The sequence below is a fragment of the Burkholderia sp. Ap-955 genome (assembly GCF_011753045.1).
GTDB lineage: Bacteria > Pseudomonadota > Gammaproteobacteria > Burkholderiales > Burkholderiaceae > Burkholderia > Burkholderia lata_D.
In genome coordinates this window covers 1-114,384 of sequence record NZ_VWWH01000008.1, presented here as the reverse complement: position 1 = coordinate 114,384, position 114,384 = coordinate 1, and the positions used below count along the sequence as shown (strand labels likewise).

101 protein-coding genes and 2 pseudogenes (1 of these 103 only partly in view) are annotated in these 114,384 nt (G+C 65.5%); 60 read left to right on the top strand and 43 right to left on the bottom strand.

Features of this window, described 5'->3' with window-relative positions:
* Positions 1–835: the 5' portion of an AraC family transcriptional regulator gene (locus F3J15_RS07415; protein WP_166889377.1), read on the bottom strand. The gene continues 5 nt to the left of window position 1, outside the view; only the first 835 of its 840 coding nucleotides appear in the window; it begins with the start codon at positions 833–835; the stop codon falls past the left edge of the window.
* Between the two features lie 308 nt (positions 836–1,143).
* Between F3J15_RS07415 and F3J15_RS07410 the strand changes: the two genes are divergently transcribed.
* The gene (locus F3J15_RS07410) at positions 1,144–1,428 is read left to right on the top strand and encodes a DUF3144 domain-containing protein (RefSeq protein WP_166889374.1); all 285 of its coding nucleotides are present in this window, start codon (positions 1,144–1,146) and stop codon (positions 1,426–1,428) included.
* Between the two features lie 103 nt (positions 1,429–1,531).
* Here F3J15_RS07410 and F3J15_RS07405 read toward each other — a convergent pair whose 3' ends face one another.
* From F3J15_RS07405 to F3J15_RS07395, 3 genes are all read right to left on the bottom strand, one after another.
* Entirely contained in the window at positions 1,532–2,272 is a 741-nt protein-coding gene (locus F3J15_RS07405) for a fucose-binding lectin II (protein ID WP_089448365.1), read from the bottom strand.
* Between the two features lie 193 nt (positions 2,273–2,465).
* Positions 2,466–3,299 carry a fucose-binding lectin II gene (locus F3J15_RS07400; protein ID WP_166889371.1) on the bottom strand — a complete coding sequence of 278 codons (834 nt, stop codon included), beginning with the start codon at positions 3,297–3,299 and terminating at the stop codon, positions 2,466–2,468.
* Between the two features lie 120 nt (positions 3,300–3,419).
* The gene (locus F3J15_RS07395; protein ID WP_027790003.1) at positions 3,420–3,809 is read right to left on the bottom strand and encodes a fucose-binding lectin II; all 390 of its coding nucleotides are present in this window, start codon (positions 3,807–3,809) and stop codon (positions 3,420–3,422) included.
* Positions 3,810–4,763: 954 nt separating this feature from the next.
* Between F3J15_RS07395 and leuA the strand changes: the two genes are divergently transcribed.
* Together leuA and F3J15_RS07385 are read left to right on the top strand one after the other, a co-directional pair.
* On the top strand, positions 4,764–6,473 hold the full coding sequence (gene leuA, locus F3J15_RS07390; RefSeq protein ID WP_205190725.1) for a 2-isopropylmalate synthase: 1,710 nt from the start codon (positions 4,764–4,766) through the stop codon (positions 6,471–6,473).
* A 383-nt stretch (positions 6,474–6,856) separates the two neighbouring features.
* The gene (locus tag F3J15_RS07385) at positions 6,857–7,261 is read left to right on the top strand and encodes a peptide ABC transporter ATPase (RefSeq protein WP_124818244.1); all 405 of its coding nucleotides are present in this window, start codon (positions 6,857–6,859) and stop codon (positions 7,259–7,261) included.
* A gap of 110 nt (positions 7,262–7,371) precedes the next feature.
* Here F3J15_RS07385 and F3J15_RS07380 read toward each other — a convergent pair whose 3' ends face one another.
* Together F3J15_RS07380 and F3J15_RS07375 are read right to left on the bottom strand one after the other, a co-directional pair.
* Positions 7,372–8,970 carry a hypothetical protein gene (locus F3J15_RS07380; protein ID WP_166889365.1) on the bottom strand — a complete coding sequence of 533 codons (1,599 nt, stop codon included), beginning with the start codon at positions 8,968–8,970 and terminating at the stop codon, positions 7,372–7,374.
* Positions 8,971–9,806: 836 nt separating this feature from the next.
* Positions 9,807–9,959 (bottom strand): hypothetical protein, encoded by a 153-nt coding sequence (locus tag F3J15_RS07375; protein ID WP_166889362.1) that lies wholly within the window; start codon positions 9,957–9,959, stop codon positions 9,807–9,809.
* On the opposite strand from F3J15_RS07375, the gene F3J15_RS07370 reads away from it, so the two are divergent.
* A complete protein-coding gene (locus F3J15_RS07370; protein ID WP_166889359.1) occupies positions 9,948–10,790 on the top strand; it encodes a peptidyl-prolyl cis-trans isomerase in 843 nt (280 codons plus the stop codon). The genes F3J15_RS07375 and F3J15_RS07370 overlap by 12 nt on opposite strands.
* Before the next feature lie 360 nt (positions 10,791–11,150).
* Here the strand turns inward: F3J15_RS07370 and F3J15_RS07365 are convergent, their stop codons facing one another.
* The 4 genes from F3J15_RS07365 to F3J15_RS38090 form a co-directional block, all read right to left on the bottom strand.
* Positions 11,151–11,474 carry a helix-turn-helix transcriptional regulator gene (locus F3J15_RS07365; RefSeq protein ID WP_166889356.1) on the bottom strand — a complete coding sequence of 108 codons (324 nt, stop codon included), beginning with the start codon at positions 11,472–11,474 and terminating at the stop codon, positions 11,151–11,153.
* A 92-nt stretch (positions 11,475–11,566) separates the two neighbouring features.
* Positions 11,567–11,887, bottom strand: coding sequence for a helix-turn-helix transcriptional regulator (locus tag F3J15_RS07360; protein ID WP_166889353.1), 321 nt, complete (start codon positions 11,885–11,887; stop codon positions 11,567–11,569).
* A complete protein-coding gene (locus tag F3J15_RS07355) occupies positions 11,884–12,219 on the bottom strand; it encodes a SymE family type I addiction module toxin (RefSeq protein ID WP_166889348.1) in 336 nt (111 codons plus the stop codon). The genes F3J15_RS07360 and F3J15_RS07355 overlap by 4 nt, the downstream gene beginning before the upstream one ends.
* Positions 12,220–12,503: 284 nt before the next feature.
* Positions 12,504–12,806, bottom strand: coding sequence for an Hpt domain-containing protein (locus F3J15_RS38090; RefSeq protein ID WP_345891467.1), 303 nt, complete (start codon positions 12,804–12,806; stop codon positions 12,504–12,506).
* Between the two features lie 389 nt (positions 12,807–13,195).
* Between F3J15_RS38090 and F3J15_RS07345 the strand changes: the two genes are divergently transcribed.
* Entirely contained in the window at positions 13,196–13,864 is a 669-nt protein-coding gene (locus F3J15_RS07345; RefSeq protein ID WP_166889343.1) for an NAAT family transporter, read from the top strand.
* A gap of 265 nt (positions 13,865–14,129) precedes the next feature.
* Here F3J15_RS07345 and F3J15_RS07335 read toward each other — a convergent pair whose 3' ends face one another.
* The 5 genes from F3J15_RS07335 to F3J15_RS07315 form a co-directional block, all read right to left on the bottom strand.
* Positions 14,130–14,618 carry a heme-binding protein gene (locus F3J15_RS07335; RefSeq protein ID WP_166889337.1) on the bottom strand — a complete coding sequence of 163 codons (489 nt, stop codon included), beginning with the start codon at positions 14,616–14,618 and terminating at the stop codon, positions 14,130–14,132.
* A gap of 144 nt (positions 14,619–14,762) precedes the next feature.
* Positions 14,763–15,599, bottom strand: coding sequence for an ion transporter (locus F3J15_RS07330; RefSeq protein ID WP_166889485.1), 837 nt, complete (start codon positions 15,597–15,599; stop codon positions 14,763–14,765).
* Between the two features lie 193 nt (positions 15,600–15,792).
* On the bottom strand, positions 15,793–16,602 hold the full coding sequence (locus F3J15_RS07325; RefSeq protein ID WP_166889335.1) for a TlpA disulfide reductase family protein: 810 nt from the start codon (positions 16,600–16,602) through the stop codon (positions 15,793–15,795).
* 632 nt (positions 16,603–17,234) lie between these two features.
* Entirely contained in the window at positions 17,235–17,825 is a 591-nt protein-coding gene (locus F3J15_RS07320) for a DUF4410 domain-containing protein (RefSeq protein ID WP_166889482.1), read from the bottom strand.
* A gap of 222 nt (positions 17,826–18,047) precedes the next feature.
* Entirely contained in the window at positions 18,048–19,055 is a 1,008-nt protein-coding gene (locus F3J15_RS07315; RefSeq protein WP_166889332.1) for a hypothetical protein, read from the bottom strand.
* Between the two features lie 193 nt (positions 19,056–19,248).
* On the opposite strand from F3J15_RS07315, the gene F3J15_RS07310 reads away from it, so the two are divergent.
* Positions 19,249–19,974, top strand: coding sequence for a methyltransferase domain-containing protein (locus F3J15_RS07310; RefSeq protein WP_166889330.1), 726 nt, complete (start codon positions 19,249–19,251; stop codon positions 19,972–19,974).
* 158 nt (positions 19,975–20,132) lie between these two features.
* On the opposite strand, the gene F3J15_RS07305 is transcribed toward F3J15_RS07310, so the two are convergent.
* Positions 20,133–20,609, bottom strand: coding sequence for a GNAT family N-acetyltransferase (locus F3J15_RS07305; protein ID WP_166889327.1), 477 nt, complete (start codon positions 20,607–20,609; stop codon positions 20,133–20,135).
* Between the two features lie 354 nt (positions 20,610–20,963).
* Here F3J15_RS07305 and F3J15_RS07300 point away from each other — a divergent pair, with 354 nt between their 5' ends.
* A complete protein-coding gene (locus F3J15_RS07300; protein ID WP_166889324.1) occupies positions 20,964–22,628 on the top strand; it encodes an ABC transporter ATP-binding protein in 1,665 nt (554 codons plus the stop codon).
* 41 nt (positions 22,629–22,669) lie between these two features.
* Here F3J15_RS07300 and F3J15_RS07295 read toward each other — a convergent pair whose 3' ends face one another.
* Positions 22,670–23,707: an aldo/keto reductase gene (locus tag F3J15_RS07295; RefSeq protein WP_166889321.1), complete on the bottom strand. Its 1,038-nt coding sequence runs from the start codon at positions 23,705–23,707 to the stop codon at positions 22,670–22,672.
* A gap of 129 nt (positions 23,708–23,836) precedes the next feature.
* On the opposite strand from F3J15_RS07295, the gene F3J15_RS07290 reads away from it, so the two are divergent.
* From F3J15_RS07290 to F3J15_RS07255, 8 genes are all read left to right on the top strand, one after another.
* A complete protein-coding gene (locus tag F3J15_RS07290) occupies positions 23,837–24,724 on the top strand; it encodes a LysR family transcriptional regulator (RefSeq protein ID WP_166889318.1) in 888 nt (295 codons plus the stop codon).
* 182 nt (positions 24,725–24,906) lie between these two features.
* Positions 24,907–25,206, top strand: a complete 300-nt coding sequence (locus tag F3J15_RS07285; protein ID WP_166889315.1) for a helix-turn-helix domain-containing protein — start codon at positions 24,907–24,909, stop codon at positions 25,204–25,206.
* A 20-nt stretch (positions 25,207–25,226) separates the two neighbouring features.
* A complete protein-coding gene (locus tag F3J15_RS07280) occupies positions 25,227–26,579 on the top strand; it encodes an aminotransferase class V-fold PLP-dependent enzyme (RefSeq protein WP_166889312.1) in 1,353 nt (450 codons plus the stop codon).
* A 174-nt stretch (positions 26,580–26,753) separates the two neighbouring features.
* A complete protein-coding gene (locus F3J15_RS07275; protein ID WP_166889309.1) occupies positions 26,754–27,221 on the top strand; it encodes a cupin domain-containing protein in 468 nt (155 codons plus the stop codon).
* 327 nt (positions 27,222–27,548) lie between these two features.
* Positions 27,549–30,020 (top strand): GH92 family glycosyl hydrolase, encoded by a 2,472-nt coding sequence (locus tag F3J15_RS07270; protein ID WP_166889306.1) that lies wholly within the window; start codon positions 27,549–27,551, stop codon positions 30,018–30,020.
* A 68-nt stretch (positions 30,021–30,088) separates the two neighbouring features.
* A complete protein-coding gene (locus F3J15_RS07265; protein ID WP_166889303.1) occupies positions 30,089–32,770 on the top strand; it encodes a GH92 family glycosyl hydrolase in 2,682 nt (893 codons plus the stop codon).
* 222 nt (positions 32,771–32,992) lie between these two features.
* Positions 32,993–33,133, top strand: a complete 141-nt coding sequence (locus tag F3J15_RS07260) for a hypothetical protein (protein ID WP_166889300.1) — start codon at positions 32,993–32,995, stop codon at positions 33,131–33,133.
* A 14-nt stretch (positions 33,134–33,147) separates the two neighbouring features.
* Positions 33,148–33,969, top strand: coding sequence for an SDR family oxidoreductase (locus tag F3J15_RS07255; RefSeq protein WP_166889297.1), 822 nt, complete (start codon positions 33,148–33,150; stop codon positions 33,967–33,969).
* A 293-nt stretch (positions 33,970–34,262) separates the two neighbouring features.
* Here the strand turns inward: F3J15_RS07255 and surE are convergent, their stop codons facing one another.
* From surE to F3J15_RS07240, 3 genes are all read right to left on the bottom strand, one after another.
* Entirely contained in the window at positions 34,263–35,042 is a 780-nt protein-coding gene (gene surE, locus F3J15_RS07250; protein WP_166889294.1) for a 5'/3'-nucleotidase SurE, read from the bottom strand.
* A 180-nt stretch (positions 35,043–35,222) separates the two neighbouring features.
* Positions 35,223–35,531, bottom strand: a complete 309-nt coding sequence (locus F3J15_RS07245; RefSeq protein ID WP_166889291.1) for an AzlD family protein — start codon at positions 35,529–35,531, stop codon at positions 35,223–35,225.
* Positions 35,524–36,258, bottom strand: a complete 735-nt coding sequence (locus F3J15_RS07240; protein ID WP_166889288.1) for an AzlC family ABC transporter permease — start codon at positions 36,256–36,258, stop codon at positions 35,524–35,526. Before F3J15_RS07240 ends, F3J15_RS07245 begins: the two co-directional genes overlap by 8 nt.
* A 124-nt stretch (positions 36,259–36,382) precedes the next feature.
* Here F3J15_RS07240 and F3J15_RS07235 point away from each other — a divergent pair, with 124 nt between their 5' ends.
* From F3J15_RS07235 to F3J15_RS07225, 3 genes are all read left to right on the top strand, one after another.
* On the top strand, positions 36,383–36,841 hold the full coding sequence (locus F3J15_RS07235; RefSeq protein WP_006486309.1) for an Lrp/AsnC family transcriptional regulator: 459 nt from the start codon (positions 36,383–36,385) through the stop codon (positions 36,839–36,841).
* A gap of 228 nt (positions 36,842–37,069) precedes the next feature.
* A complete protein-coding gene (locus F3J15_RS07230; protein WP_069252831.1) occupies positions 37,070–37,639 on the top strand; it encodes a hypothetical protein in 570 nt (189 codons plus the stop codon).
* Positions 37,640–37,775: 136 nt separating this feature from the next.
* Positions 37,776–38,456 (top strand): YebB family permuted papain-like enzyme, encoded by a 681-nt coding sequence (locus F3J15_RS07225; protein ID WP_166889285.1) that lies wholly within the window; start codon positions 37,776–37,778, stop codon positions 38,454–38,456.
* 62 nt (positions 38,457–38,518) lie between these two features.
* Here the strand turns inward: F3J15_RS07225 and F3J15_RS07220 are convergent, their stop codons facing one another.
* The 5 genes from F3J15_RS07220 to F3J15_RS07200 all read right to left on the bottom strand — a co-directional run bounded on the left by F3J15_RS07220 (position 38,519) and on the right by F3J15_RS07200 (position 43,048).
* Positions 38,519–39,151, bottom strand: a complete 633-nt coding sequence (locus F3J15_RS07220) for a LysE family translocator (RefSeq protein WP_166889281.1) — start codon at positions 39,149–39,151, stop codon at positions 38,519–38,521.
* Between the two features lie 211 nt (positions 39,152–39,362).
* Complete coding sequence (locus F3J15_RS07215) at positions 39,363–40,232, bottom strand: hypothetical protein (protein ID WP_166889279.1); 870 nt, start codon at positions 40,230–40,232, stop codon at positions 39,363–39,365.
* Positions 40,233–40,323: 91 nt separating this feature from the next.
* On the bottom strand, positions 40,324–40,656 hold the full coding sequence (locus F3J15_RS07210) for a DUF2322 family protein (RefSeq protein ID WP_166889276.1): 333 nt from the start codon (positions 40,654–40,656) through the stop codon (positions 40,324–40,326).
* Between the two features lie 278 nt (positions 40,657–40,934).
* Entirely contained in the window at positions 40,935–41,831 is an 897-nt protein-coding gene (locus tag F3J15_RS07205) for an oxidoreductase (protein ID WP_166889273.1), read from the bottom strand.
* The gene (locus tag F3J15_RS07200) at positions 41,828–43,048 is read right to left on the bottom strand and encodes an MFS transporter (protein WP_166889270.1); all 1,221 of its coding nucleotides are present in this window, start codon (positions 43,046–43,048) and stop codon (positions 41,828–41,830) included. Before F3J15_RS07200 ends, F3J15_RS07205 begins: the two co-directional genes overlap by 4 nt.
* Before the next feature lie 138 nt (positions 43,049–43,186).
* Between F3J15_RS07200 and gcvA the strand changes: the two genes are divergently transcribed.
* Positions 43,187–44,119 carry a transcriptional regulator GcvA gene (gene gcvA / locus F3J15_RS07195; RefSeq protein ID WP_205190718.1) on the top strand — a complete coding sequence of 311 codons (933 nt, stop codon included), beginning with the start codon at positions 43,187–43,189 and terminating at the stop codon, positions 44,117–44,119.
* Between the two features lie 38 nt (positions 44,120–44,157).
* Here the strand turns inward: gcvA and F3J15_RS37710 are convergent.
* Positions 44,158–44,397 (bottom strand): annotated as a pseudogene (locus tag F3J15_RS37710) (MFS transporter); the annotation flags it as partial.
* A gap of 16 nt (positions 44,398–44,413) precedes the next feature.
* Positions 44,414–45,115: a flavin reductase family protein gene (locus F3J15_RS07190; protein WP_166889264.1), complete on the bottom strand. Its 702-nt coding sequence runs from the start codon at positions 45,113–45,115 to the stop codon at positions 44,414–44,416.
* Between the two features lie 229 nt (positions 45,116–45,344).
* Between F3J15_RS07190 and F3J15_RS07185 the strand changes: the two genes are divergently transcribed.
* Both F3J15_RS07185 and F3J15_RS07180 read left to right on the top strand, forming a co-directional pair.
* Positions 45,345–45,671 carry a thioredoxin family protein gene (locus F3J15_RS07185; protein WP_166889261.1) on the top strand — a complete coding sequence of 109 codons (327 nt, stop codon included), beginning with the start codon at positions 45,345–45,347 and terminating at the stop codon, positions 45,669–45,671.
* 10 nt (positions 45,672–45,681) lie between these two features.
* Positions 45,682–46,101: a secondary thiamine-phosphate synthase enzyme YjbQ gene (locus F3J15_RS07180; protein WP_166889259.1), complete on the top strand. Its 420-nt coding sequence runs from the start codon at positions 45,682–45,684 to the stop codon at positions 46,099–46,101.
* A gap of 34 nt (positions 46,102–46,135) precedes the next feature.
* On the opposite strand, the gene atsR is transcribed toward F3J15_RS07180, so the two are convergent.
* Genes atsR through F3J15_RS07165 form a run of 3 tightly spaced genes read right to left on the bottom strand, consistent with a single transcriptional unit; the run spans position 46,136 to position 49,369 of the window.
* Positions 46,136–47,956, bottom strand: coding sequence for a hybrid sensor histidine kinase/response regulator AtsR (gene atsR, locus F3J15_RS07175; protein WP_166889256.1), 1,821 nt, complete (start codon positions 47,954–47,956; stop codon positions 46,136–46,138).
* Positions 47,953–48,456 (bottom strand): molybdopterin-dependent oxidoreductase, encoded by a 504-nt coding sequence (locus F3J15_RS07170; RefSeq protein WP_089446952.1) that lies wholly within the window; start codon positions 48,454–48,456, stop codon positions 47,953–47,955. The genes atsR and F3J15_RS07170 overlap by 4 nt, the downstream gene beginning before the upstream one ends.
* Before the next feature lie 40 nt (positions 48,457–48,496).
* Positions 48,497–49,369, bottom strand: a complete 873-nt coding sequence (locus tag F3J15_RS07165) for a helix-turn-helix domain-containing protein (RefSeq protein ID WP_069250583.1) — start codon at positions 49,367–49,369, stop codon at positions 48,497–48,499.
* A gap of 360 nt (positions 49,370–49,729) precedes the next feature.
* On the opposite strand from F3J15_RS07165, the gene F3J15_RS07160 reads away from it, so the two are divergent.
* The 7 genes from F3J15_RS07160 (at position 49,730) to F3J15_RS07130 (ending at position 60,280) form a co-directional block, all read left to right on the top strand.
* Positions 49,730–50,317, top strand: a complete 588-nt coding sequence (locus F3J15_RS07160; RefSeq protein ID WP_166889251.1) for a tetratricopeptide repeat protein — start codon at positions 49,730–49,732, stop codon at positions 50,315–50,317.
* Between the two features lie 121 nt (positions 50,318–50,438).
* Entirely contained in the window at positions 50,439–51,266 is an 828-nt protein-coding gene (locus tag F3J15_RS07155) for a hypothetical protein (RefSeq protein WP_089497903.1), read from the top strand.
* A gap of 115 nt (positions 51,267–51,381) precedes the next feature.
* Positions 51,382–52,410, top strand: coding sequence for a hypothetical protein (locus F3J15_RS07150; RefSeq protein ID WP_166889248.1), 1,029 nt, complete (start codon positions 51,382–51,384; stop codon positions 52,408–52,410).
* A gap of 352 nt (positions 52,411–52,762) precedes the next feature.
* Complete coding sequence (locus F3J15_RS07145) at positions 52,763–55,816, top strand: ATP-binding protein (protein WP_166889245.1); 3,054 nt, start codon at positions 52,763–52,765, stop codon at positions 55,814–55,816.
* 109 nt (positions 55,817–55,925) lie between these two features.
* Positions 55,926–56,108, top strand: coding sequence for a hypothetical protein (locus F3J15_RS07140; RefSeq protein WP_166889242.1), 183 nt, complete (start codon positions 55,926–55,928; stop codon positions 56,106–56,108).
* A gap of 353 nt (positions 56,109–56,461) precedes the next feature.
* Positions 56,462–57,133, top strand: coding sequence for a response regulator (locus F3J15_RS07135; protein ID WP_166889239.1), 672 nt, complete (start codon positions 56,462–56,464; stop codon positions 57,131–57,133).
* Positions 57,134–57,244: 111 nt separating this feature from the next.
* Positions 57,245–60,280 carry a hybrid sensor histidine kinase/response regulator gene (locus F3J15_RS07130; protein WP_166889236.1) on the top strand — a complete coding sequence of 1,012 codons (3,036 nt, stop codon included), beginning with the start codon at positions 57,245–57,247 and terminating at the stop codon, positions 60,278–60,280.
* Positions 60,281–60,489: 209 nt separating this feature from the next.
* On the opposite strand, the gene F3J15_RS07125 is transcribed toward F3J15_RS07130, so the two are convergent.
* From F3J15_RS07125 to F3J15_RS07115, 3 genes are all read right to left on the bottom strand, one after another.
* Positions 60,490–63,108 carry a fimbria/pilus outer membrane usher protein gene (locus F3J15_RS07125; RefSeq protein WP_166889233.1) on the bottom strand — a complete coding sequence of 873 codons (2,619 nt, stop codon included), beginning with the start codon at positions 63,106–63,108 and terminating at the stop codon, positions 60,490–60,492.
* A gap of 194 nt (positions 63,109–63,302) precedes the next feature.
* A complete protein-coding gene (locus F3J15_RS07120; protein ID WP_166889231.1) occupies positions 63,303–64,046 on the bottom strand; it encodes a fimbria/pilus periplasmic chaperone in 744 nt (247 codons plus the stop codon).
* Between the two features lie 80 nt (positions 64,047–64,126).
* The gene (locus F3J15_RS07115; protein ID WP_166889228.1) at positions 64,127–64,717 is read right to left on the bottom strand and encodes a fimbrial protein; all 591 of its coding nucleotides are present in this window, start codon (positions 64,715–64,717) and stop codon (positions 64,127–64,129) included.
* Positions 64,718–65,384: 667 nt separating this feature from the next.
* On the opposite strand from F3J15_RS07115, the gene F3J15_RS07110 reads away from it, so the two are divergent.
* From F3J15_RS07110 to F3J15_RS07080, 7 genes are all read left to right on the top strand, one after another.
* Entirely contained in the window at positions 65,385–65,933 is a 549-nt protein-coding gene (locus F3J15_RS07110) for a CS1 type fimbrial major subunit (protein ID WP_166889225.1), read from the top strand.
* A gap of 256 nt (positions 65,934–66,189) precedes the next feature.
* A complete protein-coding gene (locus F3J15_RS07105) occupies positions 66,190–68,349 on the top strand; it encodes a TcfC E-set like domain-containing protein (RefSeq protein WP_166889478.1) in 2,160 nt (719 codons plus the stop codon).
* Positions 68,350–68,353: 4 nt separating this feature from the next.
* Positions 68,354–69,040, top strand: a complete 687-nt coding sequence (locus tag F3J15_RS07100) for a pilus assembly protein (RefSeq protein ID WP_166889222.1) — start codon at positions 68,354–68,356, stop codon at positions 69,038–69,040.
* Complete coding sequence (locus F3J15_RS07095) at positions 69,040–69,522, top strand: hypothetical protein (protein WP_166889219.1); 483 nt, start codon at positions 69,040–69,042, stop codon at positions 69,520–69,522. The genes F3J15_RS07100 and F3J15_RS07095 overlap by 1 nt, the downstream gene beginning before the upstream one ends.
* Positions 69,523–69,530: 8 nt before the next feature.
* A complete protein-coding gene (locus F3J15_RS07090; RefSeq protein ID WP_166889217.1) occupies positions 69,531–70,544 on the top strand; it encodes a hypothetical protein in 1,014 nt (337 codons plus the stop codon).
* Positions 70,545–70,552: 8 nt separating this feature from the next.
* A complete protein-coding gene (locus F3J15_RS07085; RefSeq protein ID WP_166889214.1) occupies positions 70,553–71,098 on the top strand; it encodes a hypothetical protein in 546 nt (181 codons plus the stop codon).
* Positions 71,099–71,304: 206 nt separating this feature from the next.
* The gene (locus tag F3J15_RS07080; protein ID WP_240158642.1) at positions 71,305–72,006 is read left to right on the top strand and encodes a hypothetical protein; all 702 of its coding nucleotides are present in this window, start codon (positions 71,305–71,307) and stop codon (positions 72,004–72,006) included.
* A 208-nt stretch (positions 72,007–72,214) separates the two neighbouring features.
* On the opposite strand, the gene F3J15_RS07075 is transcribed toward F3J15_RS07080, so the two are convergent.
* Positions 72,215–75,619, bottom strand: a complete 3,405-nt coding sequence (locus F3J15_RS07075; protein ID WP_166889211.1) for a GLUG motif-containing protein — start codon at positions 75,617–75,619, stop codon at positions 72,215–72,217.
* 186 nt (positions 75,620–75,805) lie between these two features.
* Positions 75,806–77,491 (bottom strand): ShlB/FhaC/HecB family hemolysin secretion/activation protein, encoded by a 1,686-nt coding sequence (locus F3J15_RS07070; protein ID WP_240158639.1) that lies wholly within the window; start codon positions 77,489–77,491, stop codon positions 75,806–75,808.
* A gap of 939 nt (positions 77,492–78,430) precedes the next feature.
* Here F3J15_RS07070 and F3J15_RS07065 point away from each other — a divergent pair.
* From F3J15_RS07065 to F3J15_RS07010, 12 genes are all read left to right on the top strand, one after another.
* Positions 78,431–79,837, top strand: coding sequence for an undecaprenyl-phosphate glucose phosphotransferase (locus tag F3J15_RS07065; RefSeq protein ID WP_166889208.1), 1,407 nt, complete (start codon positions 78,431–78,433; stop codon positions 79,835–79,837).
* 95 nt (positions 79,838–79,932) lie between these two features.
* The gene (locus tag F3J15_RS07060; RefSeq protein WP_166889469.1) at positions 79,933–81,105 is read left to right on the top strand and encodes a polysaccharide biosynthesis/export family protein; all 1,173 of its coding nucleotides are present in this window, start codon (positions 79,933–79,935) and stop codon (positions 81,103–81,105) included.
* The gene (locus F3J15_RS07055) at positions 81,102–81,587 is read left to right on the top strand and encodes a low molecular weight protein-tyrosine-phosphatase (protein ID WP_166889205.1); all 486 of its coding nucleotides are present in this window, start codon (positions 81,102–81,104) and stop codon (positions 81,585–81,587) included. Before F3J15_RS07060 ends, F3J15_RS07055 begins: the two co-directional genes overlap by 4 nt.
* 12 nt (positions 81,588–81,599) lie before the next feature.
* Entirely contained in the window at positions 81,600–83,849 is a 2,250-nt protein-coding gene (locus F3J15_RS07050; RefSeq protein ID WP_166889202.1) for a polysaccharide biosynthesis tyrosine autokinase, read from the top strand.
* 19 nt (positions 83,850–83,868) lie between these two features.
* Positions 83,869–85,047: a UDP-N-acetylglucosamine 2-epimerase (non-hydrolyzing) gene (gene wecB / locus F3J15_RS07045; protein WP_166889198.1), complete on the top strand. Its 1,179-nt coding sequence runs from the start codon at positions 83,869–83,871 to the stop codon at positions 85,045–85,047.
* A gap of 26 nt (positions 85,048–85,073) precedes the next feature.
* On the top strand, positions 85,074–86,318 hold the full coding sequence (wecC, locus tag F3J15_RS07040; protein WP_166889195.1) for a UDP-N-acetyl-D-mannosamine dehydrogenase: 1,245 nt from the start codon (positions 85,074–85,076) through the stop codon (positions 86,316–86,318).
* Between the two features lie 21 nt (positions 86,319–86,339).
* Entirely contained in the window at positions 86,340–87,626 is a 1,287-nt protein-coding gene (locus tag F3J15_RS07035; RefSeq protein ID WP_166889192.1) for a hypothetical protein, read from the top strand.
* Positions 87,623–88,873 (top strand): hypothetical protein, encoded by a 1,251-nt coding sequence (locus F3J15_RS07030; protein ID WP_166889189.1) that lies wholly within the window; start codon positions 87,623–87,625, stop codon positions 88,871–88,873. Before F3J15_RS07035 ends, F3J15_RS07030 begins: the two co-directional genes overlap by 4 nt.
* A gap of 102 nt (positions 88,874–88,975) precedes the next feature.
* On the top strand, positions 88,976–90,106 hold the full coding sequence (locus F3J15_RS07025) for a glycosyltransferase family 4 protein (protein WP_166889186.1): 1,131 nt from the start codon (positions 88,976–88,978) through the stop codon (positions 90,104–90,106).
* A complete protein-coding gene (locus tag F3J15_RS07020; RefSeq protein ID WP_166889184.1) occupies positions 90,069–90,503 on the top strand; it encodes a hypothetical protein in 435 nt (144 codons plus the stop codon). The genes F3J15_RS07025 and F3J15_RS07020 overlap by 38 nt, the downstream gene beginning before the upstream one ends.
* A complete protein-coding gene (locus F3J15_RS07015; protein WP_166889181.1) occupies positions 90,500–91,699 on the top strand; it encodes an aspartate-semialdehyde dehydrogenase in 1,200 nt (399 codons plus the stop codon). Before F3J15_RS07020 ends, F3J15_RS07015 begins: the two co-directional genes overlap by 4 nt.
* 12 nt (positions 91,700–91,711) lie before the next feature.
* Positions 91,712–92,476, top strand: coding sequence for a WecB/TagA/CpsF family glycosyltransferase (locus tag F3J15_RS07010; RefSeq protein ID WP_166889178.1), 765 nt, complete (start codon positions 91,712–91,714; stop codon positions 92,474–92,476).
* 224 nt (positions 92,477–92,700) lie between these two features.
* Here the strand turns inward: F3J15_RS07010 and F3J15_RS07005 are convergent, their stop codons facing one another.
* Complete coding sequence (locus F3J15_RS07005; RefSeq protein ID WP_166889175.1) at positions 92,701–93,717, bottom strand: 1-aminocyclopropane-1-carboxylate deaminase; 1,017 nt, start codon at positions 93,715–93,717, stop codon at positions 92,701–92,703.
* A 197-nt stretch (positions 93,718–93,914) separates the two neighbouring features.
* On the opposite strand from F3J15_RS07005, the gene F3J15_RS07000 reads away from it, so the two are divergent.
* From F3J15_RS07000 to F3J15_RS06985, 4 genes are all read left to right on the top strand, one after another.
* Positions 93,915–94,415, top strand: a complete 501-nt coding sequence (locus F3J15_RS07000; protein ID WP_011660086.1) for an Lrp/AsnC family transcriptional regulator — start codon at positions 93,915–93,917, stop codon at positions 94,413–94,415.
* A gap of 244 nt (positions 94,416–94,659) precedes the next feature.
* A complete protein-coding gene (poxB, locus tag F3J15_RS06995) occupies positions 94,660–96,381 on the top strand; it encodes a ubiquinone-dependent pyruvate dehydrogenase (RefSeq protein WP_166889172.1) in 1,722 nt (573 codons plus the stop codon).
* Positions 96,378–96,569 (top strand): hypothetical protein, encoded by a 192-nt coding sequence (locus F3J15_RS06990; protein ID WP_166889169.1) that lies wholly within the window; start codon positions 96,378–96,380, stop codon positions 96,567–96,569. The genes poxB and F3J15_RS06990 overlap by 4 nt, the downstream gene beginning before the upstream one ends.
* A 13-nt stretch (positions 96,570–96,582) precedes the next feature.
* A complete protein-coding gene (locus tag F3J15_RS06985) occupies positions 96,583–97,023 on the top strand; it encodes a GNAT family N-acetyltransferase (protein WP_166889166.1) in 441 nt (146 codons plus the stop codon).
* A 76-nt stretch (positions 97,024–97,099) separates the two neighbouring features.
* Here the strand turns inward: F3J15_RS06985 and F3J15_RS06980 are convergent, their stop codons facing one another.
* Positions 97,100–98,017, bottom strand: coding sequence for a LysR family transcriptional regulator (locus F3J15_RS06980; RefSeq protein ID WP_166889163.1), 918 nt, complete (start codon positions 98,015–98,017; stop codon positions 97,100–97,102).
* Between the two features lie 119 nt (positions 98,018–98,136).
* On the opposite strand from F3J15_RS06980, the gene F3J15_RS06975 reads away from it, so the two are divergent.
* The 5 genes from F3J15_RS06975 (at position 98,137) to F3J15_RS06955 (ending at position 103,750) form a co-directional block, all read left to right on the top strand.
* Positions 98,137–99,120 carry an aldo/keto reductase gene (locus F3J15_RS06975; protein ID WP_166889160.1) on the top strand — a complete coding sequence of 328 codons (984 nt, stop codon included), beginning with the start codon at positions 98,137–98,139 and terminating at the stop codon, positions 99,118–99,120.
* Positions 99,121–99,346: 226 nt separating this feature from the next.
* On the top strand, positions 99,347–99,937 hold the full coding sequence (locus tag F3J15_RS06970; RefSeq protein WP_166889157.1) for a methyltransferase domain-containing protein: 591 nt from the start codon (positions 99,347–99,349) through the stop codon (positions 99,935–99,937).
* A 154-nt stretch (positions 99,938–100,091) separates the two neighbouring features.
* Positions 100,092–101,525 (top strand): alkaline phosphatase, encoded by a 1,434-nt coding sequence (locus F3J15_RS06965; RefSeq protein ID WP_166889154.1) that lies wholly within the window; start codon positions 100,092–100,094, stop codon positions 101,523–101,525.
* 32 nt (positions 101,526–101,557) lie between these two features.
* Positions 101,558–102,949 carry an alkaline phosphatase gene (locus F3J15_RS06960; protein WP_166889152.1) on the top strand — a complete coding sequence of 464 codons (1,392 nt, stop codon included), beginning with the start codon at positions 101,558–101,560 and terminating at the stop codon, positions 102,947–102,949.
* Positions 102,950–102,982: 33 nt separating this feature from the next.
* Positions 102,983–103,750 (top strand): hypothetical protein, encoded by a 768-nt coding sequence (locus tag F3J15_RS06955; protein ID WP_166889148.1) that lies wholly within the window; start codon positions 102,983–102,985, stop codon positions 103,748–103,750.
* Positions 103,751–103,879: 129 nt separating this feature from the next.
* Here the strand turns inward: F3J15_RS06955 and F3J15_RS06950 are convergent, their stop codons facing one another.
* From F3J15_RS06950 to F3J15_RS06940, 3 genes are all read right to left on the bottom strand, one after another.
* The gene (locus F3J15_RS06950; RefSeq protein WP_166889144.1) at positions 103,880–105,019 is read right to left on the bottom strand and encodes an acyltransferase; all 1,140 of its coding nucleotides are present in this window, start codon (positions 105,017–105,019) and stop codon (positions 103,880–103,882) included.
* The gene (gene blaOXA / locus F3J15_RS06945; RefSeq protein WP_166889141.1) at positions 105,016–105,825 is read right to left on the bottom strand and encodes an OXA-1043 family class D beta-lactamase; all 810 of its coding nucleotides are present in this window, start codon (positions 105,823–105,825) and stop codon (positions 105,016–105,018) included. Before blaOXA ends, F3J15_RS06950 begins: the two co-directional genes overlap by 4 nt.
* Before the next feature lie 326 nt (positions 105,826–106,151).
* Positions 106,152–107,303, bottom strand: coding sequence for a porin (locus F3J15_RS06940; RefSeq protein WP_089486661.1), 1,152 nt, complete (start codon positions 107,301–107,303; stop codon positions 106,152–106,154).
* 567 nt (positions 107,304–107,870) lie between these two features.
* Between F3J15_RS06940 and F3J15_RS06935 the strand changes: the two genes are divergently transcribed.
* The 3 genes from F3J15_RS06935 (at position 107,871) to F3J15_RS06925 (ending at position 110,779) form a co-directional block, all read left to right on the top strand.
* Positions 107,871–108,908, top strand: a complete 1,038-nt coding sequence (locus F3J15_RS06935; RefSeq protein ID WP_069250603.1) for an ABC transporter substrate-binding protein — start codon at positions 107,871–107,873, stop codon at positions 108,906–108,908.
* A 69-nt stretch (positions 108,909–108,977) separates the two neighbouring features.
* Positions 108,978–109,943, top strand: a complete 966-nt coding sequence (locus F3J15_RS06930) for a proline/glycine betaine ABC transporter permease (protein ID WP_089457454.1) — start codon at positions 108,978–108,980, stop codon at positions 109,941–109,943.
* A gap of 14 nt (positions 109,944–109,957) precedes the next feature.
* Entirely contained in the window at positions 109,958–110,779 is an 822-nt protein-coding gene (locus tag F3J15_RS06925; RefSeq protein ID WP_069250605.1) for a betaine/proline/choline family ABC transporter ATP-binding protein, read from the top strand.
* Between the two features lie 180 nt (positions 110,780–110,959).
* Here the strand turns inward: F3J15_RS06925 and F3J15_RS06920 are convergent, their stop codons facing one another.
* The 3 genes from F3J15_RS06920 to F3J15_RS06910 all read right to left on the bottom strand — a co-directional run bounded on the left by F3J15_RS06920 (position 110,960) and on the right by F3J15_RS06910 (position 113,705).
* Entirely contained in the window at positions 110,960–111,892 is a 933-nt protein-coding gene (locus F3J15_RS06920; RefSeq protein ID WP_166889137.1) for an MBL fold metallo-hydrolase, read from the bottom strand.
* Positions 111,893–112,372: 480 nt separating this feature from the next.
* On the bottom strand, positions 112,373–112,960 hold the full coding sequence (locus F3J15_RS06915; protein ID WP_166889134.1) for a methyltransferase domain-containing protein: 588 nt from the start codon (positions 112,958–112,960) through the stop codon (positions 112,373–112,375).
* A gap of 325 nt (positions 112,961–113,285) precedes the next feature.
* On the bottom strand, positions 113,286–113,705 hold the full coding sequence (locus F3J15_RS06910; RefSeq protein ID WP_166889131.1) for a hypothetical protein: 420 nt from the start codon (positions 113,703–113,705) through the stop codon (positions 113,286–113,288).
* A gap of 29 nt (positions 113,706–113,734) precedes the next feature.
* On the opposite strand from F3J15_RS06910, the pseudogene F3J15_RS06905 reads away from it, so the two are divergent.
* Positions 113,735–114,384 (top strand): annotated as a pseudogene (locus F3J15_RS06905) (hypothetical protein); the annotation flags it as partial.

Below are 114,384 nucleotides of genomic sequence, written 5' to 3'. Positions count from 1 at the left end.
CAGCAGGTTCGACCGGCAGCCATATTTCCAGCACGCCGGCGCCCGTCACCGGATCGTAGTCCGCGCTGTAGCGCTCGAACTCGGGCGCGTCGACCGCCTTGAATCCCGACGTCGGCAGCCAGCCGTTCCAGATGCTGTAGAACGTCTGGTGCAGCGTGGAGATGTGCCCGACGTGTTTGAAGACCGCGTACCGCTGCGGTTCGAGTTCGACCCAGCGAAATGGTGCGGGCAACCGGTCGCGGCTCGTCACTTCCACGCCTGCGATGTATTCGAAGCTGCCATCCGCATCGGGGTTGCAGCATACGCCGTAAGTCACGTCGTCGACCTGGCCGGGAATGGTACCGATGTATGGGATGAACGCTTGCCACAGCGCCGGAATGCCTTCGTTGGTTTCGAAGGTGTACCGGTCGCTCATGCCGGCGATCAGCCGCTTTCCGGCGGCTTCGAAGCGTGATGGTGCAACGTCGATGAGTTTCAGTTCTTTCATGCGTAGCGGCTCCACAAGAGACAATCCGTCGAGAGTGCGCCGTGCCCGCACGTCCTCGGGCGTGATGCCGAAGCAATCGCGGAAGGCGCGCGTGAACGCCTCATGGGAGCCATAGCCGGCATCGAGCGCCACCTGCAGGATGTCCGGCGCGCCTTGCGCCAACGTGTGTGCCGCACGCGTCAGCCGCCTCGACCGGACATAGCGCATCACCGGCCAGCCGGTATTCATCGAGAACAGGCGCGAGAAGCCGAAGCGCGTCATGTCGCAATTGGCGGAAATCCTGTCGAGCGTCAGTTCGCGGTCCAGCTCGGTTTCGATAAACCAGAGTGCTTGTCCAATTGGATTCATGGCGCGCCAATGAGGGTGTCGAGCGGACTATATGGTATCGGCGGAGGGGGCATTTGATCGTTCTTGCGGATCGCCGCGCGGGGCGGCGTGGCGGCGGAAGGCAGGATGCCGACCTTGACTCGGTGGCTGGTTCGGGAACACGATGCCTTCGTCGCAATCGTCGTTCGAGTGGTCATTCGCGTCGACGATCGCGCGCCTCGGTGCCCACCTGTCGACCCCGAAGCGGTTCGAGAAGATCCGAACCGCAACGGGCGCAGTCCCCTGAAATGCCGGACAAGGACTTTCACTTAACGCGCAGCGCATAAGCCATGGACGTCGACGAAAATTTCTATGCTCGTGCGGACGAGCACATCGAGCTATCGAACGAGCAGCTTCAAAAAGCGCCGAGTCGCGGCAAAGTCAGTGCGTCGATGATGTATGCGACCGCACGATTCAACGCATGGCTCAGTGCGTCCGGCCATGGGTCCGGTGCGGACATGGCAGCGATGCGGGAAGAAACGATCCAGTATTTCTGCGATGAATACAGGAAGGCACTGGAACTCCACCTCGACGAATACATCAACAATTTCGATCGTTACATGCGGCCGAACTGAAGGTATCAGGGCTGTCGCGCGTGGCGGAAGAGACGAGCACGCGCGTTGAAATGAATCGCCACGCCGGGCGGCGTGGCGATGATGGGTTGCTACGTGATGCTGCTTAACCCAGCGGCCAGTTCAGGATCGCGATGCCGTCGTTGTAGTCACCGTCCGTTCCGTCTTCCGACCCGACCAGGCCGAAGTAGGTCTTCTTGAAGATGTCGACCTGACGCGAGCCGATCTTCGACGGCTTGCCGTTCGCCGTCACGACCACACGCACCTTCCCCTTGCCGGAGTTCACGATCTGCGTGTTCAGGTTTGCGTCCTGCGTGCCGGCGCCCTGGAACGTCGCGGCCGGTTTCGCGTTGTCGTCGACGAACACCTCGATCGTCTGCTGCGCCGACGAATTGACCAGCGCGGTCACGCCGAACGCGATGTTCGGCGGCAGGTTGAATACGCCGTCGCGTTCGCCGCCGCCGGTCGTCGTGGGATCCGGCTGCGTGGGTTGCGGCTGCGGCGTCGCTTTCGAGAAGTAATTGACCACCGCGCCGACGCCGAACTTCGCCGCGGCGCCGGGCAGCACGCCGGGCGCACCGGCCCACGTCACCGTGCAGGCGACCACCTGCCCGGCCGCATCGGCCTTCACCTTGTTCTGCCAGCTGCCGACGTCGAAGCTGTACGGGATCGTCGCGATGTCGACGAACACATCGTATTGCGGCAGCTTTTCCACGAGCTGCGCGGTCATGAACTGGCGCATGCGGTCGAGCACCGCCTGGTCGCCGTTCGCCTGGACGGCGGTGGCATCGTTGCCGGCGAGTTGCAGCAGGGCGTACAGATCGTCATGGGTAAACGGTTGTGACATGTCGTCCTCGTCTCGATGAAAGGTCTCGCGTTGCGCGGCCGGTGAATGGATTTCGCCATTGTCGCGCACGGAGTACAGCAGTGGAACTACGACTGACTGCTCGAATGAATCGGTTCGCAATGTGGGGTTGGCCCGTCGCCATTGCGGATTCGACGACGGCGCGCGCTGCCTGCCGCGCCGCGCGTCATCGTGCTTAGCCCAGCGGCCAGTTCAGGAACACGATGCCGTCGTTGTAGTCGTCGTCGGCGCCGTCTTCCGAGCCGACGATCCCGAAGTACGACTTCTTGAAGAGATCGACCTGCCGCGAGCCGAGCCGCGACGGCTTGCCGTTCGCCATCACGATCACGCGCACGCGCCCCTTGCCGGAGTCGAGCACCTTGGTGCCGAGGTTCTGGTCCTGCACGCCGGCGCCCTTGAACGTGGCGACCGGTTTCGGGTTGTCGTCGACGTAGATGTCGATCGTCTGGTCGTTCGCCGCGTTGGTGAGCGCGGTGACACCGAACTTGATGTTCGGTGGCAGGTTGAACGTGCCGTCGCGCTCGCCGCCGCCGCCGATCGTGCCGCTACCCGTTCCGCCCGGATTGCCGCCCGCGCCGGTCTCGCCGCTTCCGCTGCCGGACGACGACGATTGCGCGGCCGTATCGCCGATCGCGGACAGGCTCGCGTACGAATCGATATGCATCGCGCTGCCGCGCACGCTTTTCCACTGGCCCTTCACGAACGTGACGCCGGTGCCGACGTCGATCGTCGCGACGAGCGTGAACGGCATGCGCCCGGTGGCTTCGGGCACTTTCGACGAATAGGTGAAGCAGCCGTCTGCGACGACGCCCTTGTTGGTGGCGATCGCGAAATAGATGCCGGGGAAGTTGTTGCCGGTCGCGTACGGCGTCGGCACGTTGAGGATGACCTGCAGTTTCCCGTCTCGAATCTCTGCCTTGGCGATGTCGATGTACAGGCCCGGGATGTCGACGTAGGTTTCCGAGGTCGCCACGGGTGCGCTGACGATCGAAGCCGAAAGGAGGGGCATGGATGTCTCCGTTGGTAGGGCGTGTTTCGATGCAAAGGGTGAGGTGCCGCTCATTGCGGCGCGCAACCGCCGGCCGGCCCGGAGGCGGTCGGCGGGGGGAGTCGTCGGGTGCGCGTCAGGTCAGCCGATCGGCCACTGGAGCACGACGATGCCGTCGTTGTAATCGCTGTCGTGGCCGTCTTCCGACACGACGATCCCGAAGTTGACCGTGTACGGCGAGCCGTCCGATTTCTTGCCGTTGATCGGCGCGAGGCGCGCATCGGTGGCCGACGGCTTGCCGTTCACCGACACTTCGAAGCGGATCTTGCCGTTGCCGGAATTCAGCGTCGCTTCACGCGGGCCGTCGCGCGTCGTCAGCTTGTGATACGCGGCGGGTTCCTTGCTGTCGCCGATAAACAGCTTGATGTGCTGCTGCTCGGCGGCATTCGCGAAGAAAATCGCGCGGAAATCGGTATTCGGCGGAATCGAAAACTCGCCGGCGCGATTGGATGACGTTTGAGAATCGGCCATGCTTTCCTCCTGAGGAATGATGGGTAAGGCTTCGAACTGTATCGCGCAAACGTTTGCCGTTTGAAACGCGACGAATCGAGCATGCCGAAAAATAAATAAAAAAATATTCGATGAGGAATGGCTATTGTTCAGTAAATCGAAAATCGGGGTTAATCGATTTAATGAAATGTCTTTAATGGTTGGTATTTCGATATATTCGGGAAATTATATCGACGGGTGTATCGTTTTTCTGAACGATGCGCGGCTGCGCAGACGGAGCAGGCAGGGAGGCGGGGGCAATCGGGCTTCGGCGCGGACGCTCGGCGTTCGCATATGGCAGCGTTAGCGTTTCAACACCATCTTTCTCTGTCGTGGCCGCGCCCACCGGCCACCACCGAACGCCCACACCGAAACCCGATTGATTGCAACAGGAGGGGGTGCGGCAACCGGCGAAGTACGTAGACCAACTCACTCCGAACGTGAACAGGGGCCTCACCGGCGCCGCACCCATGAAGCATATCGACGGGGCCGCGCGCCGCCTATCGGACGGGACTGATTCTGAACGATCGAATTCGGCGCCATATGCGCCCAGCCCGTTGACAGCCCCCATCCCCCTGTGATTTGATTTCGGCCATGCAAGCCGCCCAGCCCCTCTTCTCGCTACGACTACTAGCCCGCTTCTCCGGGCTGGGTCTGCGGCTGCGCGCTTTCCATCTGCTTCTTTCCTGAAGCGCCAGATTTCCCCCGCATCACTGACCTGGCCCCGGTTGTCGACCGGCGCCTGAGTTCGTCTTTCTTCCGTCACCACTCCGCTCCGTCCCGGTCGCTCAACCGCCAAGGCTGTCGTTCGCCGTACCGCTTTGCCGTTGTGCCGCTTTCTTGCCGTTTTTACCGCTGTGCGTGCAGCCGGCTTCTGCCGACGATGGCTGCCGCGCCGCGCTTCACCGATAAACAGACCGAGGACCGAACATCATGATGCTGAAGAACCCCGCGACGAAATACCGACCGTTCACGCCCGTCAACCTGCCCGACCGCACGTGGCCGTCGCGCACGATCACGAAGGCGCCGATCTGGATGAGCACCGACCTGCGCGACGGCAACCAGGCGCTGTTCGAGCCGATGGACGCCGCGCGCAAGATGCGGATGTTCAAGACGCTGGTCGCGATCGGTTTCAAGGAGATCGAGGTTGCGTTCCCGTCGGCGTCCGAGACCGACTTCAACTTCGTGCGCGAGCTGATCGAAGGCGGCCACATTCCCGACGACGTGACGATCGAGGTGCTCACGCAGGCGCGCGACGACCTGATCGAGCGCACGTTCGACTCGCTGCGCGGCGCGAAGCGCGCGATCGTGCACCTGTACAACGCGACCGCGCCGGAATTCCGCAAGATCGTGTTCGGCCTCGACCGCGACGGCGTGAAGGCGCTCGCGGTGAACGCCGCGCGCACGATCAAGCGCTTCGCCGACGCCGCGACCGACACGCATTTCACGCTGCAATACAGCCCGGAAACCTTCACGGCGACCGAACTCGATTTCGCGAAGGAAGTCTGCGACGCCGTGTTCGACGTGTGGCAGCCGACGCCGGAGCACAAGGCGATCGTGAACCTGCCGGCCACCGTCGAAGTCGGCACGCCGAACTTCTACGCGGACCAGATCGAATGGATGCACCGCAACCTCGCGCGCCGCGATTCGCTGATCCTGTCCGTGCACCCGCACAACGACCGCGGCACCGCGGTCGCGGCGGCCGAGCTCGCGGTGATGGCCGGTGCCGACCGGATCGAGGGCTGCCTGTTCGGCAACGGTGAGCGCACCGGTAACGTCGATCTTGTCACGCTCGCGCTGAACCTGTACACGCAGGGCGTCGACCCGGGCCTCGACTTCTCGCAGATCAACGAAGTCGCGCGCACGTCCGAGGAATGCACGCAGTTGCCGGTCCACCCGCGCCATCCGTATGTCGGCGACCTCGTGTTCACCGCGTTCTCCGGCTCGCACCAGGACGCGATCAAGAAGGGCTTCGCGGTACAGCGTGCCGACGCTGTATGGGAAGTCCCGTATCTGCCGATCGATCCGAACGACCTCGGCCGCACGTACGATTCGATCATTCGCGTGAACAGCCAGTCGGGCAAGGGCGGCATCGCGTATCTGCTCGAACAGGGCTACGGCGTCGCGCTGCCGCGCCGCATGCAGGTCGATTTCAGCGCGGCCGTGCAGCGCCTGACCGACGAGAGCGGGCACGAGGTGACGAGCGCGCAGATCTGGTCGCTGTTCCAGCAGGAATATGTCGAAAGCGATGCGCCGCTGCGTTACGTCGGCCATGAGCTGACCGAGCGCGACGGCCGCGAGACGATCGTGCTGACCGCCGACGTGCACGGCGAGCGCCGCGTGCTGCGTGGTGAAGGCAACGGCCCGCTCGATGCGCTGATGCATGCGTTGCGTACGCCGCTGCGGATCCAGCACTACGAGGAGCGCGCGTTGTCGCAGGGTGCCGATGCGAAGGCGATTGCGATCGCCGAGCTGGCCGGCACGGGCGTACGCGGCAGCGCGTTCGGCGTCGGCATCGATGCGAACCTGACGACCGCGTCGATCCGCGCGGTGATCAGCGGCATCAACCGTGCGTATGCGCGCGCGGACGAAGCGGCGCAGGCGACGTTTTTTGGGGTGCAGCCGGCGGTGAAGGCTGTCGCGTAAGCGGGGGCCTGGCGGCCGCGCCGGGGGGGGCGGCGCGGCTGCGTCGTCGTCCGTGCGGTTGCCGCCGCACGGTCCGGCGAGCGCGGCACGCAGTTCCGCCTTCATGAAATCCACCCACGCGCGCGTCTTCGCGTCGAGATGCTTGCGCGACGGATATACCCGAAACCTCTTCCGCCCGGTAATGGAATCACGATACGGTTCGCGATGGCGGGGGCACGGCGACGGCGTTCGTGCTGAAGGGGAAGAAGAAAGCGTGAAGGGGACGGATGGTCGATAGGGAAGCCTGACATAGCTGACAGGCGATGACTTCTCGTAATGGGCGTATCGTGCATGCGGCGCGCGCGAGGTTGTTCTCCCGCGTTCATCACCATGAGGAGCATGGCATGTCGAAGGATGATTCCCTGCGGGGACAGATCAAGGAGCAGGCCCAGGACGCGGACCGCCACAACCTGGCGCGGCCGGCTGCGAACGGCGCGCTGTGGGCGCGCGGCCTCACGACGCAACGGGTCGCCGACCTGTTCAGAACCCTGCAGGGATTGCCGGGGCACTGGATGCAGTTGCAGAACGAAGTCAACGCCGGGAATCGCTATTTTTACGGCGTGCAGAATGGCAGCGTGACGACCGAAGAGGGGAAGGCGCTGATCCGCTGGATCGCCAATGCGGTCGTGAGCGCCGCCGGGGATGCGCAGTTCGACTTCCCGCTGCAGCAATTGCGTTTCACCGCCGACATGGGCTGGCTCAAGCTCCAGCGTGTGCAAGGGCGTGTGATGGTGTTTTCGCGGCCGTAGATCGGTAGCACAAGAGACAGCTTGATCATGAGCGCGTTCGCGTTGCCGACGACGAACGCGTTGACCTTCAAGACGATGCAGCGGTTGCAGCGCACGCAAGCGCCGGCGTGTCAGTCGACGAGACCCCGAAGATTCGCCGCCACCTCGTCGAGCACGGGTTGCCAGTCGGCGAACGTCCGCTGGCGATAAAGCGCCGCGCTCGGATAGAACGGGCTGTCACGCCGATCATGCTGCCAGACCCAATGCGGGTTCGCATCGAGCAGCACCCAGGTGGACTGGCCGAGCGCGCCGCTCAGGTGCGCGACCGACGTACAGACGGTGATCACCAGATCGAGCGCACCGACGAACGCGGCGGTGTCGTCCAGCGTCTTCCATTCGCGCGTCATGTCGGTCACGTCGAACCCGGCCGATTTGGCGGCTTCGACGTCGTGCTGCGCGCCCGGTTGCAGCGAGTAGAACGCGACGTCCTTCTGCAGGCCGGCAAACGCATCGACATAGCGCTCGAGCCCGACCCGGCGGAAGCGGTTGCGTTGATGGTTGAGGCTGCCTGTCCACGCGAGGCCGACCTTCAGTCGCTTCTCGCCGGACAACGCGTGGCGCCACGCGTCGGTGGCGCCGGCGTCCGCATGGAGGTACGGCACGGACGTGAAGAGGGCCTCCGTGTCGAGGCCGAGCATCCACGGAATGCTCATCAGCGGCAGTTCGTAGTCGAAGTGGGGCAGGTGCTCGACGCGGGTGGTGGTATCGAACACGTCGGCGTGATCGCCGAGGCTGCGTTCGATCAGCGCGCCCATCTGCGGAAACGCATTCCACACGAGCCGCCCGCCTTCGCGATGCACGCGCTCCGCGAGCAGCGGCACGTAGCGGCTGAACTGCAGAACGTCGCCGATACCTTGTTCGCCCCATACGAGCAGCGTCTTTCCGGCAAGCGATTCGCCGCACCAGCGTGGTCGCGGAAACTCGGGCTGCGTGCCGCGCAGCTCTCCCGCGCCGTGCCAGCGCGCCTCGTAGTCAGCCCATCCCGATGCGAAGTCGCCACGCGCGAGCTGTAGCAGCGACAGGTTGTGGCGGTGCGCCAGGTCGTGCGGATCGAGCGCGCATGCGTTCCGAGCGTACTGCTCGGCTTCGTCCCATCGTTGCGCTTCCTTGAGTGCGGTGGCCGCGTTGTTGGCCGCGAGCGGGCTATCCGGCGCAAGCGTCGCGGCACGGGTGGCCGCGCGCAGCGCGCCGTCCAGGTCGAAGCGGTTGAGGCGCGTGATGACCGCGTTGGTCCACGCCTGCGCGTTGTTCGGATCGTCGTCGAGCGCACCTTCGATGAATGCGTGTTCCAGGTCGGGATCGTCGCCCGACAGCCGGATCGCGAGTGCAAGATTGTTCTTCAGCGACGGCCACGCGGGGGCGAGCGCGAGCGTCTTGCGATACGGAACGATCGCTTCCGCGTGACGCCCGGCCACCTGAAGTGCATAACCGAAATTGAACGCCGCTGCGGGCGATGCGGGATGCTGTTGCCAGTGCATGAGCGCGAGCTCGGCGGCGCGCGCGAGATCGCCGCGCTCGATCAGCGTTTGCGTGGCTGCGGCGACGGATTCGTCGAGCGTGCCGGGTGCGGCCTCCGCTTCGATCGCTACGGTTTGCGCCGCATCGGCGAGATCGACCGGCAGTCGGGGAATGTCGGCAAGCGTGGGCATGTCGTGCGTGGTGATCTGCATGTGGGTTCTCTCCGGAAAGCCGTTCGCGCATCGGGCGGCGATCGGCTGCATCGTGAATCGGGGAGGGCTGACAACACTTCGCGATGCGAAGCATGGCGCCGGATGGCATCGCGGGCTGTCGTTCCGGTTGCGGTGGAAGGCCCGGTGCCGTGATGAACTCCACTTTATGCAGGTACCGTCGGCAATTGAATCGGACAAGTCCTAAACGGATGCTCTGACGAGTCGGAATCGTACGGAACCGTGGCGCAAGTTGCCGGGAGGCTCGTTGGGCGTGTGTGCGTAGGCCGAGTCTGATTCAGGCGTATCGCGGGGGCGATGTAAGACCTGTCTGATGGAGATCGATGTCGTCTGCGTTTTTAATGCGAGACATTCGGGGCCGGGACGTTCGGCCTCGACTCGATTGAGAGGACAGACGATGTTCGATGCTGTGACGATGAACCTGCGCGCGATGCCGATGGATGCATTCGCATGAACACGGACAACCCTGTCGCGCGCACGATCGACGGAATCATGTGGATTAGGCCCCGGCTGATTGTGCGGACACCCATCGTTCTTCGACAATGCGCAGGTCGGGCGGCCGCATGGTATGTGCCCGATACCTCGTATCCGAAGCATGGCTTCGTTCAATGCGCTGCCCGGTTTCGGGCAGCGTCTTTTTCCCGGCCGCATGCACGTGCCGATCGAACCGATCGAGCGATGCGTGTCGCGCGGACAACCGTGAATGCCTTGCGGCGGCCGGTGGGCTCGGCCGTTCATCGACCCTTCAGGTCGCAGGTTGGGAGAACGCATGCCTCATGCGAGCGCAGGGCATTCACGTCTGTCTGCGGGCGCCCGCGTCACGTTCCCGACATGCCGTCGCGCATTCGCTTGCGTGCGGCCATCCCGGCACCGACCCGCTCGGCTGCCTGCAGCGGCCACGCCGCTTTCCCAGTCGCCGTCATTGCGCGGCTTTTCCACTCCACAATGAAGGGCACTTCATGAAGAAGCATCACCTTTCCATCGTATCCACCCTGATCGCACTCGCGAGTGCCGGCGGCATGCCTGCTGCGCGCGCCGCCGGCCCGAAACCCGATTCGCCATTGCCGCCGGGCGTCGAGGCGGTCGTGAACAACGTGCCGATTCCGCGTGCCGACATCGACGAAGCGATCAAGACGTCCGGTCAGCCCGACACGCCGGCACTGCGCGCACAGGTCAAGCAGAACCTGATCATCCAGAAGCTGATCGAGCAGGCTGCCGAAAAGGCGGATTACGGCGTCCGTCCGGAAGTGAACAAGGTCGTGATGCGTGCCCGCACGATCGCATCGACGGATCTCTACCTGAACGAAATGGCCCGCCCGCAGCCGGTGACCGACGCGCAGGTCAAGGCGCGCTACGACCAGATCGTCGCGAGCGCCGCGCCGTTTCAGTACCGCGCGGAAGTGATTGCCGTGCGCAGCCCGGCAGAGGCGAACGAGATCGTCGCGGAACTGAAGAAGGGCACTGCGTTCGACGCGCTCGCGAAGAAGTTCAACACGACGCCGAACGGCGGTATCGCCGAGTGGGCCGACCTGCATACGCCGGTGGCAGAAGGGAATACGGCTGGCGTGCCGGTTCCGGTCGCGCAGGCGATCACGACGCTGCAGCCGGGTGCTATCTCGGCTCCGATCCGAGTAGGCGATGCTTTCGCGTTCGTGAAGCTCGATGAGAAGCGGAAGACCGTCGTGCCGACGTTCGACGCGGCGAAGAACGTACTGCGCCAGCAGCTCGAAGCGCAGGCGGAACAGCGGGCGATGGCTGCGCTGGTCGAGAAGCTTGCGTCGCAGGCGACGATTCAGCAGTAAGTCGGTGGTATGTGAAGGGCTGCTCGGACTGTCTGTCGCTTTTGCGACGGATAGGCGGGCAGCCCGTTTTTTGTTTGTATTGGAATCGTTTCAGCGGGTGGCCGAATAGTGTGCGTCAGGGACGAACGTAGCGCGATGGCTGGCGTGCGCTGACGCATCGCAGAATCAGCCTGGTCCGATTAGCTGTAACTTTCGTTCACGTTAAATTGAACAGGTGTGGTCCCGGAGTGTCTCCGGCGGCGACCGTTGGGCCCGGTCGCAGTCATGCTATCCATTGATGGCGCTACTCCTAACGCTGCCTTATGCGAGCGCCGAAGATATTCCGGTACTACACACTTCCTTTCCAGGGCGGGATCTTGGTCACGCTGCGACAGTGATACCAGCCGAACGCGAGCGTCTTGCAGGCTGCACCACGATTTCCACATGCTGGCCCAGCGACACCGGCGCTTGCATCAGCCGCTCCAGAGAAATGTTCTGGAGTGTGTAGCGACGCACTTGAGACGTCTTCGGTTGCGTCATGCTGATGATGGATGCCGCCTCGATTTGAGTCAGGCCGCGCAAGTCGATCAGTTCGTTGAGTTTGAGGGCGGGTGCGGCATTGGCCGTCAGTTCCTGGGCATCATCGAAATCCGGGTCGACAAGCACGTTGTCGGTGCACTGAGGACATTCGTCGCGATTCGTCACTGATCTATTCAAGGCGTGTGGTGCCGGAACTGCTATGGCGGCGGCCGGAACAGGCCGCCGCACACACGACTTTCCGTCTACTCCGACAGCTGTCAGACCGAAACCGTGATACCCGCCGGCCCCGATTTCCCCACTGGCCGCACCACGATTTCCACATGCTGGCCGAGCGATGCGAGCGTCACCATCAGCGTTTCCAGCGAAACGTTCCGAAGCCTGTCGCGCTGCTCGGGTGTGACCACGGGCCGGGTCATCTCGGCCAGCGCAGCTGCCTCGTCTTCGCTCAGGCCGCGCGATGCGATCAGCGCATTGAGCTTCAGCACGAGCGCGGACTTGGCCGCCAGTTCACCGACATCGTAGAAGTCGAAATCGGCCGGTACGTCGTCGGTGTGTTGATTCGGGGCGTCGTGGTTCATTGTGCTTCTCCTGCCATCACCGATTCCAGTTGACGTCCCGTTGCGGGATCGTCATCGGGGCGTTCGTGCTTTGCGCCATGATCGCTACCTGCATCATCGATCGGGGTAATCACCAGCCGCTTGTGCGATACCTCGATCTGCAAGCGCTGCTCGGGATCGAAACCCGCTGCCTCGATCCATCGGCCGGACAATTTCGTCCACAGATACATGACAGGCGGCGCCATGTCGGTCAGCCTGAGGTGCGGGACGAGGCGGGCAGATTGAGAGGACGATTGCGGGGAGAAAAAACAATCGCGGAAATACGTCGGTGCGTTATGATTCGCGCCAGCCATGGTCAACTCCTAGGTTGAGTTGGTTGTGGTCAGCGGCCCGCAGGTGTTGTTGTCACCTGCGGGCCGCGCTCGTTTACGCAGCGGATTTCGATCGCCATTCCGTTCCATGATCGGCATGTCGAAATGACTGAACATTCGAAGCGAAAACGTGCAACCACTCTACCGAGATTGACTGCTGTCTGATATCGGTCTTGTACGGTTTTATCGACATTGGCCATTCGGCCGATGTCTTGCATGCTTGATGTGCAACGGTTCCAGGGCAGTTGCGCCGACGAACCACCTCGTCACTTCGTCGCCGATATGTCAGAAAGCGTGTCGGCTGGTTGTTGTGACTCGCCAGCTGCCCGTCGCACGAGGATCTCATTCGCGTCGTGCCGATAGCGTTCGAACTCACGCGCGAACGCCGCCGCGTCGCCCGCCAGCGCCAACGCTTCCATCGATGCGCAAAGACCGGAGAAATCGTGCTCGCCGATCATCGCGAACGCGCCGCGCATGCTATGAATCTCCGTGCGGGCAGCCTTCAAGTCACCATCCTGGAGCGCCCGTGCAATTGCGCCATTAGACCGGTACGCGGTGTCGGAAAGCACCTTGTGCAGATCATGAGGCAGTGGCCCATGCCGGCGCGACGGCGGTGGAGAATGCGGCGCCTGTGATGGACCCGTGTGCTTCGTGATCGCCAGCTCGAGCGATTTCAACGACGTCGGCTGCTGCCGTTTTTTGCCGCGTGTTTTTCAGCATGCGTCCGACATGCGGCGAGACCCTTCGGCCATTTGCATCGGCGAGTCGCGCCCCGCATCGTCTCGCAAAATCAGACTCGACTGATTTCCCGCGCGCCCCGCTTCATCGACAATCGGGGTTCTGCGGGCCGGCGTGCCCCCCGTGCGCGCCGGACTTTGAGGAATGTCCTCTTGGCGGCCAGTCATCGAGACCGGTCGCTTTTTTTATTCCCTGTCCGTTACCGAGGAGCACGATCGCGATGCCGATCGACCGCCTAATCCCCGAAATCCTGTTCGGCTTTACCGGCCTGATCGGCATCATCAATCCGTTCGGCATGGCGTTCGTGTTTCTCGAACGCACGCAATCGCTGACGGAGGCCGAGCGCGCGACGTTGTCGAAGCAGCTCGCGACGAACGTGTTCTTCACGCTGCTCGTGATCTTCTTCATCGGCGCGCCGGTGCTGAATTTCTTCGGGATCTCGATGGAGGCGCTGCGGATCGGCGGCGGCTTTGCGGTGGCCGTGGCCGGCTGGTCGATGCTCAACGCGCCCGACGTGCCGGGTGGCGACAGCGCGACGCATGGCGACGATCTGCCGAAGCTGATGGCGCGTGCATTCTTCCCGCTCACAGTGCCGCTGACGATCGGCCCCGGCTCGATCGCGGCCGGCATCGCGCTGCATGCGAACCGTGCGCGCACGGTTGCCGACTATCTGGCGTCGGGGGTGGTGTCGATCGCAGTCGCGGCGCTGGTCGCGTTCGCGATCTGGCAGATCTATAGCCGCGCGACGACGCTCGCGCGCTATCTCGGCAGCGAGGGGACGAAAGTGGCGATGCGGGTGTCGGCGTTCCTGCTGCTGTGCGTGGGCGTGCAGATCATGCTGACGGGGCTGGCGGCGTTCGTGCAGACGCTGGGCGGGCAGGCGGGATGAGGGGCAGGCCATGCGGCTCACTGTGACGATCGACGGCGATCTCTTTGCGAAGGCTGTGCAAACGGCCGGACCAGGGGTGAACGAAGCGGACTTGTTGCGGGAGGTCATCAACACGCTGGTGCGTGTCCAGGCCGCCAGACGTCTGGCGGCGCTGGGCGGGACACGGCCCCGCATGGCAGACATTCGACGGCGGCGCCCGGAACCGGAGTCGTAACGCCGTAACGTTGCGTTGCCGGTTCGACTTGCCAGAATCCGGGCATAGCCGTTACAGCAATTTCGCCTGAACGCGCGCAATCCCCTGCTGCGCACAGGCTTCATCGAGATGCCCGCCCGGCGCACCGCCGACCCCGACCGCACCGATCACTTCGTCGCCGGCCTTGATCGGCACGCCGCCGCCCAGCACCAGGAACCCGTCGATGGCCGTCATCTGCGCGGCGGCCGGGTTCTTCTGCAGGTTCGTGGCGAGCGTGCCGGTCGGCGTCTTCGTCGACAGCGCCGTGTAGGCCTTGCGTTGCGACGCATCCACCGTATGCAGGCCGGCATGATCGGCGCGCAGCATCGCGCGTGCGATGCCGCTGCGGTCGACGACGGTGACGGCCACGTTGTAGCCGCTGGCCGAGCAGGCCTGGATGGTCTGCTGCGCGATTTCGGTCGCGAGGTTCAGCGACAGGTTCTTTTCCTGAAGGACTTGCGCGGAAGCGGCGGTGGTCAACGTGGCAGCGACGAGCGTCGCCAGGGTCGATCGAATGATCATGTGAACTCCTTATCGAAATGGCTGGAAGACGAGCGGCGAATACGCGATGCGCATCGCATGTCGTGACGACCGGCGCTTCCGCGACCGAACCGCTCGATGAACCCAGTTTCGACCAGGGGGCGGTGAAGCTGAATAGGACGGGGCCTATTTTCGATGCGGCGTGTCGCTCGTGCCGCGCTCAGGCAGCGCGACGCCGCAATGCGGGCAGCACGGCTCATCGCCCACGGCTTGCCGTGCGTTGGCCCGCGTGCGCTCCAGTGCCGATGCAACCAGCTCGGCACCCATGATCCCGGTCGGAAACGCGATGATCCCGTAGCCGAGCAGGATCGCGCATGACGTGATGAGCCGGCCGAGCGGCGTATGCGGCGTCAGGTCGCCGTAGCCGGTCGTGCTCATCGTCACGGCCGCCCAGTACACGCCCACCGGAATGCTCGTGATGCCGTTCTCGGGCCCTTCGACGAGAAAGATCACGGTGCCGAGAATCACCACCAGCACGAACATCCCGCCGATGAACACGAAGATCTTGCGCCGCGCGCGGGTCAGTGCCCGCATCAGCATCTGCCCCTCCTCGAGGTAGATCGACAGCCCGAGGATGCGGAACACGCGCAGCAGCCGGAGCAGCCGGACGTCGATCAGCGCATGCAGGCCGGGGAAGAAGAACGCGAGATAGGTGGGCAGGATCGACACGAGATCGACGATGCCGAAGAAGCTGCGCGCGTACTGCAGCGGCTTCGGTGCGGACAGCAGTCGCACCATGTATTCCGCCGTGAACAGCAGGGTGAAAGCCCATTCGGCCGCATAGAGCGCATGGCCGTACCGTTCGTGCAGATCGTGCACGCTGTCGGCCATCACGATGAGCACGCTCGCGACGATCAGCGCGAGCACCACGATGTCGAGGTTGCGGAGGAACGCGGGGCGCCGGGTGCAACGTGCGACGGTGTCGCGCAGCGCGTCGAAGGTGGACTGGAGTGAGGAAATCATGCGCCGGAGTTTACGGATGGCATCCGGCAGGGCCAATCGGACGAGTCTGATTTCGGCGTCACACCTTCCGCCGCGCTCGATCCGGCCTGGCGCGTGCAGCGCGACCATCTACCGGAGCATGTCCCGGTCCGGCCCCGCCGGCTGCGGTCGAGGCGCGGACGTGAAGGCGCGGCTGCCCTTCGGACGACGCGCGTTACTGGCCGAAGCGGTCCGCCACGGCATCCTTCAGCCGCGCGGCGGTGATCTCGCCCATGTGCGATTCGACGAGATTGCCTTTCGCGTCGAAGAAGAGCGTCGTCGGCAGCCCGCGCGAACCGTAGGTCTTCATCGCGTGCAGCGTGCGATCGAGCAGCACGTGATCGAACCGCAGCCCTTTCTGTTCGAGGAACGCGCGCACCGCTTGCGCGTCTTCGCCCTGGTTGACCATCAGCACCGTCATCCCCGGATGATCCTGCTGCGCCTGCGCGAGGATCGGCATTTCGCGCTGGCACGGCGGGCACCATGTCGCCCAAAGATTCACGACGACGGGCTTGCCCGCGAAGCGTTGCACCGGCACGGGCGTGGCATCGAGCGCTTCGAGCTGCAATGCGGCAAGCGGCGGCGCGCCGTGCTGCAACGTGGCGAGCGTGCCCTGCGCGATGCCCCATGCGGCGACGCCCGCGAGCATGCCGGCCATCACCGGGCGACGCAGCGCGGGCAGGCGGCGCAGGCGCCAGCCCGCGAACACGATTCCCGCCGCGAGGCCGATGCGCCAGTCGAAGCCGCCGTCGCCGAGCGCGATGATCGAGCGCGGCGCGGCGGCGTATTCATGCCACCACTGAGCGACGTAGCCGATACGTGCGGCGAGCAGGCCGAGCAGCAACGCATCGAGGATCAGGCTCGATGCGGTCTTGTGATGTCCGTCCGGCGGGCGGCGCTGGATGAAACGGGCGACGAGCCACGCGAGCAGCGCGGCGACAGCTACCGCGACGACGCGGATCGAGAAAGGACCAATGCTCAGCATGAAAGGGCGGGACGTAATCGAGCGGGGCTGGAGAGGGGATTGTCCGCCACGGCGACGAAGCCGTCGACGGTCTTGCGGCGATTCGACAGCTCGCCGCGGATGGGGGTTCCCGTCGAGAACGTAACGACGCGTTGCGGATTCGGCCGAGGTGGCGGGCTCGGGGCACGGTGATTGTCAGGCGGGCAGGCTGCAAATCAGACCGGTCTGATGGTCAGCGGAATCGCGTTCATCAACAATACCCAGGCCGGTCCGGAGTGGTGTCCGCCGGCATCCCGTACAGGGATCTCTCCTTGACGGCCGCTCTCCCCGGGCGGCCGATTTTTTGTCGTCAAGCGTGCGGGCGTGAATGCCTGGTGGCGGCCGGTGGGCGCGGCCGCGAACCGACTCATGTCGGCTGATCAAACGGAATAGGACCGCTGCCAGATGCGAGCACCGGGCATTCACTCGCGCATTGCATGAATTGCATGAAGCCGGCCTGCGGTCGGCGGGGATCACCCGATGGAGGAGACACATGACGAACCATGACGCGGCGCTGCGCACCGCGCCCCCCGGCGACACCGCCACCACTGCGTCCGCGGGCCGCTACGTTCAGCTTGCGCTGCTCGTTTGCGCGGCCCGTCGGGCGTCGACGATTACAGCTTCTTCGCCTGCGCGGCGTCTGCCTGTTGTTGTGCGTCAGCCGCCGGTTCGAGCGTCGTCAGCGTCTTCTCGGTGAACTTCTCATAGAGCCAGTTCAGGCGCGTATCGTCCATGCCGCCGGCGATACCGCCGAGCGCATACGAAGCCGACACCTTGAAGCGGTCGACCTGATGATTGTCGGCGTCGACGAGCGTCACGGTGCCGTCGACATGATCGTTGCCCGCCATGAAGCCGAACATGACGGCCGAGAAGCTCGAGCGCACGCGAATGCCGTTGACTTCCACGTTCAGGTGCATCGCATCGGTCGAATCCGCCTTTGCCAGCAGCTTGCGTGCGGCCAGCGCGCTTTCGATTTTTCCTTTCAGGTTCTCGGGGCTGAATTTCAGATTGTCTTTCAGCGCTTCCTGGGCGGCGTTGTCTAGCGTGACTTGCACGATCACGGGTTTCGAGCCGAATTTGGGCGTCGATGCCGTTGCGATGGCCCCCGCCTGATCGCTGGCGTCGCGTGTCACGCTGCTCGCGCAGCCCGACAGGAAGCCGATCGTTACCAGTGCCAGTGCGGCATGACGGAATACAGATTTCATGATTTGGTCTTTTTTAGTTCGGGTTATTTGAGATGGCTCTGTGGCCGGGCGGGAATCTAGCACGAGACGATTCGATTCAAAAGGTCGAATAAATCGAAAATCGATTCGGTGTTGATGGGTCGCGGCGTTATGCGCGGACGAACAACCGGCTGACCGCATCGCGAGCGCGTGCGGGTACTGGCGATCCGGCGTTGCCGTCGCGGCGCTGACCCGCGCAGGCGATCACTGACCGTTGCCGGACACTGCCCCGCCGAGCCGATACGCGGTGAAGAACTCGTACCAGGGCGAGCCTTCCCCGACCGGCACGTTGAGTGCCGCCGTCCGCCGCTTCAACGCGCCGAATACGTCGTTGATACGTGCCGTCTGCGCTGCATCGTTGAACGGATAAGGCCGTGCCCGGCCGGCCGCGAATGCGCCATAGGCAATCGCAAGTAGCCGCGCGCTGTCGTCGGTCGACGCGATCGAGCCGTTGATCATTTCCGCGAAGCGCGGCCGGTCTTCGGCGCGTGATCCGGACAGGCACAGGAACACGATTGCCGACAGTTCGTGCAGATCCTTCACCCGCAGCAAGCCCGGCAGCTGCGCGACGACCTTCTCGACCGGCTCGTCACGCAGTGCATCGCTGAAGTCGAGCACGGCGGTCATCGGATTCGTGTCCGCTTTCAGGCGATCGAGCGGTGGTGGTGCGGCCGACACGCTGGCGCCGTCCGGCGACGCTGCCGGAGCGGCCCGCAACGCGTCGGCTACCTGCTGCGTCCATTCCGGAAAGATCATCCGCACGTTGCCGAACTGCTCGCCGCCTTCCGCGGCCGGATTCCATCGATACACGATCGTGCCGCCGCGAATGAACGGCGAATACAGGTGCTCGGGCGTTTGCGGCAGCGGCCGCCGGTTGATCGGCAGCCAGGCGAGCGTCAGCCAGTCGTAGCGGCCGGTGGTGGGCACGGAAGGGCTCGAGCTCGCGACGACCTGCCACGTGCCGCGATTCGCATAGCGGCGCCGGGCGTCGGGCACCGCGACGGTCCGGCCTTTCGCGGTGTCGAAGTAGGTCGTGCCGGTCACGTTCGTGCCGCTGTCCGCGGCCGGCGTGAGGGTGGCGATGACCCACGACGCACCGTCCGCCGCACGGTAGTCGGACGGCTTGAGCGTCGCGACGTCGTGCACCATGCGCGTTTCGGCCGCGACGGGGCTCGGGGGGAGGTTGGCGGGCGCGGCCAGGATGCTCGGCATGGGATGTCCTCGGAATCGGGTGCGCATCGTCGGGCGGCGGCGACATGCAACGGCGCGGATTGTTTTATGTCACTGTAGAACGTCGTGGCCGGAAACGGAAACCGGCAAAGCGGCGCCGCCCGCTCACGCGTTCCGCCGCTTCGGCTTACCATGCGCATCCTGAGCCAACGACGCCCACCGGGCGGGAGCGCACATGACCGACACGACAGCCATCACCGAACACTGGACGCAAGTCGCCGACCAATGGATCGACTGGGCCGGCAAGCCGGGGCACGACGCGTTCTGGAAATACCGCGCGGGGCTCGCGGCCTATATTGGCCGCGATACCGGCCGCGCGCTGGAGATCGGCTGCGGCGAAGGCCGCGTGAGCCGCGAGCTGAAGGCGCTCGGCTACGACGTGACCGCGACCGACGTGGTGCCCGCGATGCTCGACGCCGCGCGTCACGCGGATTCCGCGCATCGCTACAAGCTGGCCGACGCGGCGTCGCTGCCGTTCGACGCGGCCAGCTTCGATCTCGTGATGGCGTACAACGTGCTGATGGACCTCGACGACATGCAGCGCGCGTTGAACGAGGCGCGTCGCGTGCTGAAGCCGGGCGGGACGCTGTTCATCTCGCTCGTGCATCCGTTCCGCGATCGCGGCGGGTTCGCGGGGCCGCAACCCGATGCGCCGTTCGTGCTGAAGGGCAGTTATTTCGGGCGCGAGCACTTCGATGGCGTGGAAACGCGCGACGGGCTGTCGATGCACTTCGCCGGCTGGTCGCTGCCGCTGCAGGCGTACATGGAAGCGCTGGAAGCGGCCGGGTTCGCGATCGTGTCGCTGCGCGAGCCGCCGCCCGACCAGGCGGATACGGACCAGTTGAAGCAGTGGACGCGCGTGCCGCTGTTTCTGTGGATGAAGGCGCGGCCGGTGGATTGATTTGGTAGCCCCGGGGACACAAAAATCGACCGAGAGGATGATCTTGTATCCCCGGGGCTACCAGGTTTGCAGAAGCGGCAATTCCCGGAAGCGGTCATGGCGTTCAATCGGGCGGGGCAATCCACGAGATGGCGCTTGCCCACGCCTCGCCGCTCAGCTCAGCGCGACAGTTCCTTCCGATAGAGCACGGCCCCCGGTTTTGCCGCGACGGTGTCGTAGAGCCGCATCGCGGTGTGATTCGTTTCGTGCGTCTGCCAGTACACACGTTCGGCGCGATGCGCACGCGCGGCGTCGTACACGGCTTCGATCAGCGCGCGGCCGACGCCCTTGCCGCGCTCGCTGTCGAGCGTGAACAGGTCCTGCAGGTAGCAGGTCGGCCCGATATGCGTCGTGCTGCGGTGATACAGGAAATGCACGAGCCCGACGAGCCTGTCGTCGCGCTCCGCGACGAGCGCATGCACGGGCTCGTAACCGTCGAAGAAGCGCGACCACGTGAGTTGTGTGACCCGCAGCGGCAGGGCCGTGTCGTCGAAGCGGCCGTAGAAGCGGTTATAGCCGTCCCACAGCGGCAGCCACTGGTCGTAGTCGTGTTCCGTGACCGCGCGTACGGTCAGTCCGGTGTCGTTGGCGTTCATGTTGGCGGACCTGTCGAGGAGAAGAGGGTGCGCTGCCGATCCGGCCGGCGCGTCGCAGGTCTCTACGATAGGAAGTTCGCGGCCCCATGGATAGGCCCATGACGACCGCATTTCATGGTGCCACGATCCGACACATTCTCACGACGTCGACCGTCAGGCAGAACCTGCGGCGACCACGTCGGCTGCGCTTGGAGCCGTCAGGTTTGGCCTTCGCGCATCCTGGAGCCGCGGGCTTTCTTCCGCGCAACACCGCCACCATCCCGCCCGAACGCCACCACGCCACGCCTTTCACTCTGTTAGACTTTTTCGCCCATCGCCGCCAACCGGGCTGCGCCGTGCCCGGTTCATCCCGCCATGAACGAAACCCGTGCGTCGCATCCGATCACCGAGGTCCTGCAGGCTTACTGGAAGGCCGATCGCCTGATGTTGCTGACGGTCGTGGCGGTGGTCGTCCTGTCGAGCGTGAGCGCGGTGGCCGCGCCCTATCTGTTCTCGCGCCTGATCGACGCGCTGTCGCACCGCGGTGTGCTCCACGCGCTGATCCCGGGCTTCGTGCTCTACGCGGTGCTGCTGGGTCTCTCCAGCGCGCTGCAGCGCGTGGTGCAGTACTTGGCGTTCATGAGCTCGGAGAATCTGGGCTTCATCACCAGCACGCGCTTTTTCGAGCGCATCCTGAAGAAGACCACGGCGTTCTTCGTCGAGCACAATCCCGCGGAAATCCAGAACGCGAACGAGCGTGGCAGCCGGGCACTGTCGGTGCTCGTGCAACTGGGGCTGATGGATCTGATCCCCGGCACGCTGCAGATCGTGCTGACGCTCGTCACGCTCGGCGCGCTGATCAATCTCGAGGTCGTGGCCATCACCGCCGCTTACGGTGCGGTCGCGGTGGCGATCGCGATCGTTGCCGCGCGGCGCTCGCGCGCGTTCCTCGATCGCGCGATCGAGGCCGGGCAGGAGAATGCGCGCTTCGTCGGCGGCGCGATCAATGCGATGGAGACGCTCCGGCATTTCGGCAGCCATCGCTGGATGAGCGAACGTTTCTCGGATAAAGCGCGCGTCGAGCGCGACAGCTGGCGCGCGTATGTGCTGCAGCACGTCGGCTATCTCGCCCTGCTGGGTCTCGGCCTCGCGATCCAGTTCTCGGTGACGTTCTGGCTGCTGCTGCCGCGCCATGCGGCGGGGGAGCTGTCGATCGGCGACATCGTGCTGTTCAACACGTTGCTGCTGCAGCTGAACCTGCCGTTCGAAATGATCGCGCGCGCGGTCGACGAGTGCGCCCGCTCCCGCGCGGCGCTCGTGCCGTTCGCGGCGCTGTGGACGGCGCCCGAGGAGCGGCAGGTGTCGCACGCGCCGGCGTTCGCGCCGCAGGACGGGCGCATCGTGTTCGACCGCGTCGCCTATGCGTACGACAACGGCCGCGGCGTGACCGACGTCGACTTCGTTGCCGAACGCGGGGCGATCACGTTCCTCGTCGGCGAGACTGGCGCGGGAAAATCCACCATTTTCAAGCTCGCGCTGAAGTCGATCGAGCCGACCGGCGGGCGCATTCTGGTCGACGGCGTCGATCTCGCGGAGATCGATCGCGCCGACTGGTACGGCGCGGTGGCCGTCGTGCCGCAGGATGTCGTGCTGCTGAACGAAAGCCTGGAAGACAACATCCTGCTCGGCCGGCCGCGCGACACGCGGCGTCTGCGCGAAGCGGCGGAGAAGGCGACGATCCTGACGTTCATCGAGCGTTTGCCGGACGGCTTCCGCACCACGGTGGGCGAGCGCGGGCTGAAGCTGTCCGGCGGCGAGCGCCAGCGCATCGCGATCGCCCGTGCGCTGTACGGCGAGCCGACCGTGCTGTTCCTCGACGAAGCGAGTTCCGCGCTCGACGAAGCCACCGAGCGCGACATCATGGAACACGTGCGTTTGCTGGCCCGCGACGTCACGGTTGTTGCGATCACGCATCGGCGCTCGGTCATCGGACCGGCCGACAAGGTCGTGCGGCTCGGCGATGCGCGTGTGCCGGCTTAGCGCTGCCGGCCACGTTCGCAGGCTCCGCAGGCCGTCGGCGCTTACCCGCGCAGCGGCGGATTGAGCTGCGCGAACGCCTGCTGGCGGCGATACGGGAAGTACGGATAAGGCGCTTCCGCCGCGCTCGCCGCGTCGAGCTTCGCGACCTGCGCGTCGGTCAGCGCCCAGCCGACCGCGCCGAGGTTCTGCCGCAGCTGCTCCTCGTTGCGTGCGCCGATGATCACCGACGATACCGTCGGGCGCTGCAGCAGCCAGTTCAGCGCGATCTGCGGCACGGTCTTGCCGGTTTCCTCGGCGATCGCGTCGAGCGCATCGACCACGTCGTACAGGCGCGCGTCGTCGACCGGCGGCCCGAAGCTGGCCGTTTCATGCAGGCGGCTGCCTTCGGGCAGCGGCGTGTTGCGCCGGATCTTGCCGGTAAGCCGGCCCCAGCCGAGCGGGCTCCAGACGAGTGCGCCGAGCCCCTGGTCGGCGCCGAGCGGCATCAGGTCCCATTCGTAGTCGCGGCCGACGAGCGAGTAATAGACCTGGTTCGCCACGTAGCGCGACCAGCCGTGCCGATCCGCCGCCGCCAGCGACTTCATGATCTGCCACCCGGCGAAGTTCGACACGCCGATGTAGCGCAGCTTGCCCGCGCGCACGAGATCGTCGAGCGTCGACATCACTTCCTCGACCGGCGTGCTCGCGTCGAATGCGTGGAGTTGCAGCAGGTCGATGTAGTCGGTGTCGAGGCGGCGCAGCGCGTCGTCGACGGCGCGGACCAGCCGCGCGCGCGACGTGCCCGCGTCGTTCGGGCCGCTGCCGGTCGGCAGGCCCGTTTTCGTCGAGATCAGCACCTGGTCGCGGCGTCCCTTGATCGCGGCGCCGAGCACGCGCTCGGATTCGCCGTCCGAATACACGTCGGCCGTGTCGAACAGGTTCACGCCGGCTTCGAGGCAGATGTCGATCAGGCGGCGTGCTTCATCGACGCCCGTGTTGCCCCAGGCGCTGAACAGCGGGCCGGTGCCGCCGAACGTGCCGGCGCCGAAGCTCAGGGCGGGAACCTTGAGGCCGGAGCGGCCGAGGGTGCGGTATTCCATGGCGGGTTTCCTTTGGGTGATCGACGTGTCGAGGGTGGCCGCGAGGCCACGCGTTGGCACACTGTATCGCTTGCGGATATTTCGGATAATTGGGCAGACTTCGAAAATATCGTTCGGAAGGAGCGAATAATGCTGCTCGACAATCTCGCGCTGTTCCTGCGCATCGTGGAGAAGGGCGGACTGGCCGCGGCGGGCCGCGAGTTCGGGCTGTCGCCGGCCACCGTGTCCGAGCGGCTGACCGCGCTCGAGCGCCACTACGGCGCGGCGCTGCTCACGCGCACGACACGCGCGATCAGCCTGACCGACGAAGGCCGCACGCTCGTCGAAGGGGCGCGGCGCCTGCTGGCCGAAGCGGACGAACTCGAAAGCCGCGTTCGGCTCGGCGTGCAGACCTTGTCGGGGCCGGTGCGCCTGAGCGCGCCGGCCGATCTCGGGCGCGAGCGCGTGGTGCCCGTCGTCGACGCGTTTCTGGCCGAGCATCCGGGCGTCGCGGTCGATCTGCATCTCGGTGACGGCTACGTGGATGTCGTCGGGCAGGGGCTCGATTTCGCGATCCGTCGCGGGGTGCTCGCCGACAGTTCGTTGCGCAGCCGTTCGCTCGGCCGGGCGCGACGCGTGGTGTGCGCGTCGCCCGCGTATCTCGCCGCGCACGGCACGCCGCGACATCCGGACGATCTCGCCGCGCACGACTGCATCGTGATGCGCTTCGGGCCGGACCTGTATGCCGAATGGCCGTTCAGCATCGATGGCGGACCCCGGCGTGTGACGGTGCGTGGCCGGCGGGTGGCCAACGACGGCGCGCTCGTGCGCGCGTGGTGCGTCGCGGGGCACGGTGTTGCGCTGAAGTCGCTGGTCGACGTCGAGCAGGATCTGGCGTCCGGCGCGCTCGTCGAAGTCCTGCGTGCGTTCTCGCCGGGCGACGTCGATTTGCAGATCGTCTATCCGGGCAACGCCGTGCAGCCGCGGCGGGTGCGGGCGTTGATCGACAGGTTGGCGCAGGCGCTGGGCGGCGCATAAAGGAACAGGCAGGGTTCATGCGATCCGCCGAGCGTTGCGGCAGTTTGTCTTGCCACGCTCGCGGCGAAGGCCGGCGTGACGATCCGGCGCGCGACGTCGTCAGCCAAAGCCGGTGTTCGCTCGATTGCACACATTTCGTCATTTAGCTAATATTCGAAACGTTTATCGCACTCCGCATGCTCATGGACGACGTCACCCGCATCAGCGCACTGGCCAACGAAAGCCGTCTGGCCGTGATGCGCTGGCTCAAGCAGCCGCGCAAGCATTTCCCGCCGCAGCCGCACGGCGATTTCGACGAACTCGGCGTGTGCTGTACGTACATCACCGAAAAGCTCGGCATCGCGCCGGCCACGACCACGCGCCACATGCGCATCCTCGCGGATGCCGGGCTCGTGCAGGCAACCCGCGCCGGCAAGTTCACGTACTACAAGCGGATCGACGGCGCGCTGCAGCAGCTCGGCCACGATCTTTTGCAACTCTGATTCCCAACGAGGCAACCGACATGGACGAACTTGCATTGCTGGCCGACGCCGACCGCCGCGCGCACGCGTATCTGGCCGCGACGAACGAGCGGCGCGCGTTTCCCGACGCGGCCGCATTGGCCGGCCTGGCGGCGTTCGACGAGCCGCTGCCCGATACGGGCCGCCCGGCCGACGACGTCCTGCGCCTGCTCGACGAGCGCGGCACGCCCGCGACCGTCGCGTCGAACGGGCCGAACTACTTCGGCTTCGTGATCGGCGCCTCGCTGCCGGCCGCGGCGGCGGCCGAGCGGTTGATGCTCGCGTGGGACCAGTGCGCGTCGTCGTACGCGAATTCACCGGTCGCCGCGACGATCGAGCGCCAGGCCGCGCGCTGGGTCGTCGACGTGCTCGGGTTGCCCGAAGGCAGCGCGGTCGGTTTCGGCACGAGCGCGACGGCCTGCACGCTCGTCGCGCTGGTAGCCGCGCGGCGCGCGCTGCTCGCGCGCAAGGGCTGGGACGTCGACGCGGATGGCCTGATCGGCGCACCCGAAGTGAAGGTCGTGATCTCCGAGCTCGCGCACATCACGGTGAAGAAGGCGCTGCGCGTGCTCGGTTTCGGGATGAAGCGCCTCGTCGTCGCGCCGGTCGACGCGCACGGCCGGATCGACCCGGCGCAGTTGCCGGCGCTCGACGACATGACGATCCTCTGCGTGCAGGCCGGCGAAGTGAACACCGGCGAGTTCGATCCGTTCGCGGCGCTGATTCCGCCCGCGAAGGCGGCCGGCGCGTGGGTGCACGTCGACGGTGCGTTTGGCCTGTGGGCCCGCGCATCGTCGAAGCGCGCGCTGACGGACGGCATCGACGGCGCGGACAGCTGGACCACCGACGGCCACAAGTGGCTCAACACGCCGTACGACGGCGCGATGGTGATCTGCCGCGACGCGGCCGCGCTCGCGACCGCGATGAACAGCGACGCCGTGTACCTGAGCGGCGCGCAGGACGCGCAGAAGAACCTGAATCTCGAATTCTCGCGGCGCGCGCGCGGCATCCCCGTGTGGGCCGCGCTGCGTTCGCTCGGCCGCGCCGGCGTGGCCACGATGGTCGAGCAGCATTGCGCGCAGGCGGCGCGGGTCGCGGACGGCCTGCGTGCCGCCGGCTACGACGTGCTGAACCGCGTCGTGCTGAACCAGGTGCTCGTGCGCGCCGGCACCGACGATGAAACGGCGGCGATCCTCGCGGCCGCGCAGGCGTCGGGCGACGTGTGGTTCGGCGCGACGGTGTGGCAAGGGCGGCCGGCGTTCCGGATCAGCGTGTCGTCATGGCGTACCGAAGACGCGCACATCGATCGTCTCGTGGCCTTACTGACGGAACTGCGCGGCGTGCACGTGCGCTGAGTAGCGACAGTGCAGTGGCGGCGCGCTCGGAGGTTCACACACTCACGCGCGCTAGCCGCTCGCGATGGCGGGGCTCGCAACCCCTCCGCAAGCGTGAAAATGTCGGACAATGGCCGCTGCGCGCGCCACGCCGGCGCCGCGTTCAACCGAAGCATTCACGCTTGCGAGATCCCCATGTCGACTCCCTTTCCCCGGGAACTGCTGAAGGCCGCCGATATTGCGAAGATGGAACCGACGCGCGCGGTGCATTCGCTGAATCCCAATGCCGTTCGTTTCAAGCGACAACTCAGCGACCTGACCGGCCTGACGCAATTCGGTATTCACCTGCTCACGCTGATGCCCGGTCACGAATCGGCCGAGTATCACCGTCACCTGTACGAAGAAGAGTTCGTGTACGTGCTGTCAGGTACGGGCGCGGTCACGATCGGTGAACGCGCCAGTGAAATCGGGCCGGGCGATTTCATCGGCTTTCCGCGCGGTGGTGAAGCGCATACGGTGCAGAACACCGGTGATACGCCGCTGGAACTGCTTGTCGGTGGGCAGCGGCTCGAACACGACGTCTGCGAATACCCGCGACTCGGCAAGCGGCTTTATGTTGCCGGTGAGCTCGAAGACTATGTGGATCTGCCGAAGCAGCCTTGATCGCCAATCGTGCATTTGACGCCCCATTCCACATAAAAACCGAATCAATAGCCTCTTGTTTAGATAAACAAAATAAAAATTCGTAAAAACACGGGGTAGAGAAAACGCGTTTATTTGGGCACGCTTGTGCGCACTGTCCGCTCCTGGGCGCCGGTATTTCGACATGCCGGCGAGTCTTTTTCCAGGTGCGCGAATACGGAAATAAGTACACGCACCCGGGATTTTCGACCGATCGGCCGGGCAAGCGGAATCCATCAAAAGCATCCTGATTTAAAGCTCAGTAGTTCGAATCAACATCCTGAGTCAAGAACGATACGGAGACGGGCGATGTCCAGGAACTGGGGGTTGGGAACGGCGCTGCTGGCGCTGTGCGTGGTCTTGTCTGCCTGCGGCGGCGATGGCGATTCGCCGTCGGTGGCCGCGGCGAACCTGTCGGCTGCCGCGCAGTCGCAGGGCAACCAGAACGGCAACGGCGGCAACGACAACGGCAATGAAAACGACAACAGCAACAGCAACGAATCGTCGAAGAAAAACGCCGACATCCGCGTCGCGCAATACGTCAATCCGTTGATCGGCACCGACTACGCGACCGACCAGCCGGCCGACCCGGTCGGCTCGGGCCTCGGCGGCGGCACGTTCCCCGGGCCGACGGTCCCGTTCGGGATGATGCAATGGAGCCCGATGACGCCGACCGCCCAATACGACAGCAGCAAGGGCGACGGCTCCGGCTTCTCCGGCGGCTACTGGTACGGCGACACGTCGATCAACGCATTCAGCATCCTGCACCTGAGCGGCACCGGCTGCTGGGCGAACGGCGGCTACCTGAACGTGATGCCGCAGCTCGCGCCCGGTGACGCCGGCACGCCGGCCAGCTTCAGCCACGCGAACGAAACCGCGCAGGCCGGCTATTACGGCGTCACGCTCGGCAACGGCATCAAGGCCGAGCTGACGACGACGGTGCGCACCGGCTTCGCGCGCTTCACGTATCCGGCACTCGCGCAGGGCCAGCAGGCGACGATCGCGATCGATCCGACCGTGCTGAACAACCGTGCGCAGGGCACGACGAGCGACACGATCAGCCAGGTCGGCGACCGCGCGTTGTCGGGCACGATCGCGGGCGGCGGATTCTGCTGGGCCGGGCATGCGGTGCCCGTCTACTACTACGCGGAATTCAGCCAGCCGTTCGCGGCGAAGCCGGCGCTGTCGAACAATCGCCCGGTGACCGTGACGTTCAATGTCGACCGCAAGCACCCTGACGTGATGATGAAGCTCGGCATCTCGTTCGTCAGTGAAGCGAATGCGAAGGCGAACCTGCGTGCCGAGAATCCGGAGACGGATGCGCAAGGCAACCGGAACTGGCGCTTCGACACCGTGCGCGCCGCCGCGAGCGCCGCGTGGAACGCGCGCCTGAACGCGATCCAGGTCGCGGGCGGCAGCGACGCCGACAAGACGAAGTTCTACACCGCGCTGTATCACGCGTCGCTGCACCCGAACGTGTTCAACGACGTGAACGGCCAATACCCGGATTTCTACGCGTCGAACGGCGCAGCGGCCGCGCCGACACGTCAGGTCGAGAAAGGTCGCACGATGTACGCGAACTTCTCCGGCTGGGACATCGACCGCTCGTTCATCCAGTTGCAGGCGCTGCTCGATCCGGTGCGGACCGGCGACATCGTGCAGTCGCTCGTGCTCGATGCGAAGGCGTGCGGCGCGTTCCCGCGCTGGGCGTACTTCAATACCGAGACGGCCGTGATGCCGGGCGACGCGGGCTCGATCATCGTCGCGAACGCGCATGCGTTCGGTGCGACGAACTTCGACACGCAGGCCGCGCTGTCGATCATGAAGAACAGCACGGCGCCGGGCGCCGCGTGCGCCGGCACGCCGGTGATGGGCAGTCGCGCAGACTACGACCGGCTCGGCTACGTGCCGTCGTCGGGCTCGGGCGACAACCAGACCGCCTCGAACACGCTCGAATACGCGGTGCGCGATTTCGCGGTGTCGCGCTTCGCGACGGCGCTCGGTGATACCGCGACGGCCGGCACGCTGCTGAAGTCGAGCGGCAACTGGCAAAACCTGTTCGACCGGGGCGCGATCCAGCCGAAGACGTCGGCCGGCGCATGGGTCACCGACGGCACCGGCTTCATGGAAGGCAATACCGAGCAATACACGTGGTACGTGCCGCACGATCTCGCCGGCGTGGTCGCGCAGGCCGGCGGCGCCGCACCGGTCATCAAGCGGCTCGACACGTTCTTCACGCACCTGAACATCGGCACCGTGCAGCCGTATTTCTACGTCGGCAACGAAGTGACGATGGCCGTGCCGTGGGTGTATGCGTGGGCCGGTGCGCCGTCGCATACGCAGCGCGTGCTGCATGCGTCGCTTGCGAACGAGTTCGGCACCGGCGCGGCCGGGCTGCCGGGCAACGACGATCTCGGCGCGATCTCGGGCTGGTACGTGTGGGCCGCGCTCGGTCTTTATCCGGTCGTGCCGGGCGTGAGCGGTGTCGCGCTGTCGAGCCCGCAGTTCGAGAAGATCACGGTGCGCGTCGGGCAGAAGGACGGCAGCTACCGCCTGCTGCACATCGTCGCGCCGGGGGCAGGGTCGAGCGACAGCGCGTCGTTCTATGTGAAGTCGCTGAAGCTGAACGGCGCACCTTACTCCACCGCGTGGCTGCCGTTCGAGCAGATCGCGAAGGGCGGAAAGCTGTCGTACGCGATGACGGCCGACGCGAGCGCCACGACGTGGGGCACCGACGCATCCGCGATGCCGTCGTTCCCGCACGCGGCCAGCGCGCCATAACAGCCGGGGGAGATCAACGAGCGGTTCTTGCCAACAGGATCGACGCAGAGAGAGGGAGGGACGAACGGATGAAGCTACGTCATGTGGTGGGTATCGGGTGCCTTGCCGTGCTGTCGGGGTGCGGGGGCGATCAGGGCTCGACGGATGCGAGCGTGCTCGCGCAGCGGTCGAATGCGCAGGGCAACCAGAACGATCAAGGCAACCAGAACGACCAGGGCGATCAGAACGACCAAGGCGATCAGAACGATCAAGGCGAAAACGGCGGCGCGACCAAACGGTCGGTGCTGCACAGCGTCGACCCGATGATCGGCACGGCGAATCTCGACATCAACGCGGACTGGAGCAGCGGCGTGCGGGGCCACGGCCACGCGTACCCGGGCGCGACCGTGCCGTTCGGGATGGTGCAACTCGGGCCGGACACGACCGGCGGCGCGCACACGCTGCCGTGGAACTGGGATCGCACGTCGGGCTACCAGTACGACGATCCGTTCATCACCGGCTTCACGCATACGCACCTGTCGGGCACCGGCATCGGCTCGGGCGGCGAAGTGCGGTTCCTGCCGACGCTGGCGCCGGTCGATACCGCGACGCTGGCGAAGGTCGCCGCCGATACGTCGATCACCTACCACGCGTCGTTCAGCCACGACGACGAAACCGCGAGCCCCGGCTACTACCGCGTGAAGATGGCGCCGGTCGGCAGCGGCAACACGCCGTGGAACGTGCAGGGCGCGAAGATCCTCGCGGAGATGACGGCCACCGCGCATGCGGGCGTGCATCGCTACACGTATTTCCCGAGCGCGGCCGCGCAGAAGCGCAGCATGATCGTCAGCATCGACAACCCGATCGGCGGCTCGACCGCGAGCGGCAAGATCCAGGTCATCGATGCGCAGACGATCGCCGGCTGGGAGATCACGAACAACTGGGCGAACAACAAGCCGACGTATTTCGTCGCGCGTTTCTCGAAGCCGTTCGATACGAAGCACGTCGCGTTCAGCGCCGACGGCTTCAAGGCCTACCTGACGTTCGCCGACGGCAACGACGGCGGTGCAGTGACGGTGAAGGTCGGCCTCTCGCCGTCGAGCATCGCGGATGCGCAGGCCAATCTCGCCTCGGAAGTCGGCGCGAAGTCGTTCGACCAGGTGCGCGGTGCGGCCGAGCGCGTGTGGAGCGCCGCGCTCGACCGGATCCGGATCAAGGGCGGCAGCGCCGACCAGCGGACGATGTTCTACACGTCGCTGTACCGCACGATGCTCGCGCCGACCGTCTACAACAATGCGGACGGCAGCTACGTCGGCACTGATTCGACCAACGACGGCACGACGTCGCCGCCGACCACGAGCAAGCATGCGAATCCGGGCTTCGACTATTCGTCGACGTTCTCGCTGTGGGACACCTTCCGTGCCGAGTCGCCGTTGATGACGCTGGTGCAGCCCGAGCGCGTCGACGGCTGGGTGAAGTCGCTGCTCACGCAGTTCAGGCAGAACGGCAAGGGCGAACTGCCGGTGTGGCCGCTCGCGCAGACGGAAACCTTCACGATGGCCGGCCACCCATCGATCCCGCTGATCGCCGATGCGTACCTGAAGCACCTGACGAGCGCGGGCATCGACGACATATGGACCGCATTGACGACCACGCAGAGCGCGAGCGCGCACGGCTTCGACCAGTATCGTCAGAGCGGCTACGTGTACGCCGGCGACAACGCGTCGGTGTCGACGACGCAGGATTATTCGTTCGACGACTGGGCGACGGCCGCGGTCGGCAAGGCGGCGGGCAAGAGCACGGCCGACTATCGGCCCTACCTGCAGCGCAGCCAGAACTACCGCAACGTGTTCAACCCGACGCCGAACAACGGCTGGAAGTTTGCGCAGCCGAAGGATTCGCAAGGCAACTGGGTGGCGGGCTTCGACCCGACGGCGGCGGAGAAGACGGACTTCTCCGAATCGAATTCGTGGGTCGATACGTGGAACATCTTCCACGACTTCCCCGGCCTCGTCGCGTTGCTCGGCGGCAAGAGCCAGTTCATCGCGCAGCTCGATCGCACGTTCGATCCGGCCAATCCGCTGACCTTCCTCTTCAACCAGGGCTTTCCGGACCTGACCGGCCGCAGCGGCCAGTTCTTCGCGGGGAACGAGCCGGCGAACCACCTGCCGTACCTGTACGACGTCGCGGGCATGCCGTCGAAGACGCAGGATCGCGTGCGTGCGGTGATGGACGACATGTACTCGCTGACGCTGACGGCCGGTGATCGCGCGCTGCTCAGCGGCGACAGCCTGAAGGCCGCGCTGGCCGATCCGCGCCGCGTGCGCGATTCGGCGATTCCCGGCAACGACGATTGCGGGCAGTTGTCCGCGTGGTACGTGCTGTCCGCGCTCGGCATCTATTCGCTGAATCCGGTGGGCGGCGTGTTCTACCTCGGCACGCCGCTGTTCGAGGAGGCGACGATCGACATTCCGGTGGCGTCGGGCGGCGGGGACGGAAAGAGCCTGAAGTTCGGCGCGACGCGGCGCTTCAAGGTGACCGCGCATGCGGCCGGCGGCGGCGCGCCGTCATCGGTCAATCGCTACGTCCAGTCGGTCAGCCTGAACGGCACGCCGCTGCATCGGCCGTACATCACGTACGACGAGATGAAGGCCGGCGGCACGCTCGACTTCGTGATGGGTTCGGCGCCGAACGACGCCTGGGTCGGCGCCTGGAACGGGCAGGATCCGAACAGCGCGCTCGCGCCATCGCTGGCGCTGGCAGGCAAGTAGAGGCCGCAAGCGGCCCGCTGCGACGCGGGCCGCTTCTCCTTCACTTCATTTGACGGCGCGGGGCGCGGCCGCGAGGCAGGAAGCGGCCTGCCCCCGGGGATCTGACTTCGGGCCGCGCGGCGGGGACGCCATGCGCCAACGCGGTGACTGCTTCGGCGGCCCGCTCGCAAACGGGGCGCGCGACGCCAGGCGACGGTCTCCGTCCCGGCCGGCAACGCGCTCATGCCGCGCCGGCTCGGCATCGAACGGATCGGGCACCTGACGGCCGACCGCTTCGGTTTCACCGATTCAATCCCGGTGGTGGCCGCCGTCACGTTCGTGTCATGGGGCGTCGTCGCGCTTATGATGCGGGAACGCCACTGACAGGGTTCCCCGATATGGACGCGCCGCTCCCGCCGATGTCTGCCCCGATTTCCGAAACGGAACCTGAAACCGAAACCGTCGCCGAGCCGCGCGCGTCGCGCGTGCATCGGCCGGTCGCGCTCGTCACGGGATCGACGTCGGGGATCGGCGCGGCGATCGCGCGCCGGCTGGCGGCGGACGGCTACGCGGTGATCCTGCATTCGCGCAGCTCGGCCGACGTGGGACGCGCGATGGCGCGCGAATTCGGCGCAGCCTATGTGCAGGCCGATCTCGCCGACGATACCGAGCGTGTGCGGCTGATCCGCGAAGCCGTGGCCGTGCACGGGCGGCTCGACGTGCTCGTCAACAACGCAGGCGTGAGCCGTGTGATTCCGCATGACGATCTTGCTGCGGCGACACCCGACGTATGGCGCGAGATGCATGAGATCAACGTGATTGCGCCATTCCGGCTCGTTGCCGAGGCGGAGGCTGCGCTACGCGAGGCGGCGTCGCACGGGCGGGCCGGGTGCGTGGTGAACGTCAGCTCGCATGCGGGCGTGCGGCCGAAGGGGGCGTCGATTCCGTATGCGGCGGCGAAGGCGGCGCTCAATCACACGACGCGGCTGCTCGCGAAAACGCTCGCGCCGGCGATTCGCGTCAATGCGGTTGCGCCGGGGCTCGTCGATACGCCGCTCACGGCCGACTGGACGGATGCGCAGCAGCTCTGGCGCGAGCGCGCGCCGATGCGCCGTGCGGCGACGCCGGACGACATCGCGCAGACGGTCGCGATGCTCGTCGCGTCCGACTATGTGACGGGCGAGATCGTGATGCTCGACGGGGGAATGAACCTGACGTGAGGCGAGAGTCGGTGACGCACCGAAGCACCGAAGCGCCGAAATGCCGAAATGCCGAAATGCCGAAATGCCGAAGCACCGAGGCACCGAGGCACCGAGGCACCGAGGCACCGAGGCACCGAGGCACCGAGGCACCGAGGCACCGAGGCACCGAGGCACCGAGGCACCGAGGCACCGAAGCACCGAAGCACCGAAGCACCGAAGCACCGAAGCACCGAACGCGGATGCGGCCGCGAACCCGCGCGCAGGTGCCATACGCGCGATTACCGCGACCGCTTGCTTGCCGAGCGACGCGATCAGCCGAGGCGCGACCGCAGTTGCGCGAGTGCCTGATCGTGCGTGCGCTCGAATTTCAGCGGCGTGACGGCGACATACCCCTCACCCAGCGCGACCGTTTCCGAATCCGCATCGTCGTCGCGCGGCGCGCGGGAGAGCTTCAGCCAGTGATACTCGAGGTCGCGCGGGTCGCGCCCCGACACGATCTCGACGCCCTGCAGCGTGCCGGCGCCCTGGTTCGTCACCTTCAGCCCTCGCACCTCATCGGCGGGCCGCGGCGGGAAATTCACGTTCAGGCAGGCGTCGCTGTCCCAGCCCGCGGCCACGAGCCGGCGAATGACGTCCGGCGCAAGCGCGCGTGCCGTGTTCCACGGCACTGCGTTGCGATCGATGAAGGCCTGGCTCAGCGCGATGGCCGGCACGCCGACCAGCATGCTCGTCATCGCGGCGCCCACCGTGCCGGAAAACACCGTTTCGGTGCCGAGGTTCCCGCCGCGATTCACGCCGGACAGCACGATGTCGGGCCGCGTGTCCTTCATCAGGTGGCTGATCGCGATCGCGACGCAATCGCCGGGCGTGCCGCGCACCGCGAAGCGGCGTTCGCCCTTGCGATGCACGCGCAGCGGTTCGTGCAGGCTCAGCGAGTGCGACGTGCCGCTCTGGTCTTCCGCCGGTGCGACGATCCACACTTCGCGTGCCAGTTGCGTAGCGACCTGTTCGAGCACGTCAAGGCCGGGGGCGTCGATTCCGTCGTCATTGGTGAGCAGGACGCGGTCGAACAGCGGGCGGGTTTCTTGCATCGGGACGATCCTCGCGGAGTTGGGCAATGAGAGGGGAATGCAGCGTGGCGCAAGCCACAAGGCTAGCATTCCCGCGTGAGGATCGTCGTGTCGCGCGACGGGCGCGGATGTGAAAACGGGCGCATCGCGCGCCCGTTCGTCGGTGGCCGTGCCGCGGCGTGCGCGGCGGGTCGGAACCGCTCAGCCGAGCAGGTGCCGCAGCAGGCCGGCCGACACGACGCCGACGATGACGGTCGGCAGGATCGACAGGCGCGTCGCCGCGATCAGCGTCATGGCCAGCGCGAGCAGATCGGCCGGGCGCGTCGACACGAAGGCCGGCGCGATCACCGAGATCAGCACGCAGCCGGGCACGTTCTCCATCACCGACGCCATCCGCGGGCTCAGCGTGCGGTTGCGCAGCAGCACGTAGCCGAGGATGCGCGACAGATAGGTGGTCGACGCCATCAGCACGATCGTCGCGACCGTGCTGAAATCCGGGAAATCAGGCATCGCGCGGCTCCCACAGCAGCGCGGCGATCAGCCCCGCGCAGGCGCCGGCCGCGACGTACCACGCGCCGGGCACGGCCAGGTGCGTGGCCGCCGCGACGACGAGGCTCACGAACCACGGACGGCTCGCGCGCATCCCTTTCCACATCCCGCGCAGCAGCACCAGAAACACGGCCGTGAACGCCATGTCGAAGCCGTACTGCTCGACGTTGCCGATCGTCGGCCCGACGGCCGCGCCGAGCGTGGTCATCGAGATCCACGTCAGGTAGAGCCCCAGGCAGATGCCCGCGTAATAGGGCACGCTGATGTGCGTGGCCGAGCGGGCCCGGGCGTCGGCGAGCGACATCGCCCAGCTTTCGTCACACATGAAGAACAGCGCGAAGAACGCGCGGCGGCGCGGCAGGCGGCGGATATACGGCTCGAATGCGGCGCCCATCAGGATGTGGCGCGAATTCACGAGGAACGACATCGCGACGATCAGCGCGATGTGTGGCGGTGATGACCACAGATGGATCGCCGCGAATTCGGAGCCGCCGCCGAAGTTCATGCCGGTCATCATCGGCACTTCGAACAGGCTTAGCCCTTTCTGCGCGGCCTGCGCGCCGAGCACGAGCGCGAACGGCACGAAACCCAGCATGACGGGCAGCGCCGCGCGCAAACCGCGACCCATCTCGGCGACATAGGCGGGCTTGTCGCGAAGCCCTGACGACGTTGAAACGCTACTGCTCATTACTCCTCCTTCGGGGGAGGAATTGTCTGCTTTTTTGACTCGAATCGGGTTGCGTTGTGGCCAGATTTTTCTCAAAATTTGGCATTGAACGCGTGATACGCGAATTTTTTGGAATCGAATGCCAATGAAACTTGACGCCATCGACCGCCGGATCCTGAGCGCGCTCCAGCGCGACGGCCGCATGCAGAACGTGGAACTCGCGCACGAGGTCGGGCTGTCGCCGTCGCCGTGCCTGCGGCGCGTGCGCCTCCTCGAGGAAGCCGGCGTGATCGAGAAATACGTGGCCGTGCTGAATCCCGCGAAAGTCGGCAAGGGGCTGACGATCTTCACGCGCGTGTGGCTGAAGGGGCAGGACGCGGAATCGGTGAACCGCTTCGCCGAGGCCGTCCAGCAGATGCCGGAAGTCGTCGAATGCCACCTGATGGCGGGCGACTGCGATTTCCTGCTGCGTGTCGTCGCGGCCGACATCGACGATTACCGGCGCTTCCAGATGGAATACCTCACGCGTATTCCGGGGGTGCTGAGCGTGAAGACCGACATCCCGATGCAAAAGGTCAAGCTCACGTCGGCGCTACCGACCTAGTGCGACGCGAGTGCATGGCCACGCGACGATAGGTCGACGAGCAGTCACGGCTCGGTGACAATCGTCCGATAGACTGACGAATCACGCCGCTTCGAGCATGTCGCCTGTGATGTCGCGCGACGTTCGATGCGCAAGCAACTAACGGTCAATGTCGACGCGATCGGGCAGGCGGCGCTGCGCGCCGGGTCGTGCGTCGGCGCGAATGCGTTATTTCTTGTCGGGCCATTCATGCAGCCAATCAACACTCCGTGGAATTCGCTGGAAATCGTCAAGCTCGTGCTGGGCGTGCTGACGCCGTTGTCGGTCGCGTGTCTCGGCTGGCTCGTCGCACGCCGGCTGAAGCGGCTCGAACTCGTGCAGTGGACCAACCAGCGATTGATCGAGAAGCGGCTCGCGCTGTACGACGCGGTCGCGCCGCAGCTCAACGCGCTGCTGTGCTTCTACACGTGGATCGGCTACTGGAAGGACATCTCGCCGGACGACGTGATCCGCGCGAAGCGCGACCTCGACCGCACCTTCCACATCTACCGCTACCTGTTCGACGACGACGTGTACGACGCGTATCACACGTACATCCACGCGCTGTTCGACGTGCATACCGGCCCGGGCCGCGATGCGCGGATCCGTTCGCTGGTCCAGGCGCCCGACGGCGATCGCAGCGTGCACGGCTCGTATGAATGGAAACCGGCGTGGTCGGACCGTTTCGCGACTGCGAATGTCGTGCCGAAGGACGACGTGCTGCGGTACTACACACAGTTGATGGAGCGGCTGCGCGTGGCGCTGGGCGCGACACGCTGAAGGCCGCGCGGCGTCTGCGCACCGGTATCGAAATTCGCCACCCGGCGGCGCGGATATCCGCCCTTGCGCAAGAAGCGGGTGCGGCGCGCGGCTGCTGCTGACATGCTCGCGCCATCTCCACTCGCGCGAGGTCCGTATGGTTGTCGATACCGGCTGTCAGTCGCTCATGATCCGCTCACCTGCGGCGGGCTGGCGGCGTCTCTTCTCCGTGGGTTCTCACGATCCGCATGACATGCCGCTGCCGATCGAGCCGGAGATCGGCGACATCGTCTTCATCCGCGTCACCGTGCGACCGTTTCTCGAAGTGGCGAGCGCGACGCGCTCGTGGACGAATCACGTCGGAATCGTCGTCGGCGAGCGCGGCGGCGAGCCGTTGATTGCGGAGAGTACGTTCCCGTTGTCGCGCGTCACGACGATGTCGCGGTTTCTTGCGCGCTCCGATCGCGGCGCGTGCGTGATCGCGCGGCTGAAGCAGCCGCTCGATGCCGCGCAGCGGCGCCGGCTCGTGGAGGCTGCGATGCGCCGGCTCGGCGTGGTCTACGACACGGGGTTCAATCTTGCGTCGCGCCGGCAGTTCTGCTCGCGGTTCGTGCGCGAAGTCGTGCGCGATGCGACGCGGATCGTGCTCGGCGACGTCGAGACCTTCGACATGCTGCTGCGCCGGAATCCCGATCATCCGCTCGGCTTCTGGAGGATCTGGTACTTCGGCCGGATTCCGTGGCGCCGCCGCACGGTGACGCCGGCGAGTTTGCTGGGTAGCGGGGCGTTGCAGGTGGTGGCGGATACGCGCGAGCCGGCTACCGATCACGGTGACTGATGGCCGCGCGTGTCACCGGGCCGCGCGAGGTTTCATTCATGACGCGCAGGTGATGCCTGCGCTCAATTGCGCCCCGCTACCGCCAACCGCGCCGCCAGCCCCACGAACACCGACCCGAGCAGATACTGCGGCAGCTTCGACGGGCGGCGGCGCGAGCCGATCCGCCGGCTCAGCCGGCTCGCGGACAGGATGACCGCGCCGTTCACGACGATGCCGATCAGGTTCAGCACCGTCGCGAGCACGAGTATCTGCACGGCGATCGAACCGTGCCCGGGCCGCACGAACTGCGGAAACAGCGCGAGCACGAACAGCGCCATCTTCGGGTTCAGCAGGTTCGTCGTCAGCCCCTGGCGGAAGACCGCCGCGGTCGAGTGGCGTCGCGGCGACGCGACGGGCGACAGTGCGGTCGCATCCGAACGGAACGTCTTCCACGCGAGATACAGCAGATAGCCGGCGCCCGCGAAGCGCACGACGTCATAGGCGAGCGGCACCGCGACAAAAAGCTGCGACAGCCCGAGCGCGGCCGCCAGCGCATGGCAGTAGGTGCCGGCCTGGATGCCCGCGAGTGTCGCGAAGCCTGCACGCGGGCCCTGGCTCACGCTGCGGGACGCGATCAGCAGCATGTCGGGGCCCGGCGTGGCGGTCAGCGCGAGACACGCGCCGGAGAACAGCGCGAGCGTGGAGAGGTCGATCATGGGAGTCCCTTCTGTGGATGCCGCGTAAAAGGGAGGTCAGTTTAGGAGGGCGCGCGGGGCCGGTCAATCGAACGAACGGACGATGATCTGGCGGGTTGTCGAGGCCGATCGTCAACGCGCGTGCGCTGCCTTTGGCACGCACGTCGGTTCCCGACGCTGCATCAACGGCACACACCGATGCAGCGCGTTGCATGCGCGATCGCCGCACCGCTCAAGGCTTGCGGCAGGCCACCTGATAATCGATCACGGTGTTTGCCGACGGCTTGTCCGGTTCACCACCGACCGTCGTCACGCCGAGCACGCCGGCGGCGCTCCGGTAGCGCAGCGCGCAATAGCCCATGCCGGTGCCCGAACATGCTTCGGCTTCGATGATGCCGTGCTTCGCGAGCGTCGCCGCGCCGTCCATCGCATCCGGTGTCTCGCGCGGGCGCAGCGGTTGCCAGCCTTTCGCGATCAGGATCCGGCGCGCGACGTCGAGCGGCTTGCCGTACACGTTGGGCACGACTGCGCGGCCCTGGCAGTACGTGCTTTCAGCGGCGACGCGGGTCAGGCGCAGGCCACCGTTCGCTTCGTGCAACTCGCCGACGGGCGGCGCCGGGCCGTCGCCGCCCCAGATCAGCAGCGCGCCGCTTTCCAGCCGATCGGCCGTGCCGAGCTGCCAGCCTGCCTTGCGCGCCGTATAGCCGAGCGCGACGAGCGTCGTGCCGTCGAACACGCCGACGTTGCCGTTGCGCGCGAAACAGATCGCGCTCGTGCCGGCACTGAATCCGCTCGCGAACGTGACGACCGTGTAGCGGCCGAGCGGTGCTTCGGACGTCACGATCCAGTCGCGCTTCGCGACTTCACGGCCGGCCGCAGTGGTCGTCTTCGCGCGATATTGCGTGCAGAACGCGTCGAGCGAACCGTTTTCCGGCGAATGCGGCAGCACGCCGAGCGGCACCAGCGATGCGCCGGCGATATCGGAGGCCGTTCGCAAGGGATCGGCCGATGCCGTGCCGCCGAGCGCGGCGCACGCAACGGCTGCGATCGAAACGATCGAAGCAAGACCACGGGCAAACGGCAACGCAGCGAAACGGGACACGCTGGCTGTCTCCGGGAAAAGAGGGGCGGGCGCGATGATCGCGGATTTCCGCCCGCGTGTCACGGCCGCGCGCCTGCGTGCCACTGGCGTCTCAGCCTTTCGCGACGACGTCGATCCGCAGCGCTTCGCCGCCGGCGGCGATCGCCAGCAGACGATCGACGTTCGGGTGCGCGCCCGGACGGTTGCGCGCGTCGGCCGTATGCTCGGCGAATATCGCGAGGCCGTGCTCGGCGGTGTTCGCGTCGAGCGTGCCGAACACCTGCTTCAGGTAGTAGTACACCGCGAGCGAGCCCTGCTTGCCCGGCTGGTTCTCGATGGTTGCGACCACGTCGCCGTTCGCGCCGACGAGATCGATGCGCGCGACGCCGTCGATGGCCGGCAGTTGCGCGAGGTTGTCCTTGAATACTTGGGTCGGTTGAATCACTGAAAACACTCCGTCGGTTTGATCATGGGAAGGTGGCCGGCCGTATGTTATCCGATCGGCCACGATGCACTTTTCGACGTAACCGAGCGATTTGCACTTGGTCCGACCATCCGATTCGTCGACTATCCTGGGAACACCGGCGCCTGCTTGCCGGTTTGCCACACGGCAGCACGAACAGGTTGTGAAGTGACGGATGTCATTGAGGATGATTGTGTTGTCCGCGGTTGCCGGGTGCGGTGACTCCGCGGGCGATTCGATCCGTTCGGGTTTCCTGGTTGCTAGCCTGGCCCATCGCTGGCGGCGGCGAGAAGCGGAACGACCAGATCGCTGATCGGCGTCGGAATGCCGTGAGATCGTCCGTATCGCTGCACGACGCCGTTCCGGCAGTCCCATTCGAGGGGTTGGTTGCCTTGCCGATCGGCAAGAATGGACGTACTCAAATCGGGCGGAAAGCCATGGAATCCGTCGATGATCTCCTGCGGCACTTCATTGCCCAGCTTCGCGCCCTCCGCCCGCGCGACCTCGAGACATTCCCGCAGGTAGGCGAGCGACAGTTCGGTAATGTCGCTTCGCGAGTACATGCCGGCGCGGCGACCGGTCAGCACCATGAGTCCCGCCACCGCGTTCTGCAAAAGCTTTCGCCAGGCGAGGGAGATGAAATCCTCCGCAACCTCCGGCGCGCAGCGCGTGCCGTGCAAAGCCGAGACCACCACGTTGCTCGCCGGCGTATCGGGCAGAGTGAGCCGAGGCTTGCCCCGCAGCCACACCGATGCGCCCGATTCGCGCTGCGCCGGAAACCAGACGACCGATGGCACGACCGTGGCGCCGGCCGCATACGGCGCGAACGCGGCTTGTTGCTCGACGCCGTTTTGCAGCGCGCAGACGACGGTATTCGCATCGCACAGCGCGGAGACCCAGGGTGCCGCGCTCGCCACCTGCGTCGACTTGACAGCAACGAATACGAGATCGACCTTTTCCTTGACTGCTTGCGGGTCGGTCAGTACGGGCCCGGGCACGACGATCTCGCCGCCATCGAAGCGCAATTTCAACTGCTCGTGCGCCGAGCGGCCGCAGATCACCGGCGTGCGTCCGGCTTCATGAAGGGCCGCGGCGACGGTCGTTCCGATTGCGCCCGGGCCGACAAGGCCGACGGTCGGGTAGTAAGACTTCGTCATGGTGTTCGTCCTGTTGAGTCATCCGCCAGATGCGGGCGCAGCGCGAGGGCGAGCGGAAAAATCGCGAGGGCGGTCAACGCGGTCGCATACGTGGCGCCATGCACACCGATCCTGTCGCCCAGGAACCCGTAGAGAACAGGCGATAGCGCGCCCGATGCGATCGTCCCCGTGTAGAAAATCGCGAATGCGCGCTCGGTGCGCTCGGGCGCGGACATCTCCGGAACGGTTCCGTACAGCACCGACGACGTGCCGTTGAGCATCATACCCAGAATCGGCAGCAGCACCATGGTCAGTGCCAACGGGAGATACATCACCGCGACGATGCACGCGGCCGTACCGCCCTCCGTGAGCAACACCGTACCGGCCACACCCATGCGTGCGCCCAGCCAGCCACACATGAATTTGCCGGCCGCGCCGCCGATGAAAACGAGCGCGAGGGCCGTTCCCAGCAGTTGAGGCGAGACGCCTTTTGCCTTGAGCAGGAAAGGCAGAAAGGTAAGCAGTCCCATGCGTACCGCCGTATCGAGCACGCCGATGGAAAACAGCGTGGGGAATCCGCTTCCGCCGGTGCCACTGCGTCGAGCGGACGCGTGCTCTTTGGCCCCCGGCTTTCCGGCGCCACGCGGCACGGCGGGAAACCAGAGCGCGATGACGGCGGCCACGACGCAGCCCAAACCGGCGACGATCCATAGCGCGTGACGCCACGGCATCAGGGTCACGAGCAGCGAAATGGCGGCCGGCAGCGCGGATTTCCCCAGGTCGCCGGAAAAGTTGTAGATGCTCAGTGGGCCTCTCGCGTCGCGTCCGTAGATGCGGGAGACGGCGCCCGACGCGATCGGATGCTGCGTGCTGGATCCGCCGCCCGAAATCGCCAGCGCCACGCCCAGACCGAGCAGGCCACCCGACATGCCCGCGATCGCATAGCCGAGCGCGGCGAGCAGCGTGCCGATTGCGAGGGTCGTGCGGCTGCCCAGGTGTTGCGCGAGACGCCCCGCGGACAACTGCAGCGTCGCCATCGTGCCGGCATAGATGCCGCGCAGGATCGCAAGGGCCGCAAAGTCGAGCCCGAATTCCGACTGCCACACCGGTAACAACGCGTAGATCATGTCGGTATAGCCATCGTGCATGGCGTGCGCAACGCAGGATAGCCATAGCACGCGCCGTCGGGGTGGCGCGGTCTCCTGCATCGCGGGAGGGGAAAAAACCGGCAGGCGCATCGTCGTTCGCTCCGTGCGAGCGGTCAGCGGAAGCCGCTGGTGGTATCGCTTTCGCGCTCGATAGGGCAATTTTATGGTCGAGGCGGCAGTATTTTCAATTGAGCTAAAATCGCGTCAATGGAGAGAAAAAGTCACGTCATGAGCGGAAACCGGGACGCTGCGAAGCACTGGGGCGAGTTGCCCCCGCTCAACGCGCTGCGCGCTTTCGATGCGGTCGCGCGGCACGGCAGCTTCGCGAGGGCCGCGGTGGAGCTGCATGTCACCCATTGGGCCGTAGGCAAGCAGATCAGGTCGCTGGAGGACTGGTTCGGCCTGCCATTGTTCGACCGTCGTCCGCGCGGTGTCGTGCTGACCGACGAAGGGGCCGCGTTGCTGAATGACGTCAGCCACGCGTTCGAGCGCCTCGGTACCGCGGTGGTGCGGCTGCGCCACGACACGTTCACGCACCGGATATCGGGCGTCGTGCGGGTGAATGTGCCGATGAGCTTTGCGCTTTGCTGGCTGCTGCCGCGGCTCGCCGATTTCCATTCGCGGTACCCCGAAATCGACGTCAGGGTGTCGACGACATCGCGCAAGTTGCGCTATGTCGCTGACGCCTTCGATATCGGTGTGCGTTCCGGTCCCGAGCAAGGTGCGGGCGTCGTATCGCGCCCGTTGATGCCCGACCTGCGCGTGCCGGCCTGCAATCCCGCATTACTGCGCCAGCATCCGATACAGAGCGTGGCCGACCTGCGTCATCATGTCCTGCTGCATTCGGCCACGACGCGCTCTGCCTGGTCGCACTGGTTGCGGGAAGCCGGTGCATCCGATCTGCGGGCCGCGCGCCATGTCGAATTCGATCATGTGAATCTGCAGCTCGGCGCGGCCATCGAGGGGCTCGGCGTGGCCCTGGCCTCCCTGCCGCTGATCGGGCGCGATCTCGCCGAGGGGCGCCTCGTGTGCCCGATCGCATCGCCTGTATGGCGTGCCGACGACTACATGCTGGTGACGAACGCCGATCGTGCCGACGATGCCGCAGTGTCCGCGTTCGAGGAATGGATGGAAGGCATGGCGAGCCGAGAGGCTGGATAGGCCCGCAGATCAGACCACGCGGCGCAACTTCCAGGCTCACCTGTGAGCAACAGCACCGCATACGCGAGGCTGTACGCATCGATGACCCATGGCAGCGTACCGACACGCGCGCCGAACGCGGTGCCGATCGGTTCGGTCGAGAGATAGCCGATCGCGGTGTCGATCCGCGCGATCGACACCGCGATGCACAGGGCCGGCAGCACGAGGTGGTGCCGGGACGGCCCAGCCGCATCGACACCGCCGGCGGAGGCGCGACGAAGCGCCGGGTTCCCTGGCATCCCCCTGGGCGGTTCGTTACCGGCCGGTGCCGGTCAACACGCCCGCATCGCGCGCACGCTCGATGTCCGGGCTGCGATACGCGCGCTCGGGAATCTCGGCGAGCCGCGACGCGTGCACCTGATGCGGCGTAAGGCCGTAGAACTTCTGAAAACTCATGATCAGCGGCGACCACTTGTCCGGATCGATGCGGTCCGGATGCCCGTCCATCAGCAGGTCGGGATGCACGTGCACGCGCTGGATGCGCAACTCGAACACGCGGATGTGGCCACGCACGTCGAGCGTTTCCTCACCGATCCCGTGCGTGGCCGCGACGACCGCTTCCATATGCACCGGGCATTCGAGCGCACGCGGCGGCGCGACGGTTTGCGACACCGCCTCGGTGAGCCCGGCCGTGCCGAATTTGTCGGGTTCGTACACGTAGCCCTTCGCGCGCTTGCCGTCCGGCACCGGGTAGGTGCCCGTCGTGCGCGCGATCCGGTCGACCGCGTGCGCCTGTGCCGACGACGGCAGGTTCAGCACGCACTCGCCGGTGCGCAGCAGGTTGCGGGTGGTCTGCGAACTGGTGGCGATGCCGATCACGCCGCGCCAGCCGAGCCAGAACGCGGATGAGATCGGCGCGAGATTGGCCGTGCCGTCTTCGTTCAGCGTGCTGACCAGCACGACGGGCGTGCCGAAATAGAGGATGTTCGGTTCGGTGACGCAATGCGGAGCGTTCATGATCGGTGCCTTCGTTGGGGGATCAGTCCGCATGCTGATCCCGTCGCGGCGGCACGGCGCTCCGAATCTTGTCGTGTCATTCCGGAAGGTGCGCGGGAACGCCATTTGCGCCGGTCAGGACCGCCCGGCATCGCGCGCGCTTTTCCGCTACAGTAGGAAATCGCAGGCCGCGCCCGCCGCGTCACACGGGCACGCGCGGCCTAGTTCCGCCAACGCACACGAGGGCCTGATGGATACCGAGCAACGCTACACCGCCAACGCGCCGACGCGCGCGGAAGTCGACGCACTGGGCGGCCCGACCGTCATCGAATTCGGCGCGAACTGGTGCGGGATCTGCGCGGGCGCGCAGCCGGCGATCACGGCGTCGTTTTCCGCGCATCCCGCCGTGCGACACCTGAAGATCGAGGACGGCCCGGGCCGCCCGCTCGGCCGCTCGTTCGGCGTGAAGCTGTGGCCCACCCTGGTGTTCCTGCGTGATGGTGTCGAAGTCGCGCGCGTCGTGCGCCCTGCCGACGCGAAGCAGATCGAAGCCGACGGCTTCGCCGCGCTGTCCTGAGGTCACTACGATGCAACAGGCGATCACGCATATCGGCATCGACACGCGCGGCGGCGGCCTCGTCGAATTCACGTCGCAGGTGCGTGCGTTCGTCGACCAGCAGGCCATCAGTACCGGCCTGCTCACCGTGTTCTGTCGCCATACCTCGGCGTCGCTGCTGATCCAGGAGAATGCCGATGCGTCGGTGCAGCGCGACATCGAGCGCTACTTCGCGACGCTCGCGCCCGAGGACGCCACGCGCTACGAGCACGACACCGAAGGCACCGACGACATGCCGGCGCATCTGCGCACGGCGCTCACGCAGGTGCAATTGTCGATTCCGGTCGAGCAGGGGCGCCTGGTGCTCGGCACGTGGCAGGGGATTTACCTGTTCGAGCATCGCCGCGCGGCGCACCGCCGGGATATCGTGCTGCACCTGATCGGGGAGTAAGCGGCAACCAGCGGCGCATCGCCGGCGCACCGGCTCAGGCGAGCAGCTTCTCGACGAGCGCGCCGAGTTCGCGCAGGTGGACGGGCTTCGGCAGGAATGCGTCGAATACCTGCTTGTTCTCGCGCAGCGCAGCCGATTCGTATGCGCTGACGCCGAGGATCGACGGATGCCGGCCATCGTCGTCGGGTACCGCGACCGTGCGAATGCGCCGCGCGACCTCGAAGCCGCTCAAGTCCGGCAGCTCGAGATCGATTACGACGATGTCGTAACGGCCCGTGCCGAAGCGCGCGACGCCTTCCTGCCCAGTGCCGCACAGATCGGCTTCGATGCCGAGCGCCGACAGCATCGCGCCGAGCGTTTCGCGCGCGTTGTCGTCGTCGTCGACCACCAGCGCGCGCCGGTCGCGGTGCTGGGCCGCGTGCGGCAGCGCGAGCGCGTCGCCGGGCGCGTTGCCGGCGGTGTCGATGCCGGGCACTTCGGCCGGCAGCGTCACGACGAACTCGCTGCCTTCGCCCACGACGCTGCGCACGTCCACATGCCCGCGCAGTGTCGTCACGATTTCGCGCACGACGGCGAGCCCCATGCCGATTCCGTCCACGTGCAGCCCGACTGCGTCGTTCGCGCGATAGAACGGCTCGAAGATCTTCGACAGGTGCGGCTTCGCGATGCCGGCGCCCGTGTCGCGCACCGCGATCTTCAATTGTGGGCCGGCCGGCGCATCGGCGAGCGTGATCGACACGTCGATCGACCCGCCGAGCGTGTACTTGACCGAGTTCTCGATCAGGTTCGACAGCACCTGGCGCAGCAGCTTGCGATCCGAACGGATCGTGAGGTCGTGCGGCTCGACCTGCTGCACGATCGCGATCCGCTTGGCCGCGATCTTCTCGCGCAATGGATCGAGCACCTCGGCGAGCAGCGACGCCATGCCGACGGTTTCCCGTTCGGCGAGGCGCTTCGTCGAGCGCAGCTTGATGTAGTCCGTCAGATCCTTGACGAGCGCCTCGAGGGACAACGCGGAATTCTGCAGCCGCCGGATCGTCTTCAGGTTCGCATCCGACTGCGGGCGCGCGAGCAGGATCTCGACCGATCCGCAGATCGCCTGCAGCGGCGTGCGCAACTCGTGGCTGACCATCCCGAGGAACGCGTTCTTCGCCTCGATCATTTCGAACGCGCGGTCGGACGCCTTGCGTTCCGCGTCGAGCGCCGCGTCCTGCCGCTCGAGCAGGTCGTCACGCGTGCGCATCGTATAGAACAGCAGCAGGAACAGCGCGCACAGGATCACGCCGAGCACGATGCCGAGGATCAGGATCGCGCGCTGCTTCTCCTTTAGCTGATGGAACGTGAAGTCGCGCTGCGCCATTTCGATCGCGCGGAAATAGTTCGCGAGGCCGTTGACCTTCGGCCAGTACGCATTGACCTCGTCGATGACCTGCTGCGCGCTTTTCGGCGAATCGCTCAGCAACGGCACTTCACGCTTCAGGCGTGTCATGAATTCGCCGAGCGCGTTGATCTCGTTGCGCGCGCGCGGGATGCGCAGCCAGTATTCGGACACTTCCGACGGCCGCTGCAGAAAGCCGAACGACACCGACAGGCTGTCGAGCTGCATCTGCACGTGATTGAAATCGTCGTCCTGGTGCGTCGCGTAGAGGATCAGCTGCCGGTCGAACCGCGTATAGACGTTGCGGTATTGCGCGGCGGTCCAGAACACGCCTTCGCGCGGCCCTTCGAGCACGCCCTCGTTGACCGAGGTGGCGAGGAGGTCCCACAGCAGGAACGCCCACGCGGCGAACCCCATGATCCACAGCGAGCCGAGGACCAGGATGATTTTTCTATTTTTCCATCGCCGGCGTGTCATTTCACCGTCAGGCCGATGATCTGCCACGCGAACTTGGCTTCGCCGAGCGGCGTCTTCAGTTCATCGGGATACTGGTCGCGCGGGTACATGATCCACAGCGGGCCGTAGTTGTCGTTGCCGAGCACCTTGCCGTTCATCGTCCGCGCGAGGATCACGCCGTAACGATCGGCGTCGGACACGGGGATCGTGAACGTGTACTCGTCGATGCAGCGGAACTCGATCTGCGTGCCGTGCGCGCCGACGGTCTTCAGGATGTCGGACAGGCGCGGGCCGGTGAAGGCCGCTTTCGGCGTCCAGCTCGTCGACGTGACGATCGTATGCTGCGGCAGCGCCATCAGCGCCTGCTCGGAAAACACGTACGCCGTCTTGCCCTGCTGGTTGTGCTTGTCGATCTTGCCGTCGACGGTGAACGTAAACGACGAAGCGGCCCAGGTCGCGGCGGCCATGCCGAGCAGGCAGGCCGTCAGCAGGCGCTTGGTCCAGATGGTCGAGATTCGCATGTCTTGCCCTCGGTCGTGCGATGGTGATTTGTCTGTGGTCTCAGTTCGCGGCGGCCGTGGCCGGCAGCGTGATCTTCAGTTCGCGCGCCACTTCGGCGAACAGGATCGGCAGGCGCACGGGCTTTTCCTCGCAGCGTGCGTTGTAGTGCGACACGATGTGCGCGATTTCGTCCTCGCTGGCTTCGCCGGTCGAGATCTTGCCGGTCAGCAGGAAGATCGGCGCGCCGCTGTTCTCGCTCGAACGGATGCCGCGCACGAGTTCGGCGGCGGTCTGGTCGCCGAGCATCCAGTCGAGGATGTAGCCGTCGAAATCCTCGACCTCCAGTGCCTTGCGGAACGCCGCGCCGTCGAAGTACGGGATCGCGTTCACACCTTTTTCGATGAAATATTCACATACCGTTTCGGCGACGTCCTGCGAATCGTCGACCACGGCGATGCGCGCCGCATACACGTTCGGCTGGGTCGAGCGCAGCTCGATGACGTCGACCGGATACGTGCGGCCCTCGCGCGCGTGCTGACGCTCGGTGATGAGCCACTCGCCCTGCCACTGCAGCGCGACGAAATCCGTCTCGCTCTGGCTGCTGGCCTTGGTCGAGATCGCGGCGCGGCAGCGAAAGCGCCGCGACTCGATCACGAGCGTCGCGTCGATCATCTCGGCGGCGGCCGGCTGCGTGCCCTTGTCGTCGAGCAGGATCGCGGGCGGCACGCCGAAGTGCGTCGCAATGTCCTGCAATTGCGACAGGTTCCACGGGATCAGGCCTTTCATCTTGCGCGTGACGACCGAGAAGCTCAGGCCGAGCACGTTCGCGATCGTCGTGTTGTGACTTCGCGGCGGAATGCCGTTTCGGTTCAGTAGGTCGCGCACCTTGTTGGCGGTGATCAGATCGACGTTGGCCTGCTCGCTGTTGGGCATCTCGATGGGGTCTCCAGGGGGTTTGGGCGAGGGTGAGCATATCAAAACTGACGTGTCATGCAAGCTTTGAAAAAGCGAATGACCTTGACATGCCTTTTTTCTTCATTATTATTGCTCACCACGTCACTATTGTTTGTCGCGTCATGTTTGGAGATCACCGACGGCCACAGTCGGACCGGCGAAAAGCGACAGCAATGAAGCAGTGACGGAACGATTCGAAGAGAGAACCTGAGAGAGCCTTGGAATGCGTGTCGGCGTTGGCGGATTGTATCCGTTGCGCCGCACGCCGCCGGGTGTGAGCTCACGGGGGTGGGATAGCTCGCAGAATTGCGGCGCCAATAAAACTTGAGGGACGTAACAATGTACCGCCGTTTACTCGCACCGGGGCTGCTGTTGCTATTGGCCGCGTGCGCGCAGGATCCGTCGATCACCAGCAACACGGTGCGGATCTGCGACGACACAGGCTGTTCCGACCGTCCTAAAGATCAGGTGTCCTATCAAAAAAGGGGCGATTCGGAAGACCAGGAAAGCCCGCGCATCGCTGCGTTGAAGCAGACCGCGAAGACCCAGCCGAAGGCCGCCTACGACCTCGGCCTGCGTTATTTCCGCGGCGACGGCGTGCGCCAGGACAGCTACCAGGCACTCAAGTGGATGCGCGAGGCCGCCGAGCGTGGCGACTTGCAGGCGCAGAAGGCGCTCGGCAGTTTCTACCTGTTCGGCCTCGAGGAAATGGGCTCCGACGCACGCGAGGCGGAGAAATGGCTGTCGATCGCGGCCGGGCGCGGCGACAAGGAGTCGAAGAAGCTGCTCGACCTGGCGCGCAAGGCCAAGAAGGAAGACGAAGAAGACTGGAAATGGCGCACGGAATGGCGTGACCGCTATTACGGCTACTGGTACTCGGGCTATCCGTACTACGGCGTCTGGCAGCAGACGTACTGGTACTACTGACCGAGCCTGAAGCAACGGGGGGCAGCAGCGGGGAGACCACCATCGCGCGCCAGCCGGGGGGCTTATCGAAGTTCGCACGAACACATAAGCCGAACAACGACTCTAATCGATCGACAACGACATGAAGACCATCCTTTCCCAACGTCTCACTCAGGGTGCGCTGGTGGCAGCGCTTTGCGCGTCCGTGGCAGGCTGCGGCGGCGTGGTGACGCCCGGCGGCCAGAACGCCGGCGTGACGGGCGCGGCGGCCGGCGGCGCGAGCGCCGGCGCCGATTCGCAGCTGCAACGCTGCACGTCGCCGCTGGGCACGATCGCGGTCGACGACGGGCGCAACGCCGACTGGTGGGGCCCGTTCGGCAGTGCGACCAAGGTGACGAGCATCGACCCGCTGCTGCGCCTGGCGGTGCAGCAGTCGAACTGCTTCGTGATCACGTCGATCGGCAACCAGAAGAGCGACGCGCGCCTGTCGCGCATCACGCAGTTGCAGCGCAACTCGGGCGAATACCGCGCGGGCTCGAAGCAGCAGAAGGGCCAGCGTGTCGCGGCCGACTACTACATGGAGCCGCAGATCGTGATCAACGATTCGCCGATCGGCGGCATCGGCAGCATGATCGGCGGGCTGATCGGCAACAGCGCGGTGGCCGCGGTAGCGGGCCATCTGCAGACGAAGGCGTCGGTCGTGACGCTGACGCTGTTCGACGTGCGCTCGGCGGTGCAGATCGCGGCGTCGGAAGGCAGCTCGACGGCGACGAACTACGGCGCGGCGCTGGGTGGCTTCGGCGGCGGCGTAGGTGGCGGGCTCGCCGGTTTCTCGACGACGCCGGAAGGCAAGGCGACGGTCGTTGCGTTCATCGATGCGTGGAACAAGATGGTCGTCGCACTGCGCAGCTACAAGGCGCAGGACGTCAAGGGCGGCCTCGGCCGCGGTGGCCAGCTCCAGGTCAACTGACGTCCCCGGGCCGGCGGTACGCCGCCGGCCGATTCCTGATTCCTGACCCTCCGTGCGCGCGGCGTGATCCGCGCGTACCGGCTTCGTTCATCCTTTCTGCATCGAGGTGATCCCGATGAAAGCCGTTGCTCTGATTGCATTGACCTGTCTGGCGTTGACCGCTTGCGGCGGCGACGATTCCTCGCCCGCGGCGTCCGGCGGATCGGGTTCGAGCAACAACGGCGGCGCCGGCGGGACCGGCGGCACGGGTTCGGGCGGCTCGGGAAGCGGCGGCAATGGCGGTTCGGGTGGTTCCGGCGGCTCGGGCGGCGGCACGCTGACGTGGCGCTACGAGGCGCAACCCGTCGCGGCCGACAAGGCGAGCTTCCTCACGCTGGTCAACAGCGAAGGCGCGAAGGGCTACCGCTATCTGGGCGACTATTACTACAGCTCGAGCAACGGCGGGACGCAATCGATCTTCGTGAACGATGGCACCGCGCAGACCTACACGTACCAGTTGCAGAACGCCCCGGCCGACATGACGTCCTTCGTCAACACGGCCAACGCGCAAGGGTCGAGCGGCTACCGCTACGAAGGGCCGCTCACGTACGGCGATCTCTATCGCAAGGACGGCGGCTCGTCGGCCACGTACACGTACACGGCGACGGGCTTGCCGGCCGACGCGAATGCGTTCCTCACCCAGGCGAACGGCCAGGGCCAGTCGGGCTACTGGTTCCTGGGGCCGATCGCGGTGGCATCGGTGCAGGCGAACATCTACATGAAGAACAACGCGTCGAGCGCGACCTATACGTACGACGCGCTGGCGCCGACGTCGACCGTCAGCGACTTCATCGCGCAGGCCAACAGCGAAGGGGCGAAGGGGTATCGCGCGAAGGGCGCGATGGCGTTCGGCACGGCGATCTCGTGGGTCTACGTGAAGGACCAGACGCAGTCGCCGACCTTCACGTACCAGTCGGCCGCGATCCAGTCGACCGGCGCGAGCTTCGTCCAGCAGTCGAACACGTTCGGCGGACAGGGCAGCGCGTATCTGAGCGACATGGCGCTCGGCACCACGCCGCCGCTCGCGATGGCGTCGTTCTATTTCACGCCGAAGAACTGCACGGGCTTCCTGTGCACGACGCTGAACCCGCTTACGCAGAACTGAGCGAACGAGGCGGCGGGCGCCCCCGCGCTCGTCGCTTCGGCGCCCGATGCTTCGCGACGGCGCGTTCCGTTCGGCGCCGATACCGGACGCGTGTCCGAACGGCATGGCCTGTGTCCCCATTCCGCCCCGATTCCCTCGGCGTTCGATGATGTCGATTCGGGTGGAAATTTCGTTCAAGTTCAAAAATACAATTAATTCATATTGGACATGTACTAAACACGTCGCTTCGGCCTGATTTTTGGCGGCCCGTTTGGCATGATCGGACCACTTCAATCGTCCACGGCCACATTCGTACGCGACGTCGGAGCCGGGCGAGAACGCGAGCCGGCAGCCGGCGTCGTCGTTTCGCGACATGCCTTACAGTCCACTCCAGTCTCTCCGGCGTTACCAGAACATTTCGATGTTTGGCGGCGGAATCGTCGTCACGGTCCTGATCCTGATCGCCTGCGCGTTCGGGATGGGGTCGATCGTGTATGGCTACCTGGACGGCGAGCGGCACAATTTCCTCACGGGGCTCGTGCAGACGCTCAACGAGATCAAGGTCAGCGAGACGTCGTTCCGCAACGGCGTGACCAATGCGCAGCTGATCTGGCGCGAAACCGGCCCGGCGCCGGAAACCGTCGTCGATACGTTCTTCGCCAACGACGAGCAGGTCACGATCAAGCCCTATCCCTCCGTCGTGCTCGGCGTGCCGGGCCAGACGGCCGACCGCACCGAGATCGCGCGCTACCTGTCGCTGTCCGTGCTGCTGGCGCGCATCTGCGCGGCAAGCTCGATCAATCGGGGGAGCACGCTCGTCGGCTATCACTACAGTACGCGCACGGGCCTGCTGGGCCTCGTGCCGGGTTCGGGCCCCGGCACGACCGCGCTGGCGACGCCGGAAGGGCGCGCGCGTGCGATCGACGCGTTGCGGATCGATTTCGGTGACGCGAATCCGGCGGCGGCCGGCACGAGCGGCAAGCCGCGTGTGCGCTGGCTGCCGCCGTTCGTCGATCCCGTCTCGGGCGACGCGCGCATCCGGATCGCCGCGCGGGCCGAGGTCGACGGCGAGCCGTTCGCGGTACTCGTGACCGAATACGCGCCGGAGCGATTGCTGTCGTGGCAGCTCGCGCATCCGGCGGACGGCGTGTTCCTCGTGACGACGGCGGACAACCATCTGGTCACGGCGAGCCCCGACATCTCGAGCGACGCCACACTGATCGGCCGTCTGCTGAGCCTGAACATGCCGCGCGACCGGGCCGCGCTGGAGGAAGCGTCGTTCCGCGACGGTTTCGTGCTCTTCCACGGCAAGCTCGACTCGACGGGCTGGACGCTCGTCTATGCGTTGCGGTGGACCGACGTCGCCGCGAACATCGCGCTGCGCGCGGGCCTGTTGCTCGGCGCGTCGCTGCTGACGATCGTGATCATGTGGGTGTTGCTCGTACGCCTCCATCGGCGCGTATTCGCATCGGTCTACGCACGTTCGCAGCGCGTGTTCGACAGCGAGGCGCTGTGCCGCAGCGTGATCGAGACGGCGCCAATCGGGCTCGGCCTGATCTCGCGCGCCGATGGCCATTTCATGCTCGTCAGTCCCGCGCTTGCCGAAATGATCGCGCGGCTCGGCAGCGACTATCGGACGCTGTCCGCCCAGGCGGTCGCCCGATACAACGCCTTTGTCGAGGGCGGCGCGTCCGGCGGCCCGCTGCAGGCCGATGTCGTGCTGCCCGATACCGGGGCCGATACGGCGCCGCTGCAGCTCGAGATGAACGTATGCGGCGCGCGCTATCAGGAAATCGACGTGCTGATCGTCGCGGTCGCCGACGTGACGGGCCGGCGGCAACTCATGCAGAAGCTCGAGGAAGCCGTCTGCGCGGCCGATTCGGCGAATGCGGCGAAGTCGTCGTTCCTCGCGGCGATGACGCACGAAATCCGCACGCCGCTGAACGTGATCCTCGGCAATCTCGAGCTGCTGGAGCGTTCGGCGCTGGATGGGGCCCAGCACGATCGCGTGCAGACGCTGAAGGCGGCCGCGTCCGGCCTGCTCGGGCTCGTCAGCGACATTCTCGACTTCTCGAAAATCGAAGCCGGCGCAATGTCGGTCGAGTCGATCGAATTCGACGTGATCGGCGTGATCGAGCGGGCGCTGACCGCGTTCGCGCCTGTCGCGAAGGCGAAAGGGCTGCCGTTGTATTGCGTGTTTGACGCGAGCGGCGAGCAGCGCATGCGCGGCGACCCGACCCGGCTGGCGCAGGTACTCGGCAACCTGCTGAGCAACGCGATCAAGTTCACCGCCGACGGGCACGTGACCGTGCACGTGTCGGTCGCGTCGGCCGGTTGCGGCGACGCGGAATTGTCGATCGCGGTCGAGGATACCGGCGTCGGCATCGCGGGCGTCGATCGGCACAAGCTGTTCAAGGCGTTCTCGCAGGTCGATGCGACGATCACGCGCCGCTACGGCGGCACGGGGCTCGGACTCGCGCTCTGCGATCGGCTGGCCTCTGCGATGGGTGGCCGGATCGAGGTCGCGAGCGCGCCGGGCACCGGCAGTTGTTTCACGCTGACGGTGCCGCTCGGCATGCTTGTCGTGCCGCTCGCCCCGCATGCCGTGTGCGGCTCGCAGGCGTCGCTGATCGTCGTCGCGCGGCCGGAATGGCAGCGCTTCGCCTTGCCGCATCTGCGCGCCTGGGGTTTCGATGTCGACGCATTCGAGCGCCCGACGCACATTCCGGCCGACCGGCTCGCGCGGGCGGACGCCATCGTGCTGTTCGGCGAATCCGATACCTGGTCTCGCGAGGAACTGGACAGCCTGTGCGGCGAGATACCGGTCATCTTCGCCATGCCGGACGGGCCGCTGCAACCGTATCGGGCCGGCCGGACGATACGCGTATCCAGCTATGCGCTGAGCGGATTCAGGGTGGCGCTCATGGACGCGATCCCGGCGCCTGGTACGCGGGCCGCGCGATTGCCGATGCCGACGCGTGCCACGCCGCGTCGCACATTGCGCGTGTTGCTGGCCGATGCCGATGCCGTCAGCAGCACGCTGCTCCGGGAGCAGCTCGACGTGCTGGGCTGCGAGGCGCGTACGGCAGGCTCGGCCGAAGCAGTGCTCGACCTGCTGACGGCCCGCGAGTGGGATGTGCTGCTGCTGGATGCCAGCCTGCCCGGTATGCCGGCCGGCATACCGGCGGGCGCGGTGCGGGATCTCGGCATGGCTTGCGAGGTGGTCGTGGTGACGTCGCATGTCGGGCCCGACGACATGCGTCGGTACGCGGGCGCGGGGATCGGCTGCGTGCTGACCAAGCCCGTGACGCTCGCGCATCTGCGCGATGCGCTGGCGGGCATCGCACGGCGGCGCGGTGTGTCGGCGATGGAGGGAAACATACAAGAACAGGATGTCGCGCACGTCACGCGTAGCGACGCGGCGTGATGTGTGCGAATCGCAACAGGTTACGGGCCATCCGCCCCAAGGATGGTAGGCAGCGCGTCGCCTCGGCACGGGGCGGCGCGGTTTATTCAGGTGAGAAGAGGGGGAGACCGTGAGCTATACGGTGAAAGTCTTCGCACTGTTGCTCGATTTCGCCACGCTTCCCGAGAAATCCCGGAGGGATTTTCTCGCGAGGATGAACGAATTCCTGATCATGTCGCCGATGCAGAAGCGGCGCGCGATCAGCGAGTGGAGGCAGGCCACGGAAGAGCGTGGCGCATCGGGTGACAGATAGTGTGCAGCGACAGTAACGACGACGTGGTCGCCGCGAGACTCGCGCAGCGGCGGGGAAGCGGCCCTGTCCGATGGGGGAAAGGACCCTGTCAGGCTGCGGGTCGTTCCGGGCCCATTCGCGTCGGGTGTGCCGGGGGAGACGCAATGCCGCGCGCAGACGAAGCAGCGCGCGCATCTGCCTGACGGCCAATACATACGGCCTCGCCGGCGTTTTATCTTAAAATTGAATCGCGCGTGCATCGGAAGGTGCACTGAGTCGACGCCAGCCGGCAGGATGGAACGAAGCCGGAGGCGGCTTGCATCCTGCGGCGATCAATGGCGGCGCGGTCGAAAGCCTCGGGGAGAACAGGGACCATGAATGAATTCTTTGTGCGTGTGATGGTGGCCGACGACCACCCATCATCTGCGATCGGGATGTCGCAGGCGCTGGCTGACAGCAGCACGGTCCGGCTCGTCGGCTCCGTTTCCAATTCGACCGATCTCGTGGCGGCACTCGACGAAAAGCCGAGCGACGTGCTCGTCGTCGACTATGTGATGCCCGGCGGGAAATTCGGCGACGGTCTCGTGCTGCTGTCGTTCCTCCAGCGCCGCTATCCCGCGCTACGCCTCGTGACGATCACGATGATCGACAACCCGAGCGTGCTGCATGCGATCCGCAAACAGGGTGTCGGCTGCATTCTGAGCAAATCGGATGCGATCTCGCATCTCGTCGGCGCCGTGCATGCGGCCTTCGTCGGCGCCAACTACCTGTCGCCGCATATCAAGCAGTTGCTCGAGTCGACCGGCACGTCGCCGTCGGTCCGTCCGTTGACGACGCGCGAGATCGAAGTGGTGCGCCTGTTCAGCGCCGGCTATACGGTCGGCGAGATCGCGGTACAGCTCCATCGCAGCAAGCAGACGATCAGTTCGCAGAAGACGAGCGCGATGAAGAAGCTCGGCCTCGTGCGTGACGCCGACCTGATCCGTTATGCCGACGAGGGCAAGTTGTCCGAGGTGTCGGCCGATACGCCGACGGAAGACGAGTAGCCCTGGTGCACCGCATCGCCGATGCGCATTGACGGCCGTGGCGCATCGGTACGCGGCGCGCGCTACGCGAAAGCGCCGGCGGCACGCCCTTCAGCATCACGATAATGACTCATGCCCGCAAGAACGAAACGACTCGCTGCCCACGCGGCCTCGGTAGGCCGCAAACCGTTTGACCCGGGCGGGGTCCGGCGCCAGCAGCAGGTGCTGCTGTATGGCAGCAGTGCGGCGATCACGATCTTCATCATCGTGTGCACGGTGCTCGCGCTGCGGCTCGAGGTGCTCGATTATTTCGCGGAGCTGCGGGGCAGCTTCCTGCGTCGCGAAACTCAACTTCAGGGTGAGTTGCAATCGACGAAGTTGCTGCTTGGCCAGTATGCGAACAATACCCAGGGCCTGTGGAACGGCGGGGCACGGGTGTCCGACGATCGGCTGGCCCAGTTCACCGAGCAGCGCGGGCGCATCGTGCGGGAGCGTCGCGGGAAGCCTTCCTTCGCCGGGTTTGCCGATCTTGCTCCCGATCGTCCGGCGAGCCGCTACGCGTCGTATCTCGCATTGGTCTTTCGTCAGTTCGATCCCGTGGTCACGCAGATCCCGGTCGACGCGGGGCTGTCGGGCTATCTGGTCGGCGAGGGCCGCGACTTTCTGGCTGTGTTCAACCCGCTGCTCGTCCGGCGGGCGATGGCGCTACCCGACGGGTTCGATCTGCGGCAACTGATCCGCGGCGTGCTGCCGGCGGACGCCGCCGTGCAGCCGGCGACGCCGGGCCTCGGCGATCCCGTCCGGATCGAGACGCGGGTCGATCCGTTGCTCGGCCGGCCGGTCGTGCGGTTCGTGCGGCGCCTGTACGACACGGAGGGGCGGCCGTTCGCGTGGGCCATCATCAACGGCCGCACACACATCGACCAGATCATGGCGCCGCGCTCGGCCGACGAGCGGTATGCACTGGTCGACGCGAACGGGATCGTGCAGATCGGCGAGCAGGACAGCATGCAGCTGATCCGGCTGGCACTCGCGCATGCCGGTGAACACGAGACCCGGCATGGCGTGTTGCATGTCGGCAGCCGCTTCGTCATCAGCGATCGCCTGCCGGGAAGTGACCAGGTCCTGATGGCGACCTACTCGTGGCGCGATCTCGCGGCGGCCGTTGCACCGCAAGCCGGCGTGACGATGGGTGCGGCATTGTTCGCCATCGCCGCGTTATGGAGCGCTTGCGTCTTTTTCGACCGCCGCGCGTTGCGTCCGGCCAACCGTCGTGCGATCCGGCTGATCGAGAGCGAGGCGTTCAACCGGACGCTGATTCGCACCGCGCCGGCCGGATTGCTGCTGTTGTCGGTGGCGGACGGCGAGACGGTGGTGCGCAACGACGCCGTGCTGGCCTACGACAGCGGCGCACGCGGGTTGCCGCTCGGCAAGCGCATCTGGCAGGCCTACCGCGAGCGCAATGCGGGCACCGCCGACCGGCGTGCCGTCATGCAGCAGGAACTGGCCGTCGAGGGTCTCCCGGGCGCCGACGGCGAGACGACCTATCTCGCGGCCCACGTCGTCCAGACCCGCTTCCGCGGCGCCGAGGTGCTGCTGTGCACGCTGACCGACGTCACCGCACGCAAGCTGACGGAGAACAAGCTGAGGGAAGCGCGCACGGCGGCGGAGCAGGCGAACAAGGCGAAGTCGACGTTTCTGGCGACGATGAGCCATGAAATCCGTACGCCGCTCAACGCGATCGTCGGCAACCTCGAGCTGATGGGGCGGGCCCGATTGCCCCCGATCGAGCAGCGGCGACTGAAGACGGTCGTGTCGTCGTCGGATGCGTTGCTGCGCGTGATCAACGACGTGCTCGACCTGTCGAAGGCCGAGTCGAACCAGATGGCGCTGGAGCATATCCCGTTCGATCTGCGGCATCTGCTGCAGGATGTGGCGACCGTGTTCCGGCCGCTGGCGGAGGCGAAGGGGCTGGCGCTGGAGTGCGATGTCGCGGCGGAGCTGGCCGACGGGTACGTGGGCGATCCGACGCGGCTGCGTCAGCTTGTGTCGAATCTCGTCAGCAATGCGATCAAGTTCACGGAGCGGGGTAGCGTGATGATCGAAGCCCGGCTCGCGCAAAGCGAGGCCGGGGCGGGCGGCGTCGAGATCGCCGTGCGCGATACGGGCGTCGGCATTCCCGAAGAATCGTTGCCGACGCTGTTCGACGTTTACATCCAGGCCGATCCGTCGATCTACCGACGCTTCGGCGGCACGGGGCTCGGGCTGCCGCTGTGTCGCCGCATCGCGCGGCTGATGCAGGGCGAGCTGAGGGTCGAGAGCCGGATCGGCGAAGGGTCGAGGTTCGTGGCGTGGCTGCCGATGCCCGCGGCGATGGGCGGCTGGCGCGGCGAAAGTCAAGGGGCGGATGCGGCGGTCGACCCCGGGCCGGGCCCGGCCGCGGCCCGGCCGGATGGCGTGCCTGCGCTGCGCATACTGGTCGCCGAGGACCATCCGGCGAGCCGCGCGCTGCTGGGGGATCAACTCGATGCGCTCGGCTACGACGCGACGATCGTCGAGAACGGCGTCCAGGCGATGCGCGCGTTTTTCGAAGCGCCTTTCGACGTGGTGTTGACCGATCTGAGCATGCCCGAGCTCGACGGCTTTGCGCTGGCGAATTTCCTGCGCGAGCAGGGCGCGGCCGTACCCGTGATTGCGATGACGGCCCATGCGACCGACGACGATTACCGGCGCTGCGCACAGGTCGGGACGGCCGAAGTCGTCCTGAAGCCGCTGTCGATCGACGTGCTCGACGCGGTGCTGCGGCGGCATGGCGGCGAGCGCTCGGGGAAAGCGCGCGCGGCGGACGCCGCATCGAAAGCGGACGCGCGCAGGGCAGTGGTCGTGACGGATGAGATCCGGCGTACGCTGCGCGCGGCTACGCTGCATTCGCTCGATGCGATCGAGGCGGCGCTGTCGACCGGTGGACTCGATCCGATCCGGATCGAACTGCATTCGCTACGCGGCGGCTTCGCGCTGGTGGGCGACACGGAGGCGCGCGATGCCTGCGCGGCGATGGAGGCCGTGGCCGGGAAAGACCGGGCACTCGATGCGCTCGGCGCGCGCTGGCCGGATTTCCGGGACCGGATGGCGCAAGCGCTGAACCGGCTGGACACCGACCGCGGCTGACGGGCTATCGCACGATATCGCATTGAGCGGTAGCGCGCGGCATGTCGCTCGCGGTCGATGCCGGATGCTGGACACCGGATGCTGGACGCCGCCGTCGATGCGCGCCGAAAGGCCGCGCATGCGGCTCCGACAGCGGCGATGACGGCATACGGACGTGCGATGTGCAGGCGTGTTGCTTCACGCCGGCACGCCGTTCGGAGTGCATCGTGTCAGAGGGCGTCGGTTCGACAGACGCCGGTGATCGGCTGGTACGAAGTCGACTTGCGCCCGCGCTTCACGACAGGCAGGTTGTACGCAATGTGGCAGATCGAGCGATCGTCGTCGCCCCACTTCACGAGCAGCGTCCCGCTATCCTTGACGCCGCGCGCGAAGATCCGGCTGCCCTGGCCGACGAGCCCGAGCTCCTTGCCCGAATCGTCGGTGACGGCCGCGCCGAACGGAAGCGGCGTGCCGTCGGGCTTGCGGGCCTGGATCACGACTGAACGGCCCGCTGCGGTGTCGAACTTGATGAGCGGCACCGAGCCAGCTCGCGGCGCGACCTGCTGGCTCGTTTCCTTCAGTTCGACGTCCATCGAGATGCCCTTCGGATCGAGTTCGACGGTGTTGAGATTGTAGGGCGTAAGGTACGGCACGATCGCATAGCCGCGGCTGTCGACGCGCACGCCCGACGCATTCGCGAGTCGCGCGCCTTCGGCGCCCTTGGCTTCGACGATGCCGAACGTTTCCGACAGCGGCTGCGACAGCGTGATGCCGCCCTTGTGGGCAACCGCCGCGCCGCGAATGCTGACCGACCCTTGCTGGTAATTCGAGCTGCCGCCCGCGCTGAGATTGAACTCGGCGAAGCGCGCGCGGTACGTGAGGTTGCCGCTGCCGTCGGTGCTCGCGTTGCCGTTGCTGTTCGAATGGTTGGCGGCGAGGCTGTAGGCCACGTCGCTGTCGACGCCCAAGGTACCCGACAGCATCGACTGGACCTGCGTACGCCCCTGCGTGTCGCGCGAGACGTTGCTGGTGAGCGTGGCCTGGCTCGCCTTGCCGAGCGGAATCGTCACGCTCGCGTAGTACAGCGTGCTCATGGCACCGCCGACGTTGCGCTGCCGCGTCGCGGAGAGGCTGTACGACAGGTTCCTGAACGAATTGTTGTAGCCGACCGAATAGTTGACGTCCGAGCCGGCGCGGTTCCAGTAGTTGGCGGCCGAGGACGTGACGCTGAGTTGCCCGCCTTTCTCGCCGAGGCGCTGGCTGACCATCAGCGACGCCCGGTTGCGCTGTCGCCAGATCGTGTCGACCGAATAGCCGGTGCGCACGGCATCGCGCGCGTTCATGGCGTCGTTGAGGTTGAAATAGCCGTTCGTCGAATAGCGGTAGGCCGCGATCGACACGTCGGTGCCGGTCGGCGCGATCGATTTCGAGTAACTGACGCGCAGGCTCGAGCCGTTGAAGCGCTTCACGCCCGGGATCGACGTGACGGCATGCGTGAGGTCGACGCCGAGCGCGCCGACCGGCGTGTTGAAGGCGCCGCCGATCATCGCGGACGCGTAGCCGGAGGCGATCGTGACGCCGCCATAGCCGGTCAGCAGGTTGGTCAGGCCGCGTTGATAGGTGGCCTGCGCGAACAGCGGGTTGCTCGAATTCTGCTGGTTGCGCAACGCACCCGCGACGAAGCTGTAGCGCTGGATGCCGGGGCGCAGCGACAGCGGAACGGCCGCGTAGGGCACCGAGAACGTATGCACGGAGCCGTCCGCTTCGGTGACGGCGACTTGCAGGTCGCCGCCATAACCGGTCGGATAGAGATCCCGGATCTCGAACGGGCCGGGCGAGACGGTCGTTTCGTAGAGCGTGGCACCGTTTTGCCGGATCGTGACCTTGGCGTTCGAGTTCGCGACGCCACGCACGACGGGGGCGTAGCCGCGCAGCGAGTCGGGCAGCATTCGGTCGTCGGTCGACAGTCGCACGCCGCGGAATTGCGTCGAGTCGAACAGTTCGCCGGACGTGAAGGTTTCGCCGATCACGAGCTGCGACGACAGCGACGGAACATCGCGCTGCACGTAGGTCGACAGGTTCTGGTACTGGCTGCCGCCACGTTGCGACCACGTATACGAACCGTTGTGGCGGAAGTGCCAGTTGCCGATGTTGATGCCGCTGTTCAGGCCGAGATAGCCTTGCGTATCGGCGCGAGTGTCCCTGACCTTCGACGTGTAGACGTTCAGGTTGTAGTCGAGCATGCCGACGGGCTCGCCCGAATTCCATTGGTCGGGACTCACGTACCCGCGTGCGCGACGCACGAGCGACGCTTGCGGAATGCTGAGCGTCAGTTGCTGCTCGCCGAAATCGAACAGCGCGCTGGCTTCGGGCACGATCTGCCCGATGCGACGGCATTCGCCGCCGACGAGGATCGCGTTGGCCGTCTCCTGCGGCAGCTTCGCGAAATCGATGCCGATTCGGGTCAGCAGCTTGGCGTCGAAGCAAGGCTGTGCATCGGGCGTGCCGGGAGCGCTGCCGAACGGGACGTCGTAGCGTCCGACCCAGTCCTGGCCGACGATCACGTCGACGCTGTATGTACCGGCCTGAATGACGTTGCCGCGCGAGAAACGCGAGAGATCGATGGCCTGGCCTGCACCCTGGTTCAGGAAACCGGGGTCGAAGGTCGCCTGGGCGAAATCGGTCTGGGCGATCTGTATCTGCTCGGCCGTGGCGGGCGCTGCGTCGACGACGTTCGCGCGGCTTTCGGCCGACCAGACGGCGAGACTCGACAGGACCAGCGCGCACGTGGGCTTGAGCCGCGGCGGGCTGGAGAAGGTCGAGCGCGAACGTTGAATCGGCGAAGTCATTCCCCGGTACTCCGGTGGTCGGTTGATGAACGTCCGGCCGGACTACCAGCGGTGACGCGTGTCGATACCCGCCGCGAGGCGCGGTGGCGGTGTCGAGACGAGCAAGGAAGCGGGTAGGACGGTGAAGGGGCACGGGCCCCGGACGTGGCGTCTTCGTCGCGCAGCAGGAGTGGGCGACGGCGGGCAGGTGAGCGTTACGGCTGCATTGAAACGGGCTGCTCGTTGTTGGACGACGTGCCCCAGTCGTTGATGCTGCCGTACTGCACCTTGGCGCCGGGCGCCGGCAACGACTTGAGCGTGGCGACCGGGAATTCCCGCGTGCTGCCGGGGAGGACGTAGCCCGCACCGGCGTCGTACCGGTGTTCGCCTGCATGCAGCAGGATGCTGCCGAGGTTCACGACGTACGGCGTCGGATTCGTCGCCTTCAGTACGTAGGTATCCTGCGCACCCCGGACGATCTGCCAGCGGAGCTGCGCGGGTGCCTTGTGCGACTCGCCTTTCAGGCCTTCGGGGCGGAACATGATCTTCAGGCGCGAGCGAAACGCGATCTGAAGCTGGTTGCGGTCGGCGCTGTCGGCGGCTTTCGGCGGAATCTCGAGCACGTTGAGCCAGAACAACGATTCCTTGTCGGTCGGCAGCGGCTCGTTCGTATAGATCATGCGCAGCGTCTGGCCCTTGTTCGGCTCGATCCGGAACATGGCCGGCGTCAGCGTGAACGGCACGTTGATGGTTTCCGGCGCGGCATTCTGGTCGCCGGTATCGATCCATGCCTGGACGAGCGCCGGCAACTTTCCTTCATTCGTGAGCTTGATCGTGACTTCACGTTCGTTGCCCGGAAAAATGACACGGGTGCCGGAGATCACCACGCTCGCATAGGCTTGCGAGGCGACCAGCGAGCAGATCAGCGCAAAGGATTGGAGCGATTTGATGATGTTCATGGCGGAATCGTGTAGTTGTCGGGATACGGGGCGAAGCCGGGAGCGAGGCCCGTCGGGCGACGGGCCTCGCCGTTCGTCACTTACTCGTAGGTCAGCGAGTACTGGACCTTCGAGTTCGCCGAACCGCCGGTGACCGTGCCGGTCGCCAGGTATTCCGCGAAGAAGTTCATCTGGGCGGAACCGTCCGCGCCGATGGCGACCACTTGGGAGTTCTGGTCGTTGACGTTCGCGCCGACCTTGATCGGCTGCTGCTTGTCGTTCAGGATCTGCAGCACGACGTGGCCGGCTTCCGGTGCTTCCGTGGTGCCCTTGTCGAGCGACAGCTTGCCGTCGGACGTGACGTTCGTCGCGTTCTCGAACGCAACCTGGACCTTGGTCGGGTTGCCCTTGCTTTCGGCGGTGTCGACCGCGCAGTTGGTGAGCGTGAAGCCGAACGCGGTGCGACCAGCCACCGCGCCCGCTGCGTTCAGTGCGCCCGAGCTGACCGTCGGCAGCTTCACGGATTTGTCGGACGGGCCGCCGGCGGCAACGCCGTCGACCTTGCAGGTCGCGGCGATGACCTTGCCGGTGAAGCTGATCGTGCCGTCGGCTGCATGTGCCGCCGAGGCGAGGCCAAGGCCCGCCAGGGCCAGGAACGTCGAAAGGACTTGGGTACGCTTCGCGAATTTCATTATCTCGATCTCAAACAAAAGGTTGACAGAATGAAAAGTGACAGCGGTGCGTTCCGACCGGTCGAAGCGCGTTGCCTAACAATTCGGGGTCAATTATCGAAACTTGTCCCAATCCGCGATATTGGACAAAGACGAAGTTGGTCTTCTGAGTAATAGGACAAGTACGAAGTGTGTATGGGGTTTGAGACGATTCGGGAGCGACATTCGATATTTTCTCAATCGGAGGTGTCGTTATTTGGGACAATTTAATTTAAGTGATGGTTTTATTTTTCGCTTTAAATAATTTTTATTGTCAAGCTGTCTGTTTGGCTGAGTTGAAAGTGGGTGGCCGGTCGCAAACCCATTCTTGTCCGGCCTGTCGCAGCTTGGCATCGGGATCCGGTCGTGCGTGTCTTTATGGAAGGGCGAATATCGGCGGGGCTTGCCGGGCCGAGGCGTTTTTCGCAAGTCGAAGGGCGCGGGCAGGACGACATATCCCCTGAAATGGGTGAAAATAAATAATCGTACGAATACGAGTGCTTTGAGGCTAATTGAGCTTAATTGTCCTATCGATCGACGTTGAATGTGATCTGATAATGAGCGCGGTGGAATTTCTCCACTCATTCGATTGGCGTTGCGTTGATCGCCTGTCGAATCAAGTTATATTCATTTTCAATAGGGCAATTCAATGAAATTCAGCAAACTTGTTCTGGCACTGGGCACGGCCGCCGCGTTCCTCGGCATCGCGCATACCGCTCAAGCGGAGCCTGTCTCGAAGAAGATCACGCTGACCGCGCAGATCAACGACGGCATCTTCGTGTCGAAGCCGGACGGCTCGACGTGGTACAGCACGGAAGAGCTCGAGGCGAACGACTACACGCAATCGAAATTCTCGAAGACGCTGCCGGTTCGCGTGTGGACGAAGAACCCCGATTTCAACATTTCGCTGGCCCAGCCGCTGAAGCTGGCGAGCGGCAACTACGAGATGAAGAACGCGAAGGTCACGCTCGGCAGCGCGGCCGGCGATTCGGAAGTGAAGTTCGGCGCGGTCCAGAAAATTACGCAAACGATCAAGGGCAGCACCGGCTACGACGAAATCCACAATCTGAAGATCAACGTCGATGCACCCACGCAGCTCGGTACGCTCAGCACCAACGGCAGCTACAGCGGTGAACTCGTGATGGTCTTCGAGCCGGCCGCCGCGGCTGGTGGTGGCGATACCAGCACCACCAAGTAAGCCGGTCGTCCGACCGCGGAGCCCCGATCGGCTCGGGGCTTCGCGTCACCTCTCCCTGTTTTGCGCCAGCGTCCGGGTCGCGTTGCCGATCCGGGGCCGATTTCGTTTTCGTTGCAAAGAGAAGGGCGTGTTCGTGCATCGAGCTCCATTTCCGTACAACCGGCTGTGGCTGGGCGTATTTGTGTTCGTCTCGTCGCAGTCGTTCGCCGAGGTCAAGGTATCGTATGGCGTCCCCGAAGGCTTCAGCGCGGCCGAGATGGACGACAGCGCGAACTATGTCGCGACCTTCAACGGCAAGACGCTGCCGGGCTTCATCAGGTACTCGACGTCGGAATCGTTGCTCGATTTCGATGCGGTCAAGTATGCCGCGAACGGTATTTCGCCGGACGAAGTCGATACCATTCGGCGCGTTCTGTCGGCGGTCGACTACAAGCGCTGCAGCAAAGGCTGCGACATCGAGGCCGCCGGCTATTACGTTACCGTCGACAAGCTCAGGCGTTCGATCTCGATTCGCGATGCACGTGAAGACTACTTCGCGCCCGAGACCGGTATCGGGCTGGTCAACAACCAATCGGTGGACTTCCGCGCATCGTCCGGCGGTTATCGCGCGGCCAACGTGAACGCCGCTACCTGGGTCGGACTGCCGTCGCGCAGCTTCGGCTACGTCAGCTGGTACGCGAACCACACGGAGATGGGCGGCAAGCGCTTCAGCTCGCAAGGCGTGTCGTCGTACTACCTGCAGAAGAATTTTGCCCGCACCTATGTGCGCGCCGGCAAGCAGAACAGCATCGACTACGCATCCGGTTCGGTCAGCACGCTGCTGTCGCCGAGCTTCGATCAGTTCGTCACGTTCGGCAGTCAGGGCAATTTGAAGAGCGATCGCAGCGCCGGTTCGCTGGTGCTCTATGCGAACGCGGAAGGCAACTACGAGTTCTACCGGAACGGCCGCCTGATCATGAAGCGGCCGGCCGTGCTGGGCCGCAACGAAATCAGCTTTTCGGAGCTGCCCGGCGGCTATTACCCGGTGCAGGTGCGGCTGGTCGATCGCAACGGTAATGTGGTCGCGCAGGAAGTACGCGAGATCAACAACGTCAACTTCGGCACGGCGGGCGGCAATGCCTGGCATTTCACCGTCGGCAAGGAGATGGGCGACCAGGGCGGTTTCCTGATGGAAGCCGCGATGAGCCGGAATTTCAGCCAGTTCTACATGAACGCGTCGACGCTCGTCGGTCGTGGCGGAGACTGGGTTGCCGAAATCAACGTGACGCGCCCCACGAAGCTGGGCGACGTCGACATCGCGCCGACGCTCGGCGTGCTGGCCGGCGAACGGAATGCCGGCGGCTACGCGAGCTTTTCGATCGCGAGCGAAGTGCTCGGCAGTCTTTCCGCGAGTCATTACCTGAACAACGACGTATCCCGGTTCTATCGGGGCGTGTCCAGTACCAGCGTCGCGTATAGCCGCACGTTGCGCAAGGCGACGCTCGGCTACAACTACCAGCGCTCGGGGTTCGGCGCAACGCATCAGGGGGAAGTGCGCTGGAACTATCGTCCGAACGGCCTGTGGTCGACATTCGCATTGGGCGTTCAGAAAGGCAGCTTCAGTCGCGCAGGCGACGGATATGGCGTGTATTTCAACATGACCATGCAGCTCGACAAGGTCCAGGCGAGCTTCAGTGCCGCGCGTGCCGGCGGCCGCACGCAACTGAGCGGCGATTACCGCAAGGAATTCCAGGACGGCTTCGGCACGACGACGCTGGGCGTCACGGGTAGCCGTATCAACGCCGATTACGGCATCAACGCTTACGGCACACGTTCCGGCACGCGCGGCGATGCGTCGTTGAACGTCGGCTACAACGGCAACGCAAGCAACGTCGATTTCAACTATCGCGGCATGGTCGCCGCCAGCAAGGACGGCGCGGCATTCGGCCGGTACAGCAACGGCGGCAGTGCGATGCTGTTGAGCACACCTAAGATCGACGGAATCGACTACGGCTTCAACGTCGAAGGCAGTCCGGTCGGCGGCGACAGCACCTATGCGGTGCCGCTCAATGCCTACAGCGACGTGGCGTTCGCGCGCGTGCTGAGCAACAGCGACAAGTTCGACATGAACATCGAGGTACCCGCGAACATCGTCCGTGCGCATCCAGGGCAGGTCTACAAGGCGCGGGCGAGGGTCGACATCAACATGATCTACAGCGGGTTCCTGAAGGATCCCGACGGCAAGCCTGTCAGCGGCAGGATCGTCGAAACAGGCGATACCGCGCATCGCAACGGACTGTTCTCCATCGTCAGCAAGAAGGTGCTCTCGATGGTCACGGTCGATGGAAACGGCCAGCAGTACACCTGCAATCTGAAGGCGGCGAACGGCAACGACTTCCGCTGCGAGCGGCCGGTCCTCGGTCAGTCAACGGAGTGACGACATGAATTTCAAACTGAAGAATCTGGTGCCGGCGCTGATCGGCGTGCTCTGGGCCGCCGCTCAACCGGCACACGCCGAAGGCGAATTGATGGTGATGCCGGCGTCCACACGCGTCTATGCCACGCACGACCAGAAAGTGACCGTGAAGAACATGGGCGACGCGCCGCTCTATCTGTCGATTTCGCTGCAGAAGGTGATGAACCCGGGGGTGATGCCCGAGAAGAAAGTCGATCTGGGGCAACTCGACAACCCGGGCCTGATTGCCAGCCCCGACAAGCTGACGCTCGGCGCGGGCCAGAGCCGGCAGATCGAATTGAAGTCGCTGCTGGAGCCCGCCCAGGAGGAGCTGTATCGGCTGTACGTCATTCCGGTCAGGGCGTTGAAGGTGGACGATGCGCCGAAGGACAAGATATCGGCGCCGATGTCGGTGGCGATCGGTTATGGCGTGCTGGTTCGGCATTTGCCGCCGCCGGGCAAGCTGAGCGTGAGCTGGACGCATCGCTGCGACAACGGCGGCATCACGCTGGAAGCGACCGGCAACGTGCGTGCGCTGTTCTCGGATGTGTCGTACAGCGGCGCGAAGCAGCCGCAGACCGTCGCGGTATTCCCCGGCACGCCGCAGCATTTCGCGACGAAGCGGATGACGCTGAGTGTGGACGACGCGCCGAAAGCACTGGAGTGCCCGTGATGTCGAAGCGGCGCGTATTCGGCGTTGCGCTCGGGCTGGCGGCCGCATTGCACTGCGCAAGCGGCGTGGCGGCAGGCATCCTGAAGTTGTCGCGCACCGAAATGACGCTCGAGCCGCATGAGGCGCCCGGCGAGCTCTGGGTCGAGAACACGGGCGATACGCCGCTCTATCTCGACGTCACGCAGCAGTGGGTTGAGCATCCCGGCCGCATGCCGGAAACGCTCGTTCCGGTTTCGGAGGTGGAGAACCCCGGCTTGCTGGTCTCGCCGGGGCGGCTCACGCTGGCGCCGGGCCAGCGGTACCAGATGACGCTCAAGGTGCTTCAGGTGCCGCATGAAACGATGGCCTGGCGTGTGACCTTCAGGCCGAGGGAACAGATTGTCGTCGAGGCGACCGATGCGGCGGGCATGCCGACGCCGTTGCTCGTCAGTGTCGGCTACGGCGCCGTTATTTATCAATTGGCTGATCGCCCATCGAAATGAGCATTGGGATGAATACGTTCGAATTGCGTGGTGGCTTGCGTCTCGTCGTCGCGAGGCTGGTTTTTCTTTTGGCAATGCTGACTTTATCGGGGGGAGCCACATGCGAAACGATTTTCCAGGACGATGTCATCGACGGCTATCGGAATTGCACATGGCGCGATAACGGAAACGGGACGTCGACGCTGACCATGGACGTCGGCTTCAAGCAGCACAAAGCGAACTGGGCCGAATCTGCACCTCACTGGTGGACGAGTCGTGCGTTCCTCCTGTATGCGTACGACAAAAACGGAAAGCCCCAAAACCTGCCGACGATGTGGGGAGATGTTTATCTAAACGGCGAGCGTCATACGTTGCCGCTCGTTTATCCCGATCATTGGATGTTCCGCGGCGATCGGGGAGACTGGAACAAGAAACAGCCATTTGATGCGCATATCGTTTTTACGATACAGAACCGCTTTATCGAAGATTGGCCGGCCGTGAGTCTGTGGGCTGCGAACTGGTCGTACGCCGGCAACGGGTGGGTCTGGGCGGAGCAAACCGGGGCCGTCTACTTTTACCCTGGCGGTACTTCGGGTTCGTGCCCCAAGGTCGACCCCGTCGCGCCGCCCCCTCCGCCGGTGACGATCAAAGTCGCCGTTCCCGACTGGAATCTGGGCGAGTTGCCGAGAGGCGACGGTACGAAGACGTTGTCGAACAGTGCGGATCAGCTTTGCTTCACGTATTCCGGGCCGGCGATCATCGGCAAGCGTTTCGTCATCAATGCCACCAACGCCAACGGCCGGACCGGCAACCGCTATCGGCTCACGAACTTCGACGACACGAGCCAGGTCGTGCCATACAACGTGAAACTGGACAGCATGCAGGGCGCCGTGAATTTGCCGAACGTCGGCGAAGGCAGTTTGCTGCTCAACGGCTCCGGCAAGACCTGCTTTACCCCGACTTTCATGACAACGGTCGGCCAGGGCACGAAGGAAGGCACCTATGGCGACGTGTTGACCTTCACGATCAAGACGAAATCCTAGGAGCGGCAATGAAGAGGAATGGCATCGTCGGTTTGCTGATCGCGGCGCTCGTTTCGCCGGTTGCGGCACAGAGCGGCTTCGTCCTGACCGGCAAAACCACCAGCAGGGTAACGGCCAAGGTCGTTCGCGTGCCGGTGCTCACCGTGACGGACGGCAACGGCGGGTGGTTCGAAAGGGGGCTGGAAATGCAGCAGTTCGGCGGCTGGGATACGCCGTACGAAGCGACGGCGCAGTTGCGCGTGACCGCGACCCTGCGCGATTTTCAGGTGCGGCTCGACGAGCCGCTGCAGATACGCAATCAGACCAGGCCGGCCCAGGTCTTTCGACGCCCGACGGTCAATTTCGGCGCGGAAGGCGGTGCGCCGAAGCCGCTCGCGGTCGGCCAGAGCATGGCTTTCCAGAATCCGGCACCGACCGTGCCGGGTGGCGATTCGGTCGGCACTTACGTGTTGTCGGTCGCGGCGTATCCGCCGGAAGGCGATTTCCACAGCACGGCCGGCCAATACAGCGGCGTGTTGTCGCTGACTTTCGAGCCGGTGGTGAAGGCGCCCTGATGGGATCGCAAGCACCGGGTGCGACGGCCGACGAAACCGGAAATCAGGGCCGGCCGGGGAGCGGTGGATGGCCGCATGACGATGCCGCGCCTGCCATCGCCGTGGAAATGGCCGGAATATGAATCGGGCGGCGGCATCGTTCGCACGACGCCGGTTCGGTATCGAATGGATCGATATCTTCAGTCACACCCAAGCCGGGGGCAGGTATGGCGACTTTCCTTTCTCAAGGTAGACGGCGCGTGAAACTGTGCGCCCTGGTTCGTGCCGCGATCGTGCCGATCGTATGCATGTCCAATCCCGGTACCGGGTTCGGTGCGATCGATCTGTTGCCGAAAGAGTTCGTCGTTCGGGGTCAGGCGGTGTCGGCCGAGATCGTCAACAACAGCGACCACGCCGAATACGTTTCCATCTCGCTCGTGCGTCTGCTCAATCCCGGCGTGCCGCCCGACGAAGAAAAACTCGAGCCGATCGGTGAGGTGTCGCAGCCGGCGCTGTATGCGTTTCCGTTCCGCGTCAGTCTCGCTCCCAGGCAGCACAAGACGATCACCTTGAAGCCGTTGCGGCCGGTCGACGCGGAAACCGTCTATCGGCTCGACGTCAGGCCGGTGATCAAGTTGATCGGCGGAGAGCGGCGCGACCTGGCCGGCAGTATTACCGTCAGTCTGGCGTTCAGCGCGCTCGTGCGCCAGTTACCCGTCGATGAACGGGCCGAGGTGTCCGTAACGTGCGACACGCGCGGCGCGCGTATCGTCGCCACCGGTTCCGTGCGTTACGCGGTGAAGGGAGCGATCGTCGACGGTCGTCCGGTGGACGATTTCAATGTTTATCCGGGCGTGCCGCTTCCGCTCGAAGGGCGTGTCGTCGCCGTACCCGGGCAGCCGACGTGTCGCGGCGGCACCCCATCCTGATCCTGCTTGACGTTGACGCAGGCATTCACGAGGTATCCACGCCCATGCCGGGCGCCGGCAACGCATGATGGATGGCAACGGGCGGCCGGGCGAACTGCCCGGCCGCCCGTTGCTGTGCAATCGGATTGTTCCCCGATCGACGGACGAAGTACCGCGGAAGCCGGAATGGCTTATCTGCGCATTGCGCGACTTCCGCGGTCTTCATCGATTAGCGCCCGATCTGCGGGCGGCCGGAACCGACGAGCGGCATCGACGGATCGCGCTGGGACGCGGTGTTGCCGATCAGCGTACCTGCTCCGTTGAAGCCGACCAATGCACCATAGGTCTGGCCGCCGTTCGACACGGCGTCGACCCGGCCGCTGGTCGACGATTGGCCGATGTAACCGTGGTTACTGCCGGCGAGCCCACCGAGCACGGCGTATGCGCCACCCGAAACCGTGCCGCCCGCCGACGTGCGCAGGATCGTGCCGGAGTTCCTGCCGGCGATGCCGCCTACGTGGCTGTAATCGCTGCCTCGCACGGAGCCGGTTGCACTGGAGTCGGAGACGCTGCCGAACTGTGAGCCGACCAGCCCGCCGGCGTGGCTGCTTGAGCCTACGTCGACGTTGCCGGAAGCCTTCGATTGCGTCACCTTTCCGCTGTTCACACCGATCAGTCCGCCCGCATCCGACGAATGGCCGGCCCGCACATTGCCCGTCGCGGAGGAGTTGGCGACCGTGTTCTCGTTATAGCCGACCAGCCCGCCGGCTTCGCCGTAGTTCCCGGTCGTCACGTCGCCCGATGCCTGCGAGTTCTGGATGGTGCCGAGGTCGTTGTGGCCCACGAGGCCCCCCACGATGCCGACAACGCCGCCTTGAACGTTGCCGGATGCGCGCGACGCGTTGATGAGGCCGTTGTTCGTGCCCACGAGCCCGCCAGCGTAGCTGTTCTTCATAGCGTTTTTGCGGTTCCCGACGCGCACGTTGCCGGTCGCACGCGAACCATCGATCGTGCCGTAGTTGAAGCCGACGAGCCCGCCGACAGTGCTGTCGTCTTCCGCGCCGACCGCGCCTTCAGCCGATGCCGTATAGATGTAGCCACTGTTCAGGCCGACCAGACCGCCGGCCTGCGAGCGACTGCCGGCCGCCACGTTGCCGTGCGCCTGCGACGCGCGGATCTCCGCCATGTTGACGCCGACGAGCCCGCCGACCTTGCTGTCGTTGCCTGCGTTGACGTTGCCCGTTGCGGTTGACGTATTGATCGTGCCGGTGTTCGAGCCGACGAAGCCACCGACTTCGACGTGATTGCCTGCCACGACATCGCCGTTGGCGGTCGACGTTTCGATCTCGCCGAAGTTGTGACCGGCGAAGCCGCCCGCGGTGCCATCGTTGCCGATCGTGACCTTGCCGGCCGCTTTGGTGTTGCGAACGTGGCCGAAGTTCATCCCGACGAGGCCGCCCAGGACCGCGTTGTCGCTTGCCGTGACGGACGAACGGGACGACGAGTTGGCAATGACGCCATTGTCGTCGTTGAGGCCGACCAGGCCGCCCGCCATCGCCGGGACTCCCGTCACGATTACGTTGCCGGAGCTGGACGATGCGTCGATCAGGCCGCCGTTGTATCCGGCGAGACCGCCAGCCATGCCGTCGTTGTTGATGGTGACGCTCACGTTTGCGTGACCGTCGCGGATCGTCGCGATCTTGCCGTTCAGCGTGAGGTTTTCGCCGACGAGGCCGCCGAGCGAGGCCGTATGATTATCGCCGTAGACCTGCCCGGACACGCTGACGTGATCGAGCGTGCCGCCGCGGTTCGCGCCGACGAGGCCGCCTGCGGCCGCCAGGTTGTTGGCGCGAACGGTCACGTTGTGCGCGGCGACGTTCGTGATGGTGCCGGTGTTGTGGCCCACCAGCGTGCCGACGGTTCCGCTCGAACCGCTTGCGGTTGCCGTGATGTCGCGGAGCGCCAGGTTGGCGAGCTGCCCCGTGTTGGTGGCGAACAGGCCGACGTCCTTCGCGTCATTGTGGATCGACAGGCGCTGGATCGTGTTGCCGAGCCCGTCGAACACGCCCGCGAACGCGTTATTGCCGCCGATGCTGCGGAAGTTCGCGTTGGCGCCGTCGATCGCGTTGCCGAGCACATAACGGCCGTTCAGGTTCGTGTCGACGTTGCGCAGATCGTCGAGCGTGTGCAGAACCTTGTAGCTTTCGCCGTTCGAGCGATACGAAGCGTTCTGACCGGACAGCGTCACGACGGCCTTGTCGTTCGAGAGGGTATGACCATCACGCGAATTCAGTTCGAGCTGCGCGTTGCGACCGGTCAGCTTCAGCGCGTCCTGCACGTCGATTTTCTGCGCGGCGTTGACCGACAGGCCGGCTTTTTCTCCGGTTGCCGAAATGGCCTGCTGGAGATCGACGTTACCGTTCTTCGAGGTCAGCGTGAGCGCGTTGTTGCTGTTCCACGCGACCGGGCCGCCGACCGTCAGGTCGTGCTGCGTATTGGTCAGCGCGACGTTCGTCGTGTCGAGATTGCGCGACAGCGTGTCGGCAGCGATCGACTGGTCGGTGCCGCCTACGCCGGCGTTGGCGGCTTCGATCGTCCACGTACCTGCGGCGTTGCCTGCACGCGTATTGACTTGCGCGTCGGCTGCGACGTTCACGCGTTCGCCGCGGGTCGTGACCGCGCCGGCCGGTGCGCCGGCGTCGGCTGCGCTTGCGTCGAGCTTGCTCTTGCCGCCGAGCTGCACGGTGCCGCCGTCGAGGGTGATCTTGCCGCCGTGCGCGTTCAGGCCGCGCGCTTCGATCGTGCCAGTGTTGTTGACCACCGCGTCGAGCAGGTTGCCCGCTGCGCGTGCGGTCATCAGCACCTGCCCGCCGTCGGCCTTCAGCAGGCCGCCATTGCTCGCCTGTGCGTCGACTGCGCCGCTGTCGACCTGGACGTTGAGCAGGCCGCTGCCATCGAAGTTGACCGTGAACGCATTGCCGGCGCCGAGCGCGACGCTGCCGAGCTTGGCCTGGATCACGCCGTTGTTCGCGACGCGCGCGCCGAGCAGCGCGATGCCGCCACCGTCGGCGGCGGTGAGCGTGCCATGGTTGACGACGGCCTGGGTCGACGAGCCGGAGAAGCGGTAGTGACCGGCGAGGAAGTCGGCGTCGGAGAGGTTCTGCGTCGACGCGACGAGGCCGCCGACGTTGACCTGCGCGCCGGCGCCGAACATCACGCCGTTGGGGTTGACGAGGAAGACGCGGCCGTTGGCGCTGATCTGGCCGTCGATCTGGCTGCCGTTGCTGCCGATCACGCGGTTCAGCGCGAGCGACTTGTCGGTCGGCTGGTTGAAGTTGACGCGCTCGCCGTTGGCGACGCTGAAATCCTGCCAGTTGGTGATGAGCTTGTCGGTGTGCTGGTTGATGTTCATCGAGCGGCCATCGTCGGCACGCACGATGTCGGCCTTGCCGGACGTGATTGCTTCGCCGGAAGGCAGCGCGAAGGCGGGCAGCGCGGCGAGGCCGAGCAGCGAGGCGGTGGCGGCGGCGAGACGCTTGCCGCTGCCGGTCTTGCCGCGGCGGCGCGCGGTTTCCCCGACCGCAGTCCAGCATTGCTGCGTCTGGTTCCATACCAGTGAGTAGGTCTTGTTCATCGCTTTGGTTTCCTGGTGGTTGAATCGATTCGGTATGCGACCATGTTGTTATTACGTATACCTAATGAATCGAAGGAGGCGGGCGAGAGTGATCGCCCGTTCGGAATGCCGGCAGCCTGGTCAAGGCTGCCCGACGCTACTGTCCGGTAGAGTGAGGCCCGTTACCGGACAGTTCTTGCCGGCCGCTCAGAAATACTGCGCGGCCTGTAACCAGACGCTGGGCCCGCGCGTGACCGTGGGCACGTCGTCGGCGGCGCCGAGCGGCCAGGCTGCCGTCAGGCTGACCTGACGGCGCGGGGCATACCAGGTCACGCCAACCCCCGTGGCGGAGAGCTGCAGCGTGTTGAGTTCGTTGCGCCACGGCTGTTTGTTGATCTGCATTCGCCCGGTGTCGACGAACGTACTCACCTGCCAGCCCGGCGCGGCGAGGTAGCGAAGCTCGGCCGTCGCCTGCCAGCCCTGGTCGCCGCTGCCCGCACCGAGGGCATACGCGCGCACGCCGTAGGGGCCGCCAAGGCTGAACTTTTCCGATGCGTCGAGATTGCGCGAGGCAAGCTGCGCGCTGAACTGCGTATAGAACTGGAACCGGGCGCCGAGCGCCTGCAGGCGCAGTGCATTCAGGTTCAGTTTCGTGAAGCTGCCGTGCGTCTTCGCGAAGGCGTTCATTTCAAGCGGATCGTTGCCGCGCATGCGACCGATGCCCAGCGTGGCGGAGAACGAATTGCGGCCGCCGCCGAACGCGTCGTCCTCGTTGTAGCCGTTGACGGAGAACGACCACAGGCCCACGTTCTTGTCGCTGACGAAATCGAACACGCCGTAGTCGTCGTGGAGATTCTTGTTTTCGTAGAGCACCTGCGCGCTGACGTTCGCACGGCGACCGCGCACCAGCGGCTGCGTGACGTATACGCTTTGAACGCTCGCGCGGCCGTGATAGCCGAACGGCCGGAACGTGCCGTTGAGCCGGTAGGCCATTTCGGAATAGCCGACGCCGATCCGTGTCGAGGCCGGACCGACCGGGAGCTGGTAAGCGGCGCGGTAGTAGCGCTGGTTCGTATTGCTGGTCAGCCCGCGCAGCGAGAGTTGATCGCCGAGTTTCAGCGGCGAATTCACAGTGAGGCTACCGGTCGCACGATAGTGGCCGGTGAGCGGATCGCCGAAATTGTCGAGTTCCACCGAGCCGGTGGCGAACTGGCCGCGATCCGCGTCGATCACGAGATCGGTCGTGCCGGGTTGCGTGCCGGCGCGAAGCGTGCCGCGCGCGTCGACGCCCGGTAGTTCGTCGAGCAGCATCAGGCTGCGCTCGAGATCGGCGCCGCGCACGACACCGCCCGGGTGCAATGCATCGAGCGGCTGGCGCAGCACGCCGTCGAGCACGCGTGAGCGGTTGCGCAGCTCGATGCGCCCGTAGCGGCCTTCGGCGATGGCAATGCGGATGACGCCGTCTTCGACGTCCTGGTGTGGCAGATATGCGCGTGCCAGCACGTAGCCGTGTTCGCGGTAATAGGTGGTGATGCGGCCGGCTGCCTGTTGCAGTTCGGCGAAGTTCAGGTCCCGGCCGACGAGATCGGCAAGCAGAGGGCGCAGGCGCGTGGTGTCGATCGCCTGGTTGCCTTCGATGTCGAATGCACGGATCGACACGCGCGGTCCCTCTTCGGCCGCGGCTGGGGCCGGCTCGTCTCGCGCGGACGGAACCGCAAGTTCGGGCGCGGCGGGAGCCGGCAGCGCCGGGCGAACCGATTCGACGTCACGCAGCGACTGGCCCGCGCCCGGCAATTGCGCATGCGCCGCACCGTGCAGCGCAAGGGCGGCGCCGGTCACCCATGCCGCGCGGATCGCCGTGTGCGTGAATGGGCCGGCGCGCTGCCTGGTCAAGGGGCGATGCGATGGCGCTCGGACGGCGTGTGCAGCGTGCGACTGTTTCGGTTTGTCGCGATCGCCCGGCGAGGCGATGACGGAGCGGACAGAGCGGATTTTCCACCTCGGGTGCGTTGGCCTTGGAGCCGGTGCGTGGATATCCGCCCCGGTCGTTTGATATGCCGGGGATGTTACGGATCAGCGTCGTCCGTGAATATTGAACAAGTACGAGTGCAGTACGGCGATTCGTCAGTTTTGTCGGATTTTATGGATTTCGATGCGATTAATCGATCGGGCGATGGCGTCGAGGATCAGGATCGAACAGACATGTGGCACCCGCAATAGTATTGACGGTCCGCCAACGCTGCCGCGGATATTGCAAAAGCCGCGAAGACGTGGAAATAGAACGAATACTGGAGCGCATATGAAATTGTTCTGTCTTGGACGTTTTTTTCGCCGAGTCGGTGTGTGCTGATGCGTCGTCGTATAAAAGGGGTGGGTGCCGAGAAATTCTCGCCGGGCGGGACACCGTCTGCGCGCCGCGCGTGCGACCAGGCGCCACCGATGGATTGCTTGACAGCGCTCCGATATTTGGATGGAGGGCGCACTCCTGTTCAAATTGGACGAATTTCGCCGCTATACCAATTTGTTTAGTACTCGTCCTATTCAAAACGGTGGATCGCAATGGCAGCATCGATGCTTGCATTGATTTGATCCGGGGCGAGCCTGTATTTAACAGGGAGAGGCGGTATTTCGGCATCCACTGGATCGCGCCATCGAACCTCGATATTTAACAGTTTGTGAAGTTGATCGGGGTTGCTGTCAATAAACAAAGTTATGTATTACTAAATAATAGGATAAGGCCAGAAGTCGATTCGTACCGGCGCGTTCGGACGGCGTGAACGCATGCTGCCGTCTCGTCGAGAATCGTTTGCGACGGATGGCCGGTCATGTGTTATGCGATCTTTCGACCACGCTAGTTATACGCCCGTCATTCGGGGGAAGGTCTCCTGGTTTCGGCTGGCGGATGCCGGCCTGCTTGCTGCTACTGCATGGGCGGCAAAAAACCGGTTCAGCGATGCGCCGCATACCCAGTCCGATTCCGTGCTGATCGCCATTTCGATCGCGTGTGCGCTGGTCCTGTTTCCTTTGATCGGCCTGTACGGCGACCCTGAGCGTTGCCTGACGTGGCGTCGCATGTGGCTCGCGCCGGCAGGTGTGGCCATGGTCTTGTGTATCGGTGCGATTTTCGTCGCGGCGCTCGACTGGCAATCCGGTATGGAGCTTGGCTGGGTGTTCGTCTGGTTTGCGTTGTCGGCGGCCGCGCTGATCGTGTCGCAGGCATTGCGGCGCTGGCTTTGCGTTCGAGCGGCGGCGCGACATGCACGGCGCAAGCCGGTCGCGCTCGTCGGGCATCGCGATCGTTGCCTTGCGCTCGCGGGCCGCGACGCCCGCGGCATGGGCGTGCCGGTTCCCGTGGCCGCGATCTTCGACCTGTCAGACACGCCGGCAGCCGGGCCGTGCGACGCGGAAGTCCATTGCGATCTCGGGGCTTTCGTCGAGTGCGTGCGTCGCACGCAGGTCGGGGAAATCTGGATCGTGCTCCCGCTGTCGGAAGCCGATCGCATCGGCGCGATCGTTCGGGCGTTCGACACGGATCTTGTGGACATCCGGTTCGTGCCGGATCTGGCAGGCATGACACCGCTGCATCCGCACCGGATGCTTCGCAGCCGCGCACTCGATCTCGTGGCGTCGCCGCTGTCGGTTCGGGCGCTCGCGGGCAAGGCCGTGTTCGATCGCATTTTCGCGGGTCTGGCACTGCTCGCGACTGCGCCGCTGATGGCCGCGATCGCGATCGCGGTCAAGTGCTCGTCGCCGGGGCCGGTGCTGTTCCGCCAGCAACGCAGGGGGGCGTATGGACGCATCTTCACGATCTACAAGTTCAGGACGATGCGCAAGCACGACGCAGGCGTGCCGGGCGAAGTGCGGCAGGCGACGCGTGGCGATCCGCGCATCACGCGCATCGGCGCGCTGCTGCGGCGGACGAGCCTCGACGAGTTGCCGCAGTTCCTGAACGTGCTGAAGGGCGACATGTCGGTGGTCGGGCCGCGTCCGCATGCGGTGGAGCACGACCACTTCTACCGGCACCGGGTCGACGGCTACATCCAGCGCTACAGGATCAAGCCGGGCATCACGGGCTGGGCGCAGGTCAACGGGCTCCGCGGCGAAACCGATCAGGTCGAGAAGATGCGGAAGCGGGTCGAACACGACCTCTACTACCTGAACAACTGGTCGTTCGCGCTGGACATGCGGATCGTGGCGGCGACCGTTCTGTGCGGATTCACCCATCGCAACGCTTATTGAATGACGCGTCGCAGTACGCGGTTTGGATAACAGGAATGGAAACTGGAAAAAGATCCCGCTTCCGGGCGCGACGCGCGCGGTCGGCGATCGCACTTTTGTCGGTCACGGTGTTGTCCGCATGCGCGGTCGAGCCGGGCATGCACATGAACCTCACGCAGGATGCGCGGCAGGACGGCGGCATCGCGACGCAGGCTCACGAAAGCGGCTTGGCCGTGTCGCTGCATCGCATCGATGCGGCGTCGTTCGACCGGCCGCGACGCGAGCCTGCGTCGGACGACACGGCGTCGGTACCGATCGGGCCGATCGACGGAGCGCTGATTGCGGCCCAACGGCGCGATGCTCGTGTGCGGGGAGAACGTACGCGTGCGGCGCTGTTCGCAGTGCCGGCGCCCTACACGATAGACGCGGGCGATGTGCTGCAGATTACGGTTTGGGATCACCCGGAACTGGCTGCTGCACAGGGCAATCCGGGCAATCAGACGATACGTCCCGCCGATCCCCCGGCGGGCTTCGTCGTCGATCAGGCGGGCAATCTGGCGTTTCCGTACGTGGGCGACGTGCATGTCGCCGGTATGAGCACGGGCGAGATTCAGGCCGTGCTTCGCGAGCGGCTGGCAAAGTGGTTCGTCGCGCCGCAACTGACGGTGCGCGTCGCATCGTATCGCGCGAATCGTGTCTACGTCGACGGCGAAGTCCGTGCTCCGGGCGCGCAACCGCTCAACGACATGCCGATGACGCTGCTCGAGGCCGTCACGCGCGCAGGCGGCTTCACGCCCGATGCCGACCAGAGCCGCATGACGCTCGTACGCAACGGTGCCGCCTATCCGATCGACCTGCCTGGGCTGATCCGCGATCGTCTCGACCCGTCGCGCATCGTGCTGCGCAAAGGTGACCTGTTGCAAGTCGGCGCGCGCGACCAGTTCGGCGCGTACGTGATGGGCGAAGTCAACCGGCCGACGACGGCACTGCCGCTGCGCAACGGGCGGCTCACGCTGGCCGATGCACTGGCTCAGGCCGGCAGTGTGAACCAGAGCACGGCCGATCCGAAGCAAACCTACGTGATTCGCGCCGGCGCGGACCGGCAGGCACAAGTGTTTCATCTGGACGGCCGTTCGCCGGTGTCGATGGTGCTCGCCAACGAATTCGAGCTGCAGCCGCACGACGTCGTGTACGTCGACAGCACGAAGCTCGCACGCTTCGGTCGCGTGCTTGCGCAGTTGCTGCCGGCCATCAACGCCGGCCTGACTGCCGCGATCGTCACGAAATGATGAAGCGAATCCTGATGGTATGTGCCGGCAACGTCTGCCGCAGCCCGGCCGCACAGGTGCTGCTGTCTCGCGAGCTGCCCGGCTGCGCGATCGAATCGGCCGGCATCGTGGCGATCGGCGGGATGGCGATCGACCCGGTGATGAACGAGGTGCTGACCGCGCGCGGATTCGACCTGTCCGGGCATCGCGCGAGACGCGTCGACGACCGGGCCTGCCGATGGGCCGACCTGATCCTCGTGATGGAGGTCGCGCATCGCCACGCGATCGAGCGGACGTATCCGATGACGCGCGGCCGCGTGTACCGCCTCACTGAACGTTACCAGGCCGACATTCCGGATCCGTATCGCCGAAGCCGCCATGTGTACGACTACGCGATGAGGCTGATCGAGCACGGCGTCGTCGATTGGGCCGCGCGGATCGCCCGTCTCGAACCGAACCTGACGCGACATCCGGATACCGATGCGGTATGCCGGAACACTTGAGGTGAACCTCACATGAACGGATCAAACCAAAGCCGGCGCCTTTCACACGACGCCGACGAACTCGACGTGCGCGGCATTCTGGACGTGCTGATCGCGCACGCGGGTCGCATCGTCGCTGTCACGGCCGCGTGTGCCGCACTCGGTGCTGCCTATGCACTCGTTGCGAAGCCAGTCTACCAAGCGGACATCGCGGTGCAGGTGGAAAGCGGCGGGTCCGATCTGCGGAGCATGGCGGAAGGCGGGCTCGTCGGCGGCCTCGGCGCGCTGTTCGACGTGAAGTCGACCGACGACGGCGAAATGGAGATCCTGCGTTCGCGGCTCGTGACCGAGCCGGTCGTCGATCTTCAACGCCTGTACATCGAAGCGCTGCCACGCCGCGTTCCCGTGATCGGTGCCGCCATTGCGCGCTTCAATCGCGGGCTGTCGACGCCCGGCCTGCTCGGGATCGGCGGGTTCCTCTGGGGCCGGGAGCACATCGATATTCCGGCGTTCCAGGTGCCGAGCGATTTTTACGAGCATACGTTCATCGTCACGTCGCTGGGCGACGTGCGCTATCGCCTGTCCGGTGCCGATCTCGATCGCGACGCGGAAGGCCGGATCGGCGAGCCGCTGCGCGTGAAGACGGCTGCCGGCGACGTGATCTTGCACGTGGCCGGAATCGAAGCCGCGGCAGGCGCGCAGTTCGTCGTGAAAGCCGACTCGAAGCAGGTCGTGCTCGCCGAGCTGCGGAACAAGCTGAAGATCGCGAATCGCGGCAAGGATCAGTCGGGTGTGATCGGCGTGTCGTACGAGAGCCACGACCCGGAGCGCGCGGCCGCCGTGCTGAACGCGATTGCCGACAACTATGTGCTGCAGAACGCGAACCGCAAGGCGGCGACCGCCGAGAAGTCGCTGGCGTTCCTGAGCGATCAGGTGCCGACGGTGGAGCGTCAGTTGCGTGCGGCCGAGGATCGCCTCAACGCATATCAGGCTCGCCACGAAATCGTGGATCTGACCGAGCAGGCGAAGGCGATGCTGACGCAGTCGACAGGCGTGCAGACGTCGCTGTTCGAGCTCGAGCAGAAACGGTTGGCGTTGACGTCGACGTTGACGCCGGTGCATCCGGAACGCGCGGCGATCGAGCGGCAGATCGCCGCCGCCAAGGCGCAGATCGGGATGATCAACGACGCGATCCGCCGCTTGCCCGACGCACAGCGCAACGTCGTGCGCCTGCGCCGCGACGTGACGGTGCAAACCGAGATCTATGTCGGCTTGCTGAATAGCATCCAGCAGCTTCGCGTCGCGACCGCGAGCAAGATCGGCAACGTGCGGGTGATCGATCGCGCGATCGTGCCCGACGAGCCGGTGCGACCGAGGCCGGCGCTGGTTACGGTGATTGCCGCGCTGGTTGGGCTCGTGCTCGGCACATGTGGCGTGATTGGCCGTGCCGTGTTGTTCGGCGGTGTGACCGATCCCGCCGAGATCGAGCGCGACACGAACATGAACGTGATGGCGACGATTCCGCACAGTGCCGCGCAACGACGGTTCGCGCAGCGCGACATGACGCGCCGCGGCGTGCCGGTCCTGTCGCTTGCGCGACCGAACGAACCTGCCGTCGAGGCGCTACGCAGCCTCTGCACGGCGCTGCGGTTTCAGTTGCTGGACCGGCCCGAAGGCAATCGCGTACTGATCACGGGCCCGTCCGCCGGTGTCGGGAAATCGTTCGTGTCGGCCAACGTCGCCGTTTTGCTCGGACAGTCGAGCCTGCGTGTGCTGTTGATCGATGGAGACCTGCGCCGCGGCGAGCTTGCCGAGCGTTTCGGCATTCGGCCGGATATCGGATTGTCGACGGCCCTGCGCGGCGGCGTGACCGCCGACGACGCGATCGTTCGCGACGTCGCGCCGAACGTCGATCTGTTGCCGGCCGGCCCGCGCGCCGACCGGCCTGTCGAATTGCTGTCGTCGCAGCGACTGGCGGCGTTGCTGGCGCACGTGACACGCGATTACGACGTCGTGCTGCTCGACGCACCGCCGCTGCTGCCGGTGACGGATGCCGTCGTGCTGGCCGCGCACGCCGATGCGATCCTGCTCGCCGCGCGTTCCGGCGTGACGACCATGGGCGAACTGCTCGAATCGGCGAAGCGAATCGAACGAGCGGGCACGCGCGCGACAGCCGTCGTGTTCAACGGCTTCCGTCCGGGGCTGCGTTCCGTGCAGTACGGCAACTACGGTGCTTACGCGTACGACGGCGCCACTTCGCAACCCTCCGCAGATCGCGCGTGACAAGCCGACGGAGAATCCAATGACCCCTCACCACGAAAACATTCTCGTTACCTTTGGTACTCGCCCGGAAGCCATCAAGATGGCGCCGCTCGTCCACGCGCTGCGCGCCCGCGAAGGCGTGCGCTGCGGCGTCTGCGTGACGGCCCAGCACCGCCAGATGCTCGACCAGGTGCTGGATCTGTTCGGCATCACGCCAGATTTCGATCTCGACCTGATGCGCGCCGGGCAGACGCTCGGCAGCCTGACCGGGCACATCCTCAATGCGATCGACCCGGTGCTCGAATCGTTTCGTCCCGATCTCGTGCTCGTGCACGGCGATACGACCACGACGCTTGGTGCGACCCTCGCGGCTTACTACCGGCGCATCCCGGTCGGTCATGTGGAAGCCGGCCTGCGCACCGGCAATTTGTATTCGCCGTGGCCTGAGGAGGCGAACCGGAAGGTCACGGGCGCGCTCGCGCTGCATCACTTTGCGCCGACCGAGACATCGCGTGCGAACCTGTTGGCCGAGGGCATCGACGCCGGTCGCGTCCACGTCACGGGCAACACGGTGATCGACGCATTGCTGACGATTACGGAGCGCCTGAAGTACGACCGGGCGCTGGTGCAGCAAATGCGCGAACGGTTCCCGTTCCTCGACGACGCGCGACGGATGATCCTCGTGACCGGCCACCGCCGCGAGAACTTCGGCCGCGGGTTCGAGCAGATCTGCGAGGCGATCGCGACGGTCGCGAAGCGCTATCCGGAATCCCGGATCGTCTATCCGATGCACCTGAATCCGAACGTGCGCGAACCCGTCACGCGGCTGCTCGGCGATATCGACAACGTGGTGCTGATCGAACCGCAGGAGTATTTGCCGTTCGTCTATCTGATGAGTCGTGCGTGGCTGATCCTGACCGACTCCGGCGGGATCCAGGAAGAGGCCCCGTCGCTCGGCAAGCCGGTGCTCGTGATGCGCGACACCACCGAGCGGCCGGAGGCCGTCGCGGCCGGCACGGTGCGACTGGTCGGCACCGAGGTCGAGCGCCTCGTCGGCGCCGTGGTCGAGCTGTGGGAAGACGGCAGCGCCTATCGTGCGATGAGCCGCGCACACAACCCGTATGGCGACGGTCGCGCGAGCGAGCGGATCACGGATCTGCTCGTTTCGCCACCGGTCCGCACGCAGGGGCTGGCAACCCTGACCGGCTCGCTCTGCTGAATCCCCGACGTCTGGAGAACCCATTCATGTCATTCGAAACCGTTTCCGTCATCGGGCTGGGCTACATCGGCCTGCCAACCGCGGCGGCCTTTGCCGCGCGTCGTAAAAGCGTGATCGGCGTCGACGTGTCGCAACACGCCGTCGACACGATCAATCGCGGCCAGATCCATATCGTCGAACCGGAACTGGACATGCTCGTGCACGCAGCCGTGACGCAAGGCTACCTGCGCGCGACGACGGTGCCCGAGCCGGCCGATGCGTTCCTGATCGCGGTGCCGACGCCGTTTGCCGACGGCAACAAGCCGGACCTGAGCTACATCGAGGCCGCGTGCCGGTCGATCGCACCGGTGTTGAAGAAAGGCGACCTGGTCGTGCTGGAGTCGACTTCGCCGGTCGGCGCGACCGAAAGGATGGCCGCGTGGCTCGCGGCGCAGCGCCCGGACCTGACGTTCCCGCAGCAGGCGGGCGAGCGCTCGGACATTCGTATCGCACATTGTCCCGAGCGCGTGCTGCCTGGTCATGTCGTGCGCGAGCTCGTGGAGAACGACCGCGTGATCGGCGGGATGACGCGTAAATGCGGCGCGCGGGCACAGGAGCTGTACGCGGTGTTCGTCCGTGGCGAATGCATCCTGACCGATGCGCGCACGGCGGAGATGTGCAAGCTCACCGAGAACTCGTTTCGTGACGTGAACATCGCGTTCGCCAATGAGCTGTCGGTGATTTGCGACCAACTCGACATCAACGTGTGGGAGCTGATCCGGCTCGCCAACCGCCATCCTCGCGTCAGCGTGCTCCAGCCGGGGCCGGGCGTCGGCGGGCATTGCATTGCGGTCGATCCGTGGTTCATCGTCGATTCGGCGCCGGAGCACGCACGGCTGATCCGTACCGCGCGCAACGTGAACGACGCGAAACCTCATTTCGTGTACGAGCGCGTGCGGCAGGCGGCGAGCCGGTTCCGCGAGCCGGTGATCGCGTGCCTTGGCCTCGCGTTCAAGGCGGACATCGATGATCTGCGCGAGAGCCCGGCGATGGAGATCGTCGAGGCGCTGGCTGAGCATGCCGGCGCGACGCTGCTGGTCGTCGAGCCCAACATCGCCGCATTGCCGGCAGCGCTCGAAGCGAAGACCCGGCTGTGCGAGCTGCACACTGCGCTGGCCGAAGCCGACGTGATCGTCATCCTGGTCGATCACGCGCCGTTCCGGCGCATGGACCCGGTGCGGCTGCAGACCAAGGTCGTGATCGATACGCGCGGCGTGCTGGCGCGCGCATAGCGGGCGGGACGCGTGAAAGTCATGTTGCGGAACACCGATGCCAAAAAGCTGCTGGGCCGTCTCGAGGCGCTCGTGTGTACGGGTGCGCCTGGGCTCTATCGCGTGCTGACGTTCTGGGTCATTCAGCGGGTCTATTCGCTGGACGAGCTCGGGCGTGCGGCGTCCAACATTTCGATCGCGCAGATGATCGGCTTCTTCACGGCGATCGGCTGGGCGACGCTGATCCTGGTACGCGTGCCGGCGAGCGACGGGCCGCGCGCGGCGCGCGACGCGTTCTATTCGCTGGTGTCGATGGCGGGTTGCACCGCCGTGACGGCGACGCTTGCGTGCGTGCTGGTGTCCGCGAGTGGCCTCGTCGCGTTCGATCTCGGCGGAGTAATCGCGCTGATGTGGGGCTGGACCGTGTACCAGCTTGCGCGGCACTTCTTCGTGTCGTACCGACGCTACCGGGTGACGATCGCGTTCGACTGTGTGCTGATCGCGGGGTCCTGCGCGATGCTGTGGATCGGCATGCATCGCGGCTATCCCGCGTCGCTGTGCTTGGCCGTCGTGTTGATCGCGGTGGCGATCGCGATGTTCGTCGCGATCGGTACGCCGGATCGTCGGGCGTTCTCGATGCGCGTCGATGTGAAGGGGCTGCAGTTCGGGCTCACCAATTTCCTGTCTGGCGGGATCGCGCTCGCGATCGTACCGGCGGCGAAGGCGATGTGCGGGGCGGCATTCGCCGGGACGTTGTCGCTGTTCTCGTCGGTGATCGCCGTCGGCAACCTGCTGCCCCGCGCGATTTCGATCGCGCAACTGCCCGATCTCGTGAAGCGGAAGAAGGACCAGGTTCCGCTCGACGCGACGCTGAGTGCGATGCGGCGCAACATCGACCTGTCGAATCTGGTCGTGTTCGTGGCGAACCTGGCGATCGTGGCGGGGCTGACCTATCGCTACGGGTTCGACGACGGCGGCGCGTATGCGGTGCTGGCGGGCGGCGTGCTGCTGGCGATCCAGTGCGCGGCAGGCGTGCTCGGTGTCGTCGGCAGCAACGTGTTGATGGCGTTCGAGAAGAGCGCCGTCACCGCGCGGATCAACATCGGCACGTCGATGCTGTTTCTCGCGCTGTTCGGCGGTAGCGTCGCGATCGGCGGTGAAGCCGGTTTCTTCTGCATGCTGGCGGCCGCGCTGGCCGTCACGCTGATCCGGAACGGGATCGTCGCGATGCACGCGCGGCGAGTGTGTGCAGCGTATGCCGCATCGATTCGGGTCGGGGATGCAGCCGACCTGACACCGGCTTCAGCGACGCCCGGAGCGCACTCATGACGATGGCGATTCGCACATCGGTGATCGCGCCGCGTGGCCGCTCGCGGATCGCGGACCTGGGCGCCGGCCTTCTGGCACTCGCGTACGTCGCCTTCTGCGTGAGCGATACGCTGCTCACGCTCGACGACGCCCGTTCCCAGACCGTCAAGATGGGCGCGTTCGTCCTGGTGTTCGCCGCGATCCTCCTGCGCCCGCGTTTTCATCGAATGGCCGTCGTCGCGCTCCCTGTCGCCGTGTCGCTCTGCATCGGGATGCTGCTGTCGTTCAACGCCGACGCCGGCATCGAGGAACTCGTCCGCTTCCTCTTTCCGGTTGCGATCACCGTGGCGATCTTCCCGTACCGCGACCGGCTCGACGTGCTGGTCAGGGCGTTCATCGGCGTGGTCGTGAGCAACGATCTGTTCCAGCTGTATTTCTACGTGTCGTATGCGGCCGGGTTGCCGCTTTTCATGCCGGTCCGGATCGACTCCGGATTGTTCCTGCGTGCGCAAGGGTGGATGGGATTCTTCTCGGAATTCAGTTTCATCAACTTTTGCGCGTTCCTGCTGTGCCGTTGGTACTGGTCCAGCCGCCGCGCGGCGATCGCGTCGTGGGGGTTTCTGCTGTTCGGATTGCTCGGCTTCTCGTTCAAGCTGTTCGCGGTGCTGGCCGTCTATCCGTTTGTGCGAAACGTCAGGGATGTGCGTGCGTGGCTGGCCGCCGCCGGCATCGCAGGCCTGATGCTCGCGCTTGCAGTGACGGGCGCGCTGGATTCGCTGTTGAAGGTCGGCATGGCGAAGATCCTGTTCTACGTCGTCGCGGGCAATTCGGCGCGCGCCGAGTCCTATCGCGTCATGCTCGAGTCGATCCGCAACGGCAACCTGCTCGGCGAAGGACTGGGCAGCTTCGGCGGCCCGGCATCGGTGAAGTTCTCGTCCCCTCTCTACTCGTTCTATCACTTCGACTGGTATGGACTCGGCGGGTTGTTGAAGACCACCGACACGTTCTACCCGCACCTGTTCGTCGAGATGGGCGTGTTCGGTGCGATCGCGTGGCTGGTGTTCGTGCTTGGGTATGGGCAGGCGCGGAACAAGCCGACTGTCTGGTTCTACCTCGTGGGCGCGTTTTGCTTCGACAACATCTTCTCGATGGCGTTTGTGTCGCCATCTTACGTATTTTCCGCGCTGCTGGTCATGTACGCTTTTTCATGGGGGCGGCCGGGCGTCAGCCAGGTATATGTCGGCCGTGCGGTGGAGGTTCGCTCGTGAAAATGCTCGTCGTCGGTTCTGCCGTCACCCGACCGTATCTCGCGCTGATCGCCGCGATAATCCGGCGCGACATACGCAATGCCCGCGCGCAAAGGGACGTATATGACCGTTGAAAAGCGCAGCCCTGTCGGTGACTCCGCGGCCGCATTCATTTCGGTATTGCACGTCGGGCCCGGTCGCGGGCAGCGCGGCGGCATCGCTTCGGTTCTCGGTGAACTGGCGGAACAACGCGAGCGTTTCGCCGAACACGGAATTCGCCTTGCATTCTTTGAAACGCATGGGTTTCGGCGGATCGGCAGCGCCATACGATTCGTCGGGCTGGACCTCCCGCGTTTCGTGATGTGCGCCCGTGCAACCGACGTGGTCCATTTCCATGTGTCCGAGCGCGGCTCCTTCTATCGCAAGTGGGTGTTGTCGTTGCTTGCAACGCTCATGCGAAAACGGGTGGTGTTCCATTTGCATTCCGGCAATTTCGGACGGTTCGCGTCGCTGTCGGGCAGATTGACGCGCGCGTCGATTCGTCGGTTTGTGGGACATGCCGATGCGGCAATCGGCGTTTCCGAATCCGGCGCTGCGATCCTGAACCGATTCCGGGTGGAAGCAGACGATGCCAGGGTGATCGCCAATACGGCCGGTGCCGCACAGCGTGATGCGCTGCGACCGCGAGTTCGCGAGCCTGATGCATCACATCCTTATATCGCGTTCGTGGGACGGCTGTCGCAGCAGAAGGGCGCAGGCATATTGATCGAAGCCCTCGCGCAGCTGGTGAAACGCGGATGCAATGTCCATCTGCGGCTGGCCGGCGAGGGAGATGCAGAGCGCTGGCGCGCCTGTGCCGTCGAGCTTGGCGTGGCCGATCGCGTTCATTTTGCCGGTTGGCTCGACGAGGCCGGCAAGTCGCAACTCCTCCGCGGGGCCTCTGTTTTTTGCCTGCCGAGCCAGTTCGAGGCGTTTGGTATCGCGGCGCTGGAAGCGATGTTCTTCGGTGTTCCAATCGTGGCCAGCCGGGTGGGCGGCCTGTGCGATTTGGTTGAAGACGGTGTATCCGGCTACCTTGTCGACCCAGACGATGCGAGCGCACTAGCCGACAGTCTTCGCGATCTTTTGTGTGATGTGGAACGCGGGAAGCGAATGGGGGCGGCTGGCCGGGATCGCGCCTGTCGTCTTTATGCTGTCGAAGTCGTGACGACTCAGTATGTCGATTGTTATCAGGGTATCGCAGGACATGCTTGATGGGAAGAAAGGCGTGGGCATGCTTGCCCACCAAGTCGTGATGCTGGCCAGCGTGGCCTTGATCGTTCTGACCGTTCCGGCGATCGGCCACGAATCCGACATTCGCAAGGATTCCTATCGTCATATTTACTGGAGTGACTGGCGAACGGGCATTGGTGATCCAGGGTTCCAGAAAGCGCCTGATGCGAGTGGCCGTCAGGCCGTGACGCATTTGTGGAAGGACGGCGTAAGTGTGTTCGATGGAAGCGGCCGACCGAATGCTTATCCAGGCGACATGTATGCGTATCTGAAATTCGGTGTGTACACGCCCGATTGGTTGAAATCGCCGTCGGATATCGACGCCGTCACGCTTTACTTTGGCGAGGTGTCGGTCGGCATGAAAGAGGAGGGACGATGAAAGAATATCGAGACCCCGCGGCCGTCGCCGACGCATTGCTCGATCATTGCAAGCGCTACGATTACGCCGGATACGATCCGTTCGACGGTCTGAACAGCCGCCTGTTCCGCTACGCCGGGTTGTCGTGCGTGCCGCTTGCGAGCATCGCGTGGCTGCAGTTTCATAAGCGCAGTCCGATCAATCTGCGCGGGCTCGTCGGCGTGCCGCGAATGCGCAATCCAAAGGGAATCGCGTTGATGGTTCTGGGCCTGCTGGAGCGCGAGAAGCGCATCGGAGACGAGCAAAGTCTCGTAGAAGCGTGCGAACTTGGCGATTGGTTGCTGGACCAGCGCGTCGATCGGGCGCGATGGCAACACAGTGCTTGGGGATATCACTTCGCTTGGGCGGCACGCGCATTCTTTGTACCGGTCGGCACGCCGAATGCGATCACGACTTGCTATGCGGCACGCGCGCTCCATGCGCTTGGCGAAGCGACCGGTGAAGCGAGATTCGTCGACGCGGCTGTAGATGCCGGTTACTTCCTCGATTCGCTTTACATGCCTTACGAGGGGGCCGGTTACTACGCATACATTCCGGGCGAGACCGCGTTCGTGCATAACGCCAGCCTGTGGGTCGCAGCGCTCGTCGCCGAGGCAGCCCGTCGCACCGGTTCAGCCTCCATGCGCGAGCGCGCGCTGAATGCCGCGGAACTTAGTGTTTCGATGCAGCGTGACGATGGTGCCTGGGCCTACGGGCTGCGAAGCCATCATGGTTTCGTCGACGGATTTCATACCGGATACAACCTCGAGGCACTGCGGTTGCTTCAGCGCTCCGCGAATACGCATTGCTTCTCCGATGCGATCGGCCGCGGGCTGGAGTACTACCGGAATACGTTCTTTCTTGCCGACGGAACCGTCAAATACTATGACACGAATGTTTGGCCGATCGACATGCACTCGGTCGCGCAGGCGTTGATCACGCTCCTGACGGTTTCCGGCACGCAGGACGACCGGACGTTGGCGAGGCGCGTGTACGCACGTGCGATGCAGACGCTGTATCTGCCCGAAGAGCGACGATTTGCGTATCAGAAAACCGCGCGGTTCGTTAATCGCGTCGACTACCTGAGATGGACACAGGCATGGGCGTTTTATTCGATCGGCTTGCTTGCAAATAGTCAGCCAGATGGCTTCGAACCCCACGCTCCGTCCAGTCTGTGAGTGAAATCCGGCATGAAAAAAATCGAACTGTTTGGATGTCCGATGGACGTTGTCACCGTATCGGAGACGGTGGAGACGATCCGCAGCCGTATCGCACACGGGCAGTTTACCCAGCACGTCGTCGTCAACGTCGCCAAGATCGTCAACATGCAGACAGACCGGGAGCTTGCCGCTTCCGTTCGCGCGTGCGATATCGTCAACATCGACGGGATGGGCGTGGTATGGGGCGCACGAGCGCTCGGCTTTCCGATCCCGGAGCGCGTCGCGGGCGTCGACCTGTTCGACAGTCTGCTTGAGATGGCACAGCAGGAGGGTTGGCCGATCTTCATGCTCGGCGGCACGAATCCGGTGGTTCAGCGGGCGTCGGTCGTTGTCGCGGAGAAGTACCCGCGATTGCGGATCGCCGGTGTTCATCACGGCTACTTCTGGGATGACGAGCGCGCGGTGGTTGAGCGTATTCGTGCGTCGGGGGCCCGCTTGCTGTTTGTCGCGATCACCTCGCCGCGCAAGGAGAATTTCATCAATCGCTGGCAGGCGCAACTGGGCGTCGATTTCGTGATGGGCGTCGGCGGCACGTTCGACGTTGTGGCAGGGAAGGTGAAGCGGGCGCCGATGTGGATGCAGCGCAGCGGCCTGGAGTGGGCTTACCGCGTGATCCAGGAGCCGGGGCGCATGTGGAAGCGCTATCTGTCGACCAACAGCCGTTTCCTGGCAATGCTGGCTTTCGCGTATGCGTCGCGGTTGTTAAGGCGAAAAGGACAGGTCGATGCACAGTAGCGTCATTGCTGTCGCACGCTCGCTGTATCGGTTGACCACGTAGGTCAGGAAGGCATTCATCCGACGGAACGGATGTCCATCGATCGGACCGTGCAGAAGACATCGAGCCGACCGAGCGGACGATGTTACAGCGACATCGAGATGAAGCTGTTGCGCTAGACGATCGGGCGGAGGCGGGCCAAGCGGCGCATGTCGCGCATGCGCCCGCCCGCATCGACCGCGAATCAACCCTCTCGAAAAATCCCGCTATACGCGCTCAACGCCGGCACCCCGCCGAGATGCGCATACAGCACCTTCGACCCCGGCTCGAATTCCCCGAGCCGCACCTTGTCGATCATCCCGTGCATCGATTTCCCTTCGTAGACGGGATCGGTCAGCATGCCTTCGAGCCGCGCACACAGGCGAATCGCTTCGAGCGTGCCGTCGTTCGGCAGCCCGTATTCGGGGCCGGCGTAGCGGGTGTCGAGCACCACGTCCGCTGCGGTGATCGGCCGGCCCAGATCCACGAGCTCGGCCGTATGCCGCGCAATGCGCGAGATCTGCTCATGCGTGCGCTCGGGCGTGGCCGACGCGTCGATCCCGATCACGCGATCGGCGCGCCCGTCGGCCGCGAAGCCGACGACCATCCCCGCCTGCGTGCTGCCCGTCACCGAGCACACGACGATGTAATCGAACTTGAAGCCGAGTTGTGCCTCCTGCGCGCGCACTTCTTCCGCGAACCCGACGAAGCCGAGCCCGCCGAGCGGATGCTCGGAGCAACCGGCCGGAATCGGGTAAGGCTTGCCGCCCGCCTGCCGCACGCTTTCCATCGCTTCTTCCCAACTGCGGCGAATGCCGATGTCGAAACCATCCGACACAAGCCGCACGTCCGCGCCCATCATGCGCGACAGCTGGATGTTGCCGACGCGGTCATAAACCGGATCGTCATAGTTGACCCAGTGCTCCTGCACGAGCACGCATTTCATCCCGAGGTGCGCGGCGACGGCCGCGACCTGGCGTGTCTGGTTCGACTGCACGCCGCCGATCGACACGAGCGTATCCGCGCCCTGCTCGAGCGCGTCGGGGACGAGGTATTCGAGCTTGCGCGTCTTGTTGCCGCCGAACGCGAGGCCGCTGTTGCAGTCCTCGCGCTTCGCATACAACTCGACCTTGCCGCCGAGGTGCTCGCTCAGGCGCTTGAGCGGCTGGATCGGCGTCGGGCCGAACGTGAGCGGATAACGGGGGAAACGTTGCAGGTTCATCGGCGGGCTCCGGAAGGCAGTGGACGGGGCGGGAAATCGGATCGTTCGGGCGCGGCCGGCAGGCCGTGTTCCGACGAGAAAAATGATAGGCAGAAGGACGAGAAATGAGCTTGCGAAATAAGTGGCGGCGGCCTACGGTATCGACGATACGGAAACGTCTTGGGCAATTTTGATTCGTTGATCGGGAGAATGACGCAATGAAATTAGATCGAGGCAGCGCATCGCCGGCCGACGCCGCACCGGCGCTCGATCGCATCGACCGCGCGATCCTGCGGCAACTGCAGCAGGACGCGTCGATCTCCAACGTGAGCCTCGCGGCGAAGGTGAAGCTGAGCGCGCCGGCGTGCCTGCGGCGCGTCGAGCGGTTGAAGGAAATGGGGTTGATCCGCGGCATCGTGGCGTTGCTCGACCCGAAGCCGCTCGGCGCGGGGATGCTGGTCGTTATCGGCTTCGTGCTGGACCGCTCGACGCCCGAAGCGTTCGCCGCGTTCGAGAAGGCCGCGCAGAAGGTGTCGGGATGTGTCGAATGTCACGTCGTGACCGGGGAATTCGACTATTTCATGCTGGTACGCACGCGCGACAACGAGAGCTTCAACCGGCTGCATGCCGAGCAGTTGCTGTACCTGCCCGGTGTGCGGCAGGTGCGCTCGTTCATGGTGCTCAAGGAGATTCTGTCGACGCATGCGTTGCCGCTGTAAGCCCGCGTATTCGGCGAATGCGCGCCGGACCGGCGCCGGGCAACCGCGCCAACCCGTCAGTTTGCCGACGAAGCCGCGACAGTTTCCCGACGCAGTCGACAGGCACTGAACGAAACGCGCGCACGTGCGTCGCACCTTCACGACGCGGCGCGAACCGATCGCGTATGCTCGTCCCGTCGGCGGCGCGAGCAGGCCGCCGGAGCCGGTTCATGCATGTGACGACCCATCAACGAGCGAGGACATCATGGCAAGACAGACGATGGCGGAATACCTGGCGAAGACGCTGGCGGCAGCAGGCGTCGAGCGCATCTGGGGCGTGACGGGCGACAGCCTGAACGGCCTGTCGTTCAGCCTGAGCCAGATCGGCTCGATCCGCTGGATGCACACGCGTCACGAGGAAAGCGCCGCGTTCGCGGCCGGCGCGGATGCGGCGTCGACCGGGCGGCTCGCGGTGTGCGCGGGCAGCTGCGGCCCCGGCAACCTGCACCTGATCAACGGCCTCTACGACTGCCACCGCAATCACCAGCCGGTGCTCGCGATCGCCGCGCACATTCCGTCGACCGAGATCGGCCTCGGCTACTTCCAGGAAACCCATCCGCAGGAGCTGTTCCGCGAATGCAGCCACTTCGCGGAACTCGTGACGAACGCGTCGCAGTTCCCGCGCGTGCTGGCGCGCGCGATGCGCACCGCGATCGATGAGCGCGGCGTCGCGGTGATCGTGCTGCCGGGCGACATCGCGCTCGGCGACGGTCCGGAAGAACTGCCCGCGTGGAGCGAATCGGCGCCGCCGTCGATCCTGCCGGCCGATGCCGATCTCGACCGGCTCGCGGCGCTGCTCAACGGGTCCGACGCGGTCACGCTGCTGTGCGGCAGCGGCACGCAAGGCGCGCACGATGAAGTGGTCGCGCTGGCCGACACGCTCGGCGCGCCGGTCGTGCATGCGCTGCGCGGCAAGCAGTTCGTCGAATGGGACAACCCGTTCGACGTTGGGATGACGGGGCTGATCGGCTTCAGCTCGGGCTATCACGCGATGGAATCGTGCGACACGCTGCTGATGCTCGGCACGGATTTCCCATACCGGCCGTTCTATCCGTCGAACGCGAAGGTCGCGCAAATCGACTGGAAGGGCTCGCAGCTCGGCCATCGCGCGCCACTGGCGCTCGGCCTCGTCGGCACCGTGAAGGAAACGATCGCGGCGTTGCTGCCGCGCCTCACGCGCAAGACGCAGCGGCGTTTCCTCGAGAACGCGCTGAAGCACTACGCGGCGGCGCGCAAGGGGCTCGACGACCTCGCGGTGGCCGAGCCGCCGGGCCGCGCGATCCATCCGCAATATCTGACGAAGATCGTCGACGAAGTCGCGGCGGAAGACGCGATCTTCACGGCCGACGTCGGCACGCCGACGCTATGGGCCGCGCGTTACCTGACGATGAACGGCAAGCGGCAGCTGCACGGCTCGTTCAATCATGGCTCGATGGCGAATGCGATGCCGCAGGCGCTCGGCGCGCAGGGCGCGCACCCGGGGCGGCAGGTGGTGTCGCTGTCCGGCGACGGCGGGCTGTCGATGCTGCTCGGCGATCTGCTTACAGCGCGGCAGCTCAAGCTGCCGATCAAGATCGTCGTGTACAACAACAGCCTGCTCGGCTTCGTGTCAATGGAGCTGAAGGCGGCCGGCTATCTCGACACGAACGTCGACCTGAGCCCGACCGACTTCGCGGCGATCGCGAAGGGCGCGGGGATCTTCAGTGTGCGCGTCGAGCATTCGGAGAACGTCGAAGAAGCGCTGCGCATGGCGTTCGCGCATGACGGGCCGGCGGTCGTCGACGTCGTCACGTCGAAGTACGAGCTCGCGATGCCGCCGAAGATCGAACTCGCGCACGCGAAGGGCTTCAGCCTGTTCATGCTGCGCGCGATCCTCAGCGGACGCGGCGACGAGATCGTCGAGCTTGCCCGAACCAACCTGCGGTGAAACGGCGCCGCGCCGCGCTGCTTCGGGCAGCGCGCGCGGTGTACCGTCTCGACGAACACCTCGACGAACACCTCGACGAACACCTCGACGAACACCTCGACGAACACCTCGACGAACACCTCGACGAACGCCTCGACGAACGCCTCGACGAACGCCTCGGGGTGCATTCGTCCCCGCAGGACAATTGAACAACACGAAAACATGGCAATCGAGATTCGCGCCTACGAGGCATCCGACCTGCACACGCTGTCGGCCATCTGGTTCGATGCATCGCTGCTCGTGCATCCGTTTCTCGGCGAGGCGCGGCTGCGCGAGCAGCGCAAGCTGATCGAAGCGGTGTATCTACCCCAGGCGGAAACCTGGGTCGCGTGCCGGGCAGGCGAACCGGTCGGCTTCATCGGTCTGCTCGATGGTTCAATCGGCGGATTGTTCGTCGCACCGGCGTTGCACGGCCATGGGATCGGCCGCGCGCTGGTCGAGCATGCGCTCGCGCTCAAGGGCGTGCTCGATCTGGAGGTGTACGCCGACAATCGCGATGCCCATGCGTTTTACGCGCGGCTCGGCTTCGAGGACATTTCGCGGCGCGACGAGGACGATGAGGGCTTGCCGTTCGCGAATATCCTGATGCGCGCAACGCGTTAAGCGTGCGGGGCAGGTGCCGTGTGCCGCGTGGCGCGGCATCGGCCGCGATGACGTGCCAGCAAGCGAGCGCGTGCGCTCAGTCCGGTGCCGCTTCGCGCCCGGCCGCCACCCACTCGCGCACGGCCTCGACGAACAGCCGCAGCGCCGCCGGCGGATGCCGGTTCGCCGGATAGTAGAGGCACGGCGCGCCGAAATCCTGGCCCCATTCCGGCAGGACCTGCACGAGCCGCCCGGCGGCGACGTGATCGGCCACGCGCGATTCCGTCACCCACGCGATGCCGATACCGGCCAGTGCGGCCTCGATCATCAGCCCCTGGTTGCCGAGCGTCATCGGCCCGTCGACATCCACACTGACGCGCTTGCCCTTGCGGATCAGGTCCCATCGATAGAGTGCGCCGCTTTCGAACCGGTAGCGGATGCACCGATGCTCCACGAGATCCTGCGGTTGCTCCGGCGGCGCGTGCCGTGACAGGTAGTCGGGCGACGCCACCGCGACGAAATGGATCGTGTCGCCGAACTTCACGGCGATCATGTCGCGCGGCACGTCTTCGTGCACCCGGATGCCGGCATCGAAGCCGTGCTCGACGATGTCGATCAGCCGCGAATCGGTGACGAACTCGACGTGGATGTCCGGATAGCGGGCGACGAATGCGGGCAGCACATGCCGGATCAGCGGGCGCGCCGCCGCTTCCGACGCGCTGATCCGGATCTGGCCGGACGGGCGGTTGCGGGCGGTGGCCGCGTCGTTCAATGCATCTTCGAGATCGGCCACCGCGGGCCGCACGCGCAGCAGCAACTGCTCGCCGGCCTCCGTCAGCGCGACGGAGCGCGTGGTGCGGTTGAAGAGGCGCACGCCGAGCCGCGCTTCGAGGTGGCGGACCGCGTGGCTCAGCGCCGACGGCGATACGCCCAGGATGCGGGCCGCGCCGCTGAAGCTGCGCTGCTCCGCGATCGTGATGAAGGTCGTCAGTTCGCCGATGCCGGTGCGGAGCATTTGTGAATTTTCCTCAGTAACCCATGCAAGGGTACGCCGATTGTTGAGCCGTATCCATCAACCTACACTGGCTTCCTCGGCATCCCGTCGAACCTTTTCACTTTCAGCAGGAGAGCGTCATGCAAAAGCGCATGCTTGGTAAGAGCGGTCTCGAAGTCTCGGCAATTGGGCTCGGCTGCATGGGATTGAGTTACGCCTACGGCCCCGCCATCGACAAGGCGAGCGGCATCGCGTTGATCCGCGCCGCGTTCGAGCGCGGCGTGACGTTCTTCGACACGGCGGAAGCGTATGGCCCGTTCGTCAACGAGGAACTGGTCGGCGAGGCGGTCGCGCCATTTCGCGACCAGGTCGTGATCGCCACCAAGTTCGGTTTCGAGGACGGCCAGCCGATGAAGGGTGTCGACAGCCGGCCGTCGCATATCCGCGACGTGGCCGACGCGGCGCTGAAGCGGCTGAAGGTCGATCGCATCGACCTGTTCTACCAGCATCGCGTCGATCCGAACGTGCCGATCGAGGACGTGGCCGGCACGGTCAGGGACCTGATCCGCGAGGGCAAGGTCGCGCACTTCGGGCTGTCGGAAGCCGGTGAGCAGACGATTCGCCGCGCGCATGCGGTGCAGCCGGTCGCCGCGCTGCAAAGCGAGTATTCGCTGTGGTGGCGCGAGCCGGAGGCGCGGATCCTGCCGACGCTCGAGGAACTCGGGATCGGCTTCGTGCCGTTCAGTCCGCTCGGCAAAGGTTTCCTGACCGGCGCGATCGATGCGAACACGACGTTCGCGGAGAACGATTTCCGCAATGTCGTGCCGCGCTTCTCGGAGGAGAACCGCAAGGCGAACGCGGGCCTCGTCGACCTGCTCGGCCGGATCGCGACCGACAAGGGCGCGACGCGCGCGCAGATCGCGCTGGCCTGGTTGCTGGCCCGCCAGCCGTGGATCGTGCCAATTCCTGGCACGACGAAGCTGCACCGGCTCGACGAGAACGTGGGCGCGGCCGCCGTCGTATTGACGGCCGACGATCTCGCCGCGATCGATACTGCACTGCAGCAGATCCGGATCGTCGGCGAGCGTTATCCGGCGCATTTCCAGCAGCGCATCGACCGCTGACCGGGCGCGCGCCAGCTGATCCGGCACGAATTGGTCAGGCAAATCAGGGTCAATCTTCACGTCAGCTTAAGTTTGCGTTTCCTAGAATCGATTGACCGTCGCGTGTACAGCGACGGACCGATTCGCCCAGGAGGATGCGCATGAACCCTACCCGTATCGCCGTAGCCCAGTTCCGCGCGGTCATCGGCACGCCGCCGCTGACCGCGCAAGCGCCGGAGGCCCGCCGATGATGTGGCCGAACGCGTGGCGTGTCTCGGCACTGTTCGTGCGCGAGTGGGTCGGCCGTCCGGCCGCGGTGGGCGCGTTGTGCCCGAGTTCGCGGCAGCTGGCGCGCGAGATGGCCGACGCGGTGCCGGCCGGCGACGGGCTGGTCGTCGAACTCGGCGGTGGCACCGGCGCGATTACCGCGGCCTTGCTCGAACGCGGCGTCGCGCCACGGCGCCTCGTCGTGGTCGAACGTTCGCCGGCGTTTGTCCAGCATCTGCGGCGACGCTTTCCGGGCATCTCGATCGTGTCGGGCGACGCGCGGCAGCTCGAGCGGCTGCTGCCGCCGGGCGCGACGGTCGACGCGATCGTGTCGTGCCTGCCGCTGCGCACGCTGCCGCGTCAGGACGTGACGGCGATCGTCGATCAGTGCCATCGCGTGCTGTCCGCCGACGGCGTGATGATTCAGTTCACTTACGACCTGCGGCCCCCCGGCCGTCATCCGCTCGGCGACTCGGCATTTGTTGCCTGCGGTAGCCGGATCGTGTGGGCAAACATACCGCCTGCGCGCATCGTGACCGTGCGCAGCGTCACCGCCGAACACGCGGAATGACGCCGCTTCACGCGGGGCGCTCGACCGGGGCGCCTCGCCTTCGTCTTTCATAAGTCCTTCGAATCCTTCCAATCACCCTTCACATTGCCGTCACATCAGGTTCCTACCATCGCCTTTCATTTCGAAAGCATCAATGGCGGGGGGAACCGGCGACATGAATCGAATCAAACTGGCGGCGCTGCTATGTGCCGGCGCCTTTGCACTGGCCGGATGCGGCAGCGACGACGGCCCGACCAGCACGGCGCCCGGCCCCGTGCAGGCGGCGGCGCGCAACGTGATCTTTTTCCTCGGCGACGGCATGGGGATCACGACGCTGACGGCCGCGCGCATCTATGCAGTCGGTGAAGACGGCGCGCTCACGATCGACACGCTGCCCGAAACCGCGTTCGTGAAGACCTATTCCAATGATGCGCAGGTGACGGACAGCGCGCCGTCGATGTCGGCGTACATGACCGGCGTCAAGACCAACAACGAAGTGATCTCGATGTCGCCCGATACGAAGGCGATCGAGCCGACCGCGAGCCTCACCGGCAACTGCGGTGCGAACAACGGCAAATCGGCGACGACGCTGCTCGAGATCGCGAAGGCGAAGGGGCTGGCTACGGGTGTCGTGACGACCACGCGCGTCACGCATGCGACGCCCGCGGCGACGTATGCGCACGTGTGCCATCGCGACGCCGAGAACGACATCGCCGCGCAGCTCGTGCCGGGCGGCGCGGGCTACAACGGCGCGCTGGGCGACGGCGTCGACGTCGTGCTCGGCGGCGGCACGCAATTCTTCGTGCCGAAGGACGGCGGCGGCAAGCGCACCGACGGCCGCAACCTGGTCAACGAACTGAAGGCGAAGGGTTATGCAGTCGCGCAGAACCGCGACGACCTGCTGGCCGCCGACGCGACGAAGGGCGGCAAGCTGGTCGGCCTGTTCTCGTCGAGCCACATGAGCTACGACCTCGATCGCGGCGCGACCAAGGAGCCGAGCCTCACCGACATGGCGACACGCGCGCTCGACGTGCTGCAAAAGAATCCGAACGGCTATTTCCTGATGGTCGAAGGCGGCCGGATCGACCACGCGCTGCACGATACCAATGCGAAGCGCGCGCTGCAGGACACGGTCGCGTTCGACAACGCGATCAAGGCCACGATCGACAAGGTGCGCAAGACCGATCCCGACCTGAAGAACACGCTGATCGTCGTCACGGCCGACCACGACCACACGCTGGTGCTGAACGGCTATGCGGCGCGTACCGGCAAGACCGAGGCGGGCAAACCCGGCGTGCTCGGCGTGCTGCGCAGCTACCAGACCGGCTCGGTCGCGAAGGACGCGGACGGCGCGCCGTACACGATCATCGGCTTCGGCAACGGCGAGAACCGCGTGCAGGGCAGCCGCGCGGGCACGGCGCTCACCGACGCGGTGACGGGCGCCGACGACTATCGCCAGGAGGCGGTCGTGCGCATGGACAAGGGCAGCGAGACGCATGGCGGCACCGATGTGTTCCTGGGTGCGATCGGCCGCGGCGCGGATGCGTTCCACGGCGTGATCGAGAACAACAAGGTCTTCGAGCTGGTGCGCAACGCGGTGCAGCTGTGAGCGCCGACCATACGGGTACAGGGGAATACAGGATGTCGACCATCAAGTGCATCGCGGCGGCGCTGGCCGTCGCGGGTTTCGCATGCGGCGCGGCGCAGGCCGCCGGCCAGGCGAAGAACGTGATTTTCTTTCTCGGCGACGGCATGGGGCCGACGACCGTGACGGCGAGCCGGATCTACAAGGTCGGTGAGTCGGGACAACTGACGATGGAGAAGCTGGCCCGCACCGCGCGCGTCAAGACCTTCTCGAACGACGCGCAGACGACCGACAGCGCACCGTCGATGGCCGCGTACATGACCGGCGTGAAGATGAACAACGAAGTGCTGTCGATGTCGTCGGACACGCGCGCGGTCGCACCGGGCAGCGACGCGAACGGCAACAAGACCGTCAACAACTGCGCGCCGGGCAACGGCCAGCCGGTCGCGACGCTGCTGGAGCTGGCGAAGGCGCGCGGCAAGGCGGTGGGCGCGATCACGACGACCGAACTCACGCATGCGACGCCCGCCGCGACCTATTCGCACATCTGCCATCGCGATGCGCAGTACGACATCGCCGCGCAGGCGGCGCCGGGCGGCGCGGGCTACAACGCGGCGCTCGGCGACGGCGTCGACGTGCTGATGGGCGGCGGCCGCAACCACTGGACGCCGTTCGATCCGGTGGCGAACAAGCGCGGCCGCGCGGACGGCCGCAACCTGCTCAACGAGATGAAGGCGAAGGGCTACACGGTCGTCGCGACCCGGGATCAGCTCGCGCAGGCCGGCAACGGCAAGCTGGTCGGCCTCTTCAGCTCGACGAGCCATCTCGAGTACGAACTCGACCGCGTCGCGGGCAAGGGCGAAGGGCCGACGCAGCCGAGCCTCGCCGAGATGACGTCGAAGGCGATCGACGTGCTGTCGAAGAATTCGAACGGCTATTTCCTGATGGTCGAAGGCGGCCGGATCGATCACGCGCTGCACGGCACCAACGCGAAGCGCGCGCTGGAAGACACGGCGGCGTTTGATGAAGCGATCCGCGTCGCGCTGTCGAAGGTCGACCTGTCGAACACGCTGATCGTCGTGACGGCCGACCACGACCACACGATGACGATCAACGGCTATTCGAAGCGCGGCAACCCGATTCTCGACATCAGCCGCAACTATCGCGACGGCCAGCCGAGCAAGGACGCCGACGGCAACACCTACACGACGCTGGTGTTCGGCAACGGCGCGAACCGGCCGAACGTGCGCGCGTCGGTCGATTCGGCCACCGCGACGAACGAGGCGTATCTGCAGGAAGTCGGTGTGCGGATGGGCAGCGCGGGCTCGGAGACGCACGGTGGCGGCGACGTGATGCTGTTCGCCGACGGCGCGGACGCGAAGGCGTTCAAGGGCACGATCGACAACACGAAGGTGTTCGGTCTCGTGCGCTCGGCGTTCGGTTTCTGAATCCGTTGACTGCATGAGGAACGGGAACGCCCGATGAAACGTCAGCTTCTCTGCGCGCTCGCTTGCGGGTGGGTTGCGCTGCCGGCCCTTGCAGCGGCCGATCTCGACGCGGTGCTGGTGCACGAGAGCCGCACGGTGTCGGCCGATGGCGTGACGCGCACGACGATGTATCGCGAACGGATGGTGCGGCGCGACGCTCACGTGTGGGTCGAACGCGCGCTGCCCGTCGCGGCGGCGGGCGGTCACGGCGACGATCACGACCATGATCATGACCACGACGCGGGTGGTTCGCGCGAGACGCCGCAACGTGCCGGCGTGCAGCCGGCCTCTGCCCATGCCGCCCATGCGGGCCACAAGCATTTCAACTTCCAGGCGGCGGCGCGGCACGTGACGTACGACGGCAAGACGGCGCGCATCGAGTACGTGGACACGGCGAACCGGACGGTCGTCAGCGTGCCGCCGGCCGAGTATGAAACCACGGGCTTCGACGGCTCGTGGGACAACGCGTACTACGTCACGCCGCCATCGCAGTTGAAGCGGCTCGCGGTGGCGAAGCGCGGCGACGTGCCCGGCACCCGCTGGTACGAGCAGGCGGTCGATACGCCCGGCGCGCGCGGCGTGAACCGGATCCTGTGGAGCGAGACGCTGCAGGCGCCGCTGTCGGTCGAATACCGGAGCGCCGATGGTCGCGTCGTGCGCAAGCTGACGCTGACACCGGTGCCGGCCGCGCGGCGCGAGACGGTGCCGTGGCAGACGCTCGCCAGCTATACGCGCAAGGAATACGCGGATTATCTCGACTGATCGACGATGTCGATCGTCTGTACGCGGGGCTTGCGGTCAGGCCGGCCGGTTTCGTCAAGCGATACGGCCGGGCCCTGGCCGATTTTTTCTTCTTCTCCCGGCGACCCGGCAGCGATGGCCGATGACACGCTAGAAGCGCGCGCCGTCCGGCACGCGCGCTGAGGGCCGCGACGCGACCCGCTTGATGAAGCGGTCGAGCGGTGTCGCATAGCCGCGCGCGATCGCCGCGCTCAGCGCCGCCGACAACACCAGATACGCAATCAGCAAGACCAGCTTCGCGTCGCCGTGCGTGGCCGACGGCGGCCAGAACGTGCGCAGCCCGCCGAGCACGATCAGGTGGAACAGGTACAACTCGTAGCTCAGCTTGCCGGCGCGGCCCAGCGGCGCAAGCAGGCGGCCCTGCACGCGCTCGCCGTTGACGTGCGCGCCGATCAGCAGCACGGCCGTGCCGAGCGCCATCGCGGTGACGCCGGCGACGTGGCTTTCCGCGATCGGCCAGGCCAGATAAAGCGCGGCCATCGCCGCCGCGACGAGCCACTGCACGAGTGGCGCGGCCAGCCGCTGCCCGTTCAAGCGCTCGGCCAGCAGCGCGGTGCAGCAACCGATCGCGATCCCGTCGAACGACGCGAAGTACGCATAGAGGAACCCGCCTTCATCACCGGCATGCGTGAAGCGGTACACGGGCCCGATCGCGGCGACGACCACCCAGAACGCGACGAGCCGCGCATCGCGGCGCAACGCGATGCACAGCAGCGGAAACGACAGGTAGAACACCTCTTCGACCGACAGCGACCACAGCACGCCGAGTGCGTAATTGACCCACCCGTACGCACCGATCAGCACGTTCATCCAGAAAGTCAGCGACGCGAGATTCACGAGCCAGAACGACACGGCGACGCCTTCCGGCGCATGGTTCTGGAAGATCGGCACGCCGGCCGCCGCGAGGCCGTTGACGAGCGCGAGCAGCAGGAGCAGGCACGGGACGATGCGCGCGATACGCGACACGTAGAACGCACGCACGTCGACCGCGCCGAGGCTGCCCCAGCGGCGGCGCGCATTCGACGTGATCAGGTAGCCGGAGATCACGAAGAACATCGTCACGCCGTAGTTGCCGTTGCGCGCGATCGCATGCACCGTGTCCCAGCCGATTGCGCGTGCGAGCGACGTGTCGCGCAGCGAGTAGGGGATGTTGAAGTGGTGCAGCAGCACGAGCACGATCGATACGCCGCGCAGCAGGTCGATCCGCGCGTTGCGCGGGCCGGTGCTCATTGCGGCTTGCCCGGTTCGGCGAGGGCAGGAAGCGTCGCCAGGAACGTATCGCGTGCGCGCAGGCCGGCATTCGGCGTCTGCCGCTTGTCGTCCTGGATCAGGTACGCGAACGCGACCTTGCGCGGCCCCTTGGCCGCCCAGCCGACGAACCAGCCGTATGCGTGCGACGCGTCGTACTGGCGCCCCGGCGACCCGGTGCCCGTCTTGCCATGCACGATCCAGCCGTCGGGCTGCGTGTCGATCAGCGTGATGCGCTCGGTCATGTCGTACGCGTGCGCGCTGACGGGCAGCGTCCGGTTCGCGATCTTGCGCATGAAGCCGACCTGTTCGAGCGGCGAGATGCGCAGCGACGCGTTGACCCATGCCCCCATCACGCCGTTCAGTTCGCCGGTCGGACTGGTCGCGTCCGCGTTGCCGTAGCCGAATGCGGTCGTGTACTGCTGGAAGCGCGTCTGCCCGAGCGCCTGGGTGACCTGCTGCGAGTACCAGAAGATCGACAGCTTCATCCAGCGCGCCGGATCGGTCGGCTCGCGCCATGGCGCGCCGCCCCAGTCGGGGTAGCCGGCGTGGAAGTCGAGCGTCGGTGTGTGCTCGTCTTTCAACACGCCCGCATCGAAGCCCATCAGGCTGATGGCGACCTTGAACGTCGACGCCGGCGTCACGCGGGTCGCGCAGTCGCCTTGCTGCACGAGCACCTGGCCGGTGGCGGCATCGGCGACGACGGTGCAGATCGGACGGGCATGGGAAGACGCGGCGGCCAGGAGGCCGGCCGCGAAGGTGAACAGCGCGCGGCGCCAGTGCTTCAAGTGACACTCCTCGGGGATGGGCGGCAAGCGCGCGGTGCGGGCGGAAGGCGGCAGGCCGGGCGCAATGAAGGCGACGGCCGGCATCGAGGATCGTGGGGATGGCGGCCGTCGCGGAGGCCTACAGTGTATCGGCGGATGGCCGCCCGTTGACCTGTCACGGTTGACGGGACGAGCGGGCGCTTTTTGCCGATTCCGGCAACATCGGCGGGCCACGCGTGATGGCGCCCACGAAAAAGCCCGCCGGCAGGCTGGCGCTTGCGGGCGGGCAAAGACACCTCGGGCAGACCCGCGCGGGTGTCGCGTGAAGAACGGAGAACCGGGTTACATCAGAACTTGTGGCGCAGCGCGACGCGCACGGCCACCTGGTTCGACGTCGACGACGGCGCGTCGGTGCCGGGGATGAACGCGTTGTCGAGGATCGAGTTCGTCTTGTCGCCGGCGATGTGCTGGTACGCGGCCTGCACGTACACGTCGGTGCGCTTCGACAGGTTGTAGTCGGCCATCAGCCCGGCCGAATGGATCTTCGGCTTCGCGTTGCCGGTCGATGCGTCGTACTTCTCGAGCGACAGCACGTACTGCGCGCCGACCATGAACGCTGGCGTGACCTGGTACGAGCCGTTCACCTCGAAGTTCTGGTACTTGATCGCGCTGACCGTCGCGCCCGGGGCGATGATCGCGCCCGGCGTGCCGAGGTAGCCGTTGCCGGTCGGGTTCTTGTAGTTCGAGTTCGTGTACGCGAAGCCGACCGTCGCCTGGCCGAACGTGTAGTTGATGCCCGCGCCGAACACGCGCATGCGCTCGGCGATGTAGCTCGCATCGTTCGCGGTGATCGCGCCGGCCGAGCCGTCGCCCGGGCGGTTCGCCTGCAGGTACGCGGCGCCGATCAGCAGGCCGTTGTTCTGGTACTGCGCGCCGAAGCTGTACGCGCGGTTGTCCGAGAAGTTCGTGCTGTTGCTGAAGCTGTATGCGCCGCCGAACTGGAAGCCGCCGAAGTTCGGGCTCGCGTACTTCACCGTGTTGTCGAGGCGGAACGAGTTGTCGGTATTGTCGTTGTCGAACGGGTGCGCGAGCAGGTAGCCGCCCCAGTTGCCGTTGGCCGTGGTCGGCGCGAGATAGTCGACGACGGAGTCGTACTGGCGGCCGAACGTCAGCGTGCCGTACTGCGTCTGGCTCAGGCCGACGTACGCCTGGCGGCCGAACATGCGGCCGCCCTGGTTGAGCCGGCCGCTGTTCACGTCGAAGCCGTTTTCGAGCTGGAAGATCGCCTTCATGCCGCCGCCGAGATCCTCGCTGCCCTTCAGGCCCCAGCGGCTGCCCTGCGCGTAGCCGCTCGCCATTTCGTAGACGTGGCCGGTGCCGACGTTGTTCGTGTAGTTCAGGCCTTCGTCGATCACGCCGTACAGCGTGACGCTGCTTTGCGCGAACACGGGGGCCGCGAAGGTTGCCGTTACGGCGAGTGCCGTCAGGGTCTTTTTCATTGAGATCTCCGGGATATCCAGCTGGTATCGGTTGTCGTGAGCGCGTCCGGCGAGGCGCGCCCCGTCATCCGGGGCGACCCGATGCAGCGCGCGCGGCGCCGGGTCGCGCAACGCGCTGCGGCGCGGCAACCGGCAGCGTCGGGTCGTGTCTCCTCCGATGACACCGCGCATTCTTCCCAAGCCGAACAGGAATCGAAAGCGAGTAATTTCGATGGATGGGATCGGGTTCGCCAATGGGGTCGCGGCAGGTCGTTTCGACAGTCGAAACGGGGGCGCGGCCGGGCGGTTCGAGGCCGGCCGGGCAAGCGCCGCGCGAGATCGCGTCGCCGCCCGCGCGGCGCCCTGCACAGGCTCGGAAAATCGGCCGCGAGGCCCGTCCGGCGGGCCTGACAGGGCGCCCGAGGATCGATTGACGCTGCCGATTGCAATGATCGGAATTACTCGTTTCCCTAAACAAATTGGCGGCTGAAACATGCAGGCTGACCGGACGTGGATGCGTCCACGATTCCCGGTCGCCGCGCATGCCGCGACGCACAAACAACAGATTCGATTTGGAGACGACCCACCATGCAGATTCGACGACTGAAAACGGTCCTTCTCGCCGCCGCGGCGATCCTGTCCGCGCCTGCCGCCCACGCGGCCGGCGGCGCGTGCACCGACGGCAAGACGGTCCATTTCGCGGGCATCACATGGGAAAGCGGGTCGTTCGCGACCGAAGTGCTGCGGCAGATCATGGAGAAGGGCTACGGCTGCAAGACGGACGTCGTGCCGGGCAGCACGGCCGCCACCGAAACGGCGCTCGCGCGCAACGACCTGCAGATCTGGGCCGAGCAGTGGACGGGCCGCAGCGAGATCACCGCGAAGGCCGTCTCGTCGGGCGCCGTGAAGCTGATCGGCGACACGCTGCCGGGCGGCACGACGGAAGGCTGGTTCGTGCCCGACTACGTGGTGAAGGGCGATCCGGCGCGCAACATCAAGCCGGTCGCGCCCGGGCTCGTGTCGGTCGACGATCTGCCGAAGTACAAGCAGGTGTTCGCCGACGAGGAGGAGCCGGACAAGGGCCGCTTCCTGAACTGCCCGACGGGCTGGGACTGCGAGCGCGTGAACACGCGCCTGCTGCGCGTGCTGAAGCTCGACCAGTCGTATACGAACTTCCACCCGGGCACCGGCGCGGCGCTCGACGCGGCGATCGCGTCCGCGTACCAGCGCGGCGCGCCGATCGTGTTCTATTACTGGGGCCCGGCGGCGCTGATGGCGAAATACAAGTTCACCGCGCTGAAGATGCCGGCATATAACGAAGCATGCTGGAAGACGTTGCGCGACGAGAGCAGCACGCACCAGTGCGCGTCGTCGTACATGGTGTCGCGGTTGACGGTCGGCGTGTCGAAGCCGTTCGCCGATGCGAACCCCGATCTCGTCGGTGTGTTCGGCAAGGTGCGCTTCCCGATGGACTTCCTGAACCAGACGATCCTCGAGATGACGACGAAGAAGATCGACGGCGCGGCGATGGCCACGCAGTTCCTGAAGACCCGCCAGGACATGTGGAAGCAGTGGGTGCCGGCCGACGTCGCGCAGAAGATCGCCGGCAGCCTGAAGGGCGCGTAACCTGCGCGCGGCGGCGGGCCCGCGTCCGCCGCCGCCGTCACGCGCCTTCGCGGCGCGACGGAGAATCAAATGAACGGCTTCTTTCTGCACCTGTCGATCGCCGACTGGGTGAACAGCGCGCTCGAGACGTTCGTCGCGCAATACGGCGACGGCTTCCATCACTTCAGCGTACTGGTGCTGCGCTACCTGCTCGTGCCGCTCGAAGGCGCACTGCGCGTGGCGCCGCCGTGGCTCGTGCTGCTGGTCGTCGGCGCGATCGCGTGGAATGCGACACGCCGCATCGGTCTCGGCGCGCTCTTCATGCTGCTGCTTTACGCGATCGGCTGCTTCGGCCTGTGGGACAAGCTGATGCAGACGCTCGCGCTGATGCTCGTCGCGACGGTGCTGTCGGTCGCGATCGGCGTGCCGGTTGGCATCCTCGCGTCGCGCAGCGCCTGGCTGCGCCGGATGCTGCTGCCGGTGCTCGACGTGATGCAGACATTGCCGAGCTTCGTGTACCTGATCCCGGTGCTGATGCTGTTCGGCCTCGGCAAGGTGCCCGCGATCCTCGCGACGATCATCTATGCGCTGCCGCCGCTGATCCGCCTGACCGATCTCGGCATCCGCCAGGTCGATCCGGACGTGACGGAAGCCGCGCGCGCATTCGGCACGACGCGCTGGCAATTGCTCGTCAACGTGCAGTTGCCGCTCGCACGGCCGAGCATCATGGCCGGCATCAACCAGACGACGATGATGGCGCTGTCGATGGTCGTGATCGCGTCGATGATCGGCTCGCGCGGGCTCGGCGAGGACGTGCTCGCGGGCATCCAGACGCTCGACGTCGGCAAGGGCACGCAGGCGGGCCTCGCGATCGTGATTCTCGCGATCGTGATCGACCGGATCAGCCAGGGCTTCGGCCAGGAGCGCCGCGCACGGCGGCGGCTCGCGCAGCAGCGCCGGCAGAAGGGCGCGTCGCGCGTGCCGTACCGGCTGCCGCGCAAGGCGCAGTCGGCGGGCGTCGATTCGAATCAGGCGACGCAGTCGTCGCGTGCATAGGAACGGAGGCAGACATGGCGACCATCGACGTCAAACACGTGTACAAGCTGTTCGGGCCGCAGGCCGCGCATGCGCGCGTGCTCGACCTGCTGCGCTCGGGCAAGCGCAAGGCCGAGGTGCTGGCCGAAACGGGCTGCAACGTCGGGCTCAACGACGTGAGCCTCGGCATCGAGTCGGGCGAGATCTTCGTGATCATGGGGCTGTCGGGTTCGGGGAAATCGACGCTCGTGCGGCACTTCAACCGGCTGATCGAGCCGACGGCCGGCGAGATCGTGATCGACGGCAGCGACGTGATCAAGCTCGACGCGCACGGGCTGCGCGAGCTGCGCCGTTTCAAGGTCAGCATGGTGTTCCAGAACTTCGGGCTGCTGCCGCACCAGACCGTGCTCGACAACGCCGCGTATGCGCTGCGCACGCGCGGCGAGAAGCGGCACGATGCGGCCGAGGCCGCGCGCAACTGGCTGACGAAGGTCGGGCTCGACGGCTATGGCGATCACTATCCGGACGAGCTGTCGGGCGGGATGCGGCAGCGCGTCGGGCTCGCGCGCGCGCTGGCGGCCGATACCGATGTGCTGCTGATGGACGAGGCGTTTTCCGCGCTCGATCCGCTGATCCGTACCGAGATGCAGGATCAGTTGCTCGAGCTGCAGGCGACGCTGTCGAAGACGATCGTGTTCATCACGCACGATCTCGATGAAGCGCTGCGCATCGGTGACCGGATCGCGATTTTGCGTGACGGCACGCTCGTGCAGGTCGGGACGCCGGACGATATTCTGTCCAGGCCGGCGGATGATTATGTGCGGCGGTTCGTGGAGAAGCGCACGAGTGTGAATTGACGAGGTCGTTCGGGCGGGGAGCCGGGACGGGAGCATGAAGCACGGCACGCCGCGACAGGCGGCGTGCTTTTTTCTGGCGCCACGGCGACGACACGCGATCGTCCACGAAAAACCGCCGCAAGTCTCGTGGACGCGCGGCGGTTTCGTCGTGATCGTCGAACGCCGATCCGTGACCAGTAATCAGTAATCCCACAGAACCGGCACGAATCGGAATCCGTCGCCGTTCTTTGCGATATGACCGATGGACGGAAACGCGACATGCGCGGCGGCCAGCATCGCGCCGGTCTCGGCGGCTTCATTGAACAGCGCGATACGCACGGCGACAGCCGCTTCAGGATCGTGCTCGAAGCCGTTTTGCCATTCGGGATGATCGAAGTTGACTTCGAAGATCGCATCGCCCGCGAACGTCAGCTTCTCGCCGTTCGATGCGATGTCCACGACGCAGTGCCCGGGCGTGTGCCCGCCCGTCACGCGCGCCGACACGCCTGCGGCGACTTCCACGGTCTGGTCGAACTGGACGATGTTTTCACCGTAGAGCGCCACGAACTTCTCGGCCGCCTTGCGGAGGGCCGGGGGCACCGTTTCCGGCATCACCGTCTTGCTGAAGTCCGGATTTTTCCAGAACGCCACTTCCGCGGCCGACACGTGAATGCGCACGTCCGGGCGCAGCTTGGCCTTGACGCCGTCGACGTTCAGCCCGCCGACGTGATCCATGTGCATATGGGTAATCACGATATCGGTGAGCGCGGACAAGTCGATGCCGGCCGATTCCAGACGCATCACCGTCTTCCCGGCGCGCGTGAAGTATTCGAAGCCGTCGCCCACGCCGGAGTCGATCAGGATCAGGCGATCGCCGCTGCGCACGAGCGCGATGTTCAGCGCCCAGTCGAACATGTCGCGTTGCAGGAAGCGGCCGTCGAACCAGGCATTGCGGTCCGCTTCGCTCACGTTGGTGGACATGGTGGAGGTCGGCAGCGGCAGGATGCCGTCGCTGATCAGCACGACGTCGACGTCACCCACGCGGACGGCGTAGCGGGACGGCACGAGTTCGCCTGAACCTGCCTTGCCGAGGTTGGAGACAACCGGCTGAACATTGCGGGTGGTTTCGCTCATCATCAATAGTCCTATTTATCAAGTGGGGTAAGTCGCATTGCAGGGTGCGGTTCACGAGCACGACCACGAATTTCGCGCGTTTCGCTGCGCTCGCCTTTCAACCGGGCGTGAGAAGGATTGTAGTCAGGGGGATGAAAGGCGGAAGCACCGGGCGTGCACACATCATGTTGTTCGACCGGCAACAATCGACGACGGGCGGGAAACGGGGGGCAATGCGGGAGGCGGGCGGATCGACCTGCCGTTCGCCGACCGCGACGCGTCATATCCGAAGACGGTCGCATGGCGGCTGCGCGCCGCGCCTGCGGTGATGGGGCCGGACGCGCATGCGCTCGCCCATCCGCTTGCGAGCCGGAATCCCCCTGCGAAACGCGAAGCGGCTTGCCGACCCGTGGCCGCATTCCGGCCGCCGCTCCCCGGCAAGCGCCGAAGCCCCATGTTTGCCGGTGTGCGGCGAGCGTCGCCGGTTTCGACGTGCGGCCGCTACTTCGTGCCGAGCACGCAAGCGAGCGGATGCGACGGTACACCGTTGCGATGGATGGTGATCGACGCGAAGCCGGCGTCGGTCATGAGGCGAGCCAGCGTGTCGGGCCGGTACGCATCGTACGGCGCGCGCTCGATGTCGCGTACGGTGATCGCGACGATGCCACCGCTTCTGACGACGCGGTGCAATTCACCCAGGCCGAGCGCCGGATTGCGCCAGAAGTAGATGCAGTTGATCGAGAATGCCTTGTCGAACGCGTCGTCCGCGAACGGAAGCGCGTCGACGGAGCCGAGCGAGAGCCGTACGCGGCCTTGCTCGATGAACGCGCGATTCAGCTGCTTTGCGGCGGCCAGCATGGTCGCGGAATGATCGACGCCGGCGATGCGGCAGGATGGTGCGGCTTCAGCGGCGAGCCTGATCGCCTCACCGGGGCCGAACCCGACTTCGAGTGCCTGCTCGCCGTCGCCGATCGCGAGCAGCGACAGCGTCCATACGTTGTCCGGCCGGTTGTGCCGGCGCATGATGCGGCCGACAATCCGTCCGACGAGGCCCCGCGGCAGGCCGGGTTGCCGAAGATGAGTGGTCATGGCGTTCTCCTTCCGCGACGACATCCTGTCTCGTCCGGCGGACGAGTATGTGAGAAGGTTCGTGGCGAAGCGCGAGCGTGAATTGAGCCGTCGCGAGGACGACGCAACGAAGCGCGGGGCGCCGCGTGCGTTTTCGAGCGGCCGCCGGCGGGCACTCGTACACGAGTGAACTGCCGGCGGCCCATGGGTTCCGTGCGGTGCACCGCAGCGGGACGTACGTCGCCATTCCTTCGCGTCTGCCGGCCGAAATCCTCCTACCTGTCGATCACCCGATCCGCGCGTGCCGGCGCTCGCCGCTGACGGGCGCCGAAGAAAAGGCGCCCTATCACATTCGAAACATTTCCGAATGGCGCTTTATCCGGGTTTTTAACGCCTTGGCGGAATGAATTCCCGCACGTCCTTGTCTAGGCGTGCGTTTGCGGTCGAGATCGAATATCCGGCGCGACAGGCATACCCGAATGCGCCCCGACGGCAATCTCAAAAATGAAACATGGCGCACGTGCCGTTCCCGCGCCGGCCTGATCGGCAAGCCCTTGAATGCAAACGGGAAAGGCTTCTGCGCCTCACGGATGCCACGGTACCGTGCCGATCGGCACGTTTCAGCGTTGAAACATGAGTGGCGTGCCGGCGTCGTTCGGGGCAGGCCATGTCGCGTGAAAAATCCCACGGTCTCTTTGTATTCGGGCCGCTTGGAGGAGTGGCATCGTCGATGCGTGATGTCGCCCGGATTGGCGCGGTCGGCCAAGCCGTTCCTCGTTACTTCAGGAGGATTTCATGCGTAAGACTTTATTGGCGTCCGCTGCGCTTCTCGCCTTGGGATGCAGCGGCTACGCGATGGCGAATCCATGCAGCAGCAATGCCAGTTCGACGTGCAGCCAGAAAGCGGATGACGGATCGAACACGCTCAGCAACGCGGTCAGCTCAAGCCAGACCAGCTCCACCGGGTCCAATGCAAATGAAGTCTCGCCTGGCGCGAGCGTCTATCAGGATTCCTACAACAGTACCAAGATCGTCGCGATCAGCAAACTCGACGGGTACGTGAGCAATGTCCAGGTCTGGGGCATTGGCAACAACGCGACCAATTCGGGCAGCGCGGCCGGCGGAAGCGGTGGCAAGGGCGGCAACGGCTACGGCTACGGCGGCGTGGGCGGTAACGGCGGCGGCGGCGGCGCGGGCGGCGCCGGCGGGAAAGGCGGCAGCGCGCATAACGGCAGCGCCACGGCAGGCAACGCCAGCAACGGCAGCGCGACGGCCGGCACTGGCAACGGCGGTGGCGGCGGAACCGGCGGTTCACCTGACGCCAGCGGCGGGACTGGCGGCAATGCCACGGCGAGCGGCGGCTATGGCGCCGGCAAGGGCGGCGGCGCCATCGCGGCTTCGGTCGGCGTAGGCGGCTCCGGCACGGGCGCCGGCACAGGCTGGGG

Coding starts and splice junctions, on each gene's coding strand:
- F3J15_RS07280 (WP_166889312.1), top strand. CDS start 25,227: ATGGACGAACTTGCATTGCTGGCCGACGCCGACCGCCGCGCGCACGCG.
- F3J15_RS06965 (WP_166889154.1), top strand. CDS start 100,092: ATGAATCGAATCAAACTGGCGGCGCTGCTATGTGCCGGCGCCTTTGCA.
- F3J15_RS06940 (WP_089486661.1), bottom strand. CDS start 107,303: ATGAAAAAGACCCTGACGGCACTCGCCGTAACGGCAACCTTCGCGGCC.
- F3J15_RS07265 (WP_166889303.1), top strand. CDS start 30,089: ATGAAGCTACGTCATGTGGTGGGTATCGGGTGCCTTGCCGTGCTGTCG.
- F3J15_RS06975 (WP_166889160.1), top strand. CDS start 98,137: ATGCAAAAGCGCATGCTTGGTAAGAGCGGTCTCGAAGTCTCGGCAATT.
- F3J15_RS07165 (WP_069250583.1), bottom strand. CDS start 49,369: ATGCCCAACAGCGAGCAGGCCAACGTCGATCTGATCACCGCCAACAAG.
- F3J15_RS07200 (WP_166889270.1), bottom strand. CDS start 43,048: ATGCGCCTGCCGGTTTTTTCCCCTCCCGCGATGCAGGAGACCGCGCCA.
- wecC (WP_166889195.1), top strand. CDS start 85,074: ATGTCATTCGAAACCGTTTCCGTCATCGGGCTGGGCTACATCGGCCTG.
- F3J15_RS07050 (WP_166889202.1), top strand. CDS start 81,600: ATGAACGGATCAAACCAAAGCCGGCGCCTTTCACACGACGCCGACGAA.
- F3J15_RS07295 (WP_166889321.1), bottom strand. CDS start 23,707: ATGGAATACCGCACCCTCGGCCGCTCCGGCCTCAAGGTTCCCGCCCTG.
- F3J15_RS07085 (WP_166889214.1), top strand. CDS start 70,553: ATGAAGAGGAATGGCATCGTCGGTTTGCTGATCGCGGCGCTCGTTTCG.
- F3J15_RS06925 (WP_069250605.1), top strand. CDS start 109,958: ATGGCGACCATCGACGTCAAACACGTGTACAAGCTGTTCGGGCCGCAG.
- F3J15_RS06915 (WP_166889134.1), bottom strand. CDS start 112,960: ATGACCACTCATCTTCGGCAACCCGGCCTGCCGCGGGGCCTCGTCGGA.
- F3J15_RS07110 (WP_166889225.1), top strand. CDS start 65,385: ATGAAATTCAGCAAACTTGTTCTGGCACTGGGCACGGCCGCCGCGTTC.
- F3J15_RS07020 (WP_166889184.1), top strand. CDS start 90,069: ATGTCGATTGTTATCAGGGTATCGCAGGACATGCTTGATGGGAAGAAA.
- gcvA (WP_205190718.1), top strand. CDS start 43,187: ATGAGCGGAAACCGGGACGCTGCGAAGCACTGGGGCGAGTTGCCCCCG.
- F3J15_RS07320 (WP_166889482.1), bottom strand. CDS start 17,825: ATGAAATCTGTATTCCGTCATGCCGCACTGGCACTGGTAACGATCGGC.
- F3J15_RS07230 (WP_069252831.1), top strand. CDS start 37,070: ATGCAGCCAATCAACACTCCGTGGAATTCGCTGGAAATCGTCAAGCTC.
- F3J15_RS07105 (WP_166889478.1), top strand. CDS start 66,190: ATGGACGACAGCGCGAACTATGTCGCGACCTTCAACGGCAAGACGCTG.
- F3J15_RS07010 (WP_166889178.1), top strand. CDS start 91,712: ATGAAAAAAATCGAACTGTTTGGATGTCCGATGGACGTTGTCACCGTA.
- atsR (WP_166889256.1), bottom strand. CDS start 47,956: ATGACACGCCGGCGATGGAAAAATAGAAAAATCATCCTGGTCCTCGGC.
- F3J15_RS07000 (WP_011660086.1), top strand. CDS start 93,915: ATGAAATTAGATCGAGGCAGCGCATCGCCGGCCGACGCCGCACCGGCG.
- F3J15_RS06955 (WP_166889148.1), top strand. CDS start 102,983: ATGAAACGTCAGCTTCTCTGCGCGCTCGCTTGCGGGTGGGTTGCGCTG.
- F3J15_RS07170 (WP_089446952.1), bottom strand. CDS start 48,456: ATGCGAATCTCGACCATCTGGACCAAGCGCCTGCTGACGGCCTGCCTG.
- surE (WP_166889294.1), bottom strand. CDS start 35,042: ATGCAAGAAACCCGCCCGCTGTTCGACCGCGTCCTGCTCACCAATGAC.
- F3J15_RS07370 (WP_166889359.1), top strand. CDS start 9,948: ATGAAGAAGCATCACCTTTCCATCGTATCCACCCTGATCGCACTCGCG.
- F3J15_RS07150 (WP_166889248.1), top strand. CDS start 51,382: ATGAAAGCCGTTGCTCTGATTGCATTGACCTGTCTGGCGTTGACCGCT.
- F3J15_RS06950 (WP_166889144.1), bottom strand. CDS start 105,019: ATGAGCACCGGCCCGCGCAACGCGCGGATCGACCTGCTGCGCGGCGTA.
- F3J15_RS07315 (WP_166889332.1), bottom strand. CDS start 19,055: ATGCCGAGCATCCTGGCCGCGCCCGCCAACCTCCCCCCGAGCCCCGTC.
- F3J15_RS07345 (WP_166889343.1), top strand. CDS start 13,196: ATGCCGATCGACCGCCTAATCCCCGAAATCCTGTTCGGCTTTACCGGC.
- F3J15_RS07135 (WP_166889239.1), top strand. CDS start 56,462: ATGAATGAATTCTTTGTGCGTGTGATGGTGGCCGACGACCACCCATCA.
- F3J15_RS07120 (WP_166889231.1), bottom strand. CDS start 64,046: ATGAACATCATCAAATCGCTCCAATCCTTTGCGCTGATCTGCTCGCTG.
- F3J15_RS07330 (WP_166889485.1), bottom strand. CDS start 15,599: ATGATTTCCTCACTCCAGTCCACCTTCGACGCGCTGCGCGACACCGTC.
- poxB (WP_166889172.1), top strand. CDS start 94,660: ATGGCAAGACAGACGATGGCGGAATACCTGGCGAAGACGCTGGCGGCA.
- F3J15_RS07260 (WP_166889300.1), top strand. CDS start 32,993: ATGCCGCGCCGGCTCGGCATCGAACGGATCGGGCACCTGACGGCCGAC.
- F3J15_RS07090 (WP_166889217.1), top strand. CDS start 69,531: ATGAATACGTTCGAATTGCGTGGTGGCTTGCGTCTCGTCGTCGCGAGG.
- F3J15_RS07300 (WP_166889324.1), top strand. CDS start 20,964: ATGAACGAAACCCGTGCGTCGCATCCGATCACCGAGGTCCTGCAGGCT.
- F3J15_RS07325 (WP_166889335.1), bottom strand. CDS start 16,602: ATGCTGAGCATTGGTCCTTTCTCGATCCGCGTCGTCGCGGTAGCTGTC.
- F3J15_RS06970 (WP_166889157.1), top strand. CDS start 99,347: ATGATGTGGCCGAACGCGTGGCGTGTCTCGGCACTGTTCGTGCGCGAG.
- F3J15_RS07360 (WP_166889353.1), bottom strand. CDS start 11,887: ATGAACCACGACGCCCCGAATCAACACACCGACGACGTACCGGCCGAT.
- F3J15_RS07155 (WP_089497903.1), top strand. CDS start 50,439: ATGAAGACCATCCTTTCCCAACGTCTCACTCAGGGTGCGCTGGTGGCA.
- F3J15_RS07130 (WP_166889236.1), top strand. CDS start 57,245: ATGCCCGCAAGAACGAAACGACTCGCTGCCCACGCGGCCTCGGTAGGC.
- F3J15_RS07255 (WP_166889297.1), top strand. CDS start 33,148: ATGGACGCGCCGCTCCCGCCGATGTCTGCCCCGATTTCCGAAACGGAA.
- F3J15_RS07235 (WP_006486309.1), top strand. CDS start 36,383: ATGAAACTTGACGCCATCGACCGCCGGATCCTGAGCGCGCTCCAGCGC.
- F3J15_RS07355 (WP_166889348.1), bottom strand. CDS start 12,219: ATGGCTGGCGCGAATCATAACGCACCGACGTATTTCCGCGATTGTTTT.
- F3J15_RS07270 (WP_166889306.1), top strand. CDS start 27,549: ATGTCCAGGAACTGGGGGTTGGGAACGGCGCTGCTGGCGCTGTGCGTG.
- F3J15_RS06935 (WP_069250603.1), top strand. CDS start 107,871: ATGCAGATTCGACGACTGAAAACGGTCCTTCTCGCCGCCGCGGCGATC.
- F3J15_RS07285 (WP_166889315.1), top strand. CDS start 24,907: ATGGACGACGTCACCCGCATCAGCGCACTGGCCAACGAAAGCCGTCTG.
- F3J15_RS07395 (WP_027790003.1), bottom strand. CDS start 3,809: ATGGCCGATTCTCAAACGTCATCCAATCGCGCCGGCGAGTTTTCGATT.
- F3J15_RS07065 (WP_166889208.1), top strand. CDS start 78,431: ATGCGATCTTTCGACCACGCTAGTTATACGCCCGTCATTCGGGGGAAG.
- F3J15_RS07160 (WP_166889251.1), top strand. CDS start 49,730: ATGTACCGCCGTTTACTCGCACCGGGGCTGCTGTTGCTATTGGCCGCG.
- F3J15_RS07225 (WP_166889285.1), top strand. CDS start 37,776: ATGGTTGTCGATACCGGCTGTCAGTCGCTCATGATCCGCTCACCTGCG.
- F3J15_RS07025 (WP_166889186.1), top strand. CDS start 88,976: ATGACCGTTGAAAAGCGCAGCCCTGTCGGTGACTCCGCGGCCGCATTC.
- F3J15_RS07205 (WP_166889273.1), bottom strand. CDS start 41,831: ATGACGAAGTCTTACTACCCGACCGTCGGCCTTGTCGGCCCGGGCGCA.
- F3J15_RS07240 (WP_166889288.1), bottom strand. CDS start 36,258: ATGAGCAGTAGCGTTTCAACGTCGTCAGGGCTTCGCGACAAGCCCGCC.
- F3J15_RS07185 (WP_166889261.1), top strand. CDS start 45,345: ATGGATACCGAGCAACGCTACACCGCCAACGCGCCGACGCGCGCGGAA.
- F3J15_RS06920 (WP_166889137.1), bottom strand. CDS start 111,892: ATGAGCGAAACCACCCGCAATGTTCAGCCGGTTGTCTCCAACCTCGGC.
- F3J15_RS07095 (WP_166889219.1), top strand. CDS start 69,040: ATGTCGAAGCGGCGCGTATTCGGCGTTGCGCTCGGGCTGGCGGCCGCA.
- F3J15_RS07075 (WP_166889211.1), bottom strand. CDS start 75,619: ATGAACAAGACCTACTCACTGGTATGGAACCAGACGCAGCAATGCTGG.
- F3J15_RS07290 (WP_166889318.1), top strand. CDS start 23,837: ATGCTGCTCGACAATCTCGCGCTGTTCCTGCGCATCGTGGAGAAGGGC.
- F3J15_RS07410 (WP_166889374.1), top strand. CDS start 1,144: ATGGACGTCGACGAAAATTTCTATGCTCGTGCGGACGAGCACATCGAG.
- F3J15_RS07310 (WP_166889330.1), top strand. CDS start 19,249: ATGACCGACACGACAGCCATCACCGAACACTGGACGCAAGTCGCCGAC.
- F3J15_RS07380 (WP_166889365.1), bottom strand. CDS start 8,970: ATGCAGATCACCACGCACGACATGCCCACGCTTGCCGACATTCCCCGA.
- F3J15_RS07145 (WP_166889245.1), top strand. CDS start 52,763: ATGCCTTACAGTCCACTCCAGTCTCTCCGGCGTTACCAGAACATTTCG.
- F3J15_RS06930 (WP_089457454.1), top strand. CDS start 108,978: ATGAACGGCTTCTTTCTGCACCTGTCGATCGCCGACTGGGTGAACAGC.
- F3J15_RS07405 (WP_089448365.1), bottom strand. CDS start 2,272: ATGTCACAACCGTTTACCCATGACGATCTGTACGCCCTGCTGCAACTC.
- F3J15_RS07080 (WP_240158642.1), top strand. CDS start 71,305: ATGGCGACTTTCCTTTCTCAAGGTAGACGGCGCGTGAAACTGTGCGCC.
- F3J15_RS07035 (WP_166889192.1), top strand. CDS start 86,340: ATGTTGCGGAACACCGATGCCAAAAAGCTGCTGGGCCGTCTCGAGGCG.
- F3J15_RS07335 (WP_166889337.1), bottom strand. CDS start 14,618: ATGATCATTCGATCGACCCTGGCGACGCTCGTCGCTGCCACGTTGACC.
- F3J15_RS07055 (WP_166889205.1), top strand. CDS start 81,102: ATGATGAAGCGAATCCTGATGGTATGTGCCGGCAACGTCTGCCGCAGC.
- F3J15_RS06960 (WP_166889152.1), top strand. CDS start 101,558: ATGTCGACCATCAAGTGCATCGCGGCGGCGCTGGCCGTCGCGGGTTTC.
- F3J15_RS06980 (WP_166889163.1), bottom strand. CDS start 98,017: ATGCTCCGCACCGGCATCGGCGAACTGACGACCTTCATCACGATCGCG.
- F3J15_RS07005 (WP_166889175.1), bottom strand. CDS start 93,717: ATGAACCTGCAACGTTTCCCCCGTTATCCGCTCACGTTCGGCCCGACG.
- wecB (WP_166889198.1), top strand. CDS start 83,869: ATGACCCCTCACCACGAAAACATTCTCGTTACCTTTGGTACTCGCCCG.
- F3J15_RS07100 (WP_166889222.1), top strand. CDS start 68,354: ATGAATTTCAAACTGAAGAATCTGGTGCCGGCGCTGATCGGCGTGCTC.
- F3J15_RS07125 (WP_166889233.1), bottom strand. CDS start 63,108: ATGACTTCGCCGATTCAACGTTCGCGCTCGACCTTCTCCAGCCCGCCG.
- leuA (WP_205190725.1), top strand. CDS start 4,764: ATGCTGAAGAACCCCGCGACGAAATACCGACCGTTCACGCCCGTCAAC.
- F3J15_RS07385 (WP_124818244.1), top strand. CDS start 6,857: ATGTCGAAGGATGATTCCCTGCGGGGACAGATCAAGGAGCAGGCCCAG.
- F3J15_RS07180 (WP_166889259.1), top strand. CDS start 45,682: ATGCAACAGGCGATCACGCATATCGGCATCGACACGCGCGGCGGCGGC.
- F3J15_RS06985 (WP_166889166.1), top strand. CDS start 96,583: ATGGCAATCGAGATTCGCGCCTACGAGGCATCCGACCTGCACACGCTG.
- F3J15_RS07400 (WP_166889371.1), bottom strand. CDS start 3,299: ATGCCCCTCCTTTCGGCTTCGATCGTCAGCGCACCCGTGGCGACCTCG.
- F3J15_RS07030 (WP_166889189.1), top strand. CDS start 87,623: ATGACGATGGCGATTCGCACATCGGTGATCGCGCCGCGTGGCCGCTCG.
- F3J15_RS07115 (WP_166889228.1), bottom strand. CDS start 64,717: ATGAAATTCGCGAAGCGTACCCAAGTCCTTTCGACGTTCCTGGCCCTG.
- F3J15_RS07190 (WP_166889264.1), bottom strand. CDS start 45,115: ATGAACGCTCCGCATTGCGTCACCGAACCGAACATCCTCTATTTCGGC.
- F3J15_RS07245 (WP_166889291.1), bottom strand. CDS start 35,531: ATGCCTGATTTCCCGGATTTCAGCACGGTCGCGACGATCGTGCTGATG.
- F3J15_RS07015 (WP_166889181.1), top strand. CDS start 90,500: ATGAAAGAATATCGAGACCCCGCGGCCGTCGCCGACGCATTGCTCGAT.
- F3J15_RS07220 (WP_166889281.1), bottom strand. CDS start 39,151: ATGATCGACCTCTCCACGCTCGCGCTGTTCTCCGGCGCGTGTCTCGCG.
- F3J15_RS07305 (WP_166889327.1), bottom strand. CDS start 20,609: ATGAACGCCAACGACACCGGACTGACCGTACGCGCGGTCACGGAACAC.
- F3J15_RS07275 (WP_166889309.1), top strand. CDS start 26,754: ATGTCGACTCCCTTTCCCCGGGAACTGCTGAAGGCCGCCGATATTGCG.
- F3J15_RS07375 (WP_166889362.1), bottom strand. CDS start 9,959: ATGCTTCTTCATGAAGTGCCCTTCATTGTGGAGTGGAAAAGCCGCGCA.